Raw genomic sequence first — 109927 nt, forward strand, 5'->3', positions numbered from 1 at the left:
CCCGCCAGACCTGCGGTGCCCTTGAGCAGCGTGCGGCGGCTGACGCCCTTCGTCCTGGTGGTCTCGGTCATATCAGTCACTCCTCTGTTGCGCATTCCAGTGATCGATCGGCGCTATTGCAGGCGTTGCGCCTTGGCAGGATCCCAGGTGGCCAGCACGCGATCGCCCGGACGGAACGGGTGGACGTCGAAGGCGGCCTCGGGGAGGTGGGAGAACAGGGCGGTGCCGTCGTCGAGCGTGAGCGAGACGGCGATGTAGGAGCCCTGGTACTCGGTCTGGGTCAGCAGCGCCGGCGCGCCGAACGCGCCCTCGGCGAACGGCGCGATGCCGAGCTGATCGGCGCGCACGGCGATGAGGTTTCCGGCGTCGCTGAGGACGTTGTGGCCGCCGATGAAGCGCGCCACGAATTCGGTGCGGGGGCGGTGGAAGATCTCGCGCGCGGTGCCTTGCTGTTCGATCCTGCCCTGGTTCATCACCACGATGTGGTCGGCGAGCGCCATCGCTTCTTCCTGGCCGTGGGTGACCTGGATGAAGCTGATGCCGAGCTCGCGCTGAAGGCGCTTCAACTCGCCGCGCATCCTCACCCGCAGGAACGGATCGAGCGCGGAGAGCGGCTCGTCGAGCAGCAGGATCTGCGGCTCGGTGATCAGTGCGCGAGCCAGCGCCACGCGCTGCTGCTGGCCGCCGGAGAGTTGGGCCGGGAGCCGGCCCGCATAGGGTGTCATCGCCACCAGCTCGAGCAATTCGCCGGCGCGCCTGTGCCTGGTCGCGCGGTCGACGCCTCGCATTTTGAGCGCAAACGCCACATTGTCGAGCACGGTCAGATGCGGAAACAGCGCGTAGGACTGGAACATCATCGCCGTGCCGCGCTTGGCGGGCTCGAGGTCGGTCACGTTCTGCGCACCGAGAATGATGTCGCCTTTGCTGACCGCCTCATGGCCCGCGATCATGCGCAAGGTCGAGGTCTTGCCGCAGCCGGAGGGGCCGAGCAGGCAGCAATAGGTCCCAGCCGGGATCTTCAAATTGACGGTGTCGACCGCCAGCGTCGTGTCGTAGCGCTTGGTGACGGCGACCAGTTCGAGAGCGGCGGGAGTGGCCATGGCGTGTCCAAGGGAGGGGCGATGCTCCCGTCTCTCCGCAAGGTCCGTGCCAACCGCCCTTGGCCGGCTGAATTCCAGAACTGTGCAGCAGAGTCAGGTCGTTAGATCGAATCCGCCGCCCTCGGCCGTCCCAGCACCCGTCTGTCTCGCTGCACACAAAACGGGCGCGGATTGTATAATCTTTCGCCTGTGATTGGATACAGCTCGTCGACTAACATTCAAGGCCGAACGTCGCCGATCGAGCCCTCACACCCAACCCTTCGAACTGATGGCCGCCAAGACTCGCACGAAATCCGACGCGCCAGATGCGAGCGATCGCGTCAGCCGTATCAGGGAAGGGGTGACCGCCGCGATCCTCGAGCATCGCCTGCTGCCCGGTACGAAGCTCGGCGAGGACGAGATCGGCGAGATCTACGGCGCGAGCCGCACGCTGGTCCGCACGGCGCTCCAGCAGCTTGCACATGAAGGCATAGTCAACATCGAGAAGAATCGCGGCGCCTTCGTCGCGCGGCCGACGCCGGGTGATGCCCGTGAAGTGTTCGAGGCGCGTCGCCTGATCGAGCCCACCATCGTCGATCACGCGATCGATGCGGTGTCACCGGCCTGGATCGACCGCCTCAAGCAGCACCTCACCGAGGAGCGCGAGGCGGAGCTGCGCGGCGACGCGCGCGCTTCGGTCCGGCTCTCCGGCGAGTTTCATCGTCTCGTCGCCGAGATGAGCGGCCACAGCATCTATCTCGGCTTCCTGAAGGAGCTGATCGCGCGCTCCTCGCTCATCATCCTACTCTACCGCCGCCACGACACGCCGGCCTGCGGCACCGATCATCACGCCGGCATCGTCGCCGCGATCCGCAAGCGCGACAAGCAGGCTGCGCGCGTGCAGATGCTGTCGCATCTGGACGAGATCGAGGCCGAGCTGTTCTTGAAGGACCCCGCCGCCGACGAGCTGCGGCTCGCCGACGTGCTGGGCGTGTGACCGCCTGCCGTCTGTCAGAACGGACGTTCCTGATTTCGCCTCATGATCTTGAGCACCAGCAGGACGGCTCCGAGGACGAGCAACAACACGCCGACGAAAGTCATGCCGCTGTATTCGAACGTCACTCCTACGGCCGTCAGCAGGCATCCCAAGATGATTGCGATGAGCCCGCCGAGCTTCTTGGCCAGCAGGATGCGTCCGTCACTCGTTTGCGCCACCATGTTACGCCTCGTCATTTGAATTCTACAGACGACCGCAAGCCCTCCTGCCCAGCGGCTCAAGTCGCGTAGACCGCGCAGGATCGTACTCCCGAGCGAGAAAGTTGCAATCTACCGTTGCTGGCGGGTCGAAATCGATAGTGCGTTTTAATTTGAGTTCGACGCGAGTGCGACAGGTGCACTTACCCATTCGCCTATCCAACTTGATGGGGACGCTTCTCTTCGCGTCCGTATGGCTGATTTGCAAAACCTCCCTGTGGTTGCAAATTGACTCGATGCGGTTTGCAGGCATCAATCCATAGCTGCATCGCGCGGCGTCAGCTGGCTGGCGTTCGCCCGGATCTGCGTGGAGATTGGACATGTGGGGTTGGACCACGCCGGCCGGACTCTTCAGAGCCGCCGCATTGCTTGTGTCGATTGGAAGCCTCGGCAGCCCGTTGCCCTTACAAGCCCAGCAAGACTCCGGCGTCCTGTTCCGCAACGTCCGGATCTTCGACGGAAAGAACGCCGCGCTCTCGGCCGCGTCCAACGTCCTGATCAGGAACCGGACGATCGAGAAGATTTCCACCACCGACATCGCGGCCACCGGCCAAGTGATCGACGGCGGCGGCCGGGTGTTGATGCCGGGACTGATCGACGCGCATTGGCACGCAATGCTGGTGCGTCCGACGCCGGCCGCGGCCCTCGGCGATGTTGGCTACAACAATCTGCTCGCCGCCAGCGAGGCGACAGCGACGCTGATGCGCGGCTTCACCACCATACGCGACATGGGCGGGCCGAGTTTCGGCCTCAAGCGGGCCATCGACGAGGGTCTCGTCGCCGGTCCGCGCATCTATCCGTCCGGCGCCATCATCACCATCACCGGCGGTCATGGCGATTTCCGCCAGCTCACCGATCTGCCGCGAACCATCGGCGGCATGCTCAGCCGCATGGAGCTGATCGGCGGCAGCCTGGTCGCCGACAGCCCGGACGAGGTTCGCGTGCGCGCGCGCGAGCAGCTCATGCAGGGCGCCTCGCAGGTTAAGCTCACGGCGGGTGGCGGCGTCGCGTCGCCCTTCAGCCCGCTCGACGTCTCCACCTTCACCGAGCCCGAATTACGCGCGGCCGTCGAAGCCGCCGATAATTGGGGCACCTATGTCGCGACGCACGCCTATACGCCGGTCGCGATCCAGCGTTCGATCGCAGCCGGTGTGAGATGCATCGAGCACGGACATCTCATGGATGAGGCGAGCGCGAAGCTGATCGCGGAGAAGGGCGTCTGGCTGAGCACGCAACCGTTCCTTGATATCTCCGGCGCCGCGGCGCTGGGACCGTCGGAGCAGGACAAGATGCGGCAGGTCGTTGCCGGCACCGACCGCGTCTATGCGCTGGCGAAGAAGTACAAGATCAAGACCGCGTTCGGCACTGACGTCCTGTTCTCGAAGGCATTGGCGGACAAGCAGGGCTCGATGCTGGCCGCACTGACGCGCTGGTACACGCCGGCCGAAGCGCTGACGATGGCGACGTCGACCAACGCTGAACTCTTGAGCCTGTCGGGCCTGCGCAATCCCTATCCCGGCAAGCTCGGCGTGGTCGAGGAGGGCGCGCTCGCCGATCTCCTGCTGGTCGACGGCAATCCGCTCGACGACATCAAGCTGGTCGAAGATCCCGCGAAGAATTTTGTGGTGATCATGAAGGACGGCAGGATCTACAAGAACAGGCTCGCGCATTGATGCGCGCTGGGCAGGTGTGAGCCCGCGAAATTCAATCGCTTCTAGCCGCGCTCGTCAGGAACCGGCTTTCCTGGTCGAGAGCCTTTTGCGATCTCCGGGAGCGCAGGAGGCCGCGCGGGGCTTGTCACAATCTCGGGCCTGTCACCATCGGAGGCGTGACTTCTGAGCGTCTCCAAAACCAGAAAGAATTTTTCTGCTAGCATGAGTCAAGCTCGCTGACGCGTTCATCTCGGTTTCGAGAACGCCGAGATTCGCTATCAATTCGATCACTTACTGTACGCGGCGGCAATTTAATTCGTCACGCCAGACGAATTATGACAGTTCCGCCCGATCTTTAGCGTCGCGCGTGTCGCATGTGGACGATGATGCGTTGCGACGTAACGTTACTATTCCTTGTGGGCCTGACGAGCTATATGCTGCGCTCTGTCATCAAACCGTCATGTCACCGGAAATGTTGAAATCAGACGCTACGCTGGCTCGCAAAACCATGAGCGCGCCGGATGGGAATCCTGTCCTCAAGGACCGGAACAAGAGAACGCAAGTCGTCGCCGGCTTCCTCAGGCAACGTGACGCAGCCGAGCCCGACCCGGAACATGCGATCGTCGAGGGCGCTGTGATTGATCAGACGCCATCGCAAGACACGACGCCTGCACCGGAGCCAGCCCAGTCCGGCACTGCTGCGCGTCCCGCCGGTGAGATCGAGCTCAAGCTGCTCGTCGACGCCGATCGCATGGCGCATTTCAACGCCGCGCCGGTCATCACGGCCAATGCGCGCAACAAGGGCACGCGCAAGCATCTCAAGTCGGTCTATTACGACACGGCCGAGCGCCTGCTTCGGCGCAATGGCCTGAGCCTGCGCGTCCGCCAGAGCGGCGCGCGCTTCGTGCAGACCGTGAAGACGGACGCCGCGGACGATCCGTTGCGCCGTGGCGAGTGGGAGGCGAGCGTGTCGTCGCTTGCGCCCGATCTCGCTCTGGCGATGCCCTTCATTCCGGAGAAGCTTCGTAGCCACCTCGTGACGCAGCCGCTCGAAGCCGTCTTCACCGCCGACATCCGTCGTCATGCGAGGATGATCGACTTGCCGTCCGGCACGGTCGAAATCGCCTTCGATCAAGGCGAGCTGACGGCTGGCGATCGCACGCTACAGGTGAGCGAGATCGAGCTTGAGCTGAAGAGCGGCAGCGCCAGCGCGATCTACGAGGTCGCGCTGCGGCTCGCGGAGCAGGGTGCGGTGAAGCCGTCCATCCGTACCAAGTCGGCGCGCGGCTTTGATCTTGCCGCCGATGAGCCACCCCCGGCACGTCGCCCGCGAAAACTTCGCCTCGATGCGTCGGTCACGCTCGACGAGGCCTTCGCGACGATCCTGCGCTCCTGCTTCCTCCATCTGCTTCAGTCGCTGCCGGCGGCCGAGGACGGGCGCAACCCGGAAGGCGTGCATCAACTCCGCGTCTCGCTTCGCCGGCTGCGATCGGCGCTCGACCTGATGCGATCGGTCGGTGCGCTCAGCAATCTCGATGCGCTGCGGTCGGAGGTCAAATGGCTGGCGCAAGACCTGTCCGCCGCCCGTGATTGGGACGTGTTCCAGCTCGAGACCTTGCCGACGATCGCACAGGCCTGTCCGTCGGTCGACGGCTTCGCTGCGCTGGGCCGGGCTGCGGCCGAGCGCCAGTCGGACGCCTATCGCAAGGCGCATGATGCGCTCGATGATCGCCGCTGCGCCGTGTTCCTGATCGGCCTCGGAAACTGGATCGAGACCCGGGGCTGGCGCAACGACGTTGCCGCCGAAGATCTTGGCCAGCTCGCCGAACCTGCCGTCGACTTCGCGCGGCGCATCTTGTCGGAGCAATACGCCAAGGTGCTCAAGCGCGGCCGCCGCTTCAAGTCGCTTCCTGCAGAAGAGCTGCACCGGGTGCGGCTCGCGACCAAGCGGCTGCGCTATCTCAGCGAATTCCTGCTGCCGCTGTACGAGGATCGCAAGTCGGCGCGACGTTTCTCGCGCAGCCTCGCCGGTTTGCAGGAGGAGCTCGGCGCCTTCAACGACATGGCGGTCACGGCATCGCTGCTCGATGGGCTCGGTACTGAACCCGACAGCGCCATCGCGGCCGCGGCGATCGCCGGCTGGCAGGCACGTGCATCGATCGGCGTGCAGCCCGCTTTGCAACGCACGTGGCGCGATTTCACCGCCGCGCGCGTGCCCTGGTCGTCGCAAGGCTGATTGCTCGCCCCAAAAAAAGTTGCGGCCAGCCATTGGGGGATGGCTGGCCGCGCGCGAACCGGTCTGGGACGGGGAGGGGTGGGGATGTGACCGGGCCGCGTAACTCGTTTTCCTGACTGCTAGTTCTTGGCGCTGGCGGTGGAGACCGCCGGCTTGGTGTCGCCGAGCGAGACCCAGACATTGGGGTCGCTCTGTGACTGGCGCTTGACGAAGCGGTAGCCGGTCTCCGTCCAGGCAACGACGTTCTCGTTCTGATTGTCGAGAACGAACTCGCCCTTGTCGGTCTTCACCGTCAGCACCGCGTGTCCTTCGCCCTTCTTGTCCCGCACGACGGTGATGAGCAGGGCCTCGCGCGGCCATCCGGCATCGATCAGCATCTTGCGCTTCAGCAGCACGTAGTCTTCACAATCGCCGTAACCGTCGGTCGGCAGCGACCACTTCTCGATCACGCCCCAGTGCTCCTGGTCGGTCAAAGGCTTGACGGTCTCGTTGACCCAGCGATTGACCTTGACGAGGTCGCGCCATGCGGCCTGCGACATCACGATGTCGCGCGGTTGCGTCGGTGCGCCCTGGCACTGAGCGGCATTATCCGCACAGAACTCGACCCAGCCGATCGGCGCACGCGTGGTGTCGCCGAGGCTCGCGTAGAGCAGACGGCCTTCGCCGGCCTGCGCTGCCGCGCTGATCCCGAAGAGCATGGCAGCCAGTGCCAGCCCTTTCCCCTGTCCCCTGAAGTCCAACATTGCGGCCCCCGTTTCTTGTTGGGACCACATTTCGCATGGAGCTTTTGAGTTGCCGCTAAGTCGGCCAAGTCAAGTCGAGACGAATACAAGTAAAAGGCGCGATGAATTCGATCTATACTTGAATCGAATTCGACTAAGATTTGAAATGACTTCAATTGATTCAAATTTTATCTATTAACGCGGAAACGCTGGCGGAACTGTTGTTTGCGCGCGCACGCGGCCCTCGCGTTAACCCGCGCGAGGCGGTCGCCGGACACGAAAAAGGCGGCGTCCGTATCGCGGAAGCCGCCTTCAGGGCTGGAAATACAGGCGTTTTAGCGTCCTTGCGCTTTACCGCGCGGTAACGCTCTCTTCGAGAGTCTCGATCGGCTGCTCGTGCATGAACTCCAGCGCGAAGCCGTCCTCGAGGTTTCGGACCACGCGGCCCTGGACCCGGCCGAGCAGCACGATCGATTTCACCGGCGGGCGGTTCTCCGCGGCAATGGCGGCACCGGACAGCGAGAGGTCGATGATGCGGCAGGTCATCTTGGTGCCGTCCTCGAGCGTCAGCACCGCGATCGGGTTGCGCGGCACGATACGGTCGTGGCGGCGATCCTCCGGCAGATTGAGGATGTCGCGGTTGGCAAGCCAGGTGAGCTGGGCCGCCAGCTTGTCGCGCTTGCGGGGCGTCGCCCCGACCGTCATGGCGAAACCGTTGTCGATGATGCGGGTGATCTTGCCTTCGACCCGCCCAATATGGTCGAGATAGGCGACCACGCGGTCGCCGACATTGCCGATGCCGGGGGCCAGAAGCGCCAGTCCGCCCGGCGACATGTTGATCACCTGGCAGGGGAATTCCCGGCGGTCCGGCAGCATGTAGCGGCCGAGCAGATGAACCTTCACCCGCTGGAAACGCCGTCGTTCCTCGGCGGCCGGAAGAAATTTTTTGTTCGCCAACGCCATTTTCACAACCCGACCCCCCGCCTGGCGGAGTCCGGGACGACCCTAAGGTGCACAGGGTTAACGCCGCGTTAGGATTGGGCGCGTCGATTACGGACAGACACAATGCGCTCGAAAAGCCACATCAGCGGCGGGCAGGCCAGCACCGTCAGCGCGCCGAGGTCGAGTGCAACCGCGGCCGTCCCGGCCGATTTGGCCAGCCGGCCGGCCACCGCGGGCCCCAGCATCATCGCGGCATAGAAGAGAGTGTAGAACACGCCCATGCCGATCGCCCTTGTTTCCGGCGCGAGCACGCGGGCGGCCAGGCTCATGATCGGGCCGGCCGGATGGCCGCCGATCAGGCCGATCAGGGCGAGGACCGTGATCACCGCATCCGATCGCGGCAACCAGGCCAGCAGCCCGGCCACGATGAGGCTGGCTGCGGTCGCGAGCGTGAGCGGACGCTTGAAGCGGTCGGCGAGATAGCCGCCTGCTGGCACCGAGATCACCGACAGCCACATCACGAGGCTGATCGCGGAGCCTGCCGCCGCAATGCTCCAGCCGCGCTCGGCGAGCAGGGAGGGGCCGAACGAGAAGATCATGGCGAAGCCGACATTAAAGAGTCCCCAGATCAGGCCCGCGACGATCACCGCCAGCAGCGCGAGGGGATCGAGCCGGCCTGGGCCGGCCGCGCTGACTGTGGCACCCGGCGGCGACTGATAGAGCGTGATCAGCACAATACCGATGGCCGTGAGTGCGCCCGCCGCCAGGAACACCGCGCTTGCGCCATAGGCCGTGCCGATCGCCGGCAGCACCAGCAGCGAGATCGCGACGCCGGCCGGCCAGGAGTTGACGAAGATCGCCATCGCGGTCGCGATCTCCTTCCCGGCGAACCAGTCGGTGCCCATCTTGGTGAGCTGCACCGTCAGCAGCACGCCGCCGGCGCCGGAGACGAGCCGGCCCGCCATCTGCCAGCCCCAGATATCGGTGGTGGCCATGACGAGGCTGCCCGCGGTCATCAGCAGCAGCGCTGCGATCGTCGTCGGCTTGTCGCCAAGCTTCCGGCCGATCGCGCCGCCCGGCAGCGCCAGCACGACGCCAGGCGTGAAGTAGAGTCCGATCAGGATGCCGATATCGGCGAGCCCGACGCCAAAAGTCTGTTGCAGCAACGGCGCGACAGCGGCCACGCTCTGGAACTGGAACGCAATGGTGAGGCGCACGACGAACAGGATCGCAAGAATGCCCCAGCGATTGCGCAACGCTTCATCTCCTCAGGCCCATCTCGAGCGTGCTGTGGGGAGGGACGAGAGTCAACCGGCTGTCTTCCTCGTCGCGCGCCCATAGAGAAGACACAGCAGCGCCAGCAGCACCGCGGCCGAGAGCCCGAGCGACCACTGAATGCCGATCGCCGCGCCGAACAGGCCGACGGTGATGCCGCTGAAGGCCCGCATCCCGAGCCCGGCCATGTTGTAGAGGCCGACGACGCGGCCGCGGATGTCGTGCGGCGCGTTCAACTGCACCAGCGCCTGCGCCATGGTGTTGAAGGACAGCTCGAAGAAGCCCGCAAAGAACAGCAGCACGATTGCGACCGGATAGATCCGCACCGCGGCGAAGCCGAGCAGCGCCACGCTCCACAGCATGGCGAGCATGATCGCGGTGCGCGGCGTGCCCTTCAACCGTCCCCAGGATTCCAGTGCGATGCCGGCGAGCAGTGCGCCGGCTGCGTCGGCCGCGAGCAGAACGCTGTAGGAGACGCCGGGATCGCCGTGGCCGAGATCGCCGGCAAAGCCCGGCATCTGGGCGTGATAGGCGTTGCCGATCATGAAGGAGGTGAGGCCGGCGAGCCAGGTCATTGCGGTCAGCACCGGCTGCGTGCCGATGGCACGCATCGTCAGCACGATGTCGGCAAGGCCGCGCACGGCGAAGCGCCGCACCGCGACGCTCTTGTCGCGCACCGGCGCCCAGAACAGCCACAGCAGCATCGGCAGGTAGAACAGCGTGTTGAAGATGATGCCGTCCGAGGTGCCCAGCGTGAGCATGATGACGCCGCCGACGGCGGGGCCGACCAGGATGCCGAGATAGCGCGCCATCGCATTCAGGCGCACCGCGCTCGGAAGATCCGCGGGACCGACGAGGTCGTAGAGCAGCAACTGGTTCGGCGTCTGCCACAGCACGCCGGCGCAGCCATGGATCACCAGCAGCAGCATCGCGTGCCACATCTGGATGGTGTCGGTGATGAAGAAGAAGCCCCATCCGGCCGAGGCCACGATGAACAGCAGCATGCCGCATTGGATGATGCGCCGGGGATCGAACCGGTCGGCGAGCCCGCCGACCGCGACCGAGAACAGCAGGAACGGCAGCCAGTGCGACAGCACGGCAAAGCCCCCCAGCGTCGGCGAATGGAATTTCTGGAACACCACCCAATAGCTGATCACATGCTCGATATTGTCCGCCATCATCGCCAGCACGTAGGCGATGAACTGGAGCCGGTACGGCACCGACTTCATCGCCGCGAACGATCCGGACGCGACAACAGGATTTTGGGGAAGGGGGTTCAAGCGATCACCTGGGTGGGACTGTTCGGGCCTTACACGTTCGCCGCCGGCCGCTCAAGACACTTGGGTGTATGTCCGTAGCCCGCAATCCGGGACCGCCGACCCCGCATTCCGCAAAGCTCCATGCGGGCTACGAAGCAGCGCGTCACGCCATCTCCGTCGCCAGAAACGACCTGACCACCGCAGCAAACTCATCCGGCTTGTCATATGGCAACCCATGGCCCGCATTCGCGATCACCTCATGGCGGAGGTGTTGATTGAGCCCCTGCAGCTCCCGCGCCGTTTCGACGGAGACAACACCATTGTCTCCGATGACAAGCAGGCTCGGGACGGCAATGGCTTTGACAAGCTCGCGATAATCCGGGTTCGGCGGCGTGAGCACCTCGAAGGCGCTGATCTCGGTCCGCAGCCGCGCATCAACGATCAGGTCGAGCAGCTCGGATGAACGGTGCGGATGCCGCCGCCGGGCCTCGGCCAGTACCTCATCCTTGTCCTGCCCCAGAAGCCGGCGATGCTGCTCGGCGACGTCGCTCCGGTAAACCTCGCGCTGGCGCTCCGGTGCCAAGAAGGTCGGATCGGCGAGGATAACGCTGCGAATGGCCGTACCCATCTCGCTCGCAACCACGGCGGCGGTCATGCCGCCCATGGAATGGCCGAGCAGGATCGGGGCTGTCAGCCCGAGCGCGTCAATGAGGCCGATGACATCGTCTGCGAGATCGCGGTACAGATACCCGCCAGACGGCGCGCTCGATGCGCCATGTCCTCTCGCATCAGGCATGATCACGTCGTACCGATCTTCGAGCGCACGCGCCAACGGTGTCCAGCAGGCACCGCTTCCGGTCAGACCATGCAGCGCAATCAGCGCGGGCTTGTCGCCCCCGGTCCGTAAATAATGGATGTCGATGCCATTTGCCGCGCAGGTCCGGCTCGTCCAGTTTGTCATTCGCAACGACTGTCAAAGAATCAACGCCGACGCCATCCTACCCCAGCGCCTTGACGTAAACCGCATAGGGCACGCCCAGAATATCCGGCGCCTCGCGAACCCTGGTAAATCCCATCCGCTGATACATCGGCAGCGCGACCGTCATGATCGGCGTCGTGTGCAGGGCGATGACCGGCGACCGGTCGCGCTCGGCGCGGCGCAGGCATTCCTCGGTCAATTGCCGGCCGATGCCCTTGCTGCGCGCGGCCGGATCGACCACCAGCATGCGGATGACCGGCCAGGCCGGATCGAAGAAGGCCGGCTTCGGGGCTTGCGGACCGACATAGGCGACGGCGCCGACGATCTGGCCGCCATCCTCGGCGACGATGATCTCGCCGGTTTTGGCAAGCTCCGGCATCTTCGCGACATGGGTCGTAAACAACGGCCAGTCGGAATAGTCCTGCTCGAACTGTGCGAACGCGGCCAGCGCAACGCGCACGATCGCTTCGGCATCCGCTGGCTGATAGTCACGCAGCATCGGCGTTATCCTCGACCGTAGCCCGGATGAGCGCAGCGACATCCGGGGCCGCTGGTCCCGTATTCCACGCTGCGCCATGCGGGCTGCGAGCCATCTCATCCTAGACCAGCGTCCGGATGCAAGCCATTTACGGGTTTGCGCGAGTCGTCAGTATTGACACTTGGCGGCCGCCGAGCCACCTTTCTTTCAGGTGGATACGACCTGCCGCTTGCACCCTTTACGGGATGGTGAACGTATCGCATGCATCGTCTTGGCCCCTTTGCCGAACAACGGGTCAGCAACGCAAGCACTGGCTTCCCGAAGTGTTCAAGCAAAGGAGTAAGCCATGCGCGACTTTCGCGATGCTAAAGCTATGGCGCGCACGCTGCGCGCCTCTCTCGCCTCCAAAGGTCTCAAGATTTCGGTCGCCGAAAGCCTTGAGCTGACCGCCGAGCTGTTTGGCTTGGCTGACTGGAATACGCTTGCTGCCGCGATCCGACGCGGACCGCCGGCGTCTGACACGGCCTCGGCTCAGCCACCGCGTGCGAGCATCAAATGGCCTTCGGGATTTACCCGCGAGCTCGATCTGACTCTGAACAGGGCTCTCACTTACGCCAAAGCGCGAAAGCACGAGTTTGCGACGCTGGAGCATCTCTTGCTTGCGCTGCTGGACGATCCGGATGCCTCGGAAGTGATGAAGGCCAGCGAGGTTGACCTCGAAGCCCTGAGGCGAACCACAGTCTCCTATATCGACGATAAGCTGAGCACTTGGGTGATGATCCGCGACGAGCGCGACACGACGCCGACGGTTGCATTTCGACGTGTGGTGCATCGTGCGACCGTGCGCAGCCTGAAACGTGAAACGAGCGGTCTGGACGTGTTGGCGACCATGTTCAGCGAAACTGCAAGTCCTGCGGTTTGGCTCCTGAGCGAGCAGGGCATGACCAGCGAAGGTCTTGAGAGAGCGCCTCCTCGCGCAAGTTGAGAGAACAGTGAACCTTCTGCCCCGGTGCATTTGAGGTATGCACCTTGGTATTTGCAACGCCCCACGGCTGTCATAGGCTGATCGTCGGCCGCACCAATCAATCATAACAAGCAGGCCGCGAGGACACACCCATGGACCAGATCCGCGTCTGCACCCACGCAGGGCCGGGCTCGGAGCCCGTCATCAAGACCGTGCCATGGCCGAAGGTCGGCAAAAAGGCTGCGCTGATCAAGGTCGGCGCCTGCGGCGTCTGCGGCACCGATCTGCACATTCTCAAAGGGCATTGGCCGAAGCCGCTGCCCTGGCCGTTCACGCTCGGCCACGAGCTCGGCGGAATCATCGTCGAATGCGGTGAGGAATTCACCGAGGACTTCATGAGCAAGCCGCTCAAGGTCGGCTCGAAAGTGATGATCCCGCCGCTGATGCCCTGCGGCCACTGCTATTACTGCATCCATTATCCGCAGACCGCCAACAAGTGCCTGACGCCGGTCTATTACGGCCGCTATCTCGGCTTCGACAAGGCGCCGCATATGTGGGGCGGCTGGGCCGAATATGTCTATGTCGATCTCGAGATGCTGCCGGGCACCAAGATCTACAAGCTGCCCGACGACATGTCGCTGCGGCTGGGCGCGCTCTCGGAGCCGCTGACCTCCTGCATCCGCGCCTTCAACCGCGCCAGTCGCGCCGGTGGTTTTTCCTGGGGCGACACGGTGGTGATCCAGGGCTCGGGTCCGATCGGCATTCTCGCGGTCGCGGCCGCCAAGGAGATGGGAGCAGGGCGCGTGATCTGCGTCGGTGCGCCGGAGGAGCCGCGGCTCAAGCTCGCGCGCGAGTTCGGCGCGGAGGCGACGGTCAACATCGAGGAGATCAAATCGCCGCAGGAGCGCATCGCGCGCGTCCGCGAGATCGTAGGCCATTTCGGCGCCGATCTCGTGATGGATTGCTCGGGACATCCGACCGCCGGCCCCGAAGGCATCGAGATGCTCCGCGACGGCGGTACCTATGTCGAGATGGGTCAGTTCACCGACGCCGGCTCGATCGAGACCTCCTGGCACCGCATCTGCACCAAGGACCTCAACGTGCTGGGATCCTGGGGCTTTACCGGTAATGATCTCCCGCTCGGCGTCGACATGCTCTACCGCACGCGTGACAAATATCCCTGGCTGAAGATGCAGACGATCTATCCGTTCACGGAAGCGGGCGTCGCGCAGGCGGTGAGGGATGCGATGGCGATGAAGACGGTGAAATCGACCATCGTGCCGTGGCCGGAACTGGTGGACTAGATAATGCCGTCTATTCCACCCGATCTCGCAGCGTTCCTGGTCGAAGCCAAGCGGCGCACCTATGCGGGGCTGGACGACGACGCGACCGTGGCCGCGCCGCTGCTCGCCGGCTCCAAGCAGCTCGAGCATCGCGAGCCACCTTATGCCTATCGCGATATCTATTTCGGGATGGGATTTTTCGTTGGCCAAGAGACCGTGTCACAGGATGACCGCGTCATCTGGTCGATGAGCTACAGCGGCGGCGCCCGTGCGGACATCACGGATCGGTCCACGCTGCTCGAGATCTACAAATTCCTGCGCCAGGCGCTGTTGGGCGTAAGCGTCGAGGAGCCTTATCGGGGACCGCGCCTGTTCGAGCAGGCAGGCATGACTTACCGCAACGAGGTCGAAAGGGCGCTCGATCGCTTCCACGGCGTCGAGACGATCTCGCGGCATGATGGCGCACCGCTGTACGAGCTGCGCTATAGCGGTGGTTTGTTGCGATAATTCTTGAACCTTGTAGCCCGGATGGAGCGCAGCGCAATCCGGGGCCGCCGGTCCCGCATTCCGCTCCATGCGGGCTACGAGCCTGAGTTTGGAATGAGGGCTACAATGACAGACGAACCTAACCCGCGCACCCGCTCCCCCTTCAACGCCATTCGCGCGATCGACTACACCGTCATATTCGTGCGCGACATGGCGGCGATGCGCCGGTTCTACGAGGACGTTATCGCCTTTCCGCCGCTGCGCGAGCTCTCGCCGAACTGGATCGAGTACGGCCTGGGCAGCAATACGCTGGCGCTGGCGAGACCAAGCCGGACCGCGGCCGACGCGCCGACGCCGGCGGGCAGCGCTTCGCTGCAACTGGCCTTCAAGGTGTCCGCGACCGAGGTCGATCAATGTGCCGATGAACTGGTGCGGCAGGGCGTGGCACTGCTGTCACCGCCCACAAACCAGTCGTTCGGACACCGGACGCTGTTTTTTCGCGATCCCGACGGCAATTTGCTGGAGGTCTATGCCGAGATCTGAGGCGCCCAAAAAGTTCCATCGGGAATCCCCGATCTATCCATGTTAAGGTGAAACTTAGGCCCAGGTTCCGACTTTCACTTCACGGGAGAGGTATCGTGAAGCGAATCCTGAAACCCGTTACTTACATCCTGGCGGCCATCTACTTCCTGGTGGATGCCGTCTTCATGGCCGTCGCGCGGCCAATGGCGCGCTGGATTGGGCGGCATTTCGAATTCAAGTGGTTGCGCACCTGGATCAGGTCGCTGTCCCCTTATCCCTCGCTCGCCCTGTTTTCCGTGCCCGTGATCATTCTGGAGCCGATCAAGCCCGTGGCGGCCTACCTCGCTGCAACGGGTCAGGTCGTGAGCGCCGCCGTGACTTTCATCATCGGCGAACTGCTCAAGCTCGTGCTGGTCGAGCGCCTGTTCCATCTCACGCGCGACAAGCTGATGCGGATTCCGGCGTTCGCCTGGGCGTACGGCAAGTTCTCCGAGGTGAAGGCGTGGCTGCAGGCAACCGACGCCTGGCGCGCCATCCGCGCCCTGAGCCGCGCGGCGAGGGACACAGTTGCACGGGTAAAGGCGAGGCTGGTCGGCCGCTTCAGCAAGCTGGCGACCTCCAGGGATTAGACGCGCGCCAAGCGCGTTGTCCTCTATGCGAGCTTGCGTGCTGCGGCGGTGGCCTTGTCGCCCGTGTTCGGGGTGCCGGTGGGCTCTATGAGCAGGAGGTGAACCTCCTCGCGTGCCACCGGGCGATGCTCGACCCCTTTGGGCACGACATAGAGTTCGCCCGGGCCGAGCGTCACCGTGCGATCCCGCAATTCGATGTCCAGACTGCCTTTCAGGACGAGAAAGAAATCGTCGGTGTCATCGTGCTTGTGCCAGGTGAACTCGCCCTTCACCTTCACCACCATCACGTCGCAATCGTTGAAGGTCGTGACCGTGCGCGGCGACCAGAAATCCCCAAAGGTCGCGAGTTTGTCGGCAAGCGATATCTTGTCGCCCATGTTTCACCCCGTTGCTCTCTCGTGAGGCACGATTTGGGATCGAATGACCGACGTGGCAAGGCCAGCTATTTGACGTGTCCTGATAACATGGCCTCCGCCCATTCCGGGCGGCCGTTGGCGAGCGCCTGCGCGGACGCGGCTTCCCAGTCGTATTCCAGGGCCAGCAGTTCGACTTGCCAGCCTCTTGTTCGTTTCGTGAGGATCGCGTAGCGGGCGTGAGGCGAGCGATGCTCCAGGTTTGCGGCAAAAGGAATGTCCGCGAACACCGGGCAACCAACGCTGCCGGGATTGAGGACCAGGCGGTCGCCCGGGCCCTGAACAGCCGCTTGGCGGTGGCTGTGACCACACAGCACGACACGCGCCGTTGGCGCGCTCGAAAGGCGCGCGGTCAGCACGTCGCGACGCGCCGGCACGAAGCGGCCGTCCTCGAGCGCTTCTTCGAGCAGGCACGTCGTATCGTCGTCGGGTGTGCCGTGGCAGGCCAGGATCCCGTCGTCCAGCCGTATTTGGGAGGGCAGGCTGTGAAGTGCGCGGCGCTGCTCCGCGGTCAATGCGCTACGCGCAAACAGACCTGCCGGCGAGAGCTTGTCGTCTGGAAGCTCCTCAATCCAGCGATCATGATTTCCGCGCACCGTCGGCAACGACAGCGACTGGAGAGCCTCGAAAGTTTCCTTTGGCCACAGCGGGCTGGTGACGCAATCGCCGAGGTTGACCGTACGATCGACGCCGCGCGCCTTGATGTCGGCCAGCACCGCTTCCAACGCAGCGAGATTGCCGTGGATATCGGAAATGACTGCCAATCGCATCGTCGTGCTCCCCGTGCTGCTTTGCCTGAACTTAACTCTGCCAGGTCACCGGACCTATCTAGCATCGGCTGATGGGACGTTCACCAACTAGCCATGGCTGATCTGATTTCCTTCACCACCGTCGCGCCGACGACCTTGGTCCCCTCCAGCTCCCGCACGATCCGCTCGTCCGGCCCGACGATGCCGAGATCGAACTCGCGGTCCGGCGTGACGAGGATCATGCGCTGGCCCATGATGGCCGGGCGTTCGGCATGGATCGCGCAGCCCTGGCCGGGTTTGCAGTGCCGGCACCAGCTTCCAGCCGGTATGGCCAACGCCTCGATGGCCATGACCTTGCAGCAAAGCGAGCAATCGCCGCAGGCGCGTTTGGCGGAAGGCGTCACGCGGTCGTTCCCTCTAAGCCGGTTGGCTTCAGGTTAATGGAGGTGGCCGCAAAGGTCCGCTGCAACCTTCAGGCGCGGTTCTTTCCGTCAAGCCATGCATCATAGGCATGGTGATTCAAGAGCACTTGGCGTAAAGAGCGCCCTGATCACATCCAGCGTGCGGCCGGGCCGTTTGCCGCGCACGCAACTCAGGTCCGCCGGTTCACCGTTCCGCGCCTGACATTAACCAAGGTTCTCCATCCCGTGTCTTTTCCGGCCCTGACCCCGCCGCTCGCCCACGCTTTGGCCGAGCGGAACTATGATTCACCCACCCCCGTCCAGCTCGCCGTGCTCGCGGACGAAGCCGCCGACCGCGACCTCCTGGTTTCGGCCCAGACCGGCTCCGGCAAGACCCTCGCGTATGGCCTCGCCATGGCCAAGGATCTGTTTGGCGATGCCGAGCGGTTCGAGCAGGCGGGGGCGCCGCTCGCCCTGATCGTGGCGCCGACCCGCGAGCTCGCCTTGCAGGTTCAGCGCGAACTGGCATGGCTGTATGGGCATGCCGGCGGGCGGGTCGTCTCCTGCGTCGGCGGCATGGATCCGCGGCGCGAGCAGCGCGAGCTTGCGGCGGGCGCTCACATCGTCGTCGGCACGCCCGGCCGGTTGTGCGACCATTTGCGTCGCGGCCGTCTCGACATCACGGAATTGAAAGTGGTCGTCCTCGATGAGGCCGACGAGATGCTCAATCTCGGCTTTCGCGAGGACATGGAATTCATCCTCAAGACCACGCCGGAGACACGCCGCACGTTGCTGTTCTCGGCGACGTTTCCGCGCGGTATCGTGGCGCTGGCCAAGCAATATCAGCAGCAGGCGTTTCGGATCGAGGTCGCCGGCGATGAAGGCGGTCACGCCGACATCGAGTACCGTGCCATCCGGGTCGCCCCCGGTGATGTCGAACATGCCGTCGTCAACGTGCTGCGCTTCTTCGAGGCGCCGAGCGCGCTGGTGTTTTGCAGCACGCGCGATCACGTCAGGCATTTGCAGGCGGCGCTGCTGGAGCGCGGCTTCTCCGTGGTCGCGCTGTCAGGCGAATTGACGCAGAACGAGCGGACCACGGCGCTGCAGTCGCTCCGGGACGGACGCGCTCGCGTCTGTGTGGCGACCGACGTCGCCGCCCGCGGCATCGACCTGCCGAGCCTCGATCTCGTGATCCATGCCGATCTGCCCAACGACGCCGAGGTGATGCAGCATCGCTCCGGCCGCACCGGGCGGGCGGGCCGCAAGGGGACGAGCGTCCTGCTGGTGCCGCCTGTACGGCGGCGACGTGCGGAAATGCTGCTGAATGTCTCGGGGATCGACGCGGTCTGGGGAACGGCACCGCAGGCGGAGGAAATCCGCAAGCTCGATCACGACCGCATGAAGGACGTGTTGTTCACCGAGGAGACGACCGCGGACGATCTGGTGCTGGCGCAGGCGCTGCTGGCCGAGCGGTCGGCCGAGGATATCGCAGCCGCACTCGCGCGGCTCTATCGCGCACGGCTGCCGTCGCCCGAAGACATCATCGATCCCGGCGAGCGAGCCGGCCGGCCGCGCGACGATCGCGGGCGCGACAATGTCCGCGCACCGCGCGACGATGCCCGCACTTCGCGCGGCGATGATCGCCCCGAAAGAGCCCGACCCAAATCAGGAAAATCGTCGGCGAAACACGGCATGGCGGACGGCAGCGTCTGGTTCCGGGCCAACATCGGACGAAGAAAGAATGCGGAAGCACGCTGGCTCTTGCCGATGATCTGCCGCCGCGGCGGCATCGACAAGGGCGACATCGGCGCCATCAAGATCATGGACACGACGACCGAGTTCGAAATTTCCGAGCGGGTCGCGGAAACCTTCGCCGCCAAGATCAAGCGTCCGGACAAGGAAGACAATATCCGCCTCGAACCGATGACGGATGCGCCGCAGCGGCAGGCGCCTTCGGAAGAGCGGTCAAAGCCGCCCCGGCGCGAGAGCGGCGACAGCGATCATCGCGAACGTCGCGACGATCGCCCGCGCGATGCAGCTGGATTCAAGCCACGCGACAAGGCTCACGGCGAGCGCAGGCCGAAATTCGACGATGCTCCCTCGTTCGGAAAGAAAAAGAAGCACAAGAACAAGCCTGGCCATGCCGAGCCGGCGGTCACGCCGTGGCCGTTGAAGGGCGCGCCTGGAAAAAAGAAGGCGAAGAAAAAGCATCGGGGCTGAACTGCGCCTGACCGTGCAGACGGCAATGATGCCGCCGGATTGCGCCGGCGACATCATCTGAAAAGTCAGCTGCGAACTCAGCGGCCACCGCCACCGCCGCCACCACCACCTCCGCCACCGCCACCGCCGGCATCGCGCATCGACGAGCTGTAGCGGGGGTCGGTCTGCTTCATGTAGATGGGCGAGGTGTCGTGAGTGAGGTTGACGCGGCTTCTGCCGCCCGGGGTCGGCGTCTCGACCAGGATACCGCAGCCCTCGAAGAAGGCGGAATCGCAGCCATAGGTCCGGACCTGCGCCGCGTTGGCACTGGTTGCGCTGAACGCGGCCGCCGCGGCGAATGCAATCAAAGCAACTTTCGACAATGTGAGTTTCATGGAAATTCTCCAGTCTCGGTTCGGCGAGACCGGAACGGCCCGCGCACACCTTCGACGGGGGATGATCGAAGGCGGTTCGAGGGACGGCTTCACGCCCGCGTGAGCCGGGCGGGGACGTTATGTCGCAGCGAGGTCGCGAAGCATGTAGGTCGCGCCTTCGCCGTAGGAGGCGAGCTTTGCGCGCGCCTCCGCATCTGCCGCGACGGGCCGGAAGCCGAGACGCTCCCATAACGGCCGCGTGGCGTAGACCGAGACCAGCGCGAGCGTTGTGATGTGTGATGCGCGCGCCAGCTTCTCGATAGCGGCAATATAATCGCGCGCGACGCCACCGCGGAAATCGGGCAGCACGGCGACGTCGTGCACGTAGAGACAATCCGCATCATCGGGAAGTTGTTGCAGGAAGCCGTTGAGCGGCGGAATCCGGTGCTGCCTCCACGGATGCGCGAGTCCGTAGCCGGCGATCTCTTCGTCGGCGATGAGCAGACGGCAGCCATCGGGATAGAGTCGCATCTTCTCCGCGAACACGTCGGGACTCTCAGGGAGATCAGGATGGATCCGCGCTGCGATCGCGCTGATCGCGACCAGGTCGGAGGCGCGCGCGGGACGCCAATGCGGCTTGCTCATGTCGGTCCGTTAGTCGGTCTCACCCATTCAGTTTATTCCGTCGCGACGATGCGCGCAGCGAAAAATATCTTTGCCGACGTCCCAGGAATACGAAGCGTTGCGCGGCGTCCTACCCCATGCAAGCCAATTGCATGACAGGAGAACCCATGACGTCCTCGATCCGCCTCGCGCTCACGCTCGCCGTATCGCTCGCCATCATCCCCGCTGCCTTCGCCGCGCCGCCGACCAAGACCGGCAAGACCGACAAGGGCAACGTGCTCACCGACGCCAAGGGCATGACGCTCTACACCTTCGATAAGGATGCGGACGGCAAGTCCGCCTGCAACGGACCGTGTGCGACAAACTGGCCGGTGCTGAAGGCCGAGGCGAGCGATGCCGCGGGCGACGGCTACACCGTCACCGCGCGCGACGACGGATCCAGGCAGTGGGCTTACAAGGGCAAGCCGCTCTACACCTTCGCCAAGGACCAGAAGCCCGGCGACATCACCGGCGACGGCTTTCTGAACGGCGCCTGGCATCTGGCGATGCCGTGAGCGGACAATCCGCCGCGGCAATGCGAGGTGGTGTCTGACATTGACGAGATGCCACCGGTCTCGTGCCTCGGACGCAGCGCAGCGCCGTGTTGGCGATGCGACGTATCGTTCAATGCGGTGCGCTGCGGTGCGGCTCCATCAACTCGCAATCAATCAATGACAGGGCGCCATCCGGAAACGGCCGAATCCTCGCCGCGCACCCCGAGGAAGGCCACCGGCGCCGGCGTCTCCGAACCGCTCGCCGGACTGATCTCAAGTTGGCGGGAGTAATCGCGACAACTTCGAAGAAGAAAAAAAGCCGCCCGTGGCGCGTCGTCGCTTGAATCGAATTTATTCAAGTCGAGAGTCCGAAAGCGAACCGAAGGCCCGATTTTGGTTGGTCATAGTTGGTTCCGGCAGGGGGCGAGAGCGGCATATCGGCAGCAGCATCCCTCCATTTGAGAGTAGGGGCACTGGTTTCCCGGTGCGGTCCGCATCTGGGAGCTTCTGGGAGTCTTCGATCCATTATCTGGTTTCGCGTGAGGGGATGAACGACCATGAATGACGCCAATCTGAAAGCCGAGACGAACGCCACTGCACTGAACGGGACGGCGAATGGCGGTGCAATGCCCAGGTTCGACCTGCCGTTTTTCAACTTCCAGGCGATCTTCGGCGATCTCGCCGAGCAGGGCGCCGCCCGGGCCAAGGCAAATTTAGAGCGGATGAGGGCGGCTTCCGAGGAGATCACCGAAGCGCTCCGTGAAGCCTGTTCGACCAATGCCACGCGTGCCGCCGATTACGGCACCAAGGTCATCGAAATATCAAACATCAATACCAGCTCCGCGCTGGAGTTCATGTCCCAGCTTGCGGATGCGAGGTCGTTTGCGGATGTCGTGAACCTCTCCACCAGCCACAGCCGCAAGACCTTTGAAGCGGCTTCTCGCCAAAACCGGGAGCTTTGGGACCTCGCCCAGAAGGTCGCAACCGAGACGGCCGAGCCGATCAAGAAGAGTTTCAACCTGGTTCTGCATAGGGCTGCTTGAATCGAGGCTACTGGCCGCGTGGATCGGCTGGACGAGCGTCTTCGCCAGAAGGGGCGCGGTCCAGCCGAGGCGGTGAAGCCTTGCTGTGAGGTGATGCCAAGCTGGAGGAAGTCAGGATGGGTATGGTGATGATCAAGTGCCCGGAAACGGGCCACGCCATTCCGACGGGCATCGAGATAGATCGCGAAAGATTTCGGTGCAGTACGGTGTTCTTTTCGCGCACATATTGCGGGATGTGCGCGGCGACGCATGAGTGGTTCGCCAGAGAGGCCTGGGTCTATGAATCGGTCTTGGCGAACGGGAAGTCCGGGGGCGGGCAGCCGTTCCGCGCGGGCGCGGTGTGAAGCCGCCTGACGGCATCCTGCGAAACGATCCGATCGATCCTGCGGCTCATCACCTTGTAGCACTCGCAGGCGACGACCTCGAGCCGCGGCCTGTCGATCTCGAGTTGGCCGCGCCGACTGGATTTCAGGGCCCTTGAGGTTCGAAGTGCGCTCACGACGTGCGTGACGGTGGTCCGCCGGACGCCGAGCAATTCCGACAACGTCTCTTGCGTCAGGTGCAGGACGTCACCACCGCCCTCCGTCCGATCGTGAATGTGAAGCAGCCAGCGGGCAAGGCGGGCCTCGACGGAGTGCAGTGCATTGCAGGCTGCGACGTGCAGGAATTGCGTCATCATCGCCCTGGTCACAATCTGAACCGCGCTTGCGAGGGCGGGACTGCGTTCGAGCGTTGCTTGAAATCGCGCGGGCGAGATCTGCAGTGCGGTCCCGGCCACGCGGACAACCGCCGTCAGGGGAGATCGGACGGGGCCGAGCGCCGTCATGAGGCCGACGACGCCGTCGTTGCCGATCACGGCGGTTGCGGCCGTCTGTCCGTTCGGCAACTCCATGATGAGGGCGATCGCGCCGCTGCACGGGAAGCAAAGGTGCTCGACCCGGTCCCCCGATCGAACCAGGACTGCATCGTGCTGGAGCGGTACTTTCCGGAGATAGGGTGCAAGCAACGCGAAGTCGGCCGGCGGTAATGCAGCTAACAGGCGATTACCAACTCTGGTCGCGTGCTCCATCACGGGGAATCGTCCCTCGACGGAGGCCCGGCGGCGAGCAAACGCATCTTCTCTGGCCGAGCCGCGTTGCCGTGCAGGCATATGCCCGGCAAACAGCTAAACGTCCTGCAGCAGGTAAGGTTCCAATGATGGATCGCGAGCCTGGCTCACGCTGCCGGCGCGGGCACCAGTCCGTAGCGCAGCATCGTCTCTTTCATCTTTGCGGGATCGGGTGGCGCGCCGGCCGACAGGAGTGCGGCCATCTCCGTGAAATATTGCGGGCCCAGCACCCCGGGACTCAGGATGCACAGGCATGTTGCCGGTCCCGTCGAACGGTTGGCGAAGCCGTGCACGATGCCGCGCTTGATGAAGACCGATTCTCCGGGGCCGAGATCGTTCTGCTTGCCGTCGATCGTCCAGGTCGATACGCCGGACAGCCCGTAGATCGTTTCGTCCCAGCGGTCGTGATAATGCGGGATCGGCATCCGCGCATTCGGCTGGAGCGTCATTTCGAAGATGTCGACGCTGCCGCCGGTGTCGTCCTTGCTGTGCAGGAAGCGGAGCTGAAGCGTACCGAAACTGATGATGTCGGACATGGCTGTGTCATCCCGGTGAGAGACTGTATCGAGGTCGCGGCGTTCGCCCTCGTCGAAACGAAAACTACCTCAGCCCCTCATACACCATCAGCCCGCGTGCGATCTGCAATTTGCGGATTGCGCGCGGCAGCAGCTTCTCCGGCTGGTGCAGATAGCGCCAGGAGGTGAGGGCGAATGCGGACAACGCGCCGCATTCGTCGTTGAACGGTGCGAGCACGCCGGTGACACTCACCGGCGTATGCGGGCGGGCGTTGAAGGGCAGCAGCAGCAGCTCGAGATGCGCCTTGCTGCCGTCCTCGCGCGCGGCGGTGATTCCGGCGATCGCACCTAACGTCTCGTCGGCGACGATCGTGGTGATCTCCTCGATCTCGCTGCGGCTGGCCTCGGTGAACAGCGCCGCAAAGCTCTGGTCCTTGAGGTCGAGCCCCGCGAGCGCGCAGACGCGCGTGCCGGCGACGCGGAACGGGAAGCCGAGGTTTTGCTCGCAGGACAGCACGAAGATATCGCCGAGCAGGCCGCGGACCGCGGCCGGATCGATATCGGCCCGATCAGGGGCCCGCGCAGTGCCGCGCTTCTTGTCCCAATACGCGAAGAACGCGCGGCTCGACGGATGTTTCATGACTGAACGCTTACCCCGGGGCGCTAGCTCGCGGGACAAACCTGTCCCGCTTCAGTGCACCCGCGATCCCTTTCGTTGTTGTGCAGGAGGGGATTTGCAGCGTCCATGCCGTGGAGGCGTTTTCGGGCCCCCGGAGGCTGTCTTTGCGTCGTTAACGTTAAATTAACTATCCGCTTTCCGTCCGGCGCGCCGCTGCTATGGTGATCGCGGTCGCAAGCCTCGCCGCTTTCATCCAGGTTCTCGGCGGGGCCTGTACACGGGCGTCAAACAGTTTGGTCGCGGGCCGCGGGGAGGGGTGGGGATACACCTTATTCCTCTGGGTACCGGAAGACCGACACGGACAGGCAGGGCTTTCCCAGGGCCCTGCCTTTTCCTTTTGTACACTTGCGCAAGGCCGGCAAAGGCGACTATCTCCAAGGCTGTCGTTAAGCCTGTCGCTCCGATCGCGCCTGAAAGCGAAGCTGCCTTGGATTCCCCGCAAGATTCTCCGCCGGAGCTGCCGGCCGTTGTCGAGGAAGCTCCGCGCGAGCCGATCCTGACGCTGCCGGTCGCGCTGACCGCCTATATCCTCCTTTTGGCGGTGATCCATCTGCGGGTGCTGCTGCCGCCGGAGCTCGAGAACTGGACCATCGACGTCTTCGGCTTCATCCCGAAACGTTACGATTCCTCGCTGCTCAATCTGCAGATCCCCGGCGGGGCCGGCGCCAAGGTCTGGACCTTCGTCACCTATTCGCTGCTGCACGCCAATCTGACCCATCTCGGCTTCAACGTGCTGTGGCTGCTGCCGTTCGGCAGCGCGCTGGCGCGGCGCTTTGGCGCGATCAGGTTCTTCCTGTTTCTCGCGGTGACGGCAGCGGCCGGCGCGCTCGCCCATCTCGTCACCCATGAGCACGCGGTGGCGCCGATGATCGGCGCCTCGGCCTCGGTGTCCGGCGCGATGGCGGCGGCGATCCGCTTTGCCTTTGTCCGCGGCAGCTTCCTGTCGTTCAACCGATCAGACGCCGATACCGCCGCAAGGGTTCCGGCACTGCCACTGTCGCGCGCGCTGCGCGACGGGCGGGTGGTCGGCTTCCTCGCCGTTTGGTTCGGCGTCAACATCATCTTCGGCGTCGGCGCGATCGGCGTCGATTCCGAAACCACGAGCGTCGCCTGGCAGGCGCATATCGGCGGCTTCTTCGCGGGCCTTCTGCTGTTCGCGCTGTTCGATCCCGTGCCGCGCGTGCGAAACGATGCTGCGGATGCGTCATCACAGGACATTTCAAACCGCATTTGAAGCGCCGCTTGCGGCGCCGCCCGAATTCATCCATCATTCCCGAGAAGAATGTTCCGAAGCGACAAGCCGCTAGCGGCGATGCTTCGCAAAGCGCCTCAGCGTGCAACCGGCGCCTAAACTGTTAGTTGAAGACTCGACGAACAAGTCCGGTCCGCGAAATGCGGACGGATCCGATTCAGGGAGGCCGACAATGACGGTACGTTCCATTCTCAACACCAAGGGCCACCAGATCATGAGCGTCGAGCCCGACGCCAAGCTGGCTGCCGCGGTCAAACTGCTCGGCGAGAAGAAGATCGGCGCGGTGCTGGTGATGAACCAGAGCCGGCTCGAAGGCATCCTGTCCGAGCGCGACATCGTGCGCGTGATCGGCGAGCGCGGCGCCGGCGCGCTGGAGGAGCCGGTCTCCCAGGTCATGACCCGCAAGGTCGTGACCTGCAAGGAGACGGACACGGTCGCTGAGCTCATGGAGACGATGACCACCGGCAAGTTCCGCCATTTGCCGGTCGTCGACGATGGCAAGGTGGTCGGCCTGATCTCGATCGGCGACATCGTCAAGCGCCGCGTCCAGGAATACGAGGCCGAGCAGGAAGCCCTGCGCGACTATATCAAGACGGCCTGAGCGGCTTCACTCGTCTGTCTTGGGCTCGCCCGCCTTGGGCGCGCTGCCCGCGGGCGCCGGCGCGAGCACCTCGATCGCCTCCTGGATCGACTCCAGCGCGCGCTCGGCGGCGCGGGTGCCGTGCGCGATCAGATCCTCGCCGCGGTGGAAGTCGAACCAGCCGAAATGGCCGACCCGCGGCGTGATCAGGAGATCGGGCGGATCGCCGGCGAGGCGCGCGCGGGTAATGCGGTCCTGCATGATGTTGAAGGCGTCGACCATCACCGAGGAGATGCCGGGCCGTCCGGCGCCGCCGAAGAACTCGCGCTTCATGGTTTTCTCGGGCGAGAACAATCGCGGAAAGCGCCGCTTCGCCGTGGTCGCCTCGGCCGCCGGCGGGACCGTCTCGGGCACCGCGCCGTGCGAATAGATCGTCGTGGAATGGGTGAAGATGTCGCTGGAAAGATTTGCGGCAATGACGATTTCGGCGCCGAGCGCGCGGGCGGCCGAGACCGGCACCGGATTCACCAGCGCGCCGTCGACCAGCCAGCGGTCACCGATCAGGACGGGCGAGAAGATGCCGGGCAGGGCGTAGGAGGCGCGCATGGCGTCGACCACGCGGCCGCGCGTCAGCCAGATCTCGTGGCCGGTACGGACCTCGGTTGCGACGGCGGCGAACTTGATCGGAAGATCCTCGATCAGGGTCTGGCCGACCGCGTCCTCGAGCCGGGTTGCCAGCTTCTCACCGCCGATCAGGCCGGAGCCGCTCAGTCGGATGTCGAGATAGCCGAGGATGTTGCGCATCCCCTGCAGGCTGCGTCCCCACTCCTGCAGCGTATCGAGCCGGCCGGCCGCATAGAGGCCGCCGACCACGGCGCCGATCGAGGTGCCGACCACGACGTCAGGCACGATGCCATTGGCGGCCAGGGTTCTGAGGATGCCGATATGGGCAAAGCCGCGCGCCGCGCCACCGCCGAGCGCCAGGCCGATGACCGGCCGTCGCACGCTACCAAGACCGACCTTCTCTCCATTGGAGCCGTTCGCGCCCCGACCCTTCAAGATATCAAGCACCGAAACCCTCCTACCCCGGGCCAGCCCTCACAGCAGAGTAGGCGCCGTACCTCCGCTCCGCCAGAACGAGGGCGAAGCATGGTTTATACCGTTCGGGAAGCAGGGGGCAGGAGTGTGGCGAGGAGCGGCTGCCTCCCGTTTAATCACGCAGGCGTCAACCGGGTTCCAAAGAACTGTATCCGGCCGTATTCCCCGGGGATTCGGAGGCTTGAATTTGCCGCGTTTTCGGTGAAAAGCAGGTGGCATGACTCTCGGGGGTGACGGCATCATCGGATGGCGGCGCAGCACATCGTTGCTGCCGACGCTGATCCTTGCTGCCTGCCTCTATATCCTTGGTCAAAATGCAGCGCGGGCGCAGCTTTTCTCCGATCGTCCGCCCCCGGTGCCGCCCGCCTCGGTGCCCGACCCCGGCGGCGCCGTCAGCCTCGCGCCCCCCTCAGGCCCGGGTGCTGGGCCGCCGAGCCTGCCGCCGACCCTGCTGCAGCCGAACACGCCCAGCATGCCGCCGCCCGCGGTCAGCACCGTGCCGGCGGCCCCGCCGCTCAACGCGGCCGTGCCCGGCCAGGGCGTTCTGTCGCTGACCGCGAAATACGGCAAGGACACACCCGCGATCACCAGCGGCCTGGTCTGGCGCGTGTTTGCCGACCGTCCCGACGAGAACGGCACCTTCAAGCTGATCCGCGAGGATCGGAACGCCACGCCGAACATCGTGCTGCCGCCGGGCAATTACGTCGTGCACGTCGCCTTCGGCCTCGTCAGTGCGGTGCGCACCGTCAGCCTGAAGGCCGAGACCGATCGCGAATCCTTCGTGCTGCCGGCCGGCGGCCTGCGCATCGAGGGGCGCGTCGGCACCAGCCGCATTCCGCAGAACCAGATCTCGTTCGCGATCTACAAGGGCAGCCAGTTCGAGTCCGGCGAGCGCGCCTCGCTGGTCCCGAACGTCGCCGCCGGCGACGTCGTGCTGATCCCGGAGGGCACCTACTACATCATCTCCAATTATGGCGACGCCAATTCGGTGGTGCGCTCGGACATCCGTGTCCAGGCCGGCAAGCTCACCGACGTCACCATCACCCACCGCGCCGCCGTGATCACGCTCAAGCTCGTCAGCGACAGGGGCGGCGAGGCGCTCGCCAACACCGCCTGGTCGGTGCTGACCCCCGGCGGCGACGTCATCAAGGAATCGATCGGCGCCTTCCCGCGCGTCGTGCTCTCCGAAGGCGAATACCGCGCCATCGCCAAGAACGAGGGCAAGGTCTACGAGCGCGGCTTCAACGTCGTCAACGGCGTCGACGGCGAAGTGGAAGTGGTCGCGCGCTAGTCTCGTGTCCCGGACGCGGTGCGGCATGCAATGCCGCTCCGCAGAGCCGGGACCCGGGAAGCCACAAGCACATATCTCGATAGATGGGCCCCGGCTCAGCGGCGCACCGCTGAAGGAGCGCTGCGCCGCGTCCGGGGCACGAGAGCGCAGTTTCGACGCGCAGCTGTTTCCCCACCGTCATTGCGAGCGCAGCGAAGCAATCCAGAGTACCTCCGCGGAAAGATTCTGGATTGCTTCGCTGCGCTCGCAATGACGAGGAGGAGGGCCGCGCCCCTCACTTCCGATAGCGCAGCGCCTCCACCAGCACGGCGAACGCCGGCGTCGGCTGCCGGCGGCTCGGATAATAGAGGTGATAGCCCGCAAACGGTGCGCACCAGTCGGCGAGCACGCGGATCAACCGGCCGTCGGCGATCTCGCGCTTGACGAGATCGTCGGGGATGTAGGCAAGACCAAGCCCCGCCAGCACGGCATTCATCCTGAGCAGGCCGGTGTTGAACACGAGCTGGCCGTCGACCCGCACCTTCATCGCGCGTCCGCGCTTCTCGAACTCCCAGGCATAGATCCCGCCATAGGTCGGCAGGCGGAGGTTGATGCAATTGTGCTCGGTGAGATCCTGCGGCAGCTTCGGCTTGCCCCGCGCGGCGAAATAGGCGGGTGCGCCGACCACGGCCATGCGCATCTCCGGCCCGATCCGCACCGCGATCATGTCCTTGGCGACCTGCTCGCCGAGGCGTACGCCGGCGTCGTAGCGCTCGGCGACGATATCGGTCAGGCCATAGTCGACGACGAGCTCGACCTTGATATCGGGGTAGCGCGGCAGCAGCTTTGCGACCGCCGGCCACAGCACTGTCTGTGCGGCGTGCTCGCCGGTGGTGATGCGGACGGTGCCCGCCGGTGTCTCGCGGAGCGCGGTCAGCGCCGACAGCTCTGCGTCGATCTCCGCAAAGCGCGGCCCGACATTGCGGAGCAGACGTTCGCCCGCTTCCGTTGGCGCGACGCTGCGGGTGGTGCGGGTGAGCAGCCGCAGGCCGAGCCGTTCCTCCAGGCCGCGCACAGTATGGCTGAGCGCCGACTGCGACACACCGAGCTGGGCTGCCGCGCGGGTAAAGCTGCGCTCGCGCGCGACCGCAAGGAAGGCCAGGAGGTCATTGACGTTGGTGCGGGTCATTCATGAATCCATCTCATCAGTACATACCGATTTTATCATCTAATCGCAGGTCGGCGCGTGGCCTAAATTCGCTGCCGAACATGAACTTCAGGGAGAGCTGACGATGCAGATGCGAACATTGGGCAAGAGCGGCCTCGAGGTCTCGGCCCTCGGCCTCGGCTGCATGGGCCTGAGCTACGGTTATGGCCCGGCGACCGAGACGTCGCAGGCGATCGCACTGATCAGGACCGCCGTCGCGCGCGGTGTGACCTTCTTCGACACCGCCGAGGCCTATGGGCCCTTTGCCAACGAGGAGCTGCTCGGCGAGGCGCTTCAGCCATTCCGCGACAAGGTCGTGATCGCCACCAAGTTCGGCTTCAAGGGCGGCAAGGTCGAGGCCGGGCTCGACAGCCGGCCCGCCAACGTCAAGGCGGTGGCGGAGGCTGCGCTGAAGCGGCTCAAGACCGATCGCATCGATCTGTTCTACCAGCACCGCGTCGATCCCGACGTGCCGGTCGAGGAGACCGCGGGCGCGGTCAAGGACCTGATCCAGGCCGGCAAGGTGCTGCATTTTGGCCTGTCGGAAGCGGGTGCGCAGACCATTCGCCGCGCCCATGCGGTGCAGCCCGTGACCGCATTGCAAAGCGAGTATTCGCTGTGGTGGCGCGAGCCGGAGCAGGAGATCTTGCCGACGCTGGAAGAGCTCGGCATCGGCTTCGTTCCGTTCAGCCCGCTCGGCAAGGGTTTTCTCACCGGCGCGATCACCGAGAGCACGACGTTCGATGCGAGCGACTTCCGCAACATCGTGCCGCGCTTCTCATCCAGCGCACGCAAATCCAATCAGACTCTCGTCGATCTGCTTGGCGAGATCGCCGCAATGAAGAAAGCGACGCCGGCGCAGATCGCGTTGGCCTGGCTGCTCGCGCAGAAGCCGTGGATCGTGCCGATCCCCGGCACCACCAAGCTGCACCGGCTCGAGGAAAATCTGGGCGCGGCTGCGGTGACGCTGTCGGACGCGGACCTCACTGCAATTGCAGGGGTGCTGTCCAAGGTCGCCGTGCAGGGCGACCGCTATCCTGCGCATCTCCAGGCGCGAGTCGGCCGCTGAGCTGCGGCGTGAATGCCCGGTGAGCGTTCGCTTACCGGGCATACGCGTCTTGTGTTCCAACTTGAATACCTTTGCCAGCGCTACCAAGCAGCGTTGCAAGCAGTGTTGAAGGAAGCGATTAACACCGCCAGCACAGGCTTATTCCGCAAGCGTCGCGACTTCGTCATAGCCGGTGGAAGATACGGATTTCCGATAATCAATTTTATTCTCTTTCCGTCCTGCTGCGCTATATGTCGGGCATCCGTCTAACGGGGGAGGCCGGAGCAGGCGCATGCCTTGCGAGACCGGCAGAAGCAGGGGACCAAGCCCGTCGGCATGTTTGAAGTGATCATCACCAGGCGTAAGCGGTTTGGCTGGCGATGGCAGGTGTGCCAGTCCGGCAAGATATTTGCCGATGGCTTCGAGCGCACCCGGCCGTCCGCCAAATATCATGGCGAGCGCGCACTGTTCTTCCTGTTGTCGCAGGCTTACTTGCGCAATCGCTCAGCGGCGGCCAGCGAGGACTAGCGGCGGGTGCAGCAGACAGCTCCATCCGGGCTACGAGCCTCACCTCAGATGTCGACGACCAGCTTGCCCTTGGCGGCGTGATCCCGGATCAGAGCGTAGGCATCGCCAACACTCTCCAGCGTGAAGCGCCTTGCATCGACCAGCGGCGCGAGCTTGCCGGCTTCAACCAGGCGCGTCGCTTCCGCCATGATCTCACCGTGATGCGCGCGGCCTTCGCCTGATAGCAGCGGCAGCAGCGTGAACACACCGGAATAGCTGGCGGCGCGGAACGACAGCGGCGCAAGCGCGTGCGTGCCCCAGCCCAGCGCGCTCACCACATGGCCAAAACGGCGCATGGCTTCGAAGGAGGCATCGAGCACCTTGCCGCCGACGGTGTCGTAGACGATGTCGAAGCCGCGGCCGCCGGTATGCTCTGCAACGTAAGCTTCGATCGCAGTGCCGCGGTCGATGAACACAGCGCCAAAGCCTTCGATGGTGGCGCGCTGCGCTGCCGAGCCGGTCGCGAACACGTCTGCTCCGATGGCGCGCGCGATTTGGATCGCGACATGGCCGACGCCGCCGGCACCGCCATGAATCAAAACCCTCTGGCCGGCCTTCAGCGCCGCGCGATCGATCAGGCCTTCCCAGGCCGTGATGAAGATCAGCGGCAGGGCGGCCGCTTCGCGCATGCTGAGATTGGCGGGCTTGGGCGCCAGCAGGTCGGCATCGACCGCGGCGAACTCGGCGAGCGATCCCGGCACGCCGCCGACGCCGCCGGTCATGCCATAGACCTCGTCGCCCGGCTTGAACCGCGTCACGTCGCGCCCGGTCTGCTCGACCACGCCGGCGAGATCGATTCCGAGAATGGCGGGTAGCGGATGACGCGCATGTGCTGCCGCGCCGGCATGAATCTTGGTGTCGAGCGGATTGACCCCGCTCGCATGCACCCGCACCAGCACCTCGCGCGGCCCGACCTCGGGCGTGGAGACGGTTGAGAGGCGCAGCGGTGCGTTGTGGGTCTCCAGGATCGCCGCCCGCATCGTCGATTGTCTCGTCATGATCGTCTTGCTCCGTTGTTGGCCTCCAATATGCCCATGAATTTTTGCATGGAAATGAACAAGGATGTACGATGATCGTGCATTTCTGTATGAGGTCATTTCGATGGACTGGAGCGATCTGCGCATCTTCCTGGCGATTGCGCGCGAAGGCACACTCGGAGCTGCCGCGCGCAAGATCGGCCAGACCCAGCCGACGATGGGGCGGCGGCTTCGCGCGCTCGAAACCGCGCTGGGACAAACGCTGTTCCAGCGCACCGCCGATGGTTTTGTGCTGACCGACGAGGGCGCCGCCGTGCTGCGCCACGCCGAGCGGATCGAGGAGGAGGCGCTCGCGCTTCAGCGCCACGCCTCGGGTGCGGAGACGCAGCTCGACGGCATGCTGCGGCTGTCGTCGTCGGACTGGTTCGGCACGGTGATGCTGTCGCCGGTGATCGCCGCCTTCGGCAAGCGCCATCCCAAGGTGATCGTCGAGCTCCTGACCGATGCGCGCCTCTATAGCCTGCCGCGGCGCGAGGCCGATCTCGTCTTCCGCATCAAGCCGTTCAGCGAGCCCGAGGTAATATCGAGAAAGCTGCTCCACATTCCCTACGCGCTGTATGGCAGGAAGGGCAGCAAGCCGCCGCGCGCCGGCGACGGAAGCGGCGCCCGTGTCGTCACCATGAATGCCGAATTCGCCGACATGCCAGATGCGATCTGGTTGAAGCGCACGCTGCCGAATGCGGAGATCGCCTCGCGCAGCAACAACCGCCAGGCGCAGGCGGAGCTGTGTGCCGGCGGCGGCGGGTTCGCCGTGCTGCCACGCCCCCTCGGCGACCGCGATCGCCGTCTCGTCGCGCTCGACATCGGCGCAACGCCGCCCGGCCGCGACACGTTTGTCGGCTATCACCGCGATCTCAGGCGTCTGGCGCGCCTGCGCGCGCTGCTCGATCTCGTGATCGAACGGTTGGCATGACGGCCTGCAGGGTGGATTAGCCTTTCGGCCGTGCGAAGCTCAGTCGACAGGCGTAACTCACCCTACGGACTAGATTCGCTCGAAACAATCGTAGTTGCGAATCCTGAAGATCAGCCCGTCACGGAATTCGAAGAACTGCGCAAAACGGGCGCGCATAGTGTCGCCGGGAGCAAGCTTGCCGACGCCGACCGCCAGTGTTGCAGTCCAGATCGTCTCCATCACCACGCAATTGCCTGACGCAAGGGCGTTGACGATTTCGAACGATTGCGAGGCAAGGATGTAACGGGATCTGTCGTAAGACGCTCGCAAGTTGATGAAATCGCGCACTGCGCCCTGCGGCAGGAGAAGGTTTGGAAATTCCTCCTGCACGATATCATCGGCATAAAAGGCCTCGACGGTCTGGCGGGGCTTCGCCGCGGCGACTGCCGCGACGAAGGCTTTTGCACGATCGATCAAATCCTGTCCGGTCACGATGGTGCCTTTCCAATCTGTTCAGAAAAGGCCCGGCAACAGCATCGCGACGCGCTCCCGATACTTTCGGTACTCGTCGCCGAAGAGCGCCACCAGATCGCGCTCCTCGAGCCAGATGCCGACGAAGATATAGGTCGTTGTCACTGATGCGAATATCAGGTGTCCGAGCGTCATCACCGGTGTCGACCAGAAGGCGATGATGAACCCCAGATAGATCGGGTGGCGGATGAGGCGATACAGGCCCGGCGACTTGAACTTGACGGGCGCGGTGAGCCGGCCGGCGAAATGGCTGATAACCTGTGTCAAGCCGAACAGTTCGAAATGGCTGATGAGGAATGTGCTGTAGAGCACAATCAGCCAGCCCAGGAACTCGCCCGCAATCACGAGCCCGGCCAAGGCGGGAGACTCGATGTTCCAGATGACCGTCGGAATCGGTTGCCATTGCCAGAACAGCAGCAAGAGCGTCAGGCTTGCCAGCAGCACGTAGCTGGAGCGCTCGATGACCGGCGAAGCGAAGCGCGCGAACAGCCGCTTGAACCCCTGCCGCGCCATGCCGCTATGCTGAACCGCGAAGGTCGATAGCAACAGCAGATTGATGGCGAGCGCGTTGGTTAGCGAGGTCGGCGCGCCGGTGTCGATGGTCTTGGGCACGATATATTGCGTGACGAAGCCGATGGCATAGAGGAACGTGCCCAGAAAGATCAAATAGGCACTGGTCCCGTAGACGAGGGCCGCGGACTTCATCGCCAGCGCGAAGGGGCGAGTGGGTGCTGTACCTGGCCCGTTTTGAATCGTGATAGACATCATCTTCTCCTGGTCTTTGGCGAGGATCGAATTGAACTGATGTGGTCGTCTCACGCCTGCCAGAAGCGGCTCCATCGAGACCGTGCAGCGCGTTCGATGAGGTCATCGAACGGGCCGCGATAGAGACCCACATCCTTCAACGCCCGGTCGTCCAGCGGGCGCAGGGCGACGAGCGCCGCCCGGCGCTCGTGATGGGCAATGGCGGCGGCGATCCAACCGTTCAGCAGGCGCCGGAACCTCGCGAGAAGCAGCGGAATGCCTCGGCGCCCGAAGGGCGCCGCGAGGCTTGATGTGGATAGGGAAATCAGGGTCACGTGTTTGTGCCTTTTCAAATGTGCGCCGGGTAGCGCGTTGTCTCCTTTCTAGAGGACGGCGGTGAGCGGCTCGTCAGGGCAGGCGTGAAAAAACCGTCAAAAACGCGGTCGAGGCTGCTAGAATTGCGCCATTTGATGCCGAGAGGGTGGGAATGCCGCGGTTGACCTTGCTTGGTTCGTTTTCCATGGACCGGGGCGGGCCGGTCACCTTGCGCAACAAGAAGGCGCAGGCCCTCGTGGCATTTCTGGCCATGAACCCTGGGGTCGTCCATGTTCGTGAGCGGCTTGCGGCGTTGCTCTGGCCCGACAGTCACGAGGACGCTGCGCGACAAAGCTTGCGCCAATGCATCAGCATGCTGCGACATGATTGCGCCGAGCTGCCGCTGTCCGCCGATCACGACCTGCTTGGCTTCGATATCGGCGCCGTCACGACCGACGTCGTCGAATTCAAGGATGCAGTATCCGATCCGTCCATCGCCAATTTGAAACGTGCAGCGGAGTTGTATCGCGGCCCCTTTCTCGAGGGACTGAACGCGCGGTCCGATCTTTTCGACGAGTGGTTATTGGGCGAGCGGACCCGATTGCGCGCCGTCGCCACCTCTGCCTTCCATACGCTGCTGCGGGAATTACAGCTTATCGGCGCACGGGAGGAGGCGATCGCGTTGGCGCTCCGTTTGTTGGCGATCGATCCGTTGCAGGAAGAGGTGGATTGCGCCTTGATGCGGCTCTACTCCGAGCAGGGGCAGACCGCGTTGGCGTTGCGGCAATACAAGCGCTGCGAGGCGATCCTGCGCAAAGAGCTCAACGTCGAGCCGGATCAGGAGACGAGGGCGCTCTACCAGCAACTCCTGCGACATCGGTCGCAGCATCGGGTGCCGCCCGGGGATGTGGCCGCCGCTGAGCCGGCGGCTTCGCCGAGGCAGCTCAAGCAGAACGTTCGAACCTGCACCGCGCGCGACGGGGTGCGCATCGCCTATGCGTCGGTCGGCGCCGGGCCGCCGCTGGTGAAAGCCGCCAATTGGCTCAATCATCTGGAATTCGACTTTGCGAGCCCGGTCTGGCAGCACTGGATCGAGGCGTTGAGCCGCGACAACACGTTCCTGCGCTACGACGAACGCGGTACGGGCTTGTCGGACTGGGATGTCTTCGACATCTCCTTCGACGCCTTCGTGCGTGATCTCGAGACGGTCGTCGATGCGGCGGGGCTCGAACGTTTTCCCCTGCTTGGCATTTCTCAGGGCTGCGCGATCTCGATAGCCTACGCCGTGAAGCACCCGGAGCGTGTCAGTCATCTCGTTCTTTATGGCGGATACGCAAAGGGTTGGCGCCATCAGGACCCGTCAAACGTGGCCCGCCGGGAGGCATTGACAACTCTGGTCCTCGAGGGGTGGGGGCAAGAAAGTCCGGTGTTTCGCCAGATATTCACGTCCCTCTTCATTCCTGAAGCAAATGCCGAGCAGGCGCAGTGGTTCAACGATCTGCAGCGGATTACGACGTCGCCGCAGAACGCCTTCAAGCTTACGAATATCTTCGGCGAAATCGATGTGCGGCATCTGCTGCAGGATGTACGAACGCCGACCCTGGTGTTGCACGCTCGTGCCGACGCGAGCGTAAAGTTCACGGAGGGGCAGGAACTCGCTGCTCGGATTAAAGGCGCAACATTCGTTCCGCTCGAGAGCCCCAATCATATCTTGCTGGGGACCGAGCCGGCCTGGTCGGTATTTCTGGACAGTGTAAGAAGATTTCTCGCGCCCGATCGCTGTCGGTGATCGTGCTTATCGAGTTTTGCCCGACGGGCAAAACACCGAACTCAGGGCAGAACGCTGTCAATCGCCTTCAACGAAAATAATTCGCTTTATAAGAATTCGGAAACGGCGTATGTGTTGCCTCACTTCGGCCCAAGGAAGAGGGGCGTATCGCGATCGTCACGAACGCGGGCCGGGCGGCGGTGGACGTGGGCCACACTGGTGCGAAGGTGATCGCAGGGCGGGCAGCCGTGAGCGAAGCACGTCGCACGCACGACCGGTGTGATCCACGTACGGCCAGATCGTGTCGTCCTGGCGCCCGGGGTCTGTGCGCCAAGTCTTGTGGTGGTGCGTGTTGCCCAACCGGGCGCGCGCATCAGCCATCCGCAAGGCGACGGGGGCAATAGTGCATCGCTCCCCGGGGAGAGCACGACATACGCCGTTCCAACCACTGCGCAGGGAAAATAAATAGGCGCATGGAGTTCTGTAGAGCGACGTGCAGTTCGCATCCCATTGATCCCGCGCGCAATATCCCCATAACGTGTCATACGCCTTCATGGGCCTCTACAGACACGATCGCGACACTTCGCGAGAACGGGGACACGAATTACATGGCACGCAAAGTCAGCTTCAGTGCGCTGGAAAGCCGCAGCGCGCGGCTGCGATTAAAGATTCGCCGCAGGCCTTACAGTGGCCCGTCGCTCGCGCGCGGAATCGCGCTGATGTACAGGCGCAACAAGACCAACGGCACATGGGTGCTTAAGGTCAGCGACGGCCATGGCGCTTACTGGACCAAGAGCTTTGCGTTGGCCGACGATTTCGAGGATGCCGACGCCAGGAACGTGTTGACGTTCCACGAGGCGCAGGATGCGGCGAAGAAGCTGGCGCGCAGCGATGACGGTAGCGCCAGCAACGCACCGATCACTGTTGACGGTGCGCTCAAGGACTACAAGCGCGATCTTGAGGCCCGCGCAGCCAATCCTTACAACGCAGAGCATCCGCGCCTGCATCTCACGCCGGCGCTGTTGTCGAAGCCGGTGGCGCTGCTCGCGGCGATCGAACTGAAGAAGTGGCGCGACGGCCTGCTTGGCACGATGGCGCCGGCCACGATCAATCGGCTCTGCCGCTGCGTTTGCGCTGCGCTGGAACTGGCGGCGCAGCATGACCAGCGCGTCAAGAACCGTGAGGCATGGGAAATTGGTCTTGCCAATCTGCCTAACGCGCAGGAGGCGAGAAACGTGATCCTGCCGGACAACAAGGTGCACGAATTCGTCGCCGCCGCTTACGGACTCGATCATCAATTCGGACTGCTGACCGACACACTGGCGAACACTGGCGCGCGCCCCAGTCAGGCGGTCCGGCTTCGCGTCGAGGATCTGCAGGATCATCCGGTGCGGCCGAAATTGATGATGCCGAAGTCTGCCAAGGGCGGCGGCAGAAATCGCAGTGCGAAAAAGGCCGAGCGCTACAGCGTGCCGATTACGGTCCAGTTGGCTGTACGGCTCAAGCTGGCGGCTAGAGGTCGTGCAGCCGATGCTCAGCTGCTGTTGCAAAGCAACGGCAGTCCCTGGAACAACAATCCGCGCGAGAACTATCATCGCCAAGTGGACAAGGCCGTTACCGCCATTGGGCTCGATCCCGCCGAGGTGACGATGTACTGCCTGCGCCACTCGAGCATCGTCCGCATGCTGCTGCGAAATGTGCCGATCAGGCTGGTGGCGTCGCTGCACAACACCAGCGTAGCGATGATCGAAAAGCATTACTCGAGGTACATCACCGAGCATTCCATCGACGACATCGCGCGCGTCGGGTTGTTGTCGGAACCTGCGCCAGCCGCTGACAACATGGTTGCATGATGCACTCGGAGTTGAGGTCGACATAAACTTCGAAACGTTCGTAACCAATGCCACGGGTCCTTGAAGTCCGCCGACAAGCGGATTTGCAGGGGCGCGGCAAACGAGGGCTATATCGGTCCAAGCCGAGCTCGGAGCTGAGCTAGACCCGGCGATGCAAATGAGCCACTTAGCTTCGCCGAGGCCCTATTTTCGCAGTTTTCTGGTATTTACAGGCGAGATTTTCTGTTTAGGTTTCTGGGTCACCAAATTGCCTGAGGTGACGCGATGTTCCTGACTAAGCCCCAAAACGAAGTGAAAGACGATGCGCCGACCGACGAGGAGATCGCGGCCGGGCTCTACAGCTACGCTGATCTGGAAGCGCGCGGCATCGTTCGTGATCGATCGGATTTGCGCCGCAAGCAACTGCGGTACGGTTTTCCGTGGCCGATCAAAACCGGGGAACGCCAAGCGCCGTTCCTGAAAACCCGCGTGCATGCTTGGGTTAAGCGCCGCGCGGCGCTGTCCGATAAGTCTTCCGCAAAATAGAGAGGCCGGCACCTTTGGCGAGGCGCCGGCCGGGAACACATGAATAGGGGCATCGAGAGCCCTACTATAGTTCCGATCTTCGCATTCGCCAAGCGGTGCCAGCCCTAATCGAGGTGCTGAGCATGCCGAAATCCCACACCCAGTTCGCTGCCGACCGGCCGCGACCTCCAATGCCGCGCTTGGCGCTCAGCATCGCCGAGTTTTGCGCCGCCCACGGCATCAGTGCGGGATTCTTCTACAAGCTGAAAAAGAAGGGTGAAGGCCCGCGCGAGATGAAAGTCGGCGCGCGCACGCTGATCACGCTGGAATCCGCGGCCGAATGGCGTCGTGAGCGCGAAAGTGCCACGCAGGGTGACCTGCCATGGCGGTAACCGTGGACGAGTGCCTGCACGGGCTTCCGCATTCGGCCTGCCGACGCTGCAATGGAAACGATCCTCTCGCCCCGGGCGTTCCTTCGCAGCTCGTCATCCAAGTGAATACAGCCAACGACGAATCGATCGGTGTCGCCGAGCTCAAGGCCTCCAATGCGAATGTTGCGGCGGAGAAGGCGCGTGACGCATCGGAAGGATTGGGGAAGAGGGCAACCGAGACTATCACTGCTGCGAAGAACGCGCCGACAGTTTTGCCTTTCGGGCAAGGGGAAGCCGGTAAAGGCGGCGAAGGCGGTGCTTTTCGGATTACCAACGCTGAGTTCATTGCGGCGGTTATCGCGGAACTACCCCACGGTGCCTTTGCAGCCGTATGCTCGAAGCCTGGCAACCCGAATCTGGGCGGATGGGTGGCGCGCAGGGTCGATGGGGTGCCCTCGATCGTTGTGCCAGAGCACAACAACTACCTCGGCTGCTCAAGTTTCTATGCTGGTGAAGACGGGTCGTTCAAGGCCCGCAAAGCGCAGTTTGCCGCCTGCCATTTCCTGCTGCTCGATGACCTGGGCACCAAGGTGCCGCTGGATCGGCTGGGTGATTTTGAATTGTCCTGGCTGATCGAGACCAGCCCTGAAAATTATCAGGGCGGTATTATCCTCAACTCCGCGATCACCGATGGCGCGGTTGCCGTGCGTTTGCTCAATTCGGTGATCGACGCGGGTCTGTGCGACGCAGGGGCTAGGGGGCCGTTGAGCCGCTGGGCACGGTTGCCGGTGGCCATCAACGGCAAACCGAAATACGCGGACGAGGCCGGCGTTCCGTTCCGGTGCCGCCTGATCGAATGGCGGCCTGGCAAGCGCTACTCGCCACAGGAGATTGTGGATCGGCTAGAATTGGAACTCGTCCCCACCGGACGGCCGAAGAAGAAGCCTGCAAAGGCTTCTGCGCCATTCACCAGGGTTCCGCTCCGCTCTGGCCACGACGCGGACGACGTCTTGACTCCGAAGGCGGAGGAGAACCCGGTCATTACGGCGCTCAAGGCGCGGGGGCTTTACAAGACCCCCTTGGGGTCCGGCAAGCACGACATGACGTGTCCGTGGGTCCATGAGCACACCGATGAATTGGACACGGCGGCGGGCTATTTTGAGCCAGACGAGTCCTTTCCCATTGGCGGTTTTTGCTGCCAGCATTCGCACCGTGACAATTTCCATATTCTGGCGCTGCTCGACTTCATCGGTGTGCCCGTCGCCGAAGCCCGGCATAAGCCGGTCATTCGTGTCGTGGCCGGTGACCTGCACCGCGTCGTGGACGCCGCCGAACAGGAACTGGCGAACCGCGAGCGGCACTACCAGGCAGGAAGCTTGATTGTCTCGGTCGCGACTAATCCTACCAGCGGTGATCCGTCGATTGTGCCGACCAGCGCACCGGCGCTGACGCGCGAGTTGTCAGTCGCGGCGACATGGGAGAAATATGACGGCAGAGCGAAGGACTGGGTGCGCTGCGATCCGCCGGCACGACACATGGGCATCCTGTTCGATGCACAGAACTATCGCTACTTGCCGCCCCTGGCGGGCGTGGCGCGGCAACCGTATTTCCGTGAATCGGACGGCGAACTCGTCAAGCAGCCTGGTTATGACAAAACCGCACAGCGGTTCGGCGTGTTCGATGCGCGGCATTTCGTAATCCCTGACGCGACACCTGATGCGGCTCGCGCGGCACTGACCCTGCTGGAAGAGTTGCTCACCGAATTCCACTTCCTGGCCGCCCACGATAAGGCTGCTGCTCTGGCAGCCATCTTCACCGCCGTGGTGCGCCCGACGTTGCCACATGCGCCTGCATTTCACGTCCGAGCGCCGATATTTGGAAGCGGTAAGACCTACCTTTGCGAACTGATCGGTGCCTTCTCCGGGCCGGGCGGCAACGCCAAGGTGAGCTATCCCAAGACCTCGGAGGAAGCGACCAAGGTCATTCTGTCCTTGTTGTTAACGAGCCCGGCCTGCGTCGAGTTCGACGACATGGACACCGACTGGATTCCGCACGGCATCATCAAGAGGATGCTCACGGCGGAGACGATTACGGATCGAATCCTCGGGGTGAGCAAGACGGCGACGGTCAGCACGCGCGCCCTGTTTCTCGGATCCGGAAATAACGTCGGTCCGGTCCGCGATCTGCTGCGACGCGTACTGACGATCCATCTCGACCCTCGCTGCCCGACACCAGCGACGATGACCTACAAAGGCGCTCCAGTCGATAAGGTGCGCCAGCGGCGCGGCGCTTACGTAGCCGCCGTGCTGACGATCATTCAGGCGTGGCGCAGGGCAGGTTCGCCTCGTGCTCCGGCTGATAGCATTGTCACTTACAGCGGCGCGTGGTCGGACTATTGTAGGTATCCGTTGATGTGGCTCGGATACCCCGATCCGGCGACGGCGCTGTTCGAACAGATCCGTCACGATCCGGATGGTGATGCCCTCAGCGGCCTGATGCAAGAATGGCATGCCGTATTCGGTGAAAGTGCCACGACCGTGCGCAAGGCGGTTGAGGCGGCGAAGAGTTACCCCAATCTGCTCGATGCAATGCGCGAATTCCCGGTGGAGGAGCGCGGCGAGATCAACCGTTCGAAGCTGGGCTGGCTGTTGAAGAAGAATGCCGACCGGATCGTTGGGGGATTTAAGTTTCAACGGACCGAAGCGGACGGGCGCGCCGCCTGGCGTGTGGTGCCCGCTAGATCACCGCCTTTACCGCCTTTTCCGCCTTCCGCTCCATCGGCTGAAGAAACTGTCGCGGGGTGGAGTACGCGGCTATGAGCGCGGTCGAGGCTCTCAAGGCGGCCCGGGCCGCCGGTATAGAACTCGCACTCGATGGCGACGATCTCGCGTTGAGGGGAACCTCGGCACCGCCGACCGCCGTTCTCGATGCACTTTCCCGGCATAAGGCCGAGGTCGTGGCACTGCTCCGGCCCGGTGACGGATGGTCGGCTGAGGACTGGCAAGTTTACTTTAATGAACGGGCGGGCATTGCCGAGTTCGATGGCGGACTGCCGCGGGCGCCCGCCGAGGCTCGCGCCTTTGAATGCTGCGTTGTCGAATGGCTGAACCGCCATCCGGTCTGCTCTCCGCGTGGCCGCTGTCTCGAATGCGGTGCCAGCGAGGACACCTACGACGAGCTGCTGCCGTATGGCACCGAACCGACCGGTCACGCCTGGCTGCATTCGCGCTGCTGGGCAGCATGGCATGCGGATCGGAAGGCGACGGTAGCCGCCGCCTTATCGCTGACCCTAGGGGCTGGCTAATGGGCAAGCGATCCAACTTCGAGCGCCGCGAGGCTGATTTCTACCCGACGCCACTCGATGCGGTGGTGCCGCTGATCCCGTACCTTAGTAGCGTCAAGAGCTTTGCCGAGCCCTGTGCGGGCAATGGCGACCTTGTCCGGCATCTGGAATCTTTCGGGCTGGCTTGCGTCTACAGCGGCGACATCCGCAGCGGTCAGGATGCGCTTGCGCTCGACCATTACGGCGCAGCCGACGTGATCATCACGAACCCGCCTTGGTCTCGCAACCTGATGCACAGGCTGATCGCGCACTTCCAGAGCATCCGGCCGACTTGGCTGCTTCTGGATGCGGATTGGGCGCACACCAAACAGGCAGCACCCTTTTTGCCCTATGCCACGGACATAGTGGCAATCGGCCGGGTCAAATGGATTGAGGGCTCCAAGCACACCGGCAAGGAGAATTGCGCTTGGTATCGATTCTCAGTCGATCATGCCGGGGGACCGATCTTTCACCCGAAGGGGTCAACGCCGGAATTACGATTCCGGCTGTGTGAACACTGCCGGAATGCTTACGAGCCACAGCGATCCAGTTCGCGGTTCTGTTCCGAGAGGTGTAGGCAGCGCGCCCATCGCAACAGGCTTCGCGTGACATCTAGCGTGACAGCCGCTCGACCGGGTTCCTCCGCAGTGTGCCGCTACGTCCGGCATGCCGACGTTGCGAGGTTTGAGGCGGATGGCTGGGAGCGCCTGCCTCCGCTCGATCACACCCGGTCGGCGCTGATGCGACGGCGCGATCGGGATTGAAACCGCACCCGGCCGGCTGCCGGGCAACACCTAGGAGACAAAACCATGGACACTACCGATCTCGCTCGGCGACTGTATAACATGTGCGTCACCGCGAGCCCCCCTTGGTTTGCGGCGGATGATTGGTTGAAGTTCAAGCTTGAGCATCACATGGAGCCCTCGCAATGCGAAGCGGTGTTGGTGCTGACTATCCGGCGCCTGTGCAGCGCGGCGACCGATTTGCAATTGGAACATGACCAACTGGCCCGATCGCGTCGGCCAATGACGGCACGGGACATCCGTGATGCACTGCTGAAAGAGCGCGCTCGAACGGGGGCGACGCTGGACAATGTCATCTCCGACATCGTTGAATCGCAGTTTGGGGATGTCCCGTTCGATATTGTTCAGCGTGGCATCTGCCTCGCGAAGCGCGGCCTCGAGCGTCAGATGGAGTTTGAGGACGATCCGCCGTTCTGAACCTTTGGTTCATTGATCGGGGGGCATATTGCCCCCGGTAACAACCCGAGCGGAGCATCGATTTTCGCATTCATTTCCTACCGACCGGCGGCCACCGTCGGGCAATCAACTGTGGGCGAAAACAAGCTTCAATGACCGGTACCGGAGTCCCAGCCTGATCAAATCCGGACCTATACCCCGGTATCTCCCCACCCCCCGCTGAACGATTCCGATCCGTTCACGGGAGGTGGGCCTCAATCTGCGAGGCGACTGCGCACGTTGATGACCGCGCGCGCCGTCCACTTGCCGCCACGAGCGGTGCGAACGCCGCGACGATTAAGTTCATGTGCGCTGGCGTTGGCGCTTAGCCCGGCGAGTTCGCCTTGCAACATCGGACGAATCAGTTTGGCGAACTGGTCCGCTTGTTCACGGACCGCAGCACCGGACTTGGCGGCGGCGGCGGCGGCGGCGGCGGGATCGTTGAAGGTCAGCGTTTCCGGGCGCGGATTGCCGAGTTTGACGCCTTGCGCCTTCTTGGCGGCCAGCGCGTCTTTTGTGCGTTGGCTGAGGGCCTCGCGCTCCTGTTCGGCGACCATTGCCATGATACCGACCATCATGCGGTTGGCTTCCGGCATGTCGAGCGCGACGAAATCGATCCCGGCATCGCGTAGGCTCAGCAGGAACACCGGATCACGCGACAGACGATCAAGCCGCGAAATGATCAGTTTAGCCTTGTAGCGACGGCAAGCATCCAGTGCCCGCTGCAATGCCGGCCGGTTCTTGTCGCTCTTGCCGGATTCGATCTCGACGACTTCATCGACCAGCTTCCAGCGGCCGCCGTTGAGCCATGTGGTGACCGCCGTGCGCTGCGCTTCGAGGCCTAGGCCAGATCGAGCCTGCTTACCGGTCGAAACTCTGAGGTAACTGACATACTTGCCGTCGTGTCTGACCATGTCCTGCCTGCATTTGCAAAACACCATATCGAACGTATTGGTGTTTTGCAAATAGCCGACACACGAGGAGGCGCACCTGCCGCGCCATGGGCGGCCGGAGATTCACAGAGGGGCAGCGTGGTTAGGGGCTACCCACTGGCCTGCTGAAATAACGCATGAGTGGTCGCCAAATAGCCTTCTGGAAGCAACGGAGCAAACGATGTCCAATGGTCAGGGGTAGCACAAGCCGACTATTCCGCCCGTGCTCAGGGCGGAATGCCCTGTGCTAATCACCTCGATTGCAACAAGGTGCAGGCTGATCGAAGGGCCTATTTTTTCAGAGCTTCATGTTCGATCAGCAGCGGCTCGGCTTCGCTGCCGGAATCGATGATCTGGCGGATGATGACCCGGATCGGCCCGCCATCCTCGTCAGTGTGCGGCTGGATCGGTCGACCCCAGCCGCGATCCAGCAGGATGCCTGCCGCCGCCACGCGCGCCGCCGGTGGCACGGTCTCTTGGCTGACGATCCCAGCCAACACCTTGACACATAGCGCGGTGTGGCCCCGTGCGAGCGACCGCAGATCAGTTGGGATTTTCTTTCGCGGCAATGGTGTGCGGGGTGAACCTCCCCCTCCTGTTGGCGGCGTCCGGCGCTGCGCGTCACGCGCATACCCTAGCACAAAAAGCGCCCGCCCGACGTAAGATACGCTATTACCGCGCTGGGTTGCTAAGTGCACGGGCGGCGAGGGTGGGCGTGGAAGGTCCCGCGCTCGAGACAGCGCTGGAGACTTACGGAGCGCCCGGCGGATCGCTCTTCATCCGAACGACTGTATGCCGAGCAAGAATAGTGTGCTTTGCGCTTGCTCAGTCAGCTGCCGCGTTGCGAGATGCAATTTTCTTGTTGTCGTTTGCTCGATGTGTTGGGCTCCATCCGCAGGGAAGCGAGGAGGTAGCCTTGACCTTCACGATCCACTCGTCAAAAGACGGAAACGTCCAACAGACGTTGAGAATTAATTCTCGTTCAGCAGTCGAGCGCGCGCTCGCGCTTCACGACGCGGGTTGGGACGTGTACATAACTGACGCGGCTGGTCGTCAATATCAGCCCGAGACCTTTGAAACTCTTGCTGCGCATGGTCCGGCCCTCACGATTGCAGATCAGATGATCCCGCGCGCCAATTTGGAAATGCGCATCTCGCGCCGCGAAGTTCCGTAAATCGACGATTGCACAACTGGACATCAACGGTTGGGCGTGGTGGCTTGCGGCCGACGCGCGTCGTCGTCGACAATCGCACGAACCCCGACAAAGGTCTCTCCCGCCAACCGCCTGTAGCTCCGGCCGGGTCAGTAATCGCCGACTGCCTTGGCTCGCTCCGGTAAGGCGGCTAGATATTGAGGCGATAAGCGCGTTGAGAACGTGGTGTACAACGGCGGTCCGTATAGTGCCGCATCTACGCAGATGGTGGCGGCGCGGCGTTCGACATCAACGTCAAATTCAAGAAAGTGTTCTTTGTCGGCGGCATGCCAGGGTTTTTCTAGCCGCCAGCGCCATTGCGCCAATAGCCCTTACCAAAATCTTCTTCATTGCTTTCCTCAAATCCGCTTCCGTTGTCCCCGAAGGGGCTAGGCAGGAATGCCTGCGACTCCAACTGTATTGGTAGATGAGACAAGGCGGAGCGGCCGTAGCGTGGAAACCACACTCGCTAACCAAAACTCGGGCAAAGTCTTAATTTCGCTTAAGAGTTCCATGCGACCGTTTCGTGACACGCGCTGGTATCGACTGCCGGAAACTTAAAGTAACGAGCTGCACGCTGGAAAAGCGGACTTCGCGCAAGAGGGCCGTTCGTGAAAGCATCGTTGTCTTCATCGCGTTAGCGCTGCTTCCATAATTTCATGCACTTGCGCCCATGCCAGGATGGCGTGCCTGGTGCGAACTTTTACAGTTACGATAGATTTGCGTGCAGGGGAGTGAGCGGCCCCGCGCGAAGCCAGCCCCCGCCGGGGCCGCTTTCATTCCTTCTGATCGGGCGGGGTCGTTTCCGTCGTGCCCTTGAGCAGCTCAACTCCTACACAATCACCGGCCCATAGCTTTGTGCCTCGGACCGTTCCAACGAGTTTGCAGCCGGTCTGCTCTTTCGGCTTTGCCTGAACCGCCGGCCTGTTGCCTACCTTTGGGGACGCGCTCTGAGCGAGCGCTGTTGTCGAAAAGCAGATGGCGACGAGAATGAGCAACGACCTGAACGTCATTGTTTGCCTCTCCGACTACCGGAATTCCCGCAGAGCATTCGCGCCCTGCGGGATTGCCGGGCTCCTCAGTATTGATTGCTTGCTCAATCGGCCCGCCCGGTCCATCGCAAAGCTTGCACCGAGCAAATCGGAGCGCGAGTCCAAAGTATGCTCCTCCGAATGAAACAAAAGAGGTGTTGCGACGAAGACACTGTAACATTCGCGACGGGTAGCAAAGGTGCCAGTGAACAACCGGTGAAGCAAAGCCTGAAGCCGAAGACCCCCGACCGGGATGGGTCAAGTAGGCAGGGCATGTACTCAATGCGCAGATTGGAGTCCGCTTCCGGAGGATATTGTTGCAAAACTCTTTTTGGTGCGTCGAACAAAAATTCTTAGAACCACTAATTCGTTTTGCGGGCGCCGACGTGAGGGACCATATCAACTGATCCAAAATCGATCCCCGATCTCCATAATGGCACTGACAACCGCTGCAGCAGCGGAGAGGCCTTGAGATTAGCTTTCGCGATTTTTACGGTTGTTCGATTTTCGACTTTTGCAACAATGTCGATCGATAATTCGGATCAATCAGAAAGACCGTGTTGTTTCAATTGGTTATCGTATTTCTCAAGCGACGTTTCTCGACGGCGAGGCCGCCAGCGATATACGTTCCAGACAAACAGCGCGCACGGGCTTTACACAGGAAAGATCGCAGGGCTTCTGGCTGTGGTTGCAACCTCCCGATCTTCAGGCACTGATCCCTCTCAGGGACGCGATCTAACGCGTTTGGGACGCGCTCTGGTACGTCTGCGGGCCGTGCGCGTCTTCACATGTGCGACGGGACAGACGCCCACCAGGGCGTCCCCTGCGAGTCCGCGCATGCGATCGACCGGATTGCCCTCTTGGGCGCTGGCGGGGTTGTTCGGGCCGTCCTGTGACCTTGGTGTCTGACGAATCCGCTTTCTTCGGTTCACTTTTATACTTTCGCTGCGGAACGGAAACTCAGGCTGCAGCGTTAGTGCGCCAAACTTTGGGGCTGGCGTACCTTGTCCAAGAACCACTACCACGCGCGCGAAGCGGCAGCGGCGCTGCTCAAAATGGCAAAGGCCACCTCCGATCCGGCTGTTGCTGTCGGGCTTATTGAAGCCGCCTCCAAACTTAAAGACGAAGCTGGCGAGCTATCCCCGCCAGTGACCGTCCAACCGCCAGACGTGTACCCCGACGACGTGCAGCCAAAGGAAGATTGAGACAGTGATGACGACGGCGCGAACCTCCCGTGGTCCCATGGTGGGTGGCGGGACGCCCGTTATCGTCGCCTTGCCGCTCTTCGGCTGAACTGCTTCGCCATTAGGCCTCCATGAGGTGCATCATGACACGCGGTCAGTTCTTGCGGATCAATGCTTTGATCTGGGCAATCGCCGCTCTTGGTGTGGCGTCAATCGTATCTCTGATCTGGCGATGACGCTGGGCGCGCGATCTTGACCAATTAGCTCGCTGGTCGGTCTCGGTTGTGGTCGTTCAAAATGCCGATCCGCTCGGCCATCGAAACCAACTCGGGCAAGCTTTGAGCCTGCATCTTCTCCATCACCATGTGGCGATGGGCCTTGATGGTGCGCTCGGTCGCTCCCAGCGTGTGGCCGATCTGCTTGTTGAGTTTGCCGCGAATGACCAGTTCGAAAACCTGCCGCTCGCGCGGCGTCAGCGTCGCGAGGCGAGCGCGAATGCTGTCCAAGGCGCTCTGCTGATCGCGCCATGTTTGCTGATGTGCGAGCGCCTTCTCAATGGCGCGAAGCAGTTCATCGCCTTGTACCGGCTTGGTGAGGAAGTCGTGCGCACCCGCCTTCAGCGTCCGTACGATGGTCGGGGTGTCAGCATAGCCGGTGAGAAAAATGATCGGCAGCGATGACCCGAGTTCGCTCAGCCGCTTTTGCAGAGCCGGACCGTCCAAGCCGGACATCTGCACGTCGAGAATGATGCAGCCTGGCTCGTTATCGCTCGGTAGCCGGTCGAGCAACTGCTGGGCGGAAGCGTAGGTCGCCACGCTGTACCCGACCTGCTTCAAGCGACGCTCTATCGCCGTCCGGAATGACTGGTCGTCGTCAACGAGATGGATGAGCCCCGGCACAGATCGAGTTCTCCCCGGACGAATGGGTCTAGGTTTCGGGCATTAGACGACGAAAGACCGTCACCGATGCCCCGGTGACGGCTCCTTCTCGCTCACGCACGCAACACCGTGTCCCAGAAAGGACGGGACCGATGATGCTCGGACATGGTGAAGGGAGCGTTAACGACGGGCGCGATGCCACTTCCTCTCGTCGCGAGGGCTAGAGGTGGTGTTACTACCTGATCAACGTGGTGAGGATCGGATAGAATGCCGCCAGCAACCATGACGGCCCGCGTGATGAAGCAGAGCAAGCACCGAGAGTACCGCCGCAACGTGAAGGCCAGAGCCATCGCGCTGAAGGGTGGCCGGTGCGAGCAATGCGGCTTTGCCGACGAACAGGCGCTGCGCTTCCACCACACCAGACCTGTGCGGCGTGGTCGCAACGGGTTGCGCAGGCAGGCTCAGTCATCGACCAAGTCGCATCTCGCTGATGTTCGCGGTGTGGGCAAGGACGCCCGCCTGCTGTGCGCGAACTGCTCCTGCATCGACACGGCACGGGACTGGTCGTTGAGCGTCAGCATCAAGCGAAGCACGAAGCGCGCGTGACAGTCGATGCGGTGACGGTGAGGGACCCTCTTGCGGGACGCCATCGGGGCTGGGGTCCTCTCAGGGCGTGAATTCGTGGGGGAACCGCAGAACGGAGCCCTACGATCGTATTCAACCCGGACGAAATCCAGATTGCGTTGCGGAGACGGCACGCCGCGAAACTGTCTGATAGCGGACGCTTATTCGAGCGGTGCTTCGCCCGCCGACTTCATGAGCAGCGCAATGTCGGCCTTCGAGATGGCGAAGCGGGCCGGATCGACCGGCGCTGCGAGCGGGGGCTCGATCAGCCGCCGCATTAGCCATTCGCGGAATTCCTGGCGCTCAAGGCGCAGCGCCGCCTTCAGGCCCGCCTGGAAGAACCGCTCGCGCTGCGCTGGGTTGAGCCGCGCCCATCTCTGCATCGTGGCCTCGAACAGATCACGCGCCATCTCGCGACCTTTTAATAACGAGAATTCGGCGAGTGAAACTCAAAAATCGAAAATTGCAAAGGCTGAAGGGGCGCGGTTCGCGCACCCCGGCGGAAGGGTCCTGTGCCCTAAGGGACACCCAAAAAGCATGGATGAGCAGGGCTGACGAGTTTAGAAGTCGCTTCTAAACCTTGAGTGATCCCGATGGGGACCATGTCCAACCTTGAGGTGCTGATGCTGCTGGCGGTGATGATCACCATCGCGGGCGCGGTGATGCTGACGTGGCGTTGACGACCGGCGGTACTGCAAATCCGGTGGCAGGCGATCAGGCTGCGCAACCGAGCCACTGATCTTCATCGTCGTGATCGCCGTTGTGGTCGCGGTCGCGGTGATGCTTGCTGGCCCAATCGTTGACCGGCAGCGGAGCGGCGCGCCGCTCCATTGGAAGGTCTGGAGGCCCCGGCGACCGTGCAGATTTGTCACACCGGCTGGAAATGCGCGGTTGTTCCCTCGACCGTCATAATTAGAGCGATCACGGAGACCTACGATTTTCGGTTCCGGGGACGCAGTAGGGGGATCGTGGAAGTGCCGAAATCAGAAGCAGAAGTGTCAGCCGATCAGCGGGACGAAGCTGACAGGATAGACGATCTTGCTCACGCGCTGGCGGATCACTTCGGTCGCAAGGTCGTGCTGGTGTGGCCAGACGACGAGGAGTAGTGGTTGAGCCCCGCCCAAACAGCCATCATGGTCTCGCCGCGCGGCGGCGTCCTCCCGGCTTTCATCGAACCGTGCCAGCCGTCGGATAGTGGGCGCGCTACGCCAACCCCGTCGCCGCCCTATGCAGCGGCTCCATCAACGAATTCGCCGAGAATGGCTTTGTCAGATAGGCGAGGCACCCGGATTGATACGCAGCCGCGCGAACGGCTGGGCTGTCGTTCCCGGTGATGTAGATGACTGGCACAGAAATGTTCGCTGCTTTGAGACGGTGCCTCACTTCGATACCCGAAACGCCGCCCACGTCGATGTCGAGAATGACACAGGTCACCCCGTCGAAATCGTTGTGATTTGAGAAGGCTTCCGCCGAAGGAAATAGCAAGGTTTCGTAGCCAGACTGCCGCAGCAGTCGCGTTACACTCCGCAGCATTCCGGCGTCGTCATCGACGACAAGAACAAGACCCCGCTCTGGCATGCAGGCCATCTATGAGAAATCCCTTCGCGGGTCAAATGCGATACGCCATCGTTAGCAACAGTCGGAAAACGATGGCTTTGATCCACGTCAACTAGGCGGCAATCGTTCGTTTTGGAACATCTCGCGCTGCCCATGGCGTAGGCGGGCACGTCATCCACCGCAATCTGTAGCGGCTTGCCTGTTCCGCGCGGCCAGTCCCGTCCGAGCGCACGCCGTCCACAAGCCTCCTGCTCGTTAGCAGCCGCAGCACGGGCTGATAACAACCCGTTTTTGCCTGTTCATCGTTTGGTCGAGCCGCTACGGTACTCGGACTGACTGGGGACCCTTGGGGCGGGACGGGAATGCTTTTAGTTGTGGAAGAGACGATCAGATTTTTTTCCGCGTTGGCTGTTAGCCGGAACTTCAAAATGGCGAACATGATCACGCGGGATGCGCTTCCGATCCTTGGCGACCATATTCAACTTCAACAAGTCATTCTGAACCTTGTTGTGAACGGGATGGACGCGATGAAGGACGCCTACCGAAAACCACATCATCAGCATCCGGACTTCGCGCCGTCGATAACATTGCCGAGCTATCTGTCTCGGATCGCAGCTCGGGCATTCCCAAGACAAATGAAAGCGGTGTTTGAGCCGTTTTTCATCAGCAAGACGGAGGGCATGGGCATGGGGTTGTCGATCGCCGCGCACTATTGTTTTGAAGCGCACAGCGGGCAGTATGAGCAGAAAAACGGGATCACGGCGGCGCGATGTTCCGGATCAGACTTCCTCTTGGCTGAACCTACCAAAACAGGACGACGGAGAGCGCAGCCACGCTGGGAACGAGGGTGGCGATCCCCGCCGCTTCGACGGTGAATACCCGTCTTGGGTTAAATGCCATGCGCCATTTTTGGTGGCAGTCGAGCGACAGCGTTAATCTGGATCATGTGCGGCGACCATCACACCCAGCAGCCGCTCCTTCAGCGGCTTCGGGCAACATTGAGCGCAGAATGCCGCTAGGGACAGTTTCGGGTCGTCTCAGCCCTCATGGTTGCACCGCTTAAGCCATCAGCGCGCTAGCAAGTCATTCCGGTCGCACATCTACGGACGGCTCGACGGGTATGGCGGACGGTCGTTCTTGCGACGCACACACCGTTAACTCGTGTCCTACCCGCGCCGCAGGCAGCAGCGACTTCCGTGATCATGCCGTTGGGCGGAGGAGTAATCGGCGCAGGTGTCATGGCTTGCGCCGATACTGCGACCGATAAGGCGAAGCCAGCAATAGCAATCAACCTAATCATTCTGCACCTCCCTTAACCGTCCCTAACCTCCCGACTTCTCACGGCAGGAGATGGGTCCGGCTCTCGTGTGAAAGCAACGCGAGTTTCCGGCGCTGGCCGTTGGAAGGCTTGAGATAGATCAAGGTCTGTCTCGGTTTAAAATGGCGCATATTACTGCGGTGATAGGTAAACTCAGGGTAGGCGTATGGGGCGCTATATTGACGAAATCCTACAGCCTGGCGAAAGGGTGCTGTATTCGACCAACGAACACTGGGTGTACTTTCTGCCTGCAATCGGGGCGTGGATCGCGGCGGTCGCATTTCTGGTGCTGTGGCGCCTGGCCGCCGCCGACGCGCTGACGTTGGTTTGGTTGGTATTGGCGGCGGTCGCTGGGCTTGCGGCATTGTACTGGACGGCGACGGCTTGGTTCCACCGCTGGACCACCGAGACCGACGTTACCAACATGCGGGTCGTCCACAAGACCGGTTTCATCAAGAGGCGGACCTTTGAGATGAGCCTCGACAAAGTTGAGAGCGTCGATGTCAATCAAAGCGTTCTTGGCCGCCTTTTGAACTATGGCGACCTCACCATTCAGGGCGTCGGCGAGGGTACGCAAACCATTTCCACCGTTAATTCGCCTCTCGCATTTCGCAGCGCCATCACGACAAGACCGGTTGGCACGTAAATCGCGGCATGGTTTGACACCCGCCCCCAACAAAAAGCATGCTTCCCGTCGGAATTGTTCCCTTCCGATATGATTGCTGCTGCCCACGCTGTATTATGTTTGTCTTCGCGCTGCTGAGTTACCGTCAGTCGACAATTCGTATATTGTGGGGTGCCTTTGGCAGCACCGATTGACTGACAGTAAGCATCATCCTGCATTGCGAGTTTCTCCGGCCCAGCAATGTTGTCGGCGCGAATGTGAATTGATCTGAAGCAATAGGCTTTGTCTGGTTCGAGGTGCTGATGCGATGGCGTCGATCCGTAAGGAAATTCTGATGCGCATTCCAGCTTTGGCGATCTGGGCAACGATCGCGGTTTTGACCGCCGCACCAACTCAGGCCCAAACATATGGCGGGAATGCACCGATCTGCCTACAACGTTGGTACTGGGGCGGAGGCGAAACTTTCTACTGCGGCTATAGCTCGATGGCGCAGTGCCACGCCAATGCATCGGGCCTCTCCGCCATGTGCGTTACCAATCCATATTTTGCGAACGCACAAGTGCCACGGGAACCAGCCTATCGACGGCCTCGTCGCGCCTACTAGATCGGACAGGGGCGCGACGACTCGGGTTGAGGCGGCCGACGCCCCCGGAGAGGCCCGCCCCTCGATCCGATCTCGCACGAGCCGCATACGCTGGCGCCGAAGCCAAAATCCGCCGGCTGGAGGCCTTCGGCGCTGTAGGTGCATCGATCTGCGACAACCAAACGACTGAACGGGTATAAAATCCGGACAATTCTTGATCTTCAGTGTGACCGCGGCCGTAAAGAGGCCAAACGGACCTGGCGTCCTTTGGCAGCCATCTCACTGTTGTCAGCGCGGGCTACACGACCGACATGAGCTACGATACATCCACGATAGCCACATTGCGCCGCGCGTTGGACGAGGTGCTGCTTGACGTCCGTTTCCATCAGCGGAAGTCGCCTTCGGCACTTGAAATTGCCGAACATCTCCTGGCGGGTGCCGCGGACAGAAAACGGTACCTAGAGCGCCTGAAATGCTCGGCTTCAAGAAATTAATCGGCGATGCCGCGCGCTTGCCGAGCTGGACTGCGTAGCGATCTCAAGACTCTTGCGGGCAGATTTTTGGGGATCGGTAAGGTCGATCGACGGCGACTTTCATTTGACGGCCTTAGTCCTCCTTCGGCGCCACGCGCCACGATCCTCAGCGCATCACCCGGCAGCGGACGTTGCTCGGAGAAGCTGTTAGCCGGGACAAGGCCGCGGTTCTCCGGCTTCAGCCAGGCTCGCCAGTGCGGTGACGGCATTGCGGATGTTGGTGACCGGTGGCCCGCCGAACTTTGGTGGCGGCGGCATGCCCCAGCGCATCATGGCCAGCTCGCGGCCCGTGTCGGTGTTGCGCACCACCGGGTGATCCGGAAACACGACCGGCATCGGCGCGAGGTTGCCGACATAGCGGTTGACGACGCGGAATAGGGCGATGATCGCGGCTTGGTTTGTGGTGATGCTGTAGATGGGGTGATTGCGGTTGCTGCTCGAAAGGCTCAGCCTGGAAGGGAAGCCGGCGAGCCGGTGGCAGCAGGAGCGGGAACATGAAGCACTATGTCGGTCTGGATGTTTCGCTAAAGGAGACGGCTATCTGTGTTGTGGACGAGAATGGCGTCGTCATTCGCGAGGGCAAGGCACTTTCGGAACCGGAGGCTATTGGTGCCTGGCTCAACGAAAGCGGATTGCCCATTGTCAAGATCGGGATTGAGATTGGTGGTCTCGCTCGTTGGCTGTACAGCGAACTGCGTGCTGCCGGCTTACACGCAGTCTGCATCGATCCCCGAAGACTGCGTGGCGTGACTAAGACGATGCCGATTAAGACCGATCGAAACGACGCTCGCGCCATTGCACAGGTAATGCGGGTCGGCTGGTACACCGTTGTTCATATCAAGGGTGACGTGAGCCAGGAGCTACGAATGCTTCTCAACAATCGCAAGACGCTTTTGATCAAGCGTAAGCGATGTTCTCAGGCCACGCGCCAGCGTTCTTGGGTAGCGAGATAGGCCCAGGGTAGCAGTTCGTCGATCTGGCTGTTCGGGTGGTCGTTGACGATGCGGGTGATGACGTCGGCGAGATAGGCGTGGGGTTCGACGCCGATGAGCTTGCAGGTTTCGATCAGTGAGGCGATGACGGCCCAGTGTTCGCCGCCGCCGTCCGAGCCAGCGAACAGGGCGTTCTTGCGGTTGAGCGCGATTGGGCGGATAGCGCGCTCGACGACGTTGGAATCGATCTCGACGCGGCCGTCGGCAATGAAGCGCGTCAGCCCGTCCCAACGCGACAGCGCATATCGGACGGCCTCCGCGAGTTTGGTCTTCTGGCTAATCAGACCAAGCTTGGCGCGCAGCCAGGGTTCGAACTCGTCGGCGATCGGCCGGCTCTTCTCTTGGCGGACGGCGCGACGCTCGTCGGCGGTGCGGCCGCGGATCTCGGCTTCGATGACGTAGAGCCCGGCGATACGTTCGAGTGCCTCGCTGGCGATCGGTGCGGGACCGGCCGCGGCGAGTTCGTAGAAGCGCCGGCGCACATGGGACCAGCAGAACGCCAGTTCTACGTCACCGCGCTCGGCCAGGACCCGATAGCCGGCATAGCCGTCGACCTGGAGGATGCCGGCAAAACCCGCGAGGTGGACGATCGGCCGTTCGGCCTTGCGATCGGGAGCGTAGACATAGGCGACGGCGGGCGGGTCCGTGCCGCCCCAGGGCCGGTCGTCGCGGGCATAGGCCCAGAGCTGGCCGGTCTTGGTGCGGCCGCGTCCGGGATCGAGCACCGGGGCGGTGGTCTCGTCGGCAAACAGTTTTGGCGACTGCTTCAGCCTCGCGAGCAGTCGCTCATGCACCGGCCGCAACAGGAAGGCTGCCCGCCCGACCCAATCGGCCAGGGTCGAGCGATCCAGCTCGAGGCCCTGGCGGGCGTAAATTTGAGCCTGCCGATACAGCGGCAGATGGTCGGCATATTTGGCGACGAGTACCTGCGCCACGGTGGCTTCGGTCGGTAGCCCGCCCTCGATCAGCCGCGCTGGCGCCGGTGCCTGTACCATGGTCTCGCAGGCCCGGCAGGCATACTTCGGCCGCCTTACGACTAGGACCCGGAACTGGGCCGGGACGATATCCAGTCGTTCGCTCACATCCTCGCCGATCCGGTGCAGCGCCTGCTGACAGCACGGGCAGGCGTGATCGTCGAGGTCGACCAGCATCTCGACCCGCGGCAGATGCGCCGGCAACGCTCCTCTGTTCCTGCGGCGCCGTGCGGCTCGGCTCGATCGCTCGGCAGCATTGGCTGCATCGGTCGCCGCATCACTGCTCGCCTCGACCTGCTCGACCTCCTCCAGGCCGAGCAGCAACTGGTCCTCCGGCAGCGTCTCGGCCCGGCGGCCGAAGCGATGACGCTGCAACTCCTTGATGATCTGCTCGAGCCGCGCGGCGCGCGCCCGTTCGGCCAGCAGCATCGCCTTGAGCGTGCCGGGATCGTCCGGAAGCGTGTCGGCCGTCGTCGCCATGATGCGATTACACCATGCGTCGCGGCATCCCGCGAGCGCGACATGCATACTGATTCACTGTGCCGCAGTTCAACTCGCTTGGATCGGCGACGGTGTCTCGCGCGCGGCGTGGACGCGCTTCCAGTCTAGTCCTTCGAGCAAGGCTGACAGCTGCGCCGCGGTCAGGCGAATGACGCCGTCCTGCACGTTGGGCCAGCAGAACGAACCGGTCTCAAGCCGCTTGGCGAACAGGCACACACCCGTGCCGTCCCAATAGATCAGCTTTACCCGGTCGGCGCGCTTGGCGCGGAACACATACACGGCGCCGGAGAACGGATCGGCCTGGATGCTCTCACGCACCAGGGCCGCGAGCCCTTCGGCACCCTTGCGGAAGTCGACCGGCCTGGTCGCCACCATCACCCGCACCGCGCCCGTCGGACCGATCACGTGCAGGTCTTCAGCGCATGGATCACGGCCGCAATCGTCGCGGCATCCGCGCCGCGGCCGACCCGGACCGCGACGCCGTTGATCTCGAGCTCGATGATGCTGCTGTTCTCGGCGCCCTCGAGCGCCTTCCGGAGGCGTCGGCGCTGCCGCGGTGAGCGCTCCGGCGGCGTGGACGATGGGGTAACGACAGCGGGCACGAACGTCTGCGGCTCGGGAGCCACAGGGATCGCAACCGGCTGTCGCATTTGCCGGCGCCACGTAAACAGCTGTTGCGGCGACAATCCGTGCCGCCGCGCGACCTCCGATACCACGGCTCCCGGGGCCAGCGTCTCCTCGACGAACCGCGCCTTGTCGTCGGCCGAGAACTGCCGGCGTCGGCCGCTCTCCGTGATGACCTCGACCAGACGAACCGAGGTCCTGGGCTCAAGCATATGTTCAAGCTTAGACACAAGCCGATCTCCAATCAGAGATCGATCATTCCTCGCTCGACGCCTTCAATGGAAGGTGGGACCGAAACAGCGCTTACGATCAAGCAGATCGATATCGAGAACGAAATTCGCGGCGTCTTACGCGTCTTCGGCTTAAAGCTATCTGGTCGTATACCTCAAGCGACGTTTGAGCAGCAGACTAATGAACTCACAGATGGCCATCCACGACTCGCGGCGATGCTGCGCCCAATGCTTGTGGCTCGAGCCGCGCTGCGTGAACAGTACGGCGTCCTGCACAAGATGGTACTTGAAATAGTACGCCGCGAACCGACATGTCAGCGGCTCATGACGATACCGGGCGTAGGTGCACTGACGGCAATCACGTTTCTAACAACCATTGATGACCCGGATCGCTTTCAACGCTCCCGCGATGTTGGCGCGCATCTTGGCCTTACGCCACGCAAATACGCATCTGGGGAAACCGATCGGAATGGCGCTATTTCGAGGTGTGGCGATGTGATGCTCAGCACCATACTTTATCAGGCAGCGCTTGCACTTCTAACCCGCACCAAGCGTTGGTCCGCATTGAAAGCTTGGGGTGTAAGGGTGGCCAAGCGACGCGGCCTTCGCCGAGCGGTCGTAGCAGTCGCACGAAAATTAGCGATCGTGATGCATCGGATCTGGGCAGATGGAAGCGAGTTCCGATGGACCCGCGAGGAGGCGACCGCATGATCAATTAGCAATTCAGCGGATCCGCCGAAAAGGCGGGACGACGTCCTGCGAGGACGAGGTCGGGGTGACTGCGCTGCAACCTCTGGGCCTGCAGCACGCGCCTAATAGATAGCAGCTCCCGATCTTCGGACTACCATCGTGAGGCGGCTATGAACGTCGACCTCGTAGACAAGAGCGAGCCTCGCAGGCTGTCGGTAACGAGCTGAACCCTTGTGCCAGCAACCGCAATCAGACAAGAGGTTGCACATGCGCTTTGCGGACTAACACTTGTTGAAGTCCGTTAGCTTCCGCATGTAGTAGCCCTGCCTCTCAACGGCGAGCTTAATGTCCTCGCTAACGCTCGCTACTTTTTTCTTCTTACGCCATCTACCTGACGCGTCAGGAATTGGCAGACCATTGCGCACAACCAACAGATCACGCTTAGTGTTCAGATACACATCGAGAATATCGCGGGGCGCAGAGATAGCAAGCAACTCCGCCCGGACACGATGGGCAGGCAAGCCGCCACAGATTGCGGTGGATAGCGTGACGGCCCAACAGGCACGAGCGTCTGCAGGTGCTCGCAGCTTGATCCAGATCAAGCCCTGTAGTGAATAGGCAAGCTGAATTGCCATCGGTGCGGCACGACTTCTTCAGACCACGCCGGGAGGGAATTTTTAAAGACTTGGATCCTTCGGGAATTGCTTGAATACTCGTGAACAGCCATGCCCCTGCAGTTCGAGCGTGCCGTCGAGAAGATGGAAATATGGAGCGCGAACAGCGACGGCTATTCTTTCGTGATCAGCTATGAAAGCCCTGCCGTCCCGGCTTTCACGGACGCGCCGGTTATCTGGCGTCGTGGCGTCCTGTTTATGAAGGCCGCAGCGCGATCAGGATCACCGGCTCGCCCTTTAAAACTTTCGACGAGGCCGAAGCTGCCTGCGATGCGATGCTAAAACTCCTGATGAGCGAAAATTGACGCGATAGCCAGCAAATTTGGGAAAGGCAACGGACTAGCATTCAGCGTGACCGCCGTCCTCTTCGTGAAAGCGTTTCGCTTCCTCCTGCGCGACCAGCCTTGCGAGCATCCGCCGGTGTTTGTCCGTGATGCTCGGATTGGCAAGCTGCCGCTTGGCGATGATCAAATTCGCATAGTGGATGAACTCTTCCATCGACCCCATGAGCGCCTCCCTGTCCCTGCGCGACGCCATTCGCGCGCCCATAAAAGGCGACCGAACCGAAGCTTGCAATTGTCCCTAAGGGCAATTTGCCGGTCAGGCGCGCTGTCCTAGAAAGCGTTTCGGTTTGGCTCGGCGAAGAATAGGTCGTCCGCTTTCATGGCGAGCCTACAATACGGGGGGAGGGGTTTCGCGATGTCCATGGTTGGTACGGTCAAGTTCTTCGATGGAGAGCGTGGCTATGGCTTCATCAATCCCGATGACGGCGGCCGTGATGTGTTCGTTCATATCACCGCAGTCGAGCGGGCCGGACTGAAGGACTTGACTGAAGGACAGCGCATTACATTCGAGGTCGAACCGGACAAGAAGGGCAAAGGCCCCAAGGCGGTCAACCTCGTGATCTCATCCTGAAATGCTGCCCGCGCCGGACATTGGATCTGTTGCCTGCGGCCATCGGCATAGCCCTTGCGGCGCACGTGCGCCGCAGCTCCTGCGCATGTATTGACTTGGTTCCAAAAAGTCGCCGCCACGTGGCTGTGATGTCCCGCCCGTTCGCTATTCGGTCGCCTGTCCGCGTCGGGACGATAAAAAAGCCGCCACCGGGACGAAGCGGTGACGGCTTCTTTCTCGCTCGTGACCGCGAACAAGCCTTTACCGCCCCGCCCCAACGCGATTGACGCCGCCATTTGCATTGCCACCGGCGTTATGACGGACCGCAGCGCGCGCCACCGGACGAGGCCTCAGCACGACGCCTGCCCGGGCAACGCAACCCACCGGATATTCAACGTACTGGCAGTACACGACCGCCTGGGCTGGCGCTGGATTGAGAGTGACACCTGCAAGCCCCAACAGGGCGCTAGCAGCAATCCCGGCAACAGTCGCTGACTTGATCGAAAGACGCTTCTCCGGATGCATGTTGGACCTCCCTCTTCGCGCTTGCGTCACTGAAAGGTGACGGGAGCCGCCTCAGGTGCGGCTGAACATAGCGTGAGCGCTAAAGGATCGCTAACGTTGACGTAGATCAACGAGGGGTCTGTGCACTGTTGCCCCTCCCGGTGTCCGTCCTATGGCCCGGCGCTGGCGGCGCACTGTACGGCCTTCTGCCGGGCCTTGGCGGTGCCGTGGGCCGCCTGTCGCCGTTGCGGTGACGTGCTGCCGCGCTCGACGGGTGATGAGGCGACGCCGCGCTAAGGGTTCTCCTCGCTGTGTTCTTCGAGCAGCTTCCGCGTAGCCTTGATGCGGGCGGAGACGTTCTGAAGCGTTGCGTCCGAACTGATACCTTGCGAATGCAGGAGCATCCACAGCGCTTCGGCAAGGATGACTTGATTTTCTAGAATGGCGCGTTGGATTTTATCCATCATCAGCCATGCTCCGTTGGTTGCCCTCCGCGATCGATCGCCTGTCCGCGCCCGGTTGGTTCGCTTTAAGTCAGTCGCTCTGACGATAGCGATTAGGCCGAAACGGAATGTCGTCGATGTACGGTCGCACAACCCGCTTGGCCTTGAGCATGTCGCGCCAGGCATAGGCATAAATCGCGATCAAGACAGAAACGAAGGACGTCCACAACAGGATGATCCACTTCATTTGCGTTCTCCTCTCGATGTAGGCGAGCAGATAGGATCCATGGGATCGGAACCCAGTTTGGAGGTGCTTGCGTTAGATCAACGCTTGGGCTGATTGTGGCGTGGCCCACGCGACGTGACGCGCGCGCCAACGCCGTGTTCTCGGCACCCATGCGCCGCCGCGTCGAGATGACGTTGGCGGGGAGCATCGAGAGAAGGCGGACCCTCCCCAGGTCGTTAGGGTCCTTCCGATAAGGGGTATTGGTGCCGGGACCGCGTGACCGCGCCCCTTCAGCATATTTGCGTTTTTCGTTTTTCGATGTTTGTTTGCCGCATCTGCTTTTCAAAGGCTCGCGAGATGCGGCGCACTGATCTGTTCGAAGCCACGATGCAGGGATGGGCGCGCCTCAACCCGCAGCAGCGCCAGCGGTTTTTCCAAGCGGGCCTGAAGGCGGCGCTGCGGCTTGAGCGGCAGGAATTCCGCGCTTGGCTCATGCGGCGGCTGATCGAACCCCCGCTCGCCGCGCCGGTCGATCCGGCCAGCTTCGCAATTTCGAAGACCGACATTGCGCTGCTCATGAAGTCGGCGCGCCCCAAAAAACCCTTCCGCAACGCAATCTGGATAACACCCGGGTTAGATACGATCGAGACGTGGGGTTCTGCGGTCCCCCCACAAACTCACCCGCCTCAGAGGACCCCAACGGCGAACCGGTCCAAATTTGGACTTGAGCGCGCACCCATCCACTCGCACCGACTGTCACGCGCGCTTCGCGGTCCGCTTGATGTTGACGCTCAACGTCCAGTCTCGCGCCGTGTCGATGCAGGAGCAGTTCGCGCACAGCAGGAGAACGCCCTTGCCCTCACCGCGAACAACAGCGAGATGCGACTTGGTCGATGACTGAGCCTGCTTGCGCAGTCCGTTGCGGCCACGTCGCACAGGTCTGATGTGACGGAAGCACAATGCCCGTTCATCTTCGAAGCCGCACTGCTCGCACCGGCCACCCTTCATCGCGATGGCCTTGGCCTACACCTTGCGGCGATACTCACGACGTTTGCTGATCTTCATCACGCGAGCCGTCATGTGCTGGCGTCCGTCTATCCCAGCCTCGCAGTGTGGTCAGGCTCGACCATGGGTCACCGGCCACAGGCGCGGATAATCCGGTTCCCATGCAACTTCGGCCTGACTTCCGGCGCCGCGCTTGCCGCATTATGGCGATGATGACCACGGTCTCGATGTCGCTTGTACCTCAGGACAATGTCCCCCGAGACAATTGTCGTGGCTCGGTCATTGAGCCATGATCGGAGGTACCAGCGCGGTACTAAACTCTAGCCCCGACGGCCCCAGTCATTCTCCTCCGACTGGGGCCGTAGTGCTTTTTGACAAACTAGCGGCGCAAGCATGCTATATCGGATACGCCACCATCGTTCTCAGCGTGGCTGTGGTGGTCGTGGTCCTATTCACCCTTTGGTGAGCATCAGACAAGAGGAAGCCTGATCCTAAACGACGCGCCGCCGTGATCCCGATTTTTCGCCGATAACTGGCCATTGTGCGCTTCCACGATGGTGCGCGCGATGGACAACCCCATACCCATGCCTTCCGCCTTGCTGGTGTAGAACGGCTCGAAGATCTCTTTCAGTTTGTCTTCGGGAATGCCATGGCCGCGATCAGACACGGATAGATCGGCAAACTTTTCGACGCGCGAAGTCCGGATGTTGATGATGCGGTCTTCGATTGGCGTATCCTTCATCGCGTCGATCCCGTTCACGACAAGGTTCAAGATCACCTGTTGAATTTGAATGCGGTCGCCGAGAACCGGAAGCGCATCCGGCGTGATCGCGCTGACTAATTGGAATTTCCGGCCAACCGCCAGCGCTGAAAAAAAACTGATCGTCTCACGCACGACTTCGTTGAGGTCAAATTGCTTCTGCTCAAACGGTGCCTTTTTCAGAATGCTGCGCATTCTCCGGATGACTTCGGTGGCGCGGTTGTCGTCCCTTAGAATGTCATCAAGGATTTCGTTTACTTCGTCGATGTCCGGATTTGGAGACTTCAAGATCGCCTGCGCCGTCTCGGTATTGGTGAGAATAGAGCCGAGCGGCTGGTTGATTTCGTGGGCAATTGACGCGGTCAATTCGCCAGCCGTTGAGAAGCGGTTGACATGCGCCAGTTCCGTCATGCGCTGCCGCGACTGCACTTCGGCAAGTTGACGCCGACGATGTTCGCGCAGCAGACCGGCGATCAGCGCGGTTTGCGATAGAATAATCGTGGCTGTGAGTGCGACTTGCCACCAATACCGTTCCCAGACGGTTGGTTCTCGGAAATAGACGGTGCTGCCGGGCGGCAGATTGCTCTCGGCAATTCCCCACCGCTGCATTTGCCGCCAGTCGAACATAGGCGCGGCCAGTTGAACAAACGTCGGCTTGATGTCGGCAACATTTTCGCCGTCAAGGATGCGGAGCGCGACTTCCGCCGCCTGCTTGCTTTGTCTGGCGACGATCTGCATTGGCCCACCAACGATGCCCTCTCCAAAAAAGGCTTCGTCGTGAAAAAAGATGGGTGCGTTGGCTGTCCGGTAAAACCGGGCGAACGCACTGTTACCCTCATGCGCCACTCCCGCCGCATCGACATTCAACCCAATCCAGAAAATCGCACTGTGTGGCGGAAGGTTGGCCGCATCCTTGAGCATCTCTTCAAAGGAAAGTTCATTGTACCATCGAAATCGCACACGATCCGCGAACCGCGCAGTGGACTTGGCGACCTCGTTGCGCCACCAGGTTTCGCTCGGCGAAGCACCGACAACGATGGCGATGGTCGTTGTTTGAGGCAGGACGTGCAGGATATTTTCAAAGAAAACAGGATCGTCGTTCGTGATCGCCACGACAGTATCGTACTTGGTCAATTTATCGAAGTCCACGCGGCGTCGCTCTACCAGAGTGTACAGCATGGGCGTCGTTGGAAAGAGGTCTTTGCGGTGGGCCTGCACGAAATTGGCCGCAGGCGCGCCGATGGCGATGATCAGATCGGGCGACTGGTCAATATTAAGAGTGCGAAGATACTCGACGAATGGAGCGTCTGATTTGTCGCTGCTTCGCCGGGCATTCAGTAGCGAGTGATCTTGAAACTCAATGGATGCCCGTCGGCTTAACTCGGCGCGAAGGGCTTCGGAATAATCAGTCCACGGCCTAAAGCGAAGACCGAATGAATGCAGCATCATTACCCGCTTGGGTTCTGGATCAGCCGCCTGACTTTGGCCCTGCATCGCCAGCAATAATGCGACGGCCAGCACAGCGATGAGGGTCCGCGCGCAAAAAGATCGCCAAGATAGAGCAGCAGTCCAGAAAAGCATTCCCGTCCTACTCCGAAGTCCGCAGTCCGAATACCGTAGCGGCTCGACCAAACGATTAATAGGCAAAACCGGCGCTGTGAGCCGTGCTGCGGCTGCTAGGGATCACAAGGCTCCTGTCCTTTGGACCGCGTGCGGGCCGCGCGGGCCAGGCAAGCCGCTACAGATTGCGTGGATGACGAGACGGGCACAACGGAGGCGGCGACGCGGCCAAGGTCTCACGGCAAGAAGCGGACATTCGGGCTGGCCTTCAGCAGGTCCCCCTTGGGCAAATGAGCGACATCCCAGTTTTACCCCCGAACATGAAAGAGGCCGCCAACTGAGGCGGCTGTCAGGCACAGCGTAATGGCCAAAAGCGACCGCGCGGCGTGCAAAGAGTTCCAAGCCGTCGGAATCGAAACTGATGGTCCATTTGGACGTTGGCACACCGAGGAAAAAGTACGTCTGTGGCGGGAACCATGAAAATGGAGCAAACGCATGTCGCAGGGAAACTGTGTTTACGTCGTTGATGACGACGTCACGCTATTGCAAAGCTTGGGGCGACTGCTGCGGTCCCTCGGCTATACCAGTTTATTGTTTCCCTCGGCGGAAACTTTCACCAAGCACGACGATTTTGACAAAGCCGCCTGCATCCTGCTGGACATCAATATCGGCGAGGTTTCCGGCATCGAGGTCGCTCACCGTCTCAAGGCGGCAAACGTCTCGGTGCCTATCATCTTCATGACGGGAAACGACCAACCCGTCCTTCGCGAGGCAGCGCATCGATCCGGCTGCCTCGCGTTTCTCACCAAGCCATTCTCCGCTACGGCACTGGCGCAGTACCTACAGCGCGTTCGCCAGCGTCCGGCAGAGGACACATGATCGCGTGAGCCGTGGCCGGTGCGATGGTGAGTGCCAACATACGCCGGATGGCCGTTGATCGTCCGGGGGGTCCCTCCGTGCGTTACTTACTAGATTGAGGACGTTGGCCTATGATCTTTGGCCGCCTCATGCTTTCCCGTCTAAGCTCGCTTTCAAAATGATCAGCCCAACCTTACTCAGGCGCGTGCGGATGGTTGTGGATGCAGCCGTCGTGACGGCCGTCTGTGGCTCGTCCTCGATCAGTTCGTTCGCGAGGAGTTTCCAGAGCACGCGCGGCGAGACGCCATTGCGCTCGCTCTTCCAAGCGCTGCCGTTCGGCCCATAAGTGCGAACACTTTCTGGTCATTGGTCGCGATCATCGCGCGACGAACCGCAGGCGTGAGCTTGAATCTCTTGTGCTCTGACTGCCCCATCAGGCAAGCAAGAAAGGAGATGCCAGTTAGTTTGTGTTGATTCAAATCAAACGACCGCTTGGGGTCAAGATCGGACGACCCGGCCTTGCGGCGGATGTCTGCTTTGCCCCGGTGAGCGACGTAATGGCATGACTGTCTCGGTGATGACACGCTGGCGCGGACTGTCGCGCCCCCGGCCGGATTTCCTCCACCAGTGCCGCCGGTCGTCAACGATCAGCATCTTTGCAATTCTCGATTTTTGAGTTTCATTTGCTGAATTCTCGTTTTTGAAAGGCCGCGAGATGCCGCGTGATCTGTTCGAGGCAACGATGCGGGGCTGGGCGCGGCTCAACCCATCCCAGCGCGAACGGTTTTTCCAAGCGGGCTTGCGGGCGGCGCTGCGCCTTGAGCGGCAGCAATTCCGCGAAATGGCTCATGCGGCGGCTGATCGAGCCCCGCTCGCCGCGCCGGTCGATCCGAACAGCTTCGCAATTTCGAAGTACGACATTGCGGTTCTCATGAGGTCAGCGCGCGAAACACCGGGCAAATCGTCTCCGAAACGCAACTCGGAAAACCAAAAATGCTAATGTCTTCAAATGCTGCCGTCGCGCGGTCCCCCCACATACACACGCCCCTCAGAGGACCCCAGTGCTGAATTGCGCGAATGCGGGACCCAAACGCAACGGAGGCCAGCCGCTGGGGTACACAGCCTGTAACTCCGGTCTGGGCAAGGTTGCCGGCAGCATCGCCGGGTCATTGTCATCACGTCAGGCGACGGGACGGCAGTCAGCGAGGCATCGGGTTGGCACAAACTGCATAGTCGCGTTCGGACTGACAGATCAGCCATGCCCCAAATGAGCGTTAAACGATACTTACACACTTTGAATTGCCCGGTACCCTCTTTGCAACGAAAGGGGACCGGTGCAGGGGCTTGTGCATATTGTTGACGACGATCCGTCCTTTCTGACGGCGATGGAGCGTCATTTGAAGCACGCCGGTTATGAGGTCGCGGTCTATGCGTCAGCACAGGCGTTGCTGGACCGACTGCCGAGCGACAGTGTTCCGAGCTGCATCCTCCTCGACGTACGGATACCTGGCATCGACGGTCCAGCACTGCAAAAGCGATTAAACGAACTCGGTTCGACGCTGCCGATCATATTCGTCAGCGGTCATGTCGATATTCCGCTCACGGTGCGCGCCCTAAAGGAGGGCGCGGAGGATTTCCTGACAAAGCCGGTAACGTCCGACGGCCTTCTTACTGCAATTGAACGGGCGTTCGCACGCCACCGAGGCTTCCGCGAGCAACAGTCCAGGCTGGATGTTGTTCGCGCCCTCATCGCCAAACTAACGCCGAGGGAGCGGCAAGTATTTGAACTCATCGTTGCCGGTAAGACCAATAAGCAGATCGGCAGCATCTTGGGTACGACCGAACGCACCATCAAGGCCCACCGCCAGCAGGTCATGGAGAAAATGCAGGTTCGGACCTTGGCTGAACTTGTGGCGGTTGCTGAACGAGTCGGTGTCATTGGCGATAAGCCTAATAGCGGACCTATGGCCTAGGCCAATTCTCAACCATTTTTCAAGTTATTGGCCTATGGGACACTTGTGTCAGACTCCCGAATGCCTATTGGTTCTCGTCATCACTGGGTCGCCAGCGGCTACCATCGGTGACTGAGAGAGCCGGTGCGCTCCCGCTTGTCATCGGAGCGCAATCCAATGGGTAGAAGCGACCCTGTTTTGGTGGTCGATGACGATCCCGGAATGCTGCGAGCCCTCAATCGGCTGCTATGCCAGCATGGCTTCAAACCAATCCTCTTCTCGTCTGCCGAAGAGCTGGAGCAGCACGCCGACATCGCCAACGCACTCTGCATCATCTTGGACATCAACCTCAACGGGGGGTCGGGGATCGACCTCCGGCATCAACTCAAAGCCAACGGCGTTGCGGTCCCCGTCATTTTCATCACCGGCAATTAGATTCCTTCCGTTCGCGAGGCCGCACTGCGGTCCGGATGCGTCGCATTTCTAACTAAGCCGTTCTCAGCGCACGAGCTGATCGAGCCGCTCAAACAGGCTGCGGCAGGCCACTAACCCATTCACTGAGCGCGCCTGGGCTTGCTCCCGTTCCCTTGATCTAGGTCAACGAGACTGAACTTTCGTCCTGAATTGTACAAAGGTGCAGCGCTGCGGTCAGCGCCAGGCCTTAGGAACATCGATGAAGACGCCCGTAAGCGAGCTGCGCCGTTTGCGCGGAGAACGCATTGACTGGCTGCTCTCGGTGCTCACGGGAGTGCTGGCATTACTGATTTTTGTCTTCGCCCCGCTACAAGCAATGGGCATTACCGCCTTTCACCTGTTTGCGGATGGCCTGTTGCTAGCGATCATCGTCAGCATGGTGATCATCTCCAACAATCCGACTGCTCTCGTTCTGATGTCGCTCGCGCTCGTTTTCAACGTCGCCGTATTCTTCCTGCGCATTTACTACCCAGTACCGTACCACCTTCACATTTTGGCCGGCGCATGGCTGGTCATCGCCTGCACGTTAGGTGTTGTCGTGCTTCAGGCCGTATTCAGGCGAGGTCTCGTTACATATCACCGAATTATCGGAGCGATCCTTCTGTACCTTTTAATTGCGGTGGCCTTTGCAACGCTGTTCCTGTTTGTAGGGCTGGCGGCTCCCGACGCAATCAAGGGAATAGCTTTCGAGGACGATCATTCGGTCGCCGCATCGCTTTTTTACATGAGCTTTGTCACACTTACATCAACCGGGTATGGAGACATCGTTCCGGTACATCCCTTGGCACGAAGTCTCTGCAACATCGAGAGCGTGATCGGTCAGCTTTATCCGGCGACCCTTCTGGCGAGGCTCGTTACCCTCGAGCTCAGCAGCACCGGCTCGGCGCGTAAGCCCACCCCTACCGCCTGAGCCGCAGGAGCTGCACCGACACGTGTGCGCTGCACTCGCGTCCTGTGAGGTTCCCCGCGTCGCTAGGCAAACACTCGGTTGATCTATGTCAACGCCGGCGCTCCTTTGGCGGACACGCTGCGTGCAGCCGCACCGGAGATGGCGTCCGTGCATCTGTTGCGCAGGCACGAAAAAGGAAGACCCGCACCATGCATTCCAAGAAGCGTCTTTCGATCAAGTCAGCGACTGTTAGCGGGATTGCTGCTAGCGCCCTCCTGGGCCTTGCCGGTCTCACGCTCAATCCAGCGCCCGCCAGTGCAGTGGTCTACTGTCAATACACTGAGTACCCAGCTGGTTGTGTTGCCCGGGCGGGCGTCGTACTCAGGCCTCGCCCGGTGGCGCGCGCTGCGGTCCGTCACAACGCTGGTGGCAATATGAATGGTGGAGTCAATCGCGTGGGGGCGAGGCGGTAAAGGTCTTGCCTGTGGACGCTTGGTCACCCAGGCCGGCGCTCTTGTTCCCATAGTCCCGACTCTGCACCAAACGACACGCGTATCGGCAGCCAGATCAGTGTTTGAGGCTATCCGCCAAGCTGGTTGCCGGCCCATTTGCGGAAATCGCGTGACTCAGAACGCACCTCGCGCCCCTTTGGCTTAGGTGCGGACATCAAGTTGCAGCAGAATTGCGGTCGAACAATTCAGCGGTTGCGCAGCAGCGTCGCCTTGTTGGCGGGTCGCGTCGCTGCATCAATGCGTTACCACGATAAAATCCGTATCTTTTCCCGTCTCGTGGCTAATTCCGTAGTCGGAAACAATCAACGAAGAGGCCGGCGTCAGGAGTTCAGAGATCTTCTCAACCGTATCCTGTGGCATTTCGATGCGGTTGAGCGCAGCGTTGGCTTTGTCGGGTAACGGTCCCGACACGGGTTGCTTCGCGGGCGCTTCTCGCCCTTTTGTGGCAGCCTCGGATCTACGGGGCAATTCCTCTGGAATCGACACGACGCTCCAGCGCATAGCCGTTCCCTCCTTCTGGAATTCCATTGCGGTAAACACGTGCGTTCCCAGCGGCTCCTCCGGATTTTCGATCTTGACCGGGACATCAAACAAGGGCGTGAAGCCCTGACGCACGAACAGCTTGCTCAACTTACGACTGACGAAGATGGAGATCGGGACAATCTTTTTAGGCGCGCTTGCGGCGGGAGCCGAGCCCGGCACCTGGAGATTGGCGGCTTCTGGAGTCTCGGCGTTTGACACCAGTGTTCCCTGCGTTGCCGCGGCTGCACCGATGCTCTTGGTTGCGACGGTGGCACTCTGGAGTTCGGACGAACCGGACGCGGCTTTCGGTTGAAATAGATGCGGATTGGTTATCTCGACCGGCTGGACATCACCATGCGCAATGATCACGCGCGTGCCGCGCTTCGTGAGGTGCCAGAGTCGAACGGCGAAATCGTTGTTCAAACGGATGCAGCCGTGTGACGCTGGATGCCCAGGCACGACACCGGCGTGCAACGCTATCCCTGACCAGGTGATGCGTTGCATGTAGGGCATGGGGGCGGCGCTATAAATATTTGAACGGTGCCATCGTTGTTTGCTGATGACGCTGAACACACCGAGGGGCGTCGGATGCCCCTCCATTCCCGTGGACACCGAAGAGCGTGCAATCAGCACCCCGTTGTCAAAAAGCGAGACCCGTTGGTCTGCTATCGAGATGATGATCTGGAGCGGGCCCTTCGGAAGGGGCTCCGGCCGAGCGCTCTTTGGCGTTTCAGAGTTTCTCTGCCGGTGGTGGTGCTTGTGCTTGTACGGAGCGTATTGGCTTCGCCAGAACGTGTGTTGGGGTCCAAACAGAAATTGAGCGTGTGCGATCCCCGGAGGGAGCATGGAAATGGCGAATACAGCAGTTGCTATCGTGCGCCGCATTGCTGGTAATTTCTTAACGAGCATCGCCCGGTCCCAATAGGCGCAATTCCTCTTTTCGAGACGATGCGCGAAGCCGACGCCTGATGCGTCATCCTGACAGCGCATCAAGCCTCTCCTCCAAATCTGGTCGCAGTGGGTCGAAAATGGGACCGTACTCACGATTACAGTGCGAGTTGCCGTTGAGGCGGGCACAATGGCTTGCGGTCGACGCGTTGCAATCGGGCAACATGCTTTGGAAATATCGACGAGCGGCCGTTTCCGCCATTGCGCAACGCACATTGATCCCAAGAATGAGGCTCTTCGCATGCTTGGCTTTTCTACACGGCTCCGGCGGAGCCTATGGAGGCGACAGCATCATGAACCCGCGGCGATTTACGATAGTGGCGCCGACCTTTTGCGGAACGGTCGTTCTCGCGGGGTGGATCACTGGCTGGCTGGCTGGCTTCGGTTCGGCCGGCACCGAGAACACCCGCGCAGTGCCAATCGAGGACCGCGCAGCATCTTTCGCCGCCAACGCCAGGCTCGCGGATGAACCGCAGGCAATCGCAATGGACAACGCCGTTGTCGCTAACACCGTTGTCGCTAACACCGTTGTCGCGAACGCCGCTGTCGCGAACGCCGAAGTGGCGACGGCCGATGAATCCGCGGCAGGGATGACCACCGACACGACGGCGGCATCAGATAAGCCGGACTCGATCGTCGTGGCCGCGTTGCCCGATCCGTCGCAGATGCCGTCGGCCGATTTACCGCCTGTGCAGGAATCGGTGGACTTGGGTCACCGTTATGTCGCCCAACCGGCGCCGACAATGTGCGATGCACCCGGCGGTGCCTCCAGCAAGGGGCCGCAGGATTTCCGGTATCTCATTTGTTATGTCTGGTCCGAACTGCCGCCTGCCGAGAAGCCGGCGGCGATCGTCTTGCGTTCGTTCAAGGACATCCCGGTCGGAACGCCGGTGGAAGAGATCAAGCGCGCGTCCGACGCTTTCGGTCTGGATTTCACTTTCATGAAGGCGGTGGCCAAGGTCGAGTCCGGTTTCGACCCCAAGCAACGCACCGGGTCGTATATCGGGCTGTTCCAGCTGAGCAAATACGAGTTCAGAAAGTTCGGCTCCGGAGACATTCTTAATCCCCGCGATAATGCCGTTGCGGCAGCCTACAAGGTCATCACCGAAGGCATTCTGTTCGAGTGGGTGACGCACAGGAAGTCGGACTTGAACGATCTTTACTTGATCCATCAGCAGGGCTGGGAAGGCGCCGCGGAGCACCTCAGTCAACCCAATCGCATCGCCTGGAAATCGATGTGCGCCACCAGCGAAGGTAGGGAGAAGGGCGAAAAATGGTGCAGGCGCGCGATCTGGGGCAATACGCTTCCAGCCGTCAAAGAGGCGTGGAAATCGGTAGAGAAGCTGACGTCGGAGGCGTTCGTCGGAATGTGGCGCGAGCGGGTTGCTCATTTCCAATCGAAATACATGGGCACCGCGACCGCCGCCGCCGAACGAGCGCACCAGTAAATTTCCGTTGAGTGGTTGGCAGGAGTTGCCGCACCCGCGGGCCGAGCGGGGCCTCACCGCCGCGGCGGCATGTGGTGCCGCTCATCGCTCAATGGTCGCGCTGACGCACTTTACGTCGTCAACGACGCTCGGATCGTTCCTACTGAGCGCGAACGAGGTGATCGATCCGGTGCCGATGTCTGCTTGTGGCTCCTTTTCAGACCTGCCGACTGCTTCTGAGGATGTCTGCTGTTAGCGGGGATGGGCGGAAGAACTTTGTTGATGTATCCGACCCGCAACGCGTCGGCAGTCGGCATCCCGAACGCCGCACAGATCCGAGGCTTGCCCGGTGCGAAATCGCGGGCGTTCGAGAAATGATCGAAGCTGCTTCGTCTAAATGGTCCGGCCAAGGGAGCGGGCAACCCAAAGGGGAGGAAATATGCCGGAAAGCATGCTTGTTTTCGCCAAAGCCCCTACGAAGAATGCTCCTAAGTAACACGCTGGTGCAGGCTCGCTTGCGCCGTCCTCGCTCTGATAAGGCTGGGGTGAGATGATGCTAATGGGATCTATTTCGCGCCGTCGGGTGCGTTCGGGTTTCGACCTGCGCCAACGGCGCTCTCCACTTCGGCCGCGAGCACTTGAAGATGGTCAGCCAAGCGAGCGAAAAGCTCGCGCTTCTTGGGGTCCGTAGCAAGGTCCCGGATCAAAGCGCATTCCGCCGCATCCACTCGCAGCTTCTCTAATTGCGTTGTCATGTCCTTCATGGACCGGTCCTCGAATAGCCGGCCTACCAGTTGCAGTGGCGCGAGGAACATTGTAGCCAATTTCGTGAGAAGGCTATTGGTACTTGGGGCGCTATCGAACAGGATGCACTGCAAAAATCCAGGACGCGCCTTTAGAGGGGCAGTTGTGCCTGATCTTCGGACCAATCGATGATCTCGAAGAACATGCCTCGTCGCAGCATTTCGGTTTCTAGATTTGCCGCGTGCGCCTTCCAATCTGATGTTTCACGAACCTTGAAGCGAGGCTGTTCACCGGCAGCCTTCTGAGCGTCGTCCGACGCGAGAGCCCCCCGAATGCTCTCGTACATCATCGTGAGACTGTCGTTCGTGAAAGCTCGATAGTCCATCAGTGCAACCAACAAAACGGCCGTCGCCGGGTTGAGGTCAGCGACGGCTCTGTGTGAGTTCGTGATGATGATTATGCGCTAGTCGGGCCGATGATGGAGATTTGCGGTTATCGGGCCGTTTACTGAGACGCTGGGGTCTAGTCCGCCTGCCGCCGTCGCCGCCAATTAAGGCTTGTCTGGATGCACGTCAAGCCGGCACCCATTCGACTCCGACACCGTAATTTCTACGACCCGCCGCCTTCCACCTGTTCCCCATAGAGCCAAGTATGGACGCGCGACGATGGAATAAGTTGTTTGGGAGAATGCGGATTGATCGTGCCGGCAAATAGCGCCAAACCACCTAGCCTCGTTATAGCGAACGCCTTTGCTTCATGTTCTGTTGCAAACGTCTTTGTCCCGCGAGGGCTGCGGCTTTTTGGCAGGATGCCACGCTTCTGAGCTTCAAAGGTAACGTACCAAGTCGGCGTCATTTTACCCCCGGCTAGATCCCGAGTTCAAGCTTCGAGCCTTGTCGCACGCACATGCGCCGGACCATTCGCCGCCCATCGGCGGCCTAGTTGCAAACCACGTTGTCGCTCCTGCTCCGCGTCCCCGTCCTCGATCATCCAACGTTTAAGCGGCCCCGGCGAGGACTTGCGCCCGCCCCGGGGCCGAGCGCGCTGCCGCCGATCTTGGGGGCCTAGGGCTCTGTGAGAGATCTAAAAAGCGCGTTGTTAGACAATCACAGGCGGAGTGTTTGGCTATTGCACTTTGTGTCAATAGGAAGAGTTAATGCCTGATTTCACGGACGAAGACGCAGCCGAGTTTTGCTGGGTCCAATGAGCGCGTTACTCCTGTCAAACCGCTGGAACCGCTTATTGGTTCGTCTAAGGCAGGTGAGGAGACGGCCCGTTCGGGCGATAGCCCATACGCTCGGCAATGGCGACAAGTTCCGCCAATGACTGGACCTGCATTTTTTCCATCACCTGATGGCGATGTGCCTTAATCGTACGCTCGGTACAGCCTATAGCGTACGCGATTTGCTTGTTGATCTTGCCCTGAACCACAAGCTCGAACACTTGCCGCTCACGCGGCGTTAGTGCCGTGACACGAGCGCGAGCCGCATCCAGCTCCTCCTTTTTGGCGCGCGTGACTTCGTAACGAGCGAACGCGCACTCAATTGCGCGAAGTAGGTCGTCGGAAGATGCGGGCTTGATCAGAAAATCTTCTGCGCCCGCCTTGATGGCCTGTACGGTGGTCTGGATGTCGGGAAAGCCCGTAAAGAATATAATCGGCAACGTCGAACCGAGTTCGTATAATTGCGCCTGGAGCTCAGGACCGCTCACTCCCGGTAGTCGCACATCGAGGAGAATGCAGCCGGGTCTACAGTCGTCCGGTAGTCGATCCAACGACTGCTCAGCCGACGCATAGGTCGCCACTTCGTACCCGGCGAGTTTGAGGCGACGTTCGACTGCTATTCGGAAGGCACTGTCGTCATCCACAACATGCACAAACCCCAACACGTGACTCCCCAAGACTTACGTCAGCCGTGACCTAGAAGAGCGCAGTGACGAGCAGCAGCTCTCGCCCAAGCTCCGCCGCGATGAACCAGCGACCGATCTCATTCCGAGCAGGATATCCCACTACATGGGGAGGTAGGTCTGACGGTTTCTAACAGGAGAGCTGCGATTCTAGCACCGTGATTGTACGGGTCATGTCGGGCGGCGCATGAAGGCACGCTTTGCCCGCATGAAGGGAGAGGAAAAATTCTCGAATGCGCTATGTTTTAGAACGCTGCTTTCGATGGGCGAATTTGGAAACGAGTGCAGCTAGACTTGTGCCACGATCTAGAGAGTAACCTCGTGACCGCCAACGATGGGGGTACAAGGCGCTCGGTTCCGCATCGAGCGTACGTGCTGAGCCTAGGCTCGTGACAGACGCGCAGCTCGCCTTCGCGAAAGCCGCCAACGAAATGATCGGATACGTCCGATGGCGGAAAGCGCGCGCCTCTTTGCCAAAGTTGGCTTGCATGAACTCCAACGTCTGAGTTCGCATGTCGGGCCAGTGTAGACACTAAGCGAGCTCATCTTCGCGCGGGTTGCCGGTCCGATGCGGAGAAGTTTGCCGACGGGCAGCGACCGCCGGTCCACCACCGCTTGAACGACTTAAGTCAAGCGGCTGTCCGGTCCTCTGAAAGGATCGTGGTGCACTTCATTTGAGAACGAGACGATCAATAGTTCGAGCTTCGATTGCTCTTCACTCAAGCGCCTTTCGACAAACTGGCGCTCGACCTCTGTCACGCTAGTCTGCAATAAGTGGCGATAGCGTTGAATATTGTTGCGGTGTGCACGCGCCAACTGGTCGTCAATCATCATCGCCTTCCTTGACGCTACTGTCTCATTTCCTTTTTGCTTCATGGGTGAGGTGCCCCGAGGCAACATTCCTAGTCGTCGCTGGAGCAGAATATTTTTCCTCCCAACGCCGAAATTCCCCTTGGCCGGGGCTTTAAATCCTGGCCCTCCAATTCTTGCGCACTTAGATGACAGAAACAAGAAACGTTCGAAGGAACGTTCCCCGAATTTTTTTGCGATCTGTGAACCATTTCACAATCGCATCTGGTGCCGGTTCAATGTCGGCTGTCGTCGGTCAACCGGTGTCGAGCCGCACTTGTCTTGACCGCTGCTTCTGACCCTAGATATTTTAAGATGCAGCAAGCGCTTGGGATGGTTAACCCGCAAAAAAGCCCCGACGAACCGGGGCTTTGGCCTGCGCGACTGGTGTGATCAGTATCTCGCCGCGATCGGGGCACCGTATCCACCGAAGCGATAGTTCAGCCGAAGCGTGACCATATCCACATCTTGGCTGACGCCGCTCCCGGTCAGGGTGAACCCTCCGGGAGTAACCACGCCTGCGAAGCCGGAATTATCACGCCCCATCCAGAGGTGGTCGTATTCGATACCGAGCGACCAGTTGGGCGTGAAGCCGTATTCCCAGCCGACGCCCAGGGCGCCGCCCCAGCGCGTGTGGCCTGCCGAGGCCAAGCCGACACCGGTGATGTTGTTGAAGATATCGAAGCGATTGCGCGTCACGGCGGCGCCGCCCTTCACGTAGAATAGGGAGGCGTTCCACGCCCAACCGAGTTGCGCCGTCAACAACCCGATGCCGTCGATCTTGCCTGTGGTCGAGATCAATGGATCGATTAGACTGACGCGCGTGTTCTTGATGTTGGCCCAATCTCCCTGCGCTTCGAGGCCGAGCACAAACTGGTTGGTTTGCCAGCGGTACCCGATCTGTCCGCCCGCGAGGCCCCCGGAGCGATCGGCGCAACCACCTGCGACTGTTCCTGCGGGCGTCACGAAATCCACACAACCGTGGCTTTGCCCCCAACCGCCGTTAGCACCGATGTAGAAACCGGTCCAATCATAGATCGGCGCGACCACCGGGGGCGGGGCCTTGACGTAAGGTTTAGCAGCCAGATCAGCCGCTGACGCGGGTGCCGCCATGCTCACTGCCAGCAAGCCCACACCACTCAACAAGATCTTCTTCATTCTTTTCGCTCCATCCACGTTTCACCCGAACGAGCCGGCTGCGGGGTTCCGTCTTGGATTTGCGCACAGCGCGGGTCCGTTTCGGAGACGCCCCCTCGCGCTGGCGTGGGTAAAGGCTCGTGCCGTTGCCAGCGTCCATCGTCGGCGAGCGCATGCCTCAAGGTTGATTTAGATCAATAATCACACTCCGGAATATGGACCAGTTGCAAAAGGGCGGGAGACCGGGAGTTTGAGATATGGGTGAACGTTCGGAATCGATGGTCAGCCGTCGAGGCGCTCTTGCTCTTTGTGGATACGCAGCCGTGTTCGGGCTCGTGGCCTCGCCTGCAATTCTGGTGGTGTCAGATGCTGGCGCTCAGACCTCAACCGCACCGACCACGCCCGCAGCGCCTTCCACTGAGACACCGCAGTCGGGTACGGAGCGGCGTCAGGAACGACGCACGGGGCGCACCGAACGGCGTCAGGATCGACGGACAGGGCGAACAGAACGGCGTCAGGCGCGACGGACGGGGCGCACGGAGCGGCGCGAAGAGCGGCATGACGGTGCTGCCGAAGAGAAAAAGTAGCCGCGCGTCCACCAGCACGTCCCAAGAAACCAATTAGGAGCAAGAACATGAAAAATTCAACGGTGCTCGGCGCGGCCCTCGGTGCAGCGATGTTGTGCTTGGCGCCCGTGTCGTTTCACTGGTCACCAGAAGGGACTGTCGTTATCTCCGTCGAGAAAGCTGACGCTCGTGTCGGTCGTCCGCTCACACCTGGCAGCGTTGCGGGGGTTAATAGGCGAGTGCATAGACGCGCGTATCGGCGCGGGTACTATGGAGCTGCTGTAGGTGCGGCTGCCGTCGGAGCAGCGGCCACGGGAGCGTACTATCACCGCCGGCAATGCGGTTACTATCCATACCCCCCGTGCTATTGAGAGCGACGTCGCCTCCAGCGTTGACCTACGTCAACATCACCTAGTCTCCTTACCGCTCACAAACGCTTGGCCGCCCGGTGCATCTCCATCGGTTCGCGGCGAAAGGGAGGATCACCATGCATCGGACAAAGAGTCTCTCGATCAAGTCGGCGACAGTTGCCGGGATTGCCGCCAGCTTCCTGTTGGGGTTGGCGGGTCTCACGCTCAATCCAACGCCAGCCAAGGCGGTCGTGTATTGCCAGTACGTTGAATATCCGGTCGGGTGCGTTGCGAGGGCTGGCGTCGTGCTCAGGCCTCGTCCCGTGGCGCGCGCTGCGGTCCGTCATAACGTCGGCGGCAACGCAAATGGCGGCGTCAATCGCGTGGGAGTGCGGCGGTAAGGCACTGTTGGTCAGTGCCGCATTGTCGAAAAATGCAACCGCCTCAATTGCGGCAAGGGACTCAGCTATTGATTCGCTCGGTAATCCAGCGTTCGTCGGCTTGTCCAGCAGTCCCTTAGAACTCACACCTGGATCGGCCAACGATGGGGGTGCAAGGGTGCTTGGTCCCCCATCCGGGCGCCCTTGTGCTGAGGCCTAAGCCCCGCGCCAGACGCGCAACACGCCCTCGCGAAAGCCGCCGACGAAATGATCAGACGTATCCGCTGGCAGAATTTGGCTGAGATCATCGAACGAGCCGCTCACCATAGTCGTAAGCTCATGCGCCGAAGCATGCTCCGCCCAGCGGCGTCCCAATTGCAATCCGCGTTGCCGCTCAGCCTCTGCGTCCATCGTCTTAGCTACCCCACGTGTTAACCGGCCCCGGCGAAGTTGCTGACCGCGCCGGGGCCTTCTACGTTCTCGCCAATCTAAGAAAGCTTGGGGGCTGGAAAGATGGGCAAGGCGTGCCCCAGACAAGCAGAACCTGGGTGTTTGGCTAGTGCCCTTTGTGCCAATGCGACCGCAGGTATTGAGGTAGTTGGGGGCAAGAAGCTAAATGGAAAAATGTCAGTCACGATGCGGAGGGCCGGCATCCGTCAGTTCTATTGGCTGCCTCCAAGCGCACGCCCCAGTCGTTCCAGTTCAAGCGTGACGCAGAATAGCGCGAACAACGATACGACGAGTTGCAGTCCCCGGCGGAACATGAGCCAAAGATCGGCGCCCTGATTGATCTCCGGCAAATGTCTGAAGAACACGACACCGAATAGCGAGCCGCCGAAAATAAAGGCGAGACGCCCCAGAAACAGAAACAGGTGACTCAGGATCGGATTCGAGCGCGGAGGTGGGAGCGGAACGCGTCGCAGGCGATACCAATAGGCGACCTGCATCGCAATGATAATGACGGGCCTAGCAAGGTTATCGGACCGTTCGAACGGCAACTGCTCACCGGGATGGATTATCAAGTGCCTAAATTCGGGCAGGCCGTCCAAGATTATGAAGAGTGCTCCTGTCAGTTGAACCACGAGAAGAACCAAATAAACGGCTCTGGATTTTAGGTTCGTCATCTCGAACACCCGTCAACTCCGCTACGGCCGGCCGCACTTAGCCTGCTTCGAGGGCACTCAGCTTCGTCCTGAACTGGACCTAATCTGGTGGATCGAGGTTTGCCAGCCGCTCTCGGTCGAGAAGTACGATTTCCCGGTGACTACCAGCGGTGAAATCAAGTACGCCCGCTCCATGCAGCCTGGATAGAACACGACACACCGTTTCGAGTGCTAAGCCGAGGTAGTCAGCTATATCGCGACGGTACATGGGGAGTGCCATTGAGTTAGTGGCGGTCAGGCGCTTGTCCATCTCCAGCAAGAACGCGGCAACTCTCTCCGATGACGATTTACGGCCAAGCAGCAGCATATGATTTTCCGCGTGCTCGAGGTTGCTGGTAGTCATACGGAGTAGGTTGCGCGAGACAGCTGGATCGGTTTCGGCGACCATTTCTAGAGTTTGCCGTCTGATCAGGCGAAGCGTCGTCTCGACCACCGCCTGGGTCGTAAATCGATGCGTCCCACTGTTCTCCAGCCCGAAAATATCTCCGGCCAAATGGAATGCGCCAATCTGGCGTCGACCGTCAGAGAGCAGTTTGTAACTGCGCGCCGCTCCCCTGATTACTTGATAGACGTATTCGGCAGGTTCCTTCTCACTGAAAATTGCTTTCCCCTTTTTGTAGATCAATACACTCGAACTGACGCCCGGATTTGATTCGCTCGTGATGCCAAGGTCAGTGAGCGAATTAGGGCAGAGGGACCGCCCCGTAGTATTACGCACAAACATGCGGGCTACTCTTTTATTGATTTTTAGCCAATCGAATACGTCTCGGTGCGCGGAACGATAAGCTCCACCCCAAGGTGGAGTGAAGCATAGTATTTGGCGACTGACGCGATGGTACTGTACCAAGGGACAGTGGAGCATTGTCACTGTTGCCGTCAGCGCGGTTGTGCTCGCTGGCGTCGTGTATCGGTCTGGTGACGGGCCGCCGCATCGTGGGGCACGGCAAAGCCCCATAGCTGCATCGCGGCTTCTCCTGATTGTGTCGGCTTCCTTGCAATGGTGATGATCGTCTCATCGCCATCGGTCACACGACAGTGACACTGATGCGCACAAGGGGACAACGTGCCTACAGCTGAACAATGCCGCGCTTATGCCGCCGAGTACAAACTACGTGCCGCTGATCCGAGGAATTCACCCCGCCGAGCGACCGTGCTGACGAACATCTCACGGAGCTGGGCAGCGCTTGGGAGCCAGCTTGAGAACCTTGCAGAGATCGCGAAGTCGGAAGGCAAGTGAGATCGCCTCCCGTCAAAGTGGGCTGGCCCGTGCGTCCTCATCCGCACTTGGCGGCTATCGCTTCGTGACCCGCTTGTTGAGTGCTTTGCGCATCGCCGTTTCGTCCGCGATGAATTTCGAGACCTGATGCTGCTCAGCCTGGGTCAGCCACCGGGTCAGCTTGTCGGCGATCATGGCCCTCTCGCTGAAGCTTGCGTCCCGAGCCGGGTGGGCCACCGTCCATGCGATTAATGCCAGCTGGCGTTTGGTCGGACGCTGGCGTGATCGCGAGCTTATATTTGTTGACCGTTCTGCGGTCATTGGTCTCCCGAGGGCGTAGACCCTTCTAGTCGCGCAGCTTTTTGCCGAATTCCTCTTACTGTTTCGGTCAAGCTGGCACGAACTGCAGCCCCCTTGGGGCGCGGCCCGTTACGATTACCCATGTGGCGGGAAGTGCTCCTTCGGATCGCAGTCATTGCTGTCGGCATGCTGCCGGTGGCGCTGCTCTCTTTCGCGCTTTTTAGAATGTGATTAACGACGTTCATTGATCTGGCTCAATGGCGCAGCTGCCTATCGAGCGGCCTCCTCATGCGAGGAAGGCGCGTCATGAAATCGCCGTCGGTACTGGATTTACCAATCACTGGTCTGGGCATCAGCCGCGTTTGGTCTCGCGTTGATCGCATCGTTGACGTTGTGAAGCCGAATTGCAACCTCCGGAATAAAGCGTAAGATTCAAGTGATTTGCGAACTCGTGGAGGGCATCGTGGCAGCGCGAGACCTCGTTTTCAAAGTCGCCATTATTGGGCTGAGCGTTCTTTCAGCATCTTTCGCGTATACGCTGGTGCTGGGTCTGTAACGGCGTCCCAGAGGCCGGCCTCGCAGAGGGCAATCTTTGTCCTTCAGAACGGTAACTTTGCGGGTTGCCAGGCCTCGATGTCACGTCCATCGCCGGTCAATGCAGCGCCAAGATAGTCGGCGGCGTTGAACTGGAGGACCCAGCCGTCAGCGCTGGCGTCGACATGCTGGCAGCAGCCATAGTCGCGGTGTAGTTCAGGACGTCGCGGGCGCCGGAGGCGCGCATCTCACCGAAGGTGATCTTTTGAAGGCAGGTTCGTCACGGTTCCCGCTCGCGCTTTTCTTCGACGTCATGAGCGCCATTGGTCGAGGAGCGATAAGGTAGTCGGGAGCTCTTATGCCGATCTGCGCGTTCGTGCGACCCGGCGTTGGATGCCGCGGCGACGCTTGTGCTCTTCTAGACGACGTTGCGGGGGCGGGGGCGGCGAGGCAAACTCGCTGGCCGGCAGATTCTCGATCAGCTCGCCGAGCGTAAGATCTTTAGATACGGTCGTAGGTGGCTGCTCAACCGCCGAGAGCAAGTCCCGGCCCGCGTCCGTGATACGCCACTCGCCTGGCTCGCGCGCGATCAGCTTTTGGCCGAAGATATCGAGGTCTGGTGCCCGCGCAGCCAGAAGCTTCATGCGACCGGTCCACTCGGGTCCGCTGGTGTAGAAAAGAGCCAGGTGTTGCTTGACGACGTCAAGACTGGCCCGGCCATCGGGCTGGCCGGCGAGGATTTTGAGTATCGACATCTGAAAGCTCACGTCCGCCACCAGTACGCGACTACCAAACTATCGGACTAACGTAGCGTGTGCATCGGTCGTGTCTAGCGCCATCTTCTTTATGAACGGAGCGACCGAAACTCGGCGGGGTAAAGTAAAAGCGGGGCCTGATTGCTAGCCATTCTTAGATTTTCCGCAGAGGACTTGCCTCGGTTTTCCTTCTCTTTGTAGCTGACATTGGTCCCTTCGTTGAGGGTATTTCGCTCCGCAGTGAGGGCGTCCGCCAACAATCTGTCGAGCACCCGCCGGTCCTCGGCGTCGGCCTGGTGTGAGCCGCCGGTGATGCCGGCGCGCCTGGCCCGGCGCTGTGCGCCGACAGCCTCGATGAGGCGATCGCCTGGCTCAGAGGACACTGGCGAGGGCCTGGCGCAGCCGAGAAAAAACCCCGGCCTTGGGTTTGGGGCAGGCCGGGGCTTGGAGGTTGTTAAGGCCAGGCCTCGGGCTGAGGCTCGAACGCGCATCGACCATCGATGACCTTGCGGCGCCTTTCAATTGCCCTTATGGACAGGCTTTCCCGCGCCATGCAAATCGCGATCTTGATCCTCAATGAGGCAGATGCTCGGCGTTATCGGCGTCTGCACCGCCTGAGTGGTCCTACCGGCTTTTTCCTAAGCGGGACCGCCGCGTTGTCGAGAGATAAAGAAAAGCCCCGGACGACGCCGGGGCTTAAGTTCGCTGGAGGAAATCAGTAACGCGCTGCGATCGGGGCGCCATAACCGCCGAAGCGGTAATTGAAGCGCAGCGTGATCATGTCCACGTCCTGCGTGATCCGGTCGTTCACAAAGGCGGCAAGTCGCGGATCAGCGACCGTGAACGAATTATTCCGGTGCCCCATGAACAAATGGTCGTATTCGACGCCCACCGACCAATTCGGGGTGAAGCCATACTCGTATCCAACACCAATGACACCACCCCAGCGGGTAGCGCTTTGCGCGGCGAGCTCGGTGCCGAAGGCATTATCGATGACGCTTAAGCGGTTGTCTGTCACCGCCGCGCCGCCCTTCACGTAGAACAGTGACGCATTCCAGGCGTAGCCGATCTGGCCGGTGAAGAGGCCGATGGCACTGGTTTTGGTGCGAGTGGAGAGCGAAGCATCGATCAGGCTGACGCGCTGGTTGCTGAGATCCGCCCAATCGCCCTGGGCTTCCAGGCCAAACACCCACTGGCTGGCCTGCCAGCGATAACCGAGCTGGCCGCCGATGACGCCACCGGACCGATCGCGGCAGCCGGAAGCTACGGCTACGCCGGCCGCGTCAAGGAAATCCACGCAGTTGTGGTTCTGCGCCCAGCCACCATTGCCGCCGATGTAGAAGCCGGTCCAGTCGTAGATCGGTGCCACGATCGGAGGCGGTGCCTTGGTGTACGGACGCGCCGCCAAGTCAGCCGCCGACGCCGGAGCGGACAATCCAACGGCCATCATCCCGACCGCAGCAACCAGAAATTTTTTCATACAAGTAATCTCCTCAGAAAGCAGTTCGATAGGGCGATAAGCCCCGCCCGACGAATCAACAGTAGTTCGTTCGCCCCGTGGTTGCTGTAGCCGAGCTGCAACACTCGCTTCGGATCACATCTTCAAATTGTTTATATCCATTAATGACTTAGCGGAACCAAAAGCCCTCTGGCGTGCATAACCCTGATTGCCCGAGACGCGCAAAATCACTCAGTGCACTGGTGGGAGCGACCGCCGCCAGCCTTCACCGCCATCCACAGGGGTTCATAGGCATTCATATATATTTTCGCGGCCGAACCGTCACCGGATCGCGACACAAATGTAAACACAACAACCATATGGAATTGATTTAGCTACATTTTTTGCTCATTAATTCTTCCCTGCGCAGGGAAGGCCGGGATGTCCTGGCTACACCTGTATGCCGCTGTGCAGACTTCTCACTACAACTCCGCACAGTGGACCTCGGGTGCCAGCGGGCTCCCGGTCTTCCCTGCGCCCTCTTTCATTCGAGGGTGAGGCGATCAGGCAAAGCTCGGGCGAAATGCGCCGCGAGGATGCGAGCCCATGTCAGTCACTCAACGACGCTCTCGTGCTCCGGACGCTGCGCAGCACGAAGTGATGCGCTGCAGAGCCGGGGCCCATGCGTCAGTGTGTTGTGTCATCTGCTGGGTCCCGGCTCTGCACCGCACCGCTACGCGCTGCGTCGCGTCCGGGACTCGAGAGAGGCGGGCGCGGCTCCTGCGCACTCCGTCATTGCGAGCGCAGCGAAGCGATCCAGAATCTTTCCGCGGCGGCAGTCTGGATCGCTTCGCTGCGCTCGCAATGACGAGGATGAAGCAGCTGTGCAGCATAACTTCACTCTCACGCGCACGCATCGCATTTTAGGCAACCGTCATAGTCTCTAACGCGCACTAACCAACACCTGACTTAAAACTGTCATAATCGCCGAATGGAACCCGCGGCTGCGTCCTTTTTACACGGCATTAAGCGCGGCTGCATTGGATGCGCGGGGAAAGTGCGTTGGGGACTGCAATGACTGCCGCGAAGAAGATGCCGGGAAAACCGGCCGCCGAAATGTTTGACGACATCCCGGTGCTTCAACGCAAATGGCGTGCCGCGTTGAAGCCGGGCGAACGGCTGCCGCGCTATGAGGACGTGATGCTTGGGAGCCTCGGACGGCTCGCCGACCACATCGCGCTGCTGAAGAACGATGGCGCGCTCGAATTGTCGCGCAGCGGGCGTTACGTGCAGAAATGGCTCGGCGAGGAGCGCTGGGATATCCCGGTCGCCGAGCTCTCGCCCGATTGCGCCACGGCGCTGTCGGAAGCTGTGGCGAGCGCGCTCGAGAACGGACGTCCGCACCAGGCCAGCGCGCATTGCGTGCGCGACGGCATGGTCCGGACCTACGATGTGCTGGCGCTGCCGACCGCCTCCCGCTGGGGCGCCACGCTGGTTGGCGCCTACATCAACGAGCGCGGCGCGCAATACAATCTCTTGGACGCGATCTTCTCGTCGACCGATGACGCCGTGGTTTCGCTGGCGACGCTGCGCGATGCCGCAGGCAAGCCGTTCGATCTCCAGATCGTGCATCACAACAAGAGCGCCGGTGCGCTGCTGAAGGTCGCGAGCGCGGGCCTGTTGTGGCGGCGGATCGGCGAGGGGAACACGCTATTGGCCGCGCCCGAAATCATGGACTTCCTGCTCAAGGTCGTCTCCGGCGGCCGCGGCGAGCAGCTCGAGATCGAAGACGACGGACGTTACCTTCGGCTCAGTGCCACCGCCTTCGCCGATCTGGTCTCGCTGACGATCTCCGACGTCACCGCGTTGAAGCGGCGCGACGCATCGTTTCGCCTGCTGTTCGACAACAACCCGATGCCGATGTGGGTGTTCGAGGCACAGACCAAGGAATTCCTCAGCGTCAACGATGCCGCGGTCCAGCATTACGGCTACAGCCGCGCCACCTTCCTGCGGATGAAGCTGCACGAGATCTGGCCCGAGGACGAGTGGGACAGCCACGCCGAGGCGCTCGAACGCATCGGCGACACCTATCATTCCTCGCGCAACTGGCGCCATTTGTGTGCCGACGGCAGCGAGATCGAGGTGCTCACTTTCGGCCGCCGCGTCGCCTTCGACGATCGCGACGGCTATCTGGTCGCGGTGGTCGACATCACGGAGCGGCGCAAGGCCGAGGCGCGGATCGCCCACATGGCGCACCATGACGGGCTCACCGATCTGCCGAACCGCGAACATTTCCAGCAGTGCTTGAAGCAGGCGCTCGACCAGGCCGGCGGAAAACGGGTCGGCGTGCTCTATATCGATCTCGACCTGTTCAAGAACATCAATGATTCCTTCGGGCATCCGGTGGGGGATCGCCTGCTGAAGCAAGTTGCCGAACGCCTCACCACCGCGGTCCGCGGCGGCAATCTCGCGGCCCGGCTTGGCGGCGACGAGTTCGCCGTGATTCTGGCAGCCGACGTCTCGCCGAACGAAGCCAGCGCCTGCGCGACCTTGCTGATCGACATGCTGAAGGCGCCCTACGATCTCGACGGCCAGGAGATGGTGATCGGCGCCAGCATCGGCATCGCGCTGTCGCCCGGCGACGGCACGACGTCGGAGGAGCTGATGCGCAATGCCGACATGGCGCTGTACCGGGCGAAGTCCGACGGCGGCGGCGTGCACCATTTCTTCGAGCGCGAGATGGACCTCCAGGCGCAGAAGCGCCGCGACATGGAGCTCGATCTGCGCCGCGCTTTCGCCAATGGCGAGTTCGAGCTGCACTACCAGCCGCTGGTGTCGATCGCGTCCGACCGCATCTCCGGCTTTGAATCGCTCTTGCGCTGGCGTCATCCCGACAAGGGCATGATCTCGCCGGCGGAATTCATTCCGGTCGCCGAAGACATCGGCCTCATCACCCAGCTCGGCGAGTGGGTGCTACGCGAGGCCCGCGCGGAGGCGGTGAAATGGCCTGTCGACGTCAAGGTCGCAGTCAATCTGTCGCCGGCGCAATTCCGCAGCCGCAACCTGGTCCAGGTCGTGATTTCCGCGCTTGCGCAGTCCGGCCTGTCGCCGAAGCGGCTCGAGCTCGAGATCACCGAGTCGATCTTCCTGGCAGAGACCGATGCCAATCTCGCCATCCTGCATCAATTGCGCGAGCTCGGCGTCAGCATCTCCATGGATGATTTCGGCACCGGCTATTCCAGCCTGAGCTATCTCCGTAGCTTCCCGTTCGACAAGATCAAGATCGACCGTTCGTTTGTGAAGGATCTGGCGCAGCGGCCCGATTGCGTCGCGATCGTGCGCGCCATTTCGGGGCTTGGCCGCAGCCTCAACATCACCACGACGGCTGAAGGCGTCGAGACCGAGGATCAGCTCGACTGGCTGCGCGCCGAAGGCTGCAACGAGGTGCAAGGGTTTCTGTTCAGCGCGGCGCGGCCCGCCGCCGAGATCGCAAGGCTGCTGGCCGATTTCGGCCAGCGCGCCTCACGGGCGGCGTAGTCCTTCAGGATAGCAGCCGTAGACCAGTTCCTTGAAGGCGGGCGTGATGCGGCTGCGCTCGTTCTGGGTCTGCTGCATCAAGAGGTAGACCATGTCGAGCTTGGGATCGACGCCGAAATAGGTGCCGCTTCCTGAGTCCCATTTCAATTCGCCGATCGATCCGGCCGGTGGCGGCTTCGCATTGCCGGGATCGGTGCGTACACCGATGCCGTAGCCATAGCCAAAACCGTCGCCCGGGAAATAGAAATAGTCGCGCCCCACGCCGGAGCCGGGCCCGACGTGATCGGTCGTCATGGCCTTGAACACGGCGGGGCTGAGGTAACGCTTGCCCTCGAACTCGCCGCCATTGAGCAGCATCTGCGAGAAGCGCTGATAGTCGGTGATGGTCGAGAGCAGCCCGCCGCCGCCGGATTCCCATTCGGGATGGTCGAGGCGGTCGCGCTCGCCGGCGAGCAGGACCGGGTCGCTCGGCAGCGGCCGCGCCATCCGGGCGCGCTCCTCCGGCGTTTTCAGCACGAATTTGGTGCTGTTCATTCCGAGCGGATCGAGAATGCGCTGCTTGAGGAATTCATACAGCGTCTGGCCCGAGATGATCTCGATGACGGCGCCGAGCACGTCGGTGGAATGGCCGTAGCGCCACAGCGTTCCGGGCTGGCGCGTGAGCGGCAGCTTGGCGATGCGGTCGGCGAATTGCCTGTTGTTGAAGGGCCCCTCGAAAATATTGGCGGCCTGGTAAACCTGCATCACCCATGGGGCGCCGATATAGTCGTAGCTGATGCCCGAGGTCTGCCGCAGCAGATCCTCGATGTTGACAGGACGGATCGACGGCTCGAGTTCGACCTTCGAGGTGCCCTCCGGCTCCACGCCCACTTTGGTGTCGGCGAAGAGCGGGACGTATTTCGACACGGGGTCGGTGAGCGCGAGCCTGCCCTCGTCGATCAGCATCATCGCGCCGAGACACGTGATCGGCTTGGTCATTGAGTGGATGGCGAAGATCGTATCCGGCGTCATGGCGAGGCCGGTCCTGGTGTCGCGCACGCCGAAGTTCTTGAGGTAGACCGGCTTGCCGTGCTGCTGCACCAGGACCACCGCGCCCGGCAGGCGGCCAAGCGTCACCTCGTTGTCAAAATAGGCGGTGATGCGGTCGAGCCCGTCAGCCGACGGAGTAGGGATGTTGGTGGCGGCGCTGCCTCGCCCCATCGTGCCGGCCAGCAGCGCGGCCCCGACCAGAAATTCACGACGCTTCATCCGGGCTTCCTCCCTCGCCGGGATCAAAGCCGCAAGACGCTGGAGGCGTCAACAATACATCGATTAAAAACGCGTCACGATTTCCGAAAGGAACGGTCGCGGACGGTCTTCGCTGGGCTTGGTCGGCGTGCCGATATGGACGAGGCCGGCGAGCTTTTCGTCCGGCTTGAGGCCGAGGCCGTCCAGCACGTCGCGATCGAAGGCGAACCAGCCGGTCAGCCAGCAGGCGCCGTAGCCGAGCGCGGTCGCGGCCGTGACAATGTTCATGACGCTGGCGCCGGCCGACAATTCCTGCTCGAACGCCGGCACCTTCGGATGCGGCTTGGTGAAGCTGACGATACCGATCACCAGCGGCGCGTCGGTGAGGCGTTTGCGCTCGGTCTCGATGTTCGCCGCCGGTGCGTCCGGATTCTTGCGGGCAAAGACCGTCGCGATGACCTCGCCGGCCCGCTCGCGGGCGTCACCCTCGAAAATGATGAAGCGCCAGGGCGCGAGCTTGCCGTGGTCGGGCACGCGCGCACCGATGGTGAGGATGGTTTCGAGCTCGGCGGGGGAGGGGCCGGGCCCGGTCATCTCGCGCGGCTTGACCGAGCGACGGGTTTTCAGGAGTTCGATGGCGTCGGGCACTGCGATGTCCTCTTCGGCTGGTCGTCGGGCGTGCCATGCCGAGATAAGCATGCACGCCCGCAACCGAAAGCGAGTTTAGATCGATTTCAGGGATCAGGCCGCCTCGCGCGCCCGCCGGACGTCCGGTGGGGTGGCCTCGTCGACGAGGGCGGCGAGCGCCTCCACCGTCGTCATCACCTTCTGGCCTTCGCTGCCGAGCCGGCGGACGGAGACCGACTGCGTCTCGGCCTCCTTCTTCCCGCACACGAGCAGCGCCGGAATCTTGGCCAGCGAGTGCTCGCGGACCTTGTAGTTGATCTTCTCGTTGCGCAGGTCGATCTCGGCCCGGAGCCCCGCGCGCCGGACCTGTTCCAGCACCTGCTTGGCATACTCGTCGGCCTCCGAGGTGATGGTGGTGACCACCACCTGCACCGGGGACAGCCAGAGCGGGAAGTTGCCGGCATAGTGTTCGATCAGGATGCCGATGAAGCGCTCCATCGAGCCGCAGATCGCGCGATGCACCATCACCGGCGCCTTCTTGCCGCTGTCATGGTCGATGTAGAACGCGCCGAACCGCTCCGGCAGGTTGAAGTCGACCTGCGTGGTGCCGCACTGCCAGTCGCGGCCGATGGCGTCGCGCAGCACATATTCGAACTTCGGCCCGTAGAAGGCGCCTTCGCCCGGATTGATCTCGGTCTTGATGTGATTGTTCTGCGACTGGATCTCGCGCAGCACCGTCGCCATCACGCGCTCGGCGTGATCCCACATCGCATCGGTGCCGACGCGCTTCTCGGGCCGGGTCGAGAGCTTCACCGTGAGATCGCCGGTGAAACCGAAATCGGCATAGGTCGACAGAATGAGATCGTTGATCTTGAGGCACTCGTCGGCGAGCTGATCTTCCATGCAGAAGACGTGCGCGTCGTCCTGAGTGAAGCCGCGCACACGCATCAGGCCATGCATGGCGCCGGAGGGCTCATAGCGATGCACCACGCCGAACTCGGCGAGGCGCAACGGCAGGTCGCGGTAGCTCTTCAGGCCGTGCTTGAAGATCTGCACGTGGCCGGGGCAGTTCATCGGCTTCAGCGCAAACCAGCGCTTGTCTTCGGCCTCGTCACCGGCGGACTGCGCCGCGAACATGTTCTCGCGATACCAGCCCCAATGGCCCGAGGTCTCCCACAAGGACTTGTCGAGGATCTGCGGCGCATTGACCTCGCTGTAGTCGCCGGCGAGGCGCCGGCGCATATAGGCGATCAGCTGCTGGAAGATGGTCCAGCCCTTGGCGTGCCAGAACACGACGCCCGGACCTTCTTCCTGGAAGTGGAAGAGGTCGAGCTCGCGCCCGAGCTTGCGATGGTCGCGCTTTTCGGCTTCCTCGATCTGCTTCAGATAAGCGTCGAGGTCCTCCTGCTTCGCGAACGCCGTGCCGTAGATGCGGGTCAGCATCGGGTTGTTGCTGTCGCCGCGCCAATAGGCGCCGGCCACCTTCATCAGCTTGAAGGCGTTGCCGACCTTGCCGGTCGAGGTCATGTGCGGGCCGCGACAGAGATCGAACCAGTCGCCCTGGTAGTAGATCTTGATCGGCTCGTTGCCGGGAATGGCGTCGACCAGCTCGACCTTGAACGCCTCGCCCTTGTCGCGGAACACCTGCTTGGTCTTCTCGCGGTCCCAGACTTCCTTGGTGAAAGGTTTGTCGCGCGCGATGATCTCGCGCATCTTCTTCTCGATTGCGGCAAAATCTTCCGGCGTGAACGGCTCGTTGCGGAAGAAGTCGTAGTAGAAGCCGTTCTCGATCACGGGACCGATGGTGACTTGCGTGCCGGGCCACAGCGTCTGCACGGCTTCCGCGAGCACGTGGGCGCAGTCGTGGCGGATCAGCTCGAGCGCGCGCGGATCGTCGCGGTTGATCAGCTCGATCTTGGCATCGGCTTCGATGGGATCGTCGAGGTCGGCGACCTCGCCGTCGAGCGCCATCGCGACCGTGCGCTTGGCCAGCGACGGCGAAATGCCCTTGGCGATCTCGAGGCCGGTGATGCTCTTGGCGTATTCGCGCCGGGCGCCGTCGGGGAAGGTGAGGGTGATCTTTTCGGGCGGGGTCACGGGTCTCAGATTGCTGAGGCTGTATTGAAAGCCGGATTCGGATTTGGGCTGGTCGGTCATGCTTTTCTCCTGAGGCTCACTCCTGCGAACGAGCGCAGGTAAGCGGGAACGAGCGATATATCAGGCGATTCGGCCTGTGCAATCCGGCATTTCCAAGAAAGTCGCGCGCAAAAGCTTGGGCGATACTCCAACTATTTCGCAACGCGCCCTTTAACTGGTCGCAGGCCTGCTCTACATGCATTTGCATGGAAAATCCGCCCGCCGCCGGCCGTTTCACCGCAACCGCCCTGATGCTCGGCAATCTCGTCACCGGCTGCTCGGTGCTGGCACCGGCGGGGATGCTGCCGGAATTGGCAACGGGGCTCGACGTCAGCATTCACGCGGCCGGGCTGCTGATCACCTTCGGTGCGGTCACGCTATGCATCGGCTCGCCGCTGACGGCTTGGCTCACCAGCCGCATCGACCGCAGGACGCTGCTCGCGACGACACTGGCGGTGCTGGCGCTGGGCAATCTCGCTTCGGCCTTTGCGCCCGATTACACGAGCCTCCTCATCATTCGCCTGCTGATGCTGGCGGTCGGCGCGCTCTACACGCCGCAGGCTGCGGGCACGGCGGCGCTGATCGTGCCGGTGAAGCGGCGGGGCAGCACCATCGCCTACATCTTTCTCGGCTGGTCGTTAGCTGCGGCCGTCGGTCTTCCGCTGATCACTTTCATCGCCAGCCGCTACGGCTGGCGCGCGGCCTATGGCGGGATCGGCGCGCTCGGTTGCATCAGCTTCCTGTTGTTGCTGCTGCGCCTGCCGGCGGGATTGAAGGGCACGCCTGTTGACCTGAAGACCTGGAGCGCGGTCGGCCGCAGCAGGACGATCCTGCTGCTGCTTGCGATCACGATGCTGCAAATGTCCGGGCAGTTCGTGGTGTTCACCTTCATGGGTCCGCTGCTCAAGAAGCTGACCGAGGCGAGCCCGGATGCAATCGGCATGGTGTTCGGCATCTACGGCGTTTGCGGTTTCCTCGGCGTCGTCATCGCGACCCGCATCGTCGACACCTGGGGGCCTTATCGGACGTCGCTGCTGTTCACCTGCCTGCTGTTTGCGGGCATCACCGGCTGGGCGCTCGGTGCGGGGAGCCTGGTATTCATGGCGTTCGCGGTCGCGATCTGGGGCCTCGGCTTTGCCTCAACCAATTCGATGCAGCAAGTGCGGCTGGTCGCGGCTGCGCCGCCGCTCGCATCGGCGACCGTCGCGCTCAACACCTCCGTCCTCTATGTCGGCCAGGCTGTCGGCTCCGCCATCGGCGGGCTGCTGTTCGCCCGCGAACTGCTGCATCCGCTTGGTTTCGTCGCGGTCGGCTTCGTCGTCCTGGCGCTGATCCTCGTGGTTCTGACCCGGCCCCGGCCGGCTGCTGCCACCACGGCCTGAAGGGTGCGTTTTCCTATGCGCAAGGTGCTTGGCAAACCACGCGCGGGAGCGCTAGAAGGCGAGGCATGGGGACCAAAGAGAGTTGACTGACATGAGGATGATTCTGGCGGTTGCCGCGGTGCTCTATTCAGCCTCCGCGTTTGCACAAACCGACAAGCCACCCATGGTGGGGGACAAGCCGCTGGTGCAGGTCACGCCCAAGGGGACCAAAGAGGCCGCGGCCAAGCCGGCCGCTGCGCCGAAGGGCAAACCGCAGTCGATTGCGGCCCGGCTCCAGGCCTGCCTCGACCTCGATGACGGCACCAAGGACCGCCTCAACTGCTACGACGCCGTGATCGCGCCGCAGCCGAAGCCGAAACCGGCGAAGGCCAAGGGTTACGCCGATTGCCGCTTCTTCAAGGAAGAGGACGAGCGGCTGGCCTGCTTCAACGGCTTCGCCGAGAGCATTCCGAAGCTGCCCAAGACCTGAACATCAAGACCTGACCATCAATACCTGAAGATCAAGAGCCGAGGTCTGGAAGCCGGACGGCTAGTCGCTGATCCGGCTGAGCACGGCCCTGAACGCAACGCCCGGCACCTGCAGCGCGGTGCCTTCGAATTCCGCCGTGTCGCCGTCCTCACGGCCGGCCAGCGTCAGCGTGATCCTGTCGTGCCCGAACAGCGGCTTGAAGGACGGATCGTCGTTGTAGCGCTGGGTCGAAATCTTGACCTTGATGCTGTCGCCCTCCCCGACGGAGGTCCCGATGAAAGCGAAGGCGGAATTGCCGCCGCGCATCTTGCCATCCGTCACATAGACGACGCCGCAGCCGGTTCCATGAACCGTGTGGAAGTCGACCTTATACAGTCCCTGACGCACCGTCTGTCCCCGCAGAATTCAAGCTAAAACTTGGCCGGCAAATTATGAGCGTTGCCAGCGGAAGCAATCCGGTGGCTCCCGGGGATGTCGGCCATCAACATCACATTTTGATCAAAGCCTGCGGCAATTGCGGGCAGCGCGGCCAAATGCCGGCGCGCGCAATATCGGCTAGCGGCTCGATGCGGCCGGATTGGTGGACGCAACGCGCGTCAGCGCCAACGACGGCGTCGCCGACATCTTCACGAGCACGTCCTTGAGCGGGTCCCGGGTCCAGGCGCGCGTCACATAATCACGATGCGTGATGCCGTCGCCGGTTTCGACGAACACCACGCTGCCGGGACGGAGCGGCCCGTCCATGTCCTCGGAGACGCTGATGCCCTTTTGCCGCAACATGCTCATCAGCTCGCGGTCGCGCCGCGCGGTGTAGCGGGTGTAGGAGCTGACGAAGAAGCCGGAGCGGTGGCTCTCGATCCAGGAGGCGAACTTGTCCATTTCGCCGTAGACGGCATCGAGCAGGACGACGCCGCGGACGCGGTCGCTGATGCCGCCGACCTCGAGGCTCCAGGCCGTCGGCAGGAAGCCGCCGCTATAGCCGACGATCACGATCGGCATGTTGGCGAAGGCGCGGGCGTTGTTGGGATCGCCGGTGAGCCGGGCCAGATGGGCCGCCGACTCTTCCATGAAGCGCTTGAGGCCGCCCGCCTGCCAGAACTTGCCGGCGCTGGAATCGGCGGCATCGACCGCCATCTGCGGCGCCAGCAGGATGGCGTTGGCGCCGGAATCGGTGACCTGCTGCGGTACGAGTTGGCGGTCGCGCACGTCGCGCTCCAGCGTTGCGCCGTTGCCGTGGAAGAACACCACGATCACGCCGGGCTTGCGCACGTCGAAATGCTCGGGCACGTGCATCAGCACGCGGCTGTCGCTGTAAGTCTCGTCCTGCCAGTAGACGCGCCCGGAATAGCTGCGGTGGCCGCGGCGATCGCCCTTGGAGATGTTGAGGAACGGCGCGTCGGAGGCGGGGTTGTTGCCGAAATAGGGGAAGGCCGACGATTTCATGCTGACGAGTGTCGTCAGGTCTTCACGTGCCGGACGCTGGTAGGGGATTTGCGGTGCGAGCGAGGCGACCTTGTACGGCGCCTGCTCCGGCTGAGGCTGCTGCTGGACGGCGCGTTTGGGCGAGAAGTCCGACATCTGCCGTTGCAGAAGACTCTCGCTCGCCGACGGGAAGCGCTCCTTGAATTGCGGGGCGGGGAAGCGATCCTCGAACGTGTCGCTGCTTGCGACCTGAGGATTGGTCTTCGCGACGATTTGGACGTTGGCCTGCGAGTTCGCCGCGAGCGCCGCCGGGTTGGGAGCCCTGCCACATTGAACCAGCGTGAGCGACAGCGGCACCAAGGCTGAGACCAGCGCGATCCGGCGCGCACCACTGCGCGCGCCGGACAGCGTCCGATCAGCACGAATGTCAGCTCTCAATTTCAGAGCGGCCCCGACCATCCACCCATGACCCCAAGTCATGTCCACGAGCCCAGCGGCAATATTCAAGCTAATTGAGCCGACTGGCGTTTAGGCGACGTTAAGTGTCCGGAGAAACTTCCCCAAATCCGGAATGGCTCAAGGGGACCATGCAATCGTGTCCTGATTGTGGGGGTGCGAAACGGGATTCTCAGGTGTTTGCGGGCCTTTGTTGCCCAGGATCGTGCACAAAAGGTGCCGCAATACCGATTCCATGCGCCTCATTTAACCCTTGTTAACCCTGCTTGAATTGACTGGACCAGACTGCACGATGCTCTCCACGACACGTGACGCCTGAGGTTGAGGACCCCGATGACGGCATCAGATGCGGGACCCGCGCCCTGGACCGGCCGGCTGACGGGAAGCGGGCCGGGGGTCTCCGTTCTGGTCGCAACCGCCATCGTCGTTGCCGACATGATCGGGGTCGGCGTCTTCACCAGCCTCGGCTTCCAGGTCAAGGACATCCCGTCCGGCTTCTCGATCCTGTTGCTCTGGACCGTCGGCGGCATCGTCGCGCTGTGCGGGGTGTTCTCCTACAGCGAGCTCGGCGCCATGTTTCCGCGCTCGAGCGGCGAGTACAATTTCCTCGGCCGCGCCTACCATCCCGCCTTCGGCTTTCTCGCCGGCTGGGTCTCGGCGACAGTTGGCTTCGCAGCGCCTGTCGCGCTTGCGGCGATGGCGTTCGGCGAATACGCGAAATCGGTCGTCCCCGATCTGCCGCCGATCCCGCTTGCCATCGGCGTGGTGTGGCTGGTCTCGATCGTGCAATTGACCGGTGTCAGGCACTCCTCGACCTTCCAGTTGATCTCGACCATCCTCAAGGTCGTGCTGATCGTCGCCTTCCTGCTCGCCGGCTTCGTCATCGGCACGCCGCAGCCGATTGTCTTCACGCCGCAGCCGGGTGATCTCGCGCATATCGTCAGCGCGCCCTTCGCGATCGGGCTCGTCTTCGTGATGTACTCGTTCTCGGGCTGGAATGCCGCGACCTACATCATCGGCGAGATGAACATGCCGCAGCGCGATCTGCCGCGCGCGCTGCTCGCGGGCACGCTGATCGTGCTCGTCCTGTACGTCGCGCTGAATGCGGTGTTTCTCTACTCGACGCCGGTCAGTGCGCTGGCCGGCCAGCTCGACGTTGCCAGCGTCGCGGGCAGCGCGATCTTCGGCAGCCTCGGCGGCCGGATCGTCGGTGCGATGATCTGCGTCGGCCTGATCTCCTCGATCAGCGCGATGATGTGGATCGGCCCGCGCGTGATGATGACGATGGGCGAGGACATTCCGGCCCTGCGCGTGTTCTCGAAGCGATCGGTGAGCGGCGCGCCGGCCTATGCCATCCTGTTTCAGCTTGCCGTCGCCAATCTGCTGTTGTTCACGCGCAGCTTCGAGGCGGTGCTCGACTTCATCCAGTTCGCGCTGTTGTTCTGTTCGTTCTTCACGGTCGCCGGCGTCGTCAAGCTGCGCATCACCGATCCCGACCTGCCGCGGCCCTATCGCGCATGGGGATACCCGTTCACGCCGCTCGTTTTCCTGCTCGTGACCGCGTTCATGATGTACTGCCTGTTGACCGAGCGGCCGGTGCAGTCGCTGGCGGGGATGCTGCTCATGCTCTCGGGCCTGTTGATCTATGCTGTTTTCCGCAGGCGGCCGGTCGCCGCTGGTACGTCATCACACCGCGAATAGACATGTTTCGACCCATGAGAATTGCGGCCGTCGCTCTTGCCCTGCTGGCCGCGGCCGTCTCGTCTGCACGTGCCGCCGACGTCACCTTCGATGATACCGCGCGCTTTCTCGCGGGCATGCAGCCTTCGCCGGACTCGCCGCTGGTGCCCCTCACCAAAGACCCGGGCTGGCAGCGCCACGCAAAATTCTTCGACGGCGCCTTCGCCCAGCTCGAGCAGCGGCAGCTCTCGAAGATCCGCAATTGGGCCGACGTCAATCTGGCCGCGCCCCGGCCGACCATGTTCTACTTGTTCAGCGGCCCCGACTTCCTCTACGCCGATGCGTTCTACTCCAAGGCCAGCACCTATGTGCTCGGCGCGCTGGAGCCGGTCGGCGCGGTGCCTGACCTGACGCGGCTGCCGCGCGGCTCGGTCGGTGCCGCGCTCTACAATGTCGAGCGTTCGCTCGGCTCGATCCTGAGCTTCTCCTTCTTCATCACCAAGCACATGAAGGTCGACCTGCACGCCAACCAGGTCAACGGCACGTTGCCGATCCTCTATGTCTTCCTCGCGCGCTCCGGCAAGACCATCCGCAATGTCGAGATGATCGCGCTCGACGACAAAGGCGGGGTGCATACGGGAGGCGACAATCCGGGACGGAACGCGACGCGCGGTGTCCGCATCACCTTTGCCGGAAGCGACGGCGAGGCGCGCACGCTGTACTATTTCTCGACCGATCTCTCCAATGCCAGCGCGCGCAACACGGGATTTCTGAAATTCTGCGAGACGCTCGGGCCCGGCAACAGCCTGCTCAAGAGCGCGTCCTATCTCCTGCACAAGGGCGACTTCTCCGTCGCTCGCAACTGGCTGCTGGCCAACAGCGCGACCATCATCCAGGACGATTCCGGCATTCCGCTTGCGAACTACAATGCGCAACAGTGGCGGTTCTTCCCGTTCGGCCGCTATCTCGGACCGATCGACGAATTCCCCGGCCGCTACCAGGAGCGCTACGCCGAACTGTTCACGCGCGCCCAGCCGATCGATTTCGGCGTCGGCTATCGCTGGCGGACGCATGAATCGAACTTGCTGCTGTCGGTGAGGGTGCCGGGAAGCGAGACCGCGCCGGCTGCGGAGACCACCTCGTCCGCCGAGCCGTCGCCAAAGCCGCCGCGTCCGAAGCGGCTGCGTCCGCCCGAGTCGATCCCGCCACCGCCCGGGCGCTTTTTCTGGTTTCGTTAGGTTGCCTGTTGAGGCGGGTGTCACGCGCTCCGGGCGATGACAACCAGCCGTACGAACGCGAACGCCATCTGATGATATGTCGCCAAACCCGATGCGGATCGGTTGGTGCTCGATCTCTAACGTCCAGCCTACCAGTGCACGCTCTGGCTCGGCACGATGAAGGCCGTGGTGCTCGGCGCCGTGGCAAGGCTCGTTGCCAGATACCAGCCGGAGCCGACCACGAGCGCCAGCAGCGCAATGATGGCAATCATGTCGAGGGTTCTGGGGTCGTGATGCCCTCTGGAACCAGGATGTGGACCAAGCCTGAAGTGAAGAGGGCTGATTTTCCAGCGCATTCTTGTTTCCTCCCGTAGGAGCATCACAACAACGCGAGGGGGAAGTTCCGGTTCCATTCAAGGCAGCGATGCGCGAAGCGCCGCGGCGTTCCTGGTGATATTCAGGATGCGTTGACGCCGCGCCACCTGCCATAGCGCCAGGGCAGATACCAGCGCGCGCCTTGCGGTGCGCTGAGGGGCACGTTGTCGATTCCCGATGTGCCGAAAGGATTGCAGCGAAGCAGTCGCGCGAGCGTCATCCAGCCGCCGGCCCACAGGCCGAACCGCTCGATCGCCTCGTCGCCATAGACGGAGCAGGTCGGCAGGTGCCGGCAATTGTAGCCGACCAGCGGCGAGAGCGTGTGGCGGTAGAGCCAGATCAATGCGCGGCCGAATCGGCGCGGGAGCCGGAGCGCGCCCTCGATGGGAGTGGAACAGTGCTCGCAGGTTGAATGCTTCATGGGCGCTGTGCTGCGATCGTGAGCGACGTATTGCGCGGTTCCGGCGCAGGGAACCGCAAGTTGTTGTTTCTGCGCCATATTTCCCGTGCTTTTTGGGAGCAGTGCAGCAAGTACCTGTGGACGATCTGTATTCCCCCGGATACCATTTTTATGACGACCGTGTGTAGAAACATACGCCCGTATGATGGACTCAGAGGGCGCTACCGAGGACTGTTGGGGAACCTTTGGGGCTTGGGGAAGGAACCAGATTGAGACTTCTGAACTCCCTCGATCGTCGCGGTTGGTTGTTGCTTGGGGCAGCCGCACTTGGCGCCGCACTCTTCGGAGCTGTGGCCACGACCGGCACAACGGCTCATGCCGGTGCCGCCCTCGAAGAGCGCAAGCTGCCGATGAAGTTCAACTGGGTCGCCTGCGACCCGAACTGCCGCGGCTGGGTCAGCGCGGTCGGCATCATCACCGCCGATACGCCGAGGGATTTCGAGGAGTTTTCGCGCGGACGCCAACTTGGCGGCGCGACCGTGGTGCTCGACTCCAGCGGCGGTTCCGTCAACGACGCGATCACGCTCGGCCGGCGCTTCCGCAATCTTGGACTTTCGACCACCGTCGGCATCAGCGTTCAGAACCGCAGCGGGCAGTCGGCCCGTCCGGCGGTTGCGCCCGAAGCCTATTGCGAATCCATGTGCGTGTTCCTGCTGCTGGCCGGCAAGAAGCGCTACGTGCCGGAAGCAGCTCACGTCCGGGTCCACCAGATCTGGATGGGCGATCGTGCCGACGATGCCAAGGCGGCGAGCTACAGCGCGCAGGACCTGATGATCGTGGAGCGCGACATCGGCCGGCTCGCCAAATACACGTTCGATATGGGCGGCGCCGGCGACTTGCTCTCGCTCGCGCTGAGCGTGCCGCCGTGGGAAGATCTGCACGAGCTGGATGCTGGCGAGCTGAAGCTCACCAATCTCGTCACCACCAACCTGGTGGCCGACGTGCTGCCACATGTGGACGTCGCTGCGCCCGCGGTGGCGGAACTTGCACCGAAGACCCAGGCGAGGTTCGGCGCGGAAGCGGAACCGCAGCCTGTCAAGTCGACCAAGACGGCGGAAGCCGTGGTGCCGACCGGTGCGGCGCAAAGCGCGGGCTCGCAGAAGTAGGATTTCCCTGATCGTCATGCCGGCGCGTGCGCCGGAATGACCTCGGCCAAATCAGCCCTGCGCCGCGGCCGGCTGCTTGGCTTTCGCCTCGATCTGGCCGATGGCATCGACCACGGCATCGAAGGTCAGGAGGGTCGAGGCGTGTCGCGCCTTGTAGTCGCGGACCGGCTCGAGGAATTTGATCTCTTCCCATTTGCCTTCAGGAGGCGCGCCGTTCTCCTTGAGCATCTTGCGAACGGTTTCGCGTAACTCGCGGAGTTCGCTCGCGGTCGAGCCGACGACGCGACTTGCCATGATGGATGAAGAGGCTTGTCCGAGGGCACAGGCCTTCACGTCATGGGCGAAGTCGGTGACCTTGTCGCCCTCCATCTTGAGGTCGATCTTCACGGTCGAGCCGCACAATTTGGAGTGGGCGGTGGCGGTGGCGTCGGGGTCCGGCAGCCGTCCGAGGCGTGGAATATTCCCGGCCAGTTCGATGATCCGCTTGTTATAGATGTCGTTCAGCATGTGATGGAGTCCAACACTTCCGCACCGGATCGGCCTTGGCGGGCGCCGCCCACGGTCCTATATAGGGGCGGAACTGGCGGAAAAACAGTCCAGCGGTGCGGCGGCAGCGGTCCAGATCTGCGCTGCCAGCGTGATGACCCAAAGGACCTTTTTCGTCAAAACTGTTCTCTTCAGGCGTCCGGCGGCTTGCCGCCCCGTCTGCCGGTGACACTCCGGCCGCGAGGCCGTCGAACGGAGTAGACATGGACGCTACGATCAAATCCATCCGCCCGGGCAAGCCCTCCGACCGCCAGCCCGAGAGCCGCCCGGCTGAGCTTGACCCTGCCGAATTCCTCGCGGCCGCCGTCCGCGCCGACCAGCCGCGCCCCGCGCGCGCAGAGGCGGAAGCGGCGGTGAAGACGCTGCTCGCCTATATCGGCGAGAACACCGCGCGCGAAGGCTTGCTCGACACGCCGCGCCGTGTGGTCGAGGCCTTCGACGAGCTCTATCAGGGCTACCACCAGTGCCCGGCCGAGGTGCTCGACCGCACCTTCGGCGAGACGGCCGGCTATGACGACTTCGTGCTGGTGCGCGACATCGAGTTCACCTCGCAGTGCGAGCATCACATGATGCCGTTCTACGGCAAGGCGCACATCGCCTATACGCCGGTGGAACGCGTCGTCGGCCTGTCGAAGCTTGCGCGTCTGACCGACATCTTCGCCCGCAGGCTCCAGACCCAGGAGCACATGACGGCGCAGATCGCGGCGGCCATCGACGAGATCCTCAAGCCCCGCGGCGTTGCCGTGCTGATCGAGGCCGAGCATACCTGCATGTCGGTGCGAGGCGTTGCCAAGCATGGTGCCTCGACCTTCACCAGCCGCTTCACTGGCATGTTCCGCGACAATCCGGCGGAGCAAGCACGTTTCCTGTCCCTGGTGCGAGGCACGACGCGCTGACCTCGCGAAGGTCTATGTCCGCGTCATGCTCCAAGCGAGGACGCCCGTGTCCGCTCACTCCCATGAGATCGAGGAAGGCCTCGCCTTCCTGCCCAGGTTCGACGCTGCCGGCCTCGTGACCTGCGTGGCGACCGACGTTGCCACCGGTGATGTGCTCATGGTCGCGCACATGAACGACGAGGCGCTGCGCAAGACGATTGCGACCGGCGAGGCCTGGTACTTCAGCCGATCGCGCAATGCCTTGTGGCGAAAAGGTGAGACGTCGGGTCAGACCCAGCGCGTGGTCGAGATCCGCACCGATTGCGACCAGGACGCGGTCTGGATCCGTGTCGAGCAGATCGGCGCGGCCTGCCACACCGGCCGCCGGTCCTGCTTCTACCGCAAGGTCGAGGCCGAGGGCGGCGGCGCCAAGCTGGTCTTCATTGATGCGGACAGGTTGTTCGATCCGGACGCCGTCTACAAGAAATAGCCCGTCGTCACGCCGGGTTCGGGCCGGAATGACGGCGAACGGCCAGATTAACCCCGCATTAACCATACCTGTCCCACGGTGAGACGACAGGCGCCGAATTGCCGGCGTCGCTCAACGCCGCACGGGGCGGGCACTCCATCATGTCGGTCGACAATTCCAGTGCCTCTCAGACGACGGGTCTCGATCCGTCGCGGGCACGCGTCGCCGGCGCGATCAAGCAGGTCTCCAACCGGACGGGCGTCAGCTTTCAGTACATGCTGACGACCGCCAAGATGGAATCGGATTTCGATCCGACGGCGGGAGCCACCACGTCGTCCGCCCACGGGCTCTACCAGTTCATCGACCAGACCTGGCTGGGTACGGTGAAGGAGGCGGGCACCCAGCTCGGCTATGGCAATTATTCCGACGCCATCACCAGGACGTCGTCGGGCGGCTACGCGGTCGATGATCCCGCCATGAAGCGGTCGATCATGAAGCTGCGCGACGATCCGGAAGCCGCCTCCACCATGGCCGCAGCGCTGACGCAGTCGAACAGTTTCAAGCTCACCGGACTGCTCGGCCGCAGGCCGTCTGACAGCGAACTCTACATGGCGCATTTCATGGGTCTCGGCGGCGCCGCAAAGCTGATCGCCAATGCCGAGGACAATCCGCAAGCGGTCGGTGCGCGGCTGTTTCCTAACGCGGCCTCCGCAAACCGCTCGATCTTCTACGCCAGGGACGGCCGCGCCCGCAGCGTCTCCGAGGTCTATTCGGTGCTCGACTCGCGCTACGCCAACGCGGCGAATTCGAAAGCGACCCGCAGCGCAATGGCGATGTATGGCGAATCGCCATCCACGACGCAGGTCGCAAGTGCCAACGGCGTGCAGCCCACCGCGCCTGTCATCGACAACGCCGCCTATCTGCAGACCTTTCCGGAGGCGCGCGGCGTGACGCCGGTGAGTGCGACGTCGTCGTCAACGGCTGCGGACAACACGCCGATCACACCCGCATTCCGCTCGATCTATCAGCCCGGCGATACCACGCAGCCGGTTTCGACCACGGTGCAGAAATTGTGGGGCAACAACGCCTCGCTTGCTTCGATCGCATCGGCGACGCCTGACGTGCGCCCGCCGCAACCGCTCGATCTCTTCAGCGATCGCAGCGGTACGTTCTCGAGCTGATCGTCGCGCGAATAACCCGCTCTCGTGTCCCGGACGCGTGGCAGGCGCCTTTGTTCCCTTAACAAAACGTCAATAAAACCAGCCAGTTATGGTGAACGCTTTGTTAAGCGTCGTGGTTTATTTTGTGTTGCAGGTGACAAGCCGTCACCGTTTTCGTTTGTTGTGTAAGCCGGAAGCAGCATGATTGTTCGGCAGTTCATCAATTGGATCAGGACGGCGCCCGCCGGCGAGCGGGCCGAGGCGACGCGGGCATTGGCCCGGGCCTGGCTGATCTCAGACCTTTCCCATGACGACCGTATCGCGGCCGAAGGCGCGCTCCTGATGCTGCTCGACGATCCCTCGCCGCTGGTGCGGCAGGCGATGGCCGAGGCCTTTGCGCGCAGCACGGATGCGCCGGCGTCGATCGTGCGGGCGCTGTCGGCGGACCAGCCGACCGTCGCGCTGCCCGTGCTCGAACATTCGCCGCTGCTGATCGACGCCGATCTCGTCGACATCGTCGCAACCGGCAATGACGAGGTGCAATGCGCGGTCGCCCGCCGCATCGCGTTGCCGGTGTCGGTCTGCGCCGCCATCGCCGAAGTCGGCTGCGCGGCGGCAGCCCTCGAGCTGATCGAAAATCCCCACGCCGAGCTCGCGCCGTTCTCCTGGAATCGCATCGTCGAGCGCCACGGCCATCTCGCCGCGATCCGCGAGGCGATGCTGGTGCTTGAGGATCTGCCGGCCGCGACGCGCGCCGCTCTGGTGGCCAAGCTCTCCGAGACCCTTGCACAATTCGTGGTGGCGCGGAACTGGCTGAGCGCCGATCGTGCCGAGCGCATCACGGTCGAGGCGCGCGACCGCTCGACCATGAACATCGCAGCGCGCTCGCGCGGCGAGGACATGCAGGGCCTCGTGCGCCACCTGCGCATCACGGGCCAGCTCACCGCCGGCCTCATCCTGCGCGCGCTGCTGTCGAGCAATCTCGATCTGTTCGACGCGGCACTCGCCGAACTCGCCGACCTGCCGCTGGCACGCGTCTGTGCGCTGCTGCACGACCGTGGCGGCAACAGCCTGCACGCGCTGCTCCGCCGCGCCGGACTTCCCGAGGCGACCTTCGCGGCGTTCCAGGTCGCACTCGATGCCTGCCACGAGCAAGGTTTTGTCGATACCGATGATGGCGCGGCGCGGCTGCGCCGGCGCATGGTCGAGCGCGTGCTCACCCATTGCGAGACCGACCGCGGCGCGACCGAACCGCTGATGGTCCTGCTCCGCCGCTTCGCCACGGAATCCGCGCGCGAAGAGGCAAGGTTGTTCTGCGACGAGCTCGTCGCGGATGACGCGCTCGATCCGATCTATGACGACCTGATCGCGGCGTAGCGAGACGCCGTAGGGTGGGCAAAGGCGCGTAGCGCCGTGCCCACCATTGATCCGCACGGCTTATATTAGTAGGTGGGCACGCTTCCGCCTTCGCTCTTCGAGCTACGGCGGACGAGTCGCTTTGCCCACCCTACGACACTTGCGCTCGCAATAACGAGAGGAGAGAGCGGGAGCCGCTACTCCGCCGGCACGATGCTCGGTGCCAAAATCACCTCGAGATGCTCGGGGCGGTCGCGGTTGGCGTGGGCGAGATAGTCGTCGGCGACCTTGCGCAGGCGGCGGCTGAGCTCGGCCGAGACGCTGATGCTGTCGAGCTTGGTGTTTTCATGCACGATGGCGAGGATGGCGTTGATGTGGTGCGTGAACAGCTCGGCCGGCACCTTGTCGAGATCGGGCGCGTGCTCGATGACGCGGCACAGGCTCTCCGCAACTCCCGCCGCCGCCGGATAGCCGAACGTCGCAGCGTCGCCCTTGATGTCATGCGCGGCGCGGAACAGCTCGTCGCGCCGCTCCTTGGTGAAGCCCTCATGGCGAACAGCGACGTAAGCGGCCGACAGACGATTGACCTCGGTCGTCATCCAGTCCTTGAACTCACTGGAGAGGCCCGCGAGCGCCTGCTCGGCGCGGGCGACCGGATCGTCCAGGTCCTTTTCTTCGACCCGGCGCAGAACCTTGCGCAGCGGATTGGGCTGCGTGATCACTTGGTGCGTGGCGAAGGCCGTGACCTCGATGTCCTTTGCGCCGTTCTTCGCCATGATGTCTGCCCCGATCGAAACGTTGCGCTAGATGGAGGAACGAGCCTTGTCGAGCAGCGAGGGTTGCTGGAGCACCTCGTGCTTTTCGCCGACGCGGCGCTCGGGGCCCATATAGGCGGAGTTGGTGTTGCGGCGCCGGTCCGGACCGAAATAGGTCTTGGTCTTGATGAAGGGCCGGGGATTGGCGACGACGTTGAGGATACGCTGGTAAAGGCCCTTGGCGGAGATCGGCTTGGCCAGGAATTCGGTGACGCCGGCATCGCGCGCGACCGTGACGCGGCGTTTCTCGGAATGACCGGTCAGCATGATGATCGGCGCGTAAGGATTGCCCTTGGATTCCGGCTGCCGGATCATCTGCGCGAGCTCGAGCCCGTCGAAGATCGGCATCGCCCAGTCGGTGATGACGATGTCGGGCACGTAATGGCTGTACATTTCCAGCGCGGTGGCGCCGTCCTCGGCCTCGTAAACCTCGCGCGCGCCGAAGGAGTGCAGCAGCGTCCGCAGGATGCGGCGCATGTGCGGATTGTCGTCGCAGACGAGGAAGCGCAGCTTGTTGAAATCGATGCGGAACATGACGCCTGGGCCGGAGCGGTCAACTTTCGTTAACCATATCGCGGCGGGGGTTAAGGAAGGGTTGCTGTCGGCATTTCGCGGAGTACGTGACGAGGGAAGGGTTTAATATCGTAATTCTGCCATTTTTTATTGTAAAACGATAAAAATATACAATTAAATGGGAGCTGGTCCGATGAGCGTCGTCGCGTTTCCTTTTCCTGCGCCGGTCGAGCCGCGGTTGCGGCGCATCGGACGGATCGTGGCCGTCGGCGCGCTCCTGTGCGTCGCCGGCGCCGTGCTTGCGGTGCCGCTGCTCTGGTCGAGCGACGAGATGCTCCGGCACTGGATCGCGACCCAATCCCCGCTGGGGGCACGGCCCTTCACACTCAACCTCAGTACGCGCCTCGCCGGCGCCCTGATCAGCCTGATCGGACTTGCGCCTGTCCTCTACGCTCTGTTGCAGCTCTCGATGCTGTTCTCCCGTTTCGCGCGCGGCGAGGTCTTCGTGACCGAGAACGCCTGGCGCATCCGCCGGATGGGCCTCGCGCTGATCGTCAACGCGCTGATGTCGCCGCTGGTGCAGATGCTCACCACGCTCAACCTGACGCGGGCCAACCAGCCGGGCCAGCTCGTGGTCATGTTCGGGATCGAGCAGTCGCATGTGCTGTCGGTGCTGAGTGGCCTCGCGCTCGTCGCCTTCGCGACCGTGATGGCCGATGCCGTTCGCATGTGGCACGAGAACAGCGAGATCATCTGACCATGCCGATCATCGTCAACCTCGACGTCATGCTCGCCAGGCGCAAGATCAGGTCGCGCGAGCTTGCCGCGCGCATCGAGCTCACGGAGGCGAACGTCTCCCTGCTGAAGTCGGGCAAGGTGCGCGGCATCCGCTTCGACACGCTCGAGCGGATCTGCGCCGTGCTCGACTGCCAGCCCGGTGATATCCTGGAATATGTCCCTGACAGCGCGGACGACGCGTTGGAGCCGCGCGGGGCCGGCCGGAAATCGGCCTAGCCAATCCTTCAAGTCCAGATTGGAGATGCCTGCGATGAACCGCCTGGCGCGTGTTCTTGCGAGCGCGGCTGCGCTCATGCTTGCCGGTTGCAGCTCGGTGCCGCTGACATCGATCCCGCCGCTTGCCCGCATCGATGCCAGGACGACGGATCTGTCGATGCTGCGCGTCGCCGTGCAGTTGCCTGACGCGCTGCGGCCACGTTCGGGCGGCGTCAAGCTCGACGTCGTCACCAAAGTGGCCGGCGAGGCCGAGACCAGGACGAGCTTCGCCATGATGGAGATGAGCGACCCGCGAGATCGCGTCAGCCTGCCTGCGCCGCCGCGGGGCTCCTCAACCTACGCCTATCGCTTGTCGCCGGGCGATGCTGCGCGCTTCGAAGCGCTGCGTGCATCGATGGTCGAGCAGGGGAAGCAAGGCAAACGCGGGTCGATGGGGCTCGGCGTCGGAGCCAGGGAATTCTGTCGCGCGAACGCGGCGCCGCAGGGATCGCTGGCTGTCACGATCTATCTGATGACGTCGGAGACGAAGAGCTTCGTTCCCGTCGTCAGGGATTTCGATCTGCTCGCGGATCCCGCAATGGCGGGCGGCCTGGAATCGATTCAGCCTTGCGGCCAGTGATCCGCATTGGCGCTCAATAGCCGAACTGCTCGCGCAGGATGCGTTCTTCCAGGCTGTGGCCGGGGTCGAACAGCATGCGCATCGAGATGGTTTTGTCGGACAGCACCTCGACGCGGCGGACGTCGCGCACCTCGTCATGGTCGGCCACCGCCGCCACCGGCCGCTTGTCGCCCTCCAGCACCTCGATCACGACGTAAGCCGTATTGGGCAGGAGCGCGCCGCGCCAGCGGCGCGGGCGGAAGGCGCTGATCGGCGTCAGCGCCAGCAGCGCGGCGTTGATCGGCAGGATCGGTCCCTGCGCGGACAGATTGTAGGCGGTGGAGCCGGCGGGCGTCGCCACCATGATGCCGTCGGCGATCAGCTCAGCCATGCGCTCGCGCTCGTCGATCAGGATCCGCAGGCGCGCGGCCTGGTAGGTCTGCCGGAACAGGGCGACCTCGTTGATGGCGTGATGCAGGTGGACGCGGTCGTTGACGTCGGTGGCGCGCATCAGGAGCGGGTTGATCTCGGATTCCTGCGCTGCCTCGAGACGAGCGCGAAGGTCGACCGTCGAGTACTCGTTCATCAGGAAGCCGACGGTGCCGCGGTGCATGCCATAGATCGGTTTGCCCGAGTGCATGTTCTGGTGCAGCGTCTGGAGCATCAGTCCGTCGCCGCCGAGCGCGACCACGACATCGGCGTCGTTCGGGTCGCAATTGCCATAGTCCCGAGTGAGCTGGCCGAAGGCGGTCTGCGCCTCGCTGCTTGGGCTCGCGACAAAGGCGATCCGGTTGTATCGCGCTGGCTTGGTCATGGCTTCCGGGCAGGGCCGCTGGCTGGAGAAAGTTCCGCCGGGCTCGTCTATACGACCTGGGCCTGCATTGTCGAGAAGGACCGCTGTTCAAGGCAAACAGCGTCCATCCCGATTCAGGGCAAATCCGGGTCGATTTGTGCTCGCCCGGCTTCTTCAGGCGCCGCCGGGCCGGCTATCCCCCAAACCGTCGCAATTTCTCGCTAGCCTTGCGATGCTCGCCGGCTCTCGCAGCCGGACAAGGAGAACGATCATGGTCATGCGTTTGCCGGCGCTCCGCCGCGCGACCCTGGTACTGGCGGTGTCGACTTTCGCGCTCGCGGGATTTGCCCGCGCGGACGATCCGCCGCAGCCGCGCGCCGAGACGACGGCCCCAGCGGGACAGAAGGGTGGGCGCGGCGGCAACACGCCAGGCGCGTCACAGGGTTCATCGTCCGCCGCCGAGCCGCATCGCCTTCCGTCGGATTCGACCACGAAGCAGACGCTCGATCTGCCGGGCCGTGCACTCGACTTCACTGCGACTGCCGGCTCGATCCGCGTGTTCGACGGCAAGGGTGAGCCGCTCGCCGACATCGCCTATACGTCCTATGAGCTCGATGGTGCCGACCGAGCGACGCGCCCCGTGACGTTCCTGTTCAACGGCGGTCCCGGCGCGTCCTCGGCATGGCTCCAGTTCGGCGCTGCGGGGCCGTGGCGGCTGCCGCTCGATGGCGAGGCCCTTTCGCCGTCCGCCTCACCCGAGGTGAAGCCGAACGCGGAGACGTGGCTCGACTTTACCGATCTCGTCTTCATCGATCCCGTCAGCACCGGCTACAGCCGCTTCGTTGCCAGCGGCGAGGACGCGCGCAAGTCCTTCTACTCCGTCGACGGCGACGTCAATTCGATCGCGCTCGTGATCCGCCGCTGGCTGGAGAAGCACGACCGGCTGACCTCGCCGAAATATGTCGGCGGCGAAAGCTATGGCGGCATTCGCGGGCCGAAGGTCGTGCGCCAGTTGCAGCTCCAGCATGGCGTCGGCGTCAGGGGATTGATCCTGGTGTCGCCGCTCCTGGACTTCCGCGAGTTCACCGGCACCAGCCTCCTGCAATATGTCGCGACGCTGCCGAGCTATGTCGCGGTGGCGCGCGAAGCCAAGGGAGCGGTCAAGCGCGCCGATCTCGCCGACGTCGAGGCTTACGCGCGGGGCGAGTTCCTGGCCGACCTCGTCAAGGGCGAGGCGGACAAGGAGGCCACCAATCGCCTTGCCGACAAGGTCGCCGAGCTCACCGGGATCGATCAGGCCGTGAGCCGCCGGCTCGCCGGCCGTTTCGACGTCGGTGAATTCCGCCGCGAGTTCGACCGCAAGAACGGCAAGGTGACGGGGCGCTACGACGCCTCGGTGCGAGGCTATGATCCCTATCCGGATTCGAGCAGCTCCCGGTTCGGCGATCCCTCGGGCGATGCGCTCCAGGCGCCGCTGACGAGTGCGGCGGTCGATGTTCTCACGCGCAAGCTCAACTGGCGGCCGGATGGCTCCTATGAAGTCCTCAATGGCGCCGTCGAGGGCAATTGGGATTTCGGCCGCGGCATCAACCCGCCCCAGTCGGTGTCGGAGCTGCGCCAGATCCTCGCCACCGACGGAAAGCTGAACGTGCTGGTCGCGCACGGCCTGTTCGATCTCGCCACGCCCTATTTCGGATCGAAGCGGGTGCTCGACCAGCTCCCGGCGTTCGCCACGCAGCGGGTCAAGTTCGTCGTCTATCCCGGCGGCCACATGTTCTATTCGCGCGACGGCTCGCGGCAGGCGTTTCGGAGCGAGGTGGAGGCTCTTATCCGAGAGTAGGCCGCCGCTTGCGCGGCGGATATCTCCGCGCGATCTCGCGCGCCACGACACGCTCCGGCTTGATATTGGCGCCGGCGATCCAGATGTCGCTGACCTTGCCGCGCGCGTCACGGACGCGGCGCACCGGCTCGCCGTGGCTGGAATAGCCGGCAGCCCAGGCGAGCTTGCCGGTGTCGCGGCCGGTGACCTCGATCTCGGCGGCATCCATGAACGGATTGATGAACTGCGGATTGGCGACCAGCACGCGGTTGCCCGCGGGGACGAGATCGGTTGCGCCCCAGATCGTCCACCAGCGGCCGGTCCAGTCGCGCACGCGGCGGTCGGGTGCGCCGCGAGTCCTGAACACGCGCAGGATCTGCATCGCGCCGTCCATCCAGAACGGCGCCGCGCCGTCGATCGAGTTGCT

The 109927-nt window shown here is 62.4% G+C and carries 115 protein-coding genes and 1 pseudogene (2 of these 116 cut by a window edge); 57 read left to right on the forward strand and 59 right to left on the reverse strand.

Annotated features, from left to right (window positions below; all coding sequences use genetic code 11):
- Positions 1-71, reverse strand: the start of a protein-coding gene (locus AB7Z56_RS16320) for an ABC transporter substrate-binding protein (RefSeq protein ID WP_028150047.1). 1219 nt of this gene lie to the left of the window's left edge; 71 of the gene's 1290 nt are visible here — the first part of the coding sequence; the start codon lies at positions 69-71; its stop codon lies beyond the left edge, outside the window.
- A 42-nt stretch (positions 72-113) separates the two neighbouring features.
- The gene (locus tag AB7Z56_RS16325) at positions 114-1100 is read right to left on the reverse strand and encodes an ABC transporter ATP-binding protein (protein WP_063982479.1); all 987 of its coding nucleotides are present in this window, start codon (positions 1098-1100) and stop codon (positions 114-116) included.
- Between the two features lie 268 nt (positions 1101-1368).
- On the opposite strand from AB7Z56_RS16325, the gene AB7Z56_RS16330 reads away from it, so the two are divergent.
- Positions 1369-2076, forward strand: coding sequence for a GntR family transcriptional regulator (locus AB7Z56_RS16330; RefSeq protein ID WP_354124457.1), 708 nt, complete (start codon positions 1369-1371; stop codon positions 2074-2076).
- 14 nt (positions 2077-2090) lie between these two features.
- Here the strand turns inward: AB7Z56_RS16330 and AB7Z56_RS16335 are convergent, their stop codons facing one another.
- Positions 2091-2297: a hypothetical protein gene (locus AB7Z56_RS16335; protein ID WP_063982481.1), complete on the reverse strand. Its 207-nt coding sequence runs from the start codon at positions 2295-2297 to the stop codon at positions 2091-2093.
- A 356-nt stretch (positions 2298-2653) separates the two neighbouring features.
- On the opposite strand from AB7Z56_RS16335, the gene AB7Z56_RS16340 reads away from it, so the two are divergent.
- Together AB7Z56_RS16340 and AB7Z56_RS16345 are read left to right on the forward strand one after the other, a co-directional pair.
- Positions 2654-4006 (forward strand): metal-dependent hydrolase family protein, encoded by a 1353-nt coding sequence (locus AB7Z56_RS16340; protein ID WP_283016924.1) that lies wholly within the window; start codon positions 2654-2656, stop codon positions 4004-4006.
- A 451-nt stretch (positions 4007-4457) separates the two neighbouring features.
- On the forward strand, positions 4458-6221 hold the full coding sequence (locus AB7Z56_RS16345) for a CYTH and CHAD domain-containing protein (protein ID WP_354124456.1): 1764 nt from the start codon (positions 4458-4460) through the stop codon (positions 6219-6221).
- A 119-nt stretch (positions 6222-6340) separates the two neighbouring features.
- Here AB7Z56_RS16345 and AB7Z56_RS16350 read toward each other — a convergent pair whose 3' ends face one another.
- The 6 genes from AB7Z56_RS16350 to AB7Z56_RS16375 form a co-directional block, all read right to left on the reverse strand.
- The gene (locus AB7Z56_RS16350; protein ID WP_028154093.1) at positions 6341-6964 is read right to left on the reverse strand and encodes a transglutaminase-like cysteine peptidase; all 624 of its coding nucleotides are present in this window, start codon (positions 6962-6964) and stop codon (positions 6341-6343) included.
- A gap of 330 nt (positions 6965-7294) precedes the next feature.
- Positions 7295-7906, reverse strand: coding sequence for a PilZ domain-containing protein (locus AB7Z56_RS16355; protein ID WP_063982484.1), 612 nt, complete (start codon positions 7904-7906; stop codon positions 7295-7297).
- Between the two features lie 68 nt (positions 7907-7974).
- A complete protein-coding gene (locus tag AB7Z56_RS16360; RefSeq protein ID WP_354124455.1) occupies positions 7975-9141 on the reverse strand; it encodes an MFS transporter in 1167 nt (388 codons plus the stop codon).
- Positions 9142-9192: 51 nt separating this feature from the next.
- Positions 9193-10440, reverse strand: a complete 1248-nt coding sequence (locus AB7Z56_RS16365; protein ID WP_354124454.1) for an MFS transporter — start codon at positions 10438-10440, stop codon at positions 9193-9195.
- Between the two features lie 142 nt (positions 10441-10582).
- Positions 10583-11380 carry an alpha/beta fold hydrolase gene (locus AB7Z56_RS16370; RefSeq protein ID WP_354124453.1) on the reverse strand — a complete coding sequence of 266 codons (798 nt, stop codon included), beginning with the start codon at positions 11378-11380 and terminating at the stop codon, positions 10583-10585.
- A 37-nt stretch (positions 11381-11417) separates the two neighbouring features.
- The gene (locus AB7Z56_RS16375) at positions 11418-11897 is read right to left on the reverse strand and encodes a GNAT family N-acetyltransferase (RefSeq protein WP_354124452.1); all 480 of its coding nucleotides are present in this window, start codon (positions 11895-11897) and stop codon (positions 11418-11420) included.
- 325 nt (positions 11898-12222) lie between these two features.
- Here AB7Z56_RS16375 and AB7Z56_RS16380 point away from each other — a divergent pair, with 325 nt between their 5' ends.
- The 5 genes from AB7Z56_RS16380 to AB7Z56_RS16400 all read left to right on the forward strand — a co-directional run bounded on the left by AB7Z56_RS16380 (position 12223) and on the right by AB7Z56_RS16400 (position 15760).
- Complete coding sequence (locus AB7Z56_RS16380; protein WP_354124451.1) at positions 12223-12861, forward strand: Clp protease N-terminal domain-containing protein; 639 nt, start codon at positions 12223-12225, stop codon at positions 12859-12861.
- A gap of 131 nt (positions 12862-12992) precedes the next feature.
- Entirely contained in the window at positions 12993-14144 is a 1152-nt protein-coding gene (locus AB7Z56_RS16385; protein ID WP_354124450.1) for a zinc-binding dehydrogenase, read from the forward strand.
- A gap of 3 nt (positions 14145-14147) precedes the next feature.
- Positions 14148-14630 carry a DUF5680 domain-containing protein gene (locus tag AB7Z56_RS16390; RefSeq protein ID WP_354124449.1) on the forward strand — a complete coding sequence of 161 codons (483 nt, stop codon included), beginning with the start codon at positions 14148-14150 and terminating at the stop codon, positions 14628-14630.
- A 105-nt stretch (positions 14631-14735) separates the two neighbouring features.
- Positions 14736-15152 (forward strand): VOC family protein, encoded by a 417-nt coding sequence (locus tag AB7Z56_RS16395; protein ID WP_441256362.1) that lies wholly within the window; start codon positions 14736-14738, stop codon positions 15150-15152.
- A gap of 95 nt (positions 15153-15247) precedes the next feature.
- On the forward strand, positions 15248-15760 hold the full coding sequence (locus AB7Z56_RS16400) for a hypothetical protein (RefSeq protein WP_063982492.1): 513 nt from the start codon (positions 15248-15250) through the stop codon (positions 15758-15760).
- Positions 15761-15783: 23 nt separating this feature from the next.
- On the opposite strand, the gene AB7Z56_RS16405 is transcribed toward AB7Z56_RS16400, so the two are convergent.
- The 3 genes from AB7Z56_RS16405 to AB7Z56_RS16415 form a co-directional block, all read right to left on the reverse strand.
- Positions 15784-16137: a cupin domain-containing protein gene (locus tag AB7Z56_RS16405; RefSeq protein WP_354124447.1), complete on the reverse strand. Its 354-nt coding sequence runs from the start codon at positions 16135-16137 to the stop codon at positions 15784-15786.
- Positions 16138-16202: 65 nt separating this feature from the next.
- A complete protein-coding gene (locus tag AB7Z56_RS16410) occupies positions 16203-16943 on the reverse strand; it encodes a metallophosphoesterase family protein (protein ID WP_354124446.1) in 741 nt (246 codons plus the stop codon).
- An 80-nt stretch (positions 16944-17023) separates the two neighbouring features.
- Complete coding sequence (locus AB7Z56_RS16415; protein ID WP_354124445.1) at positions 17024-17326, reverse strand: hypothetical protein; 303 nt, start codon at positions 17324-17326, stop codon at positions 17024-17026.
- A gap of 243 nt (positions 17327-17569) precedes the next feature.
- Between AB7Z56_RS16415 and AB7Z56_RS16420 the strand changes: the two genes are divergently transcribed.
- Positions 17570-19543 carry a DEAD/DEAH box helicase gene (locus tag AB7Z56_RS16420; RefSeq protein ID WP_354124444.1) on the forward strand — a complete coding sequence of 658 codons (1974 nt, stop codon included), beginning with the start codon at positions 17570-17572 and terminating at the stop codon, positions 19541-19543.
- Positions 19544-19620: 77 nt separating this feature from the next.
- On the opposite strand, the gene AB7Z56_RS16425 is transcribed toward AB7Z56_RS16420, so the two are convergent.
- Together AB7Z56_RS16425 and AB7Z56_RS16430 are read right to left on the reverse strand one after the other, a co-directional pair.
- Positions 19621-19917, reverse strand: a complete 297-nt coding sequence (locus AB7Z56_RS16425) for a hypothetical protein (RefSeq protein WP_135216652.1) — start codon at positions 19915-19917, stop codon at positions 19621-19623.
- A gap of 117 nt (positions 19918-20034) precedes the next feature.
- Entirely contained in the window at positions 20035-20541 is a 507-nt protein-coding gene (locus AB7Z56_RS16430; RefSeq protein ID WP_354124443.1) for a GNAT family N-acetyltransferase, read from the reverse strand.
- Positions 20542-20687: 146 nt separating this feature from the next.
- Here AB7Z56_RS16430 and AB7Z56_RS16435 point away from each other — a divergent pair, with 146 nt between their 5' ends.
- Complete coding sequence (locus AB7Z56_RS16435) at positions 20688-21074, forward strand: COG4315 family predicted lipoprotein (RefSeq protein ID WP_354124442.1); 387 nt, start codon at positions 20688-20690, stop codon at positions 21072-21074.
- A gap of 536 nt (positions 21075-21610) precedes the next feature.
- Complete coding sequence (locus AB7Z56_RS16440; RefSeq protein WP_354124441.1) at positions 21611-22096, forward strand: phasin; 486 nt, start codon at positions 21611-21613, stop codon at positions 22094-22096.
- Between the two features lie 277 nt (positions 22097-22373).
- On the opposite strand, the gene AB7Z56_RS16445 is transcribed toward AB7Z56_RS16440, so the two are convergent.
- The 3 genes from AB7Z56_RS16445 to AB7Z56_RS16455 form a co-directional block, all read right to left on the reverse strand.
- A complete protein-coding gene (locus AB7Z56_RS16445; protein WP_441256363.1) occupies positions 22374-23246 on the reverse strand; it encodes a Crp/Fnr family transcriptional regulator in 873 nt (290 codons plus the stop codon).
- A 65-nt stretch (positions 23247-23311) separates the two neighbouring features.
- Positions 23312-23740, reverse strand: coding sequence for a cupin domain-containing protein (locus AB7Z56_RS16450; protein ID WP_354124440.1), 429 nt, complete (start codon positions 23738-23740; stop codon positions 23312-23314).
- 64 nt (positions 23741-23804) lie between these two features.
- Complete coding sequence (locus tag AB7Z56_RS16455; RefSeq protein WP_231142220.1) at positions 23805-24359, reverse strand: PAS domain-containing protein; 555 nt, start codon at positions 24357-24359, stop codon at positions 23805-23807.
- A 466-nt stretch (positions 24360-24825) separates the two neighbouring features.
- On the opposite strand from AB7Z56_RS16455, the gene AB7Z56_RS16460 reads away from it, so the two are divergent.
- Both AB7Z56_RS16460 and AB7Z56_RS16465 read left to right on the forward strand, forming a co-directional pair.
- Positions 24826-25632 carry a rhomboid family intramembrane serine protease gene (locus AB7Z56_RS16460; RefSeq protein WP_354124439.1) on the forward strand — a complete coding sequence of 269 codons (807 nt, stop codon included), beginning with the start codon at positions 24826-24828 and terminating at the stop codon, positions 25630-25632.
- 190 nt (positions 25633-25822) lie between these two features.
- A complete protein-coding gene (locus tag AB7Z56_RS16465) occupies positions 25823-26251 on the forward strand; it encodes a CBS domain-containing protein (RefSeq protein WP_071912650.1) in 429 nt (142 codons plus the stop codon).
- Between the two features lie 6 nt (positions 26252-26257).
- On the opposite strand, the gene AB7Z56_RS16470 is transcribed toward AB7Z56_RS16465, so the two are convergent.
- Positions 26258-27301, reverse strand: a complete 1044-nt coding sequence (locus AB7Z56_RS16470) for a patatin-like phospholipase family protein (protein ID WP_231142219.1) — start codon at positions 27299-27301, stop codon at positions 26258-26260.
- 244 nt (positions 27302-27545) lie between these two features.
- On the opposite strand from AB7Z56_RS16470, the gene AB7Z56_RS16475 reads away from it, so the two are divergent.
- Complete coding sequence (locus AB7Z56_RS16475) at positions 27546-28619, forward strand: hypothetical protein (protein ID WP_166092133.1); 1074 nt, start codon at positions 27546-27548, stop codon at positions 28617-28619.
- A gap of 274 nt (positions 28620-28893) precedes the next feature.
- On the opposite strand, the gene AB7Z56_RS16480 is transcribed toward AB7Z56_RS16475, so the two are convergent.
- Positions 28894-29787 carry a LysR family transcriptional regulator gene (locus AB7Z56_RS16480; protein ID WP_354124438.1) on the reverse strand — a complete coding sequence of 298 codons (894 nt, stop codon included), beginning with the start codon at positions 29785-29787 and terminating at the stop codon, positions 28894-28896.
- A gap of 103 nt (positions 29788-29890) precedes the next feature.
- Here AB7Z56_RS16480 and AB7Z56_RS16485 point away from each other — a divergent pair, with 103 nt between their 5' ends.
- Both AB7Z56_RS16485 and AB7Z56_RS16490 read left to right on the forward strand, forming a co-directional pair.
- Complete coding sequence (locus tag AB7Z56_RS16485; RefSeq protein ID WP_231142216.1) at positions 29891-30874, forward strand: aldo/keto reductase; 984 nt, start codon at positions 29891-29893, stop codon at positions 30872-30874.
- Between the two features lie 276 nt (positions 30875-31150).
- Positions 31151-31381 carry a hypothetical protein gene (locus AB7Z56_RS16490; RefSeq protein ID WP_014494328.1) on the forward strand — a complete coding sequence of 77 codons (231 nt, stop codon included), beginning with the start codon at positions 31151-31153 and terminating at the stop codon, positions 31379-31381.
- A 44-nt stretch (positions 31382-31425) separates the two neighbouring features.
- Here the strand turns inward: AB7Z56_RS16490 and AB7Z56_RS16495 are convergent, their stop codons facing one another.
- Positions 31426-32418 carry a zinc-dependent alcohol dehydrogenase family protein gene (locus AB7Z56_RS16495; protein ID WP_354076550.1) on the reverse strand — a complete coding sequence of 331 codons (993 nt, stop codon included), beginning with the start codon at positions 32416-32418 and terminating at the stop codon, positions 31426-31428.
- Between the two features lie 103 nt (positions 32419-32521).
- Between AB7Z56_RS16495 and AB7Z56_RS16500 the strand changes: the two genes are divergently transcribed.
- On the forward strand, positions 32522-33370 hold the full coding sequence (locus AB7Z56_RS16500) for a LysR family transcriptional regulator (protein ID WP_166353227.1): 849 nt from the start codon (positions 32522-32524) through the stop codon (positions 33368-33370).
- Positions 33371-33439: 69 nt separating this feature from the next.
- Here AB7Z56_RS16500 and AB7Z56_RS16505 read toward each other — a convergent pair whose 3' ends face one another.
- Genes AB7Z56_RS16505 through AB7Z56_RS16515 form a run of 3 tightly spaced genes read right to left on the reverse strand, consistent with a single transcriptional unit; the run spans position 33440 to position 34959 of the window.
- Complete coding sequence (locus AB7Z56_RS16505) at positions 33440-33841, reverse strand: nuclear transport factor 2 family protein (protein ID WP_038944930.1); 402 nt, start codon at positions 33839-33841, stop codon at positions 33440-33442.
- Between the two features lie 21 nt (positions 33842-33862).
- Complete coding sequence (gene mddA, locus AB7Z56_RS16510; RefSeq protein WP_207794761.1) at positions 33863-34645, reverse strand: methanethiol S-methyltransferase; 783 nt, start codon at positions 34643-34645, stop codon at positions 33863-33865.
- Positions 34646-34695: 50 nt separating this feature from the next.
- Positions 34696-34959, reverse strand: a complete 264-nt coding sequence (locus AB7Z56_RS16515) for a hypothetical protein (RefSeq protein WP_166340950.1) — start codon at positions 34957-34959, stop codon at positions 34696-34698.
- Between the two features lie 152 nt (positions 34960-35111).
- Here AB7Z56_RS16515 and AB7Z56_RS16520 point away from each other — a divergent pair, with 152 nt between their 5' ends.
- From AB7Z56_RS16520 to AB7Z56_RS16555, 8 genes are all read left to right on the forward strand, one after another.
- On the forward strand, positions 35112-36728 hold the full coding sequence (locus AB7Z56_RS16520) for an alpha/beta fold hydrolase (protein WP_354096242.1): 1617 nt from the start codon (positions 35112-35114) through the stop codon (positions 36726-36728).
- Between the two features lie 452 nt (positions 36729-37180).
- Complete coding sequence (locus tag AB7Z56_RS16525; protein ID WP_441256364.1) at positions 37181-38560, forward strand: site-specific integrase; 1380 nt, start codon at positions 37181-37183, stop codon at positions 38558-38560.
- A 264-nt stretch (positions 38561-38824) separates the two neighbouring features.
- Complete coding sequence (locus tag AB7Z56_RS16530) at positions 38825-39085, forward strand: hypothetical protein (protein ID WP_063981899.1); 261 nt, start codon at positions 38825-38827, stop codon at positions 39083-39085.
- Between the two features lie 179 nt (positions 39086-39264).
- Positions 39265-39456, forward strand: coding sequence for a hypothetical protein (locus AB7Z56_RS16535; protein WP_354132604.1), 192 nt, complete (start codon positions 39265-39267; stop codon positions 39454-39456).
- Positions 39447-42254: a DNA-primase RepB domain-containing protein gene (locus tag AB7Z56_RS16540; protein WP_187387979.1), complete on the forward strand. Its 2808-nt coding sequence runs from the start codon at positions 39447-39449 to the stop codon at positions 42252-42254. Before AB7Z56_RS16535 ends, AB7Z56_RS16540 begins: the two co-directional genes overlap by 10 nt.
- Entirely contained in the window at positions 42251-42739 is a 489-nt protein-coding gene (locus AB7Z56_RS16545; protein ID WP_063981902.1) for a hypothetical protein, read from the forward strand. The genes AB7Z56_RS16540 and AB7Z56_RS16545 overlap by 4 nt, the downstream gene beginning before the upstream one ends.
- Complete coding sequence (locus tag AB7Z56_RS16550) at positions 42739-43521, forward strand: hypothetical protein (RefSeq protein ID WP_245328585.1); 783 nt, start codon at positions 42739-42741, stop codon at positions 43519-43521. The genes AB7Z56_RS16545 and AB7Z56_RS16550 overlap by 1 nt, the downstream gene beginning before the upstream one ends.
- A 45-nt stretch (positions 43522-43566) precedes the next feature.
- The gene (locus AB7Z56_RS16555) at positions 43567-43977 is read left to right on the forward strand and encodes a hypothetical protein (RefSeq protein WP_187387980.1); all 411 of its coding nucleotides are present in this window, start codon (positions 43567-43569) and stop codon (positions 43975-43977) included.
- Between the two features lie 233 nt (positions 43978-44210).
- Here the strand turns inward: AB7Z56_RS16555 and AB7Z56_RS16560 are convergent, their stop codons facing one another.
- Both AB7Z56_RS16560 and AB7Z56_RS16565 read right to left on the reverse strand, forming a co-directional pair.
- A complete protein-coding gene (locus AB7Z56_RS16560; protein WP_245328587.1) occupies positions 44211-44960 on the reverse strand; it encodes a recombinase family protein in 750 nt (249 codons plus the stop codon).
- Between the two features lie 257 nt (positions 44961-45217).
- A complete protein-coding gene (locus tag AB7Z56_RS16565) occupies positions 45218-45424 on the reverse strand; it encodes a hypothetical protein (protein WP_187387981.1) in 207 nt (68 codons plus the stop codon).
- A gap of 419 nt (positions 45425-45843) precedes the next feature.
- Here AB7Z56_RS16565 and AB7Z56_RS16570 point away from each other — a divergent pair, with 419 nt between their 5' ends.
- Together AB7Z56_RS16570 and AB7Z56_RS16575 are read left to right on the forward strand one after the other, a co-directional pair.
- On the forward strand, positions 45844-46101 hold the full coding sequence (locus AB7Z56_RS16570; protein WP_135217021.1) for a hypothetical protein: 258 nt from the start codon (positions 45844-45846) through the stop codon (positions 46099-46101).
- Between the two features lie 2053 nt (positions 46102-48154).
- Positions 48155-48355, forward strand: a complete 201-nt coding sequence (locus tag AB7Z56_RS16575) for a hypothetical protein (protein ID WP_283017265.1) — start codon at positions 48155-48157, stop codon at positions 48353-48355.
- 239 nt (positions 48356-48594) lie between these two features.
- On the opposite strand, the gene AB7Z56_RS16580 is transcribed toward AB7Z56_RS16575, so the two are convergent.
- Entirely contained in the window at positions 48595-49233 is a 639-nt protein-coding gene (locus tag AB7Z56_RS16580; RefSeq protein ID WP_063981908.1) for a response regulator transcription factor, read from the reverse strand.
- 246 nt (positions 49234-49479) lie between these two features.
- On the opposite strand from AB7Z56_RS16580, the gene AB7Z56_RS16585 reads away from it, so the two are divergent.
- On the forward strand, positions 49480-49818 hold the full coding sequence (locus AB7Z56_RS16585) for a hypothetical protein (RefSeq protein ID WP_135217019.1): 339 nt from the start codon (positions 49480-49482) through the stop codon (positions 49816-49818).
- A gap of 179 nt (positions 49819-49997) precedes the next feature.
- Here the strand turns inward: AB7Z56_RS16585 and AB7Z56_RS16590 are convergent, their stop codons facing one another.
- Both AB7Z56_RS16590 and AB7Z56_RS16595 read right to left on the reverse strand, forming a co-directional pair.
- Entirely contained in the window at positions 49998-50246 is a 249-nt protein-coding gene (locus AB7Z56_RS16590; protein ID WP_063981910.1) for a hypothetical protein, read from the reverse strand.
- A gap of 793 nt (positions 50247-51039) precedes the next feature.
- On the reverse strand, positions 51040-51423 hold the full coding sequence (locus tag AB7Z56_RS16595; RefSeq protein WP_346283375.1) for a response regulator transcription factor: 384 nt from the start codon (positions 51421-51423) through the stop codon (positions 51040-51042).
- 398 nt (positions 51424-51821) lie between these two features.
- On the opposite strand from AB7Z56_RS16595, the gene AB7Z56_RS16600 reads away from it, so the two are divergent.
- From AB7Z56_RS16600 to AB7Z56_RS16610, 3 genes are all read left to right on the forward strand, one after another.
- On the forward strand, positions 51822-52268 hold the full coding sequence (locus AB7Z56_RS16600) for a hypothetical protein (RefSeq protein ID WP_187387982.1): 447 nt from the start codon (positions 51822-51824) through the stop codon (positions 52266-52268).
- Positions 52269-52877: 609 nt separating this feature from the next.
- On the forward strand, positions 52878-53357 hold the full coding sequence (locus AB7Z56_RS16605; protein ID WP_354076562.1) for a PH domain-containing protein: 480 nt from the start codon (positions 52878-52880) through the stop codon (positions 53355-53357).
- 313 nt (positions 53358-53670) lie between these two features.
- The gene (locus AB7Z56_RS16610) at positions 53671-53940 is read left to right on the forward strand and encodes a DUF3551 domain-containing protein (RefSeq protein ID WP_283018916.1); all 270 of its coding nucleotides are present in this window, start codon (positions 53671-53673) and stop codon (positions 53938-53940) included.
- A gap of 631 nt (positions 53941-54571) precedes the next feature.
- Here AB7Z56_RS16610 and AB7Z56_RS16615 read toward each other — a convergent pair.
- Positions 54572-54869: pseudogene (locus AB7Z56_RS16615) on the reverse strand (SOS response-associated peptidase); the annotation flags it as partial.
- 77 nt (positions 54870-54946) lie between these two features.
- On the opposite strand from AB7Z56_RS16615, the gene AB7Z56_RS16620 reads away from it, so the two are divergent.
- Complete coding sequence (locus tag AB7Z56_RS16620) at positions 54947-55405, forward strand: IS110 family transposase (RefSeq protein WP_441256365.1); 459 nt, start codon at positions 54947-54949, stop codon at positions 55403-55405.
- On the opposite strand, the gene tnpC is transcribed toward AB7Z56_RS16620, so the two are convergent.
- The 3 genes from tnpC to tnpA all read right to left on the reverse strand — a co-directional run bounded on the left by tnpC (position 55369) and on the right by tnpA (position 57773).
- Positions 55369-56898: an IS66 family transposase gene (gene tnpC, locus AB7Z56_RS16625; protein ID WP_283018506.1), complete on the reverse strand. Its 1530-nt coding sequence runs from the start codon at positions 56896-56898 to the stop codon at positions 55369-55371. The genes AB7Z56_RS16620 and tnpC overlap by 37 nt on opposite strands.
- 69 nt (positions 56899-56967) lie before the next feature.
- Positions 56968-57324 carry an IS66 family insertion sequence element accessory protein TnpB gene (gene tnpB, locus AB7Z56_RS16630; RefSeq protein ID WP_007606730.1) on the reverse strand — a complete coding sequence of 119 codons (357 nt, stop codon included), beginning with the start codon at positions 57322-57324 and terminating at the stop codon, positions 56968-56970.
- A complete protein-coding gene (gene tnpA, locus AB7Z56_RS16635; RefSeq protein ID WP_144030647.1) occupies positions 57321-57773 on the reverse strand; it encodes an IS66-like element accessory protein TnpA in 453 nt (150 codons plus the stop codon). Before tnpA ends, tnpB begins: the two co-directional genes overlap by 4 nt.
- Between tnpA and AB7Z56_RS16640 the strand changes: the two genes are divergently transcribed.
- A complete protein-coding gene (locus AB7Z56_RS16640) occupies positions 57756-58484 on the forward strand; it encodes an IS110 family transposase (RefSeq protein WP_441256366.1) in 729 nt (242 codons plus the stop codon). The genes tnpA and AB7Z56_RS16640 overlap by 18 nt on opposite strands.
- A gap of 992 nt (positions 58485-59476) precedes the next feature.
- Here AB7Z56_RS16640 and AB7Z56_RS16645 read toward each other — a convergent pair.
- Positions 59477-59644, reverse strand: a complete 168-nt coding sequence (locus AB7Z56_RS16645; RefSeq protein WP_167768364.1) for a hypothetical protein — start codon at positions 59642-59644, stop codon at positions 59477-59479.
- Positions 59645-59836: 192 nt separating this feature from the next.
- Between AB7Z56_RS16645 and AB7Z56_RS16650 the strand changes: the two genes are divergently transcribed.
- Positions 59837-60052 (forward strand): cold-shock protein, encoded by a 216-nt coding sequence (locus tag AB7Z56_RS16650; protein WP_063981915.1) that lies wholly within the window; start codon positions 59837-59839, stop codon positions 60050-60052.
- A gap of 240 nt (positions 60053-60292) precedes the next feature.
- Here AB7Z56_RS16650 and AB7Z56_RS16655 read toward each other — a convergent pair whose 3' ends face one another.
- The 3 genes from AB7Z56_RS16655 to AB7Z56_RS16665 form a co-directional block, all read right to left on the reverse strand.
- The gene (locus tag AB7Z56_RS16655) at positions 60293-60556 is read right to left on the reverse strand and encodes a hypothetical protein (protein ID WP_080586857.1); all 264 of its coding nucleotides are present in this window, start codon (positions 60554-60556) and stop codon (positions 60293-60295) included.
- 272 nt (positions 60557-60828) lie between these two features.
- Complete coding sequence (locus AB7Z56_RS16660) at positions 60829-61002, reverse strand: hypothetical protein (protein ID WP_167768324.1); 174 nt, start codon at positions 61000-61002, stop codon at positions 60829-60831.
- A gap of 67 nt (positions 61003-61069) precedes the next feature.
- A complete protein-coding gene (locus AB7Z56_RS16665) occupies positions 61070-61225 on the reverse strand; it encodes a hypothetical protein (protein ID WP_441256367.1) in 156 nt (51 codons plus the stop codon).
- Between the two features lie 255 nt (positions 61226-61480).
- Between AB7Z56_RS16665 and AB7Z56_RS16670 the strand changes: the two genes are divergently transcribed.
- On the forward strand, positions 61481-62101 hold the full coding sequence (locus tag AB7Z56_RS16670; RefSeq protein WP_135217044.1) for a hypothetical protein: 621 nt from the start codon (positions 61481-61483) through the stop codon (positions 62099-62101).
- A gap of 577 nt (positions 62102-62678) precedes the next feature.
- Here AB7Z56_RS16670 and AB7Z56_RS16675 read toward each other — a convergent pair.
- Entirely contained in the window at positions 62679-64550 is a 1872-nt protein-coding gene (locus AB7Z56_RS16675; protein WP_135217043.1) for a sensor histidine kinase, read from the reverse strand.
- Between the two features lie 474 nt (positions 64551-65024).
- On the opposite strand from AB7Z56_RS16675, the gene AB7Z56_RS16680 reads away from it, so the two are divergent.
- From AB7Z56_RS16680 to AB7Z56_RS16705, 6 genes are all read left to right on the forward strand, one after another.
- Positions 65025-65408 (forward strand): response regulator transcription factor, encoded by a 384-nt coding sequence (locus AB7Z56_RS16680; RefSeq protein ID WP_063981918.1) that lies wholly within the window; start codon positions 65025-65027, stop codon positions 65406-65408.
- 694 nt (positions 65409-66102) lie between these two features.
- Complete coding sequence (locus AB7Z56_RS16685; RefSeq protein ID WP_135217041.1) at positions 66103-66387, forward strand: hypothetical protein; 285 nt, start codon at positions 66103-66105, stop codon at positions 66385-66387.
- 334 nt (positions 66388-66721) lie between these two features.
- The gene (locus AB7Z56_RS16690) at positions 66722-67360 is read left to right on the forward strand and encodes a response regulator transcription factor (RefSeq protein ID WP_063981920.1); all 639 of its coding nucleotides are present in this window, start codon (positions 66722-66724) and stop codon (positions 67358-67360) included.
- A 156-nt stretch (positions 67361-67516) separates the two neighbouring features.
- Positions 67517-67774, forward strand: coding sequence for a response regulator (locus AB7Z56_RS16695; protein ID WP_354102877.1), 258 nt, complete (start codon positions 67517-67519; stop codon positions 67772-67774).
- 238 nt (positions 67775-68012) lie between these two features.
- On the forward strand, positions 68013-68723 hold the full coding sequence (locus tag AB7Z56_RS16700; protein WP_135217039.1) for a potassium channel family protein: 711 nt from the start codon (positions 68013-68015) through the stop codon (positions 68721-68723).
- 188 nt (positions 68724-68911) lie between these two features.
- Positions 68912-69175 carry a hypothetical protein gene (locus AB7Z56_RS16705; RefSeq protein WP_084795033.1) on the forward strand — a complete coding sequence of 88 codons (264 nt, stop codon included), beginning with the start codon at positions 68912-68914 and terminating at the stop codon, positions 69173-69175.
- Positions 69176-69448: 273 nt separating this feature from the next.
- Here the strand turns inward: AB7Z56_RS16705 and AB7Z56_RS16710 are convergent, their stop codons facing one another.
- Positions 69449-70726: a L,D-transpeptidase gene (locus AB7Z56_RS16710; RefSeq protein WP_244623479.1), complete on the reverse strand. Its 1278-nt coding sequence runs from the start codon at positions 70724-70726 to the stop codon at positions 69449-69451.
- 251 nt (positions 70727-70977) lie between these two features.
- On the opposite strand from AB7Z56_RS16710, the gene AB7Z56_RS16715 reads away from it, so the two are divergent.
- The gene (locus tag AB7Z56_RS16715; protein ID WP_245328591.1) at positions 70978-72132 is read left to right on the forward strand and encodes a transglycosylase SLT domain-containing protein; all 1155 of its coding nucleotides are present in this window, start codon (positions 70978-70980) and stop codon (positions 72130-72132) included.
- Between the two features lie 545 nt (positions 72133-72677).
- On the opposite strand, the gene AB7Z56_RS16720 is transcribed toward AB7Z56_RS16715, so the two are convergent.
- The 5 genes from AB7Z56_RS16720 to AB7Z56_RS16740 all read right to left on the reverse strand — a co-directional run bounded on the left by AB7Z56_RS16720 (position 72678) and on the right by AB7Z56_RS16740 (position 76767).
- Positions 72678-72875 (reverse strand): hypothetical protein, encoded by a 198-nt coding sequence (locus tag AB7Z56_RS16720; RefSeq protein WP_063986200.1) that lies wholly within the window; start codon positions 72873-72875, stop codon positions 72678-72680.
- A 131-nt stretch (positions 72876-73006) separates the two neighbouring features.
- Entirely contained in the window at positions 73007-73240 is a 234-nt protein-coding gene (locus AB7Z56_RS16725; RefSeq protein ID WP_063981921.1) for a hypothetical protein, read from the reverse strand.
- Positions 73241-74106: 866 nt separating this feature from the next.
- Positions 74107-74742 (reverse strand): response regulator transcription factor, encoded by a 636-nt coding sequence (locus AB7Z56_RS16730; protein ID WP_063981922.1) that lies wholly within the window; start codon positions 74740-74742, stop codon positions 74107-74109.
- A 642-nt stretch (positions 74743-75384) separates the two neighbouring features.
- The gene (locus AB7Z56_RS16735) at positions 75385-75591 is read right to left on the reverse strand and encodes a hypothetical protein (RefSeq protein ID WP_167768322.1); all 207 of its coding nucleotides are present in this window, start codon (positions 75589-75591) and stop codon (positions 75385-75387) included.
- Between the two features lie 411 nt (positions 75592-76002).
- Entirely contained in the window at positions 76003-76767 is a 765-nt protein-coding gene (locus AB7Z56_RS16740) for an outer membrane protein (RefSeq protein WP_063981924.1), read from the reverse strand.
- Between the two features lie 1032 nt (positions 76768-77799).
- Between AB7Z56_RS16740 and AB7Z56_RS16745 the strand changes: the two genes are divergently transcribed.
- Positions 77800-78063, forward strand: a complete 264-nt coding sequence (locus AB7Z56_RS16745; protein ID WP_084795037.1) for a hypothetical protein — start codon at positions 77800-77802, stop codon at positions 78061-78063.
- A gap of 641 nt (positions 78064-78704) precedes the next feature.
- On the opposite strand, the gene AB7Z56_RS16750 is transcribed toward AB7Z56_RS16745, so the two are convergent.
- The 4 genes from AB7Z56_RS16750 to AB7Z56_RS16765 form a co-directional block, all read right to left on the reverse strand.
- A complete protein-coding gene (locus tag AB7Z56_RS16750) occupies positions 78705-79166 on the reverse strand; it encodes a hypothetical protein (RefSeq protein ID WP_063981926.1) in 462 nt (153 codons plus the stop codon).
- Positions 79167-79245: 79 nt separating this feature from the next.
- On the reverse strand, positions 79246-79929 hold the full coding sequence (locus AB7Z56_RS16755) for a helix-turn-helix domain-containing protein (RefSeq protein WP_063981927.1): 684 nt from the start codon (positions 79927-79929) through the stop codon (positions 79246-79248).
- A gap of 1682 nt (positions 79930-81611) precedes the next feature.
- Complete coding sequence (locus AB7Z56_RS16760) at positions 81612-82010, reverse strand: hypothetical protein (protein WP_244623476.1); 399 nt, start codon at positions 82008-82010, stop codon at positions 81612-81614.
- 715 nt (positions 82011-82725) lie between these two features.
- Positions 82726-83490: an outer membrane protein gene (locus AB7Z56_RS16765; RefSeq protein ID WP_063981930.1), complete on the reverse strand. Its 765-nt coding sequence runs from the start codon at positions 83488-83490 to the stop codon at positions 82726-82728.
- 1032 nt (positions 83491-84522) lie between these two features.
- Between AB7Z56_RS16765 and AB7Z56_RS16770 the strand changes: the two genes are divergently transcribed.
- The gene (locus tag AB7Z56_RS16770; RefSeq protein ID WP_441256368.1) at positions 84523-86985 is read left to right on the forward strand and encodes a putative bifunctional diguanylate cyclase/phosphodiesterase; all 2463 of its coding nucleotides are present in this window, start codon (positions 84523-84525) and stop codon (positions 86983-86985) included.
- On the opposite strand, the gene AB7Z56_RS16775 is transcribed toward AB7Z56_RS16770, so the two are convergent.
- The 3 genes from AB7Z56_RS16775 to thrS all read right to left on the reverse strand — a co-directional run bounded on the left by AB7Z56_RS16775 (position 86971) and on the right by thrS (position 90996).
- The gene (locus AB7Z56_RS16775) at positions 86971-88233 is read right to left on the reverse strand and encodes a serine hydrolase domain-containing protein (RefSeq protein ID WP_166342401.1); all 1263 of its coding nucleotides are present in this window, start codon (positions 88231-88233) and stop codon (positions 86971-86973) included. The genes AB7Z56_RS16770 and AB7Z56_RS16775 overlap by 15 nt on opposite strands.
- A 63-nt stretch (positions 88234-88296) precedes the next feature.
- Positions 88297-88860, reverse strand: coding sequence for a nitroreductase family protein (locus AB7Z56_RS16780; RefSeq protein WP_028154760.1), 564 nt, complete (start codon positions 88858-88860; stop codon positions 88297-88299).
- Between the two features lie 93 nt (positions 88861-88953).
- Entirely contained in the window at positions 88954-90996 is a 2043-nt protein-coding gene (thrS, locus tag AB7Z56_RS16785; RefSeq protein ID WP_166342400.1) for a threonine--tRNA ligase, read from the reverse strand.
- A gap of 185 nt (positions 90997-91181) precedes the next feature.
- Here thrS and AB7Z56_RS16790 point away from each other — a divergent pair, with 185 nt between their 5' ends.
- Together AB7Z56_RS16790 and AB7Z56_RS16795 are read left to right on the forward strand one after the other, a co-directional pair.
- Positions 91182-92357, forward strand: a complete 1176-nt coding sequence (locus AB7Z56_RS16790; RefSeq protein WP_166342399.1) for an MFS transporter — start codon at positions 91182-91184, stop codon at positions 92355-92357.
- A gap of 91 nt (positions 92358-92448) precedes the next feature.
- The gene (locus AB7Z56_RS16795) at positions 92449-92826 is read left to right on the forward strand and encodes a hypothetical protein (RefSeq protein WP_028150242.1); all 378 of its coding nucleotides are present in this window, start codon (positions 92449-92451) and stop codon (positions 92824-92826) included.
- Positions 92827-92886: 60 nt separating this feature from the next.
- Here the strand turns inward: AB7Z56_RS16795 and AB7Z56_RS16800 are convergent, their stop codons facing one another.
- Together AB7Z56_RS16800 and AB7Z56_RS16805 are read right to left on the reverse strand one after the other, a co-directional pair.
- Entirely contained in the window at positions 92887-93213 is a 327-nt protein-coding gene (locus AB7Z56_RS16800; RefSeq protein ID WP_166342398.1) for a GrlR family regulatory protein, read from the reverse strand.
- Positions 93214-93381: 168 nt separating this feature from the next.
- Positions 93382-94707 carry an alpha/beta hydrolase gene (locus AB7Z56_RS16805; RefSeq protein WP_354124980.1) on the reverse strand — a complete coding sequence of 442 codons (1326 nt, stop codon included), beginning with the start codon at positions 94705-94707 and terminating at the stop codon, positions 93382-93384.
- A gap of 330 nt (positions 94708-95037) precedes the next feature.
- On the opposite strand from AB7Z56_RS16805, the gene AB7Z56_RS16810 reads away from it, so the two are divergent.
- Positions 95038-96405 carry an APC family permease gene (locus AB7Z56_RS16810; RefSeq protein WP_441256369.1) on the forward strand — a complete coding sequence of 456 codons (1368 nt, stop codon included), beginning with the start codon at positions 95038-95040 and terminating at the stop codon, positions 96403-96405.
- Between the two features lie 14 nt (positions 96406-96419).
- Positions 96420-97622, forward strand: coding sequence for a hypothetical protein (locus tag AB7Z56_RS16815; RefSeq protein WP_063982514.1), 1203 nt, complete (start codon positions 96420-96422; stop codon positions 97620-97622).
- Positions 97623-97750: 128 nt separating this feature from the next.
- Here AB7Z56_RS16815 and AB7Z56_RS16820 read toward each other — a convergent pair whose 3' ends face one another.
- Positions 97751-97957: a hypothetical protein gene (locus AB7Z56_RS16820; protein WP_063986275.1), complete on the reverse strand. Its 207-nt coding sequence runs from the start codon at positions 97955-97957 to the stop codon at positions 97751-97753.
- A 101-nt stretch (positions 97958-98058) separates the two neighbouring features.
- Positions 98059-98397: a membrane protein insertion efficiency factor YidD gene (yidD, locus tag AB7Z56_RS16825; RefSeq protein ID WP_063982515.1), complete on the reverse strand. Its 339-nt coding sequence runs from the start codon at positions 98395-98397 to the stop codon at positions 98059-98061.
- A gap of 248 nt (positions 98398-98645) precedes the next feature.
- Between yidD and AB7Z56_RS16830 the strand changes: the two genes are divergently transcribed.
- Positions 98646-99542: a hypothetical protein gene (locus AB7Z56_RS16830; protein ID WP_063982516.1), complete on the forward strand. Its 897-nt coding sequence runs from the start codon at positions 98646-98648 to the stop codon at positions 99540-99542.
- A 51-nt stretch (positions 99543-99593) separates the two neighbouring features.
- On the opposite strand, the gene AB7Z56_RS16835 is transcribed toward AB7Z56_RS16830, so the two are convergent.
- Positions 99594-100049 carry an iron-sulfur cluster assembly scaffold protein gene (locus AB7Z56_RS16835; protein WP_014494348.1) on the reverse strand — a complete coding sequence of 152 codons (456 nt, stop codon included), beginning with the start codon at positions 100047-100049 and terminating at the stop codon, positions 99594-99596.
- Positions 100050-100291: 242 nt separating this feature from the next.
- Between AB7Z56_RS16835 and folE the strand changes: the two genes are divergently transcribed.
- The 4 genes from folE (at position 100292) to AB7Z56_RS16855 (ending at position 103969) form a co-directional block, all read left to right on the forward strand.
- Positions 100292-100984, forward strand: coding sequence for a GTP cyclohydrolase I FolE (gene folE / locus AB7Z56_RS16840; RefSeq protein WP_063982517.1), 693 nt, complete (start codon positions 100292-100294; stop codon positions 100982-100984).
- 46 nt (positions 100985-101030) lie between these two features.
- Complete coding sequence (hisI, locus tag AB7Z56_RS16845) at positions 101031-101453, forward strand: phosphoribosyl-AMP cyclohydrolase (RefSeq protein WP_354238550.1); 423 nt, start codon at positions 101031-101033, stop codon at positions 101451-101453.
- Positions 101454-101593: 140 nt separating this feature from the next.
- Positions 101594-102613, forward strand: coding sequence for a lytic transglycosylase domain-containing protein (locus AB7Z56_RS16850; protein WP_441256370.1), 1020 nt, complete (start codon positions 101594-101596; stop codon positions 102611-102613).
- A gap of 180 nt (positions 102614-102793) precedes the next feature.
- A complete protein-coding gene (locus AB7Z56_RS16855) occupies positions 102794-103969 on the forward strand; it encodes a DUF2336 domain-containing protein (protein WP_208087502.1) in 1176 nt (391 codons plus the stop codon).
- A 176-nt stretch (positions 103970-104145) separates the two neighbouring features.
- Here the strand turns inward: AB7Z56_RS16855 and AB7Z56_RS16860 are convergent, their stop codons facing one another.
- Together AB7Z56_RS16860 and AB7Z56_RS16865 are read right to left on the reverse strand one after the other, a co-directional pair.
- The gene (locus AB7Z56_RS16860) at positions 104146-104724 is read right to left on the reverse strand and encodes an Hpt domain-containing protein (protein WP_166092296.1); all 579 of its coding nucleotides are present in this window, start codon (positions 104722-104724) and stop codon (positions 104146-104148) included.
- A gap of 27 nt (positions 104725-104751) precedes the next feature.
- Positions 104752-105297 (reverse strand): response regulator, encoded by a 546-nt coding sequence (locus tag AB7Z56_RS16865; RefSeq protein WP_008549760.1) that lies wholly within the window; start codon positions 105295-105297, stop codon positions 104752-104754.
- Positions 105298-105469: 172 nt separating this feature from the next.
- Here AB7Z56_RS16865 and AB7Z56_RS16870 point away from each other — a divergent pair, with 172 nt between their 5' ends.
- The 3 genes from AB7Z56_RS16870 to AB7Z56_RS16880 are packed head-to-tail and all read left to right on the forward strand — an operon-like array spanning position 105470 to position 106909.
- Positions 105470-106033 (forward strand): DUF2975 domain-containing protein, encoded by a 564-nt coding sequence (locus tag AB7Z56_RS16870; RefSeq protein WP_166342389.1) that lies wholly within the window; start codon positions 105470-105472, stop codon positions 106031-106033.
- 2 nt (positions 106034-106035) lie between these two features.
- A complete protein-coding gene (locus tag AB7Z56_RS16875; protein WP_049807677.1) occupies positions 106036-106290 on the forward strand; it encodes a helix-turn-helix domain-containing protein in 255 nt (84 codons plus the stop codon).
- Between the two features lie 34 nt (positions 106291-106324).
- Positions 106325-106909 (forward strand): hypothetical protein, encoded by a 585-nt coding sequence (locus tag AB7Z56_RS16880; RefSeq protein WP_283016907.1) that lies wholly within the window; start codon positions 106325-106327, stop codon positions 106907-106909.
- A gap of 13 nt (positions 106910-106922) precedes the next feature.
- Here AB7Z56_RS16880 and AB7Z56_RS16885 read toward each other — a convergent pair whose 3' ends face one another.
- On the reverse strand, positions 106923-107702 hold the full coding sequence (locus AB7Z56_RS16885) for an NAD kinase (RefSeq protein WP_166092312.1): 780 nt from the start codon (positions 107700-107702) through the stop codon (positions 106923-106925).
- Positions 107703-107952: 250 nt separating this feature from the next.
- On the opposite strand from AB7Z56_RS16885, the gene AB7Z56_RS16890 reads away from it, so the two are divergent.
- Entirely contained in the window at positions 107953-109521 is a 1569-nt protein-coding gene (locus tag AB7Z56_RS16890) for a S10 family peptidase (protein ID WP_166342388.1), read from the forward strand.
- Here the strand turns inward: AB7Z56_RS16890 and AB7Z56_RS16895 are convergent.
- Positions 109508-109927: the 3' portion of a serine hydrolase domain-containing protein gene (locus tag AB7Z56_RS16895; RefSeq protein WP_441256371.1), read on the reverse strand. The gene runs 969 nt beyond the window's last position; the window shows 420 of its 1389 coding nt (coding positions 970-1389); the start codon falls outside the window, past its right edge — the gene reads right to left on this strand; the stop codon is at positions 109508-109510. The two genes, AB7Z56_RS16890 and AB7Z56_RS16895, sit on opposite strands and share 14 nt — an antisense overlap.

It is taken from the genome of Bradyrhizobium sp. 482_C4_N1_8 (genome assembly GCF_052075965.1).
Classification (GTDB): domain Bacteria; phylum Pseudomonadota; class Alphaproteobacteria; order Rhizobiales; family Xanthobacteraceae; genus Bradyrhizobium; species Bradyrhizobium barranii.

What these genes read in the sequence shown, in the direction of transcription:
- AB7Z56_RS16325 (WP_063982479.1), bottom strand. Translation starts at nt 1,100, where the DNA reads ATGGCCACTCCCGCCGCTCTCGAACTGGTCGCCGTCACCAAGCGCTAC.
- AB7Z56_RS16330 (WP_354124457.1), top strand. Translation starts at nt 1,369, where the DNA reads ATGGCCGCCAAGACTCGCACGAAATCCGACGCGCCAGATGCGAGCGAT.
- AB7Z56_RS16335 (WP_063982481.1), bottom strand. Translation starts at nt 2,297, where the DNA reads ATGGTGGCGCAAACGAGTGACGGACGCATCCTGCTGGCCAAGAAGCTC.
- AB7Z56_RS16340 (WP_283016924.1), top strand. Translation starts at nt 2,654, where the DNA reads ATGTGGGGTTGGACCACGCCGGCCGGACTCTTCAGAGCCGCCGCATTG.
- AB7Z56_RS16345 (WP_354124456.1), top strand. Translation starts at nt 4,458, where the DNA reads ATGTTGAAATCAGACGCTACGCTGGCTCGCAAAACCATGAGCGCGCCG.
- AB7Z56_RS16350 (WP_028154093.1), bottom strand. Translation starts at nt 6,964, where the DNA reads ATGTTGGACTTCAGGGGACAGGGGAAAGGGCTGGCACTGGCTGCCATG.
- AB7Z56_RS16355 (WP_063982484.1), bottom strand. Translation starts at nt 7,906, where the DNA reads ATGGCGTTGGCGAACAAAAAATTTCTTCCGGCCGCCGAGGAACGACGG.
- AB7Z56_RS16370 (WP_354124453.1), bottom strand. Translation starts at nt 11,380, where the DNA reads ATGACAAACTGGACGAGCCGGACCTGCGCGGCAAATGGCATCGACATC.
- AB7Z56_RS16375 (WP_354124452.1), bottom strand. Translation starts at nt 11,897, where the DNA reads ATGCTGCGTGACTATCAGCCAGCGGATGCCGAAGCGATCGTGCGCGTT.
- AB7Z56_RS16380 (WP_354124451.1), top strand. Translation starts at nt 12,223, where the DNA reads ATGCGCGACTTTCGCGATGCTAAAGCTATGGCGCGCACGCTGCGCGCC.
- AB7Z56_RS16385 (WP_354124450.1), top strand. Translation starts at nt 12,993, where the DNA reads ATGGACCAGATCCGCGTCTGCACCCACGCAGGGCCGGGCTCGGAGCCC.
- AB7Z56_RS16390 (WP_354124449.1), top strand. Translation starts at nt 14,148, where the DNA reads ATGCCGTCTATTCCACCCGATCTCGCAGCGTTCCTGGTCGAAGCCAAG.
- AB7Z56_RS16395 (WP_441256362.1), top strand. Translation starts at nt 14,736, where the DNA reads ATGACAGACGAACCTAACCCGCGCACCCGCTCCCCCTTCAACGCCATT.
- AB7Z56_RS16405 (WP_354124447.1), bottom strand. Translation starts at nt 16,137, where the DNA reads ATGGGCGACAAGATATCGCTTGCCGACAAACTCGCGACCTTTGGGGAT.
- AB7Z56_RS16410 (WP_354124446.1), bottom strand. Translation starts at nt 16,943, where the DNA reads ATGCGATTGGCAGTCATTTCCGATATCCACGGCAATCTCGCTGCGTTG.
- AB7Z56_RS16425 (WP_135216652.1), bottom strand. Translation starts at nt 19,917, where the DNA reads ATGAAACTCACATTGTCGAAAGTTGCTTTGATTGCATTCGCCGCGGCG.
- AB7Z56_RS16430 (WP_354124443.1), bottom strand. Translation starts at nt 20,541, where the DNA reads ATGAGCAAGCCGCATTGGCGTCCCGCGCGCGCCTCCGACCTGGTCGCG.
- AB7Z56_RS16435 (WP_354124442.1), top strand. Translation starts at nt 20,688, where the DNA reads ATGACGTCCTCGATCCGCCTCGCGCTCACGCTCGCCGTATCGCTCGCC.
- AB7Z56_RS16440 (WP_354124441.1), top strand. Translation starts at nt 21,611, where the DNA reads ATGAATGACGCCAATCTGAAAGCCGAGACGAACGCCACTGCACTGAAC.
- AB7Z56_RS16445 (WP_441256363.1), bottom strand. Translation starts at nt 23,246, where the DNA reads ATGCCTGCACGGCAACGCGGCTCGGCCAGAGAAGATGCGTTTGCTCGC.
- AB7Z56_RS16450 (WP_354124440.1), bottom strand. Translation starts at nt 23,740, where the DNA reads ATGTCCGACATCATCAGTTTCGGTACGCTTCAGCTCCGCTTCCTGCAC.
- AB7Z56_RS16455 (WP_231142220.1), bottom strand. Translation starts at nt 24,359, where the DNA reads ATGAAACATCCGTCGAGCCGCGCGTTCTTCGCGTATTGGGACAAGAAG.
- AB7Z56_RS16465 (WP_071912650.1), top strand. Translation starts at nt 25,823, where the DNA reads ATGACGGTACGTTCCATTCTCAACACCAAGGGCCACCAGATCATGAGC.
- AB7Z56_RS16475 (WP_166092133.1), top strand. Translation starts at nt 27,546, where the DNA reads ATGACTCTCGGGGGTGACGGCATCATCGGATGGCGGCGCAGCACATCG.
- AB7Z56_RS16480 (WP_354124438.1), bottom strand. Translation starts at nt 29,787, where the DNA reads ATGACCCGCACCAACGTCAATGACCTCCTGGCCTTCCTTGCGGTCGCG.
- AB7Z56_RS16485 (WP_231142216.1), top strand. Translation starts at nt 29,891, where the DNA reads ATGCAGATGCGAACATTGGGCAAGAGCGGCCTCGAGGTCTCGGCCCTC.
- AB7Z56_RS16495 (WP_354076550.1), bottom strand. Translation starts at nt 32,418, where the DNA reads ATGACGAGACAATCGACGATGCGGGCGGCGATCCTGGAGACCCACAAC.
- AB7Z56_RS16500 (WP_166353227.1), top strand. Translation starts at nt 32,522, where the DNA reads ATGGACTGGAGCGATCTGCGCATCTTCCTGGCGATTGCGCGCGAAGGC.
- mddA (WP_207794761.1), bottom strand. Translation starts at nt 34,645, where the DNA reads ATGTCTATCACGATTCAAAACGGGCCAGGTACAGCACCCACTCGCCCC.
- AB7Z56_RS16520 (WP_354096242.1), top strand. Translation starts at nt 35,112, where the DNA reads ATGCCGCGGTTGACCTTGCTTGGTTCGTTTTCCATGGACCGGGGCGGG.
- AB7Z56_RS16525 (WP_441256364.1), top strand. Translation starts at nt 37,181, where the DNA reads ATGGAGTTCTGTAGAGCGACGTGCAGTTCGCATCCCATTGATCCCGCG.
- AB7Z56_RS16530 (WP_063981899.1), top strand. Translation starts at nt 38,825, where the DNA reads ATGTTCCTGACTAAGCCCCAAAACGAAGTGAAAGACGATGCGCCGACC.
- AB7Z56_RS16540 (WP_187387979.1), top strand. Translation starts at nt 39,447, where the DNA reads ATGGCGGTAACCGTGGACGAGTGCCTGCACGGGCTTCCGCATTCGGCC.
- AB7Z56_RS16545 (WP_063981902.1), top strand. Translation starts at nt 42,251, where the DNA reads ATGAGCGCGGTCGAGGCTCTCAAGGCGGCCCGGGCCGCCGGTATAGAA.
- AB7Z56_RS16550 (WP_245328585.1), top strand. Translation starts at nt 42,739, where the DNA reads ATGGGCAAGCGATCCAACTTCGAGCGCCGCGAGGCTGATTTCTACCCG.
- AB7Z56_RS16555 (WP_187387980.1), top strand. Translation starts at nt 43,567, where the DNA reads ATGGACACTACCGATCTCGCTCGGCGACTGTATAACATGTGCGTCACC.
- AB7Z56_RS16585 (WP_135217019.1), top strand. Translation starts at nt 49,480, where the DNA reads ATGCCGCCAGCAACCATGACGGCCCGCGTGATGAAGCAGAGCAAGCAC.
- AB7Z56_RS16590 (WP_063981910.1), bottom strand. Translation starts at nt 50,246, where the DNA reads ATGGCGCGTGATCTGTTCGAGGCCACGATGCAGAGATGGGCGCGGCTC.
- AB7Z56_RS16595 (WP_346283375.1), bottom strand. Translation starts at nt 51,423, where the DNA reads ATGGCCTGCATGCCAGAGCGGGGTCTTGTTCTTGTCGTCGATGACGAC.
- AB7Z56_RS16600 (WP_187387982.1), top strand. Translation starts at nt 51,822, where the DNA reads ATGGCGAACATGATCACGCGGGATGCGCTTCCGATCCTTGGCGACCAT.
- AB7Z56_RS16605 (WP_354076562.1), top strand. Translation starts at nt 52,878, where the DNA reads ATGGGGCGCTATATTGACGAAATCCTACAGCCTGGCGAAAGGGTGCTG.
- AB7Z56_RS16610 (WP_283018916.1), top strand. Translation starts at nt 53,671, where the DNA reads ATGCGCATTCCAGCTTTGGCGATCTGGGCAACGATCGCGGTTTTGACC.
- AB7Z56_RS16620 (WP_441256365.1), top strand. Translation starts at nt 54,947, where the DNA reads ATGAAGCACTATGTCGGTCTGGATGTTTCGCTAAAGGAGACGGCTATC.
- tnpC (WP_283018506.1), bottom strand. Translation starts at nt 56,898, where the DNA reads ATGGCGACGACGGCCGACACGCTTCCGGACGATCCCGGCACGCTCAAG.
- AB7Z56_RS16640 (WP_441256366.1), top strand. Translation starts at nt 57,756, where the DNA reads ATGTTCAAGCTTAGACACAAGCCGATCTCCAATCAGAGATCGATCATT.
- AB7Z56_RS16645 (WP_167768364.1), bottom strand. Translation starts at nt 59,644, where the DNA reads ATGGGGTCGATGGAAGAGTTCATCCACTATGCGAATTTGATCATCGCC.
- AB7Z56_RS16650 (WP_063981915.1), top strand. Translation starts at nt 59,837, where the DNA reads ATGTCCATGGTTGGTACGGTCAAGTTCTTCGATGGAGAGCGTGGCTAT.
- AB7Z56_RS16655 (WP_080586857.1), bottom strand. Translation starts at nt 60,556, where the DNA reads ATGCATCCGGAGAAGCGTCTTTCGATCAAGTCAGCGACTGTTGCCGGG.
- AB7Z56_RS16660 (WP_167768324.1), bottom strand. Translation starts at nt 61,002, where the DNA reads ATGATGGATAAAATCCAACGCGCCATTCTAGAAAATCAAGTCATCCTT.
- AB7Z56_RS16665 (WP_441256367.1), bottom strand. Translation starts at nt 61,225, where the DNA reads ATGAAGTGGATCATCCTGTTGTGGACGTCCTTCGTTTCTGTCTTGATC.
- AB7Z56_RS16675 (WP_135217043.1), bottom strand. Translation starts at nt 64,550, where the DNA reads ATGCTTTTCTGGACTGCTGCTCTATCTTGGCGATCTTTTTGCGCGCGG.
- AB7Z56_RS16680 (WP_063981918.1), top strand. Translation starts at nt 65,025, where the DNA reads ATGTCGCAGGGAAACTGTGTTTACGTCGTTGATGACGACGTCACGCTA.
- AB7Z56_RS16685 (WP_135217041.1), top strand. Translation starts at nt 66,103, where the DNA reads ATGCCGCGTGATCTGTTCGAGGCAACGATGCGGGGCTGGGCGCGGCTC.
- AB7Z56_RS16695 (WP_354102877.1), top strand. Translation starts at nt 67,517, where the DNA reads ATGGGTAGAAGCGACCCTGTTTTGGTGGTCGATGACGATCCCGGAATG.
- AB7Z56_RS16700 (WP_135217039.1), top strand. Translation starts at nt 68,013, where the DNA reads ATGAAGACGCCCGTAAGCGAGCTGCGCCGTTTGCGCGGAGAACGCATT.
- AB7Z56_RS16705 (WP_084795033.1), top strand. Translation starts at nt 68,912, where the DNA reads ATGCATTCCAAGAAGCGTCTTTCGATCAAGTCAGCGACTGTTAGCGGG.
- AB7Z56_RS16710 (WP_244623479.1), bottom strand. Translation starts at nt 70,726, where the DNA reads ATGCGCTGTCAGGATGACGCATCAGGCGTCGGCTTCGCGCATCGTCTC.
- AB7Z56_RS16715 (WP_245328591.1), top strand. Translation starts at nt 70,978, where the DNA reads ATGAACCCGCGGCGATTTACGATAGTGGCGCCGACCTTTTGCGGAACG.
- AB7Z56_RS16720 (WP_063986200.1), bottom strand. Translation starts at nt 72,875, where the DNA reads ATGAAGGACATGACAACGCAATTAGAGAAGCTGCGAGTGGATGCGGCG.
- AB7Z56_RS16725 (WP_063981921.1), bottom strand. Translation starts at nt 73,240, where the DNA reads ATGGACTATCGAGCTTTCACGAACGACAGTCTCACGATGATGTACGAG.
- AB7Z56_RS16735 (WP_167768322.1), bottom strand. Translation starts at nt 75,591, where the DNA reads ATGATTGACGACCAGTTGGCGCGTGCACACCGCAACAATATTCAACGC.
- AB7Z56_RS16740 (WP_063981924.1), bottom strand. Translation starts at nt 76,767, where the DNA reads ATGAAGAAGATCTTGTTGAGTGGTGTGGGCTTGCTGGCAGTGAGCATG.
- AB7Z56_RS16745 (WP_084795037.1), top strand. Translation starts at nt 77,800, where the DNA reads ATGCATCGGACAAAGAGTCTCTCGATCAAGTCGGCGACAGTTGCCGGG.
- AB7Z56_RS16750 (WP_063981926.1), bottom strand. Translation starts at nt 79,166, where the DNA reads ATGACGAACCTAAAATCCAGAGCCGTTTATTTGGTTCTTCTCGTGGTT.
- AB7Z56_RS16755 (WP_063981927.1), bottom strand. Translation starts at nt 79,929, where the DNA reads ATGTTTGTGCGTAATACTACGGGGCGGTCCCTCTGCCCTAATTCGCTC.
- AB7Z56_RS16760 (WP_244623476.1), bottom strand. Translation starts at nt 82,010, where the DNA reads ATGTCGATACTCAAAATCCTCGCCGGCCAGCCCGATGGCCGGGCCAGT.
- AB7Z56_RS16765 (WP_063981930.1), bottom strand. Translation starts at nt 83,490, where the DNA reads ATGAAAAAATTTCTGGTTGCTGCGGTCGGGATGATGGCCGTTGGATTG.
- AB7Z56_RS16770 (WP_441256368.1), top strand. Translation starts at nt 84,523, where the DNA reads ATGACTGCCGCGAAGAAGATGCCGGGAAAACCGGCCGCCGAAATGTTT.
- AB7Z56_RS16775 (WP_166342401.1), bottom strand. Translation starts at nt 88,233, where the DNA reads ATGAAGCGTCGTGAATTTCTGGTCGGGGCCGCGCTGCTGGCCGGCACG.
- thrS (WP_166342400.1), bottom strand. Translation starts at nt 90,996, where the DNA reads ATGACCGACCAGCCCAAATCCGAATCCGGCTTTCAATACAGCCTCAGC.
- AB7Z56_RS16790 (WP_166342399.1), top strand. Translation starts at nt 91,182, where the DNA reads ATGGAAAATCCGCCCGCCGCCGGCCGTTTCACCGCAACCGCCCTGATG.
- AB7Z56_RS16795 (WP_028150242.1), top strand. Translation starts at nt 92,449, where the DNA reads ATGAGGATGATTCTGGCGGTTGCCGCGGTGCTCTATTCAGCCTCCGCG.
- AB7Z56_RS16805 (WP_354124980.1), bottom strand. Translation starts at nt 94,707, where the DNA reads ATGGTCGGGGCCGCTCTGAAATTGAGAGCTGACATTCGTGCTGATCGG.
- AB7Z56_RS16810 (WP_441256369.1), top strand. Translation starts at nt 95,038, where the DNA reads ATGACGGCATCAGATGCGGGACCCGCGCCCTGGACCGGCCGGCTGACG.
- AB7Z56_RS16815 (WP_063982514.1), top strand. Translation starts at nt 96,420, where the DNA reads ATGAGAATTGCGGCCGTCGCTCTTGCCCTGCTGGCCGCGGCCGTCTCG.
- AB7Z56_RS16820 (WP_063986275.1), bottom strand. Translation starts at nt 97,957, where the DNA reads ATGCGCTGGAAAATCAGCCCTCTTCACTTCAGGCTTGGTCCACATCCT.
- yidD (WP_063982515.1), bottom strand. Translation starts at nt 98,397, where the DNA reads ATGAAGCATTCAACCTGCGAGCACTGTTCCACTCCCATCGAGGGCGCG.
- AB7Z56_RS16835 (WP_014494348.1), bottom strand. Translation starts at nt 100,049, where the DNA reads ATGCTGAACGACATCTATAACAAGCGGATCATCGAACTGGCCGGGAAT.
- folE (WP_063982517.1), top strand. Translation starts at nt 100,292, where the DNA reads ATGGACGCTACGATCAAATCCATCCGCCCGGGCAAGCCCTCCGACCGC.
- AB7Z56_RS16850 (WP_441256370.1), top strand. Translation starts at nt 101,594, where the DNA reads ATGTCGGTCGACAATTCCAGTGCCTCTCAGACGACGGGTCTCGATCCG.
- AB7Z56_RS16855 (WP_208087502.1), top strand. Translation starts at nt 102,794, where the DNA reads ATGATTGTTCGGCAGTTCATCAATTGGATCAGGACGGCGCCCGCCGGC.
- AB7Z56_RS16860 (WP_166092296.1), bottom strand. Translation starts at nt 104,724, where the DNA reads ATGGCGAAGAACGGCGCAAAGGACATCGAGGTCACGGCCTTCGCCACG.
- AB7Z56_RS16865 (WP_008549760.1), bottom strand. Translation starts at nt 105,297, where the DNA reads ATGTTCCGCATCGATTTCAACAAGCTGCGCTTCCTCGTCTGCGACGAC.
- AB7Z56_RS16870 (WP_166342389.1), top strand. Translation starts at nt 105,470, where the DNA reads ATGAGCGTCGTCGCGTTTCCTTTTCCTGCGCCGGTCGAGCCGCGGTTG.
- AB7Z56_RS16875 (WP_049807677.1), top strand. Translation starts at nt 106,036, where the DNA reads ATGCCGATCATCGTCAACCTCGACGTCATGCTCGCCAGGCGCAAGATC.
- AB7Z56_RS16880 (WP_283016907.1), top strand. Translation starts at nt 106,325, where the DNA reads ATGAACCGCCTGGCGCGTGTTCTTGCGAGCGCGGCTGCGCTCATGCTT.
- AB7Z56_RS16885 (WP_166092312.1), bottom strand. Translation starts at nt 107,702, where the DNA reads ATGACCAAGCCAGCGCGATACAACCGGATCGCCTTTGTCGCGAGCCCA.
- AB7Z56_RS16890 (WP_166342388.1), top strand. Translation starts at nt 107,953, where the DNA reads ATGGTCATGCGTTTGCCGGCGCTCCGCCGCGCGACCCTGGTACTGGCG.